The following is a 110503-nucleotide window of genomic DNA, read 5'->3' as shown; positions in this document are numbered from 1 at the left end:
ATTCAGTCCCGGTCGGGCGCGCCGAGCGGGAAAAAGGCGCGATAAGGCCGGGCGGCATCGACACATTTGGCGACCGGGGGCAGGGCGAGCAGGTGAGCGCGCCAGCGTTTGAGCCGCGACATGCCATCGGCGATGGGATGCACCCAGTCGGCGTAGAACAGCGAAGGCGCCGCCGCGCATTCGATCAGCGTCACGCTTTCGGGCAATTCGTAGGATCCGAGCCAGGCTTCCAGCCAGCCGTACGTGCGGTCCAGCCGTCCGCGCTGTTCGGCCGCGCGCGCCATGTCGGGATTCTCGGGCGCGCGCAGGTATTCGTCGACCACGGCCTGCATCGGGGCCATGACGTAATTGTCGAAGACCCGGTCCATCATCCGCACCCGCGCGGCTTCGGATGCATCGAAGGGAAGCAGGCCTGCATCGGGCGCGTGATGCAACGCGACGTGCTCGACGATCGATGTCGCTTCGAAAATGCGGGTCTTGCCGTCGACGAGGACCGGAAACTTGCCGAGCGGCCCCGTCGTCTGGACGACTTCTCCATTTTCGGGATGGTCTGGGTCGACGATGCGAAAGTCGAAAGCGATCTGCGCGGCGTGAAGCGCGATCATCGCCTTCCAGGTATAGGACGAAAAGGGGTGACCGTAGAGCGCGAGACTCATGCTTCGGCCTCTGAGTAAGGAGCAGTCAGGGCTTCGAGGTTGTGGCCGTCAGGCCCTTCGAAATAGACGCCCCGGCCGCCGAACCTGTGATTGATCTGCCCGGGTTGTTCCTGGCCGGGATCGGCCCAGAAGCGGATGCCCTTTTCCTTGATGCGGGCGAAGATGGTGTCGAACTCTTCATCGCTGACCAGGAAGGCATAGTGTTGCCGCGCGATTGGGCCCTCTCTGTCGGCAAAGTCCAATGATGCTCCGTTGGCGAGTTCAAGGACGCGAAAGCGTCCGAAACTGCCCGGCTCAGGCAGGCCGAGAATATCCGCGACAAACCTCGCCGAATGATTCTTGTCCGAAGACCATACGATCGTGTGGTTCAGCTCGACGCTCACGCTTCCGCTCCGCTTTGCGCGCCCTCATAAGCCTTGCCTTCGCGCGCAAGGCCGGTGCGGTTCTTCGCTGTCATTTCCTCATCTCCGCTATCAGGGCATTGTCGACCGCCTTGGCTGCCTTGTAGGCCCGGCGCGACTGGACCCGCTCGGCATAGCCGACGAAAGCCCGGCGGGGCGGCATCACGCCGAAATTGAGGCCCCAGTCGACCGAACTGCCGACATAGACGTCGGCCATAGTGAAGCGGTCCCCGCAGACCCAGCGCACGTTGTCGAGATGCGCTTCGAGTGCGTCCATCGTGCGATCGAAGTTGCCCCAACCGGCCATCGCCTCCTGCTCCGGCGTCGGTTCGAAGCGGAGACTGCGCGAAGTGATCGCCTGCTCGACCGGCCCCGAGGCGAAGAAAGTCCAGCGATAGTAGTCGGCCATCTCCGAATCGTTGGGCAGCAGGCCCGCCTCGGGATGCATTTCGGCGAGGTAGAGGCAGATCGCTGCAGCCTCGGTTACGACCCTGTCGCCATCCTCGGCATGATGGATCAGGGTCGGCACCTTGCCCATCGGGTTGGCGGCAAGAAATGCGGCCGGCTTGTCCTTCCAGTCAACGAGGACCTGGTCATAGTCCGCACCCGCTTCGTGCAGGGCCCAGCGGGCGATCTGTCCGCGCGACATCGGGTTGGTGAAGAAGGTATAATCGGCCACTGTCCGGTCTCCTCAAGACGCCAAGGCTTTAGGGGAACATGCGTAGAACATGTGCCGCGCGTCAATGCCTATTCGCTTATTCGCCCTTGGGGCCGACCAGACCGAACGGGGCGCCATGAGGATCGAGACCGACCACGATCCATTCGCCGCCGGGAACTTCGTGCGGCCCCATGATGATCTGCCCTCCGGCATCTTCGATCCGCTGCTTTGCGGCGAGCAATGAGGGCACCCCGAAATAGAACAGCCACAAGGTTGGCTGCTGCGGGTTCATCTGCGGCATGATTGCGCCCAGGGTGACGCCGTGATGATCGATGAAGCAGTAGTCGCCCATCTCGCCCATCGCCATCTTTTCGTTGAATGCGTATCCGAAATGACGGGCGTAGAAGTCCATCGATGCGGCCTGGTCGGGACTGGCCAGTTCGTTCCAGCGCACGTGCTGGTTTTCGGACACGGAGAAGACGTCGCTGGCGGCATCGGGCTTATCCGCAGGCGGGATCGGGGCCATGAGGTAGATCGGGACGCCCTGAGGATCGGTGACCATCGCAATGCGGCCTACGGGCAGGTCGCTTGCGGGCATCATCACCTTGCCGCCTTCCGCTTCGATCTCGGCCACTTCGCGGTCGACATCGGGCGTATAAAGATAGGGCAGCCATGTGGGCCGTGCGCCGCCGGCAACCATCTCGTCCGTCAATTTGAGCATTCCGCCTGCATTGCCGCCGTCGGAACGCCCGAACATGCGGTAATCCATGCCGCCGGTCTGGTCAGGCGTACCTGCCGCAACCGTCCAGCCCACGACGCTGCCGTAGAAGCGCGCCGCCGCATCGGGATCGGTCGTCATCAGTTCGTACCAGATGAAGCTTCCTGTAGGATTGGTCATGGTCAGGCTCCCATGTCGACGACGGGCGTAAAGCCGCCGAAGATCATCCGTGCCCCGTCGAAGGGGACGGGATTGTTGTTCATGTCCATGCGCGGATCGGTCATGACCGCGTCCATGCCCTTGTCGCGGGTGGCCTTGTCGGGCCACTCGATCCAGCTGAAGACGACCGCCTCGTCGTCCCGTGCCGCGACGCTGCGATAGAAATCGGTCTGCTTTCCGTGCGGAACGTCTTCAGCCCAGCATTCGACGACGCGGCTGGCGCCCTTTTCGACGAACAGCGCGTCGAATTCCTCGGCATGGGCGATGAAGCTGGCCTTGTTCACGATGGGCACCGCGATCACGAATCCTTCGACATAAGTCATGTCAGGCTCCTGCGGGTTCGACCGGGGCATGGGCATCGAAAACGTCCAGTTGTGCTTTTAATGCAGTCTGGAACGCCGGACGTGCAGTGGCCCGTTCGACATAGGCGGCGAGGCCGGAGCGGTCATCGAGCTGTCCGCGTCCGGCCAGTTCGCGCAGGGCCGTGACCATCGCGATATCGGCGATGGAAAATTCGCCGGCGATCCACCCGTCCTGCGGCGCCCGCGCTTCGAGCCGGTCGAGCCGCCTGGCCACGGTTTCCAGCAGTGAGGGGCGGCGCAGGGGCGCCCAGTCGGACTTGGCGGAGAAAGTCTCCACATTGTTGAGTTCGAAGACCATCGGCTCGATGCTGTTGAACGCAGCGAACAGCCATGAAAGCGTCGACGCGCGGGCTTGCCCGCTTTGCGGGAGAAGACCGCCGCCTTTCTCGGCCAGGTGGATCAGGATCGCTCCGCTTTCGAACTGGCACACTTCACCGTCGCGCAGGAACGGCACCTGGCCCCAAGGCTGGTCGTCGTAGTACCATTCGGGCCGTTTCATTGCGCTGATCAGCCGCTCGCGATAGGGCAGGCCGAGTTCCTCGCAGGCCCAGCGCGGGCGCAAGTCGCGCACGAAACCGCGAGCGAAGGAAGGGACCCAGTCGAAGGCAGTGATCTCGATTTCGGCATCGGGGCGAATCGGCATCCGTACTCTCCTGTATGTCGACGAACGGCGGGGGCAGTCCGTGTTGGCTTGCGATGCGCTTTATGGCGAATCGAGCTTGCGCAAGGGTGTGCTTGAGGGTTACAAAAAGCAACTATGAAGTTACAAAAAGATACCAAAGGGTCGAAAGTTGCGGTGAGTAGTGACGAGGGACCGCACGGCCGGTGGTACGCCGATGCCTGCGGCGCGGCCTTCGCCATGGAGCTGATCGGCGAGCGCTGGTCCTTGCTGATCGTGCGTGAAATGATGCTGGGCGCCCGCCGCTTCAGCGAACTGCGCCAGGCGCTCCCCAACCTAAGCGCCAAGGTGCTGACCGAGCGGCTGGAGACGCTGCAGGCGAACGGGATTGTCGCCCGATCGTTCCGCAAGCCGCCGGTTTCCGCGCAAGTCTATGGCCTGACCGACTGGGGCAGGGCGCTCGAGCCGGTGTTGCAGGAACTTGGCCGCTGGGCGGTGCGCTCGCCCTTGCACGACCACACGCTTCCGTTGACGCCCGTTGCGCTGATGCTTTCCTTGCGCACGATGATCGTTCCGGCCCGGGCGAGCGGGTTGGAGCTGTGGATCGCGTTCAACGTGGGCGAGCAGCACTTTGCAGGGCGTCTGCGTGAGGGTGACCTGGCGATTCACCCCATCGGGGAGGGGATGACTTCGCCCGATCTGCGCTTCACGGCGCCGGATGCGACCGATTTCCTGCCCGTTTTCTACGGCAAGCAAAGCCCTGCCGAAGCCGGGGGCAAGCTGAAGATCGAAGGCGATCCGGCCTTGGCGCAGCGTTTCATCGACCTGTTCGCCTTGCCGCCCAAGTGCGAAGGCTGAGGCGCGGGGGGAGGAAGGGCCAGCTTGCCTCCCGCAAGTCACAGGTCCACCGCTTCAACCCCGTAAAGCTTATTGCGGTGCAGCGCCCGGTCCTTTAGGCGAGGTCACGCAATGACTGACTCCGCGAACATCAAGACCGACCGCCGCGATTCCACGCTGCTTGCCGCTCCCGATATCGAGATTGACGTCCGCGAGACGTTCGGCATCGACATCGACATGAAGGTGCCTGCCTTCTCCAAGGCGGATGAGCGCGTGCCCGATCTCGACGAGACTTACGTCTTCGATCCGGATACCACGCTGGCGATCCTTGCAGGCTTTGCCTACAACCGGCGCGTCATGGTGCAAGGCTACCACGGCACCGGCAAGTCGACCCATATCGAGCAGGTCGCAGCGCGCCTCAACTGGCCGTGCATCCGCATCAACCTCGACGCGCACATCAGCCGCATCGACCTGATCGGCCGCGATGCCATCGTCCTGCGCGACGGGTTGCAGGTCACCGAGTTCCGCGAGGGCCTGTTGCCCTGGGCTCTGCAGCACCCGGTCGCGCTGGTCTTCGACGAGTATGACGCAGGACGCCCGGACGTCATGTTCGTGATCCAGCGCATCCTCGAGACCGAGGGCAAGCTGACGCTTCTCGACCAGAACCGCGTGATCCGCCCGGACCGCAATTTCCGCCTCTTCGCCACGGCAAACACCGTGGGCCTTGGCGATACCTCGGGCCTTTATCACGGCACGCAGCAGATCAACCAGGGCCAGATGGACCGCTGGAACATGGTCGTGGGCCTTAACTACCTGCCTGAGGACATCGAAGTGGACATCGTCCACAAGAAGGTCCCGAGCATGGACGTGAAGACCATCACCGACATGGTGAAGGTTGCCGACTTCTCGCGCCAGGGCTTCATGAACGGCGATATCTCGACCGTGATGAGCCCGCGTTCAGTGATCACCTGGGCCCAGAACGCCGAGATCTTCAAGGACGTCGGCTTCGCCTTCCGTCTCACCTTCCTCAACAAGTGCGACGAGACCGAACGCGTGATGGTGGCCGAGTACTACCAGCGCGTCTTCGGCACCGACCTTCCCGAAAGCGTCGTGGGCAAGGTCTGACCCTGCCCACGCCCGGCCTGCCCGATCACCCGTTGGGCAGGATCAGGAATTTCTGTCCGGTTCGCCGCGCCGCGTAACGGCACACCGCTTCGCGCGTGAGCATGTCGCCAAGACCGATGCGGTCGCTGAAGCGGCTGGCGAAAGTGGTGTCCAGGCCCTGCATGACGCGAGCGCGCATGCGCCCGGCTACCTGCGGTCCGACTTTGGCGAGGAAATTGGGCAGCAGCCATCCGGCAAGCTCCCAGGCAAAGCCGATGTTTCCGGCGATCGTGGTCGGCCCGGTATCCAGCTTTCCATAGATGTAGACTTTCTTGAACTCGGACGAACCGTAGCGGTTGAATTCGATGTTCCTGGCCGCGTCCACTTCCATCGCATTGAGCATGGCGCTGGCCATGGTGCCGCCGCCGATGGGATCGAAGCCGAGGCGTGCACCGGTTTCGGAGACCGCGGCAACGAGCCTGGACATGAAATCGGGCTCTGACGAGTTGACTATGTACTTGGCGCCAAGGTCCTGCAGCAGCTTCACCTGTTCATCGCTGCGCACGATGTTGATGAGGTCGATCCCGTCCTCCTAGCAGATGCGTACCAGCATCTGGCCCAGGTTCGACGCGGCGGCGGCGTGGATCAGGGCGGTGAAGCCTTCGGCCTTCATCGTCTCCACGAAGCCCAGCGCGGTCATCGGATTGACGAAGCTGGAGGCCGCCTGCTCGGCGCTCGTGGCATCGTCAAGGGCAATCGCCATCGCGGCATCGCAATAGGCATAGGTGGCATAGGCCGTGCCCGGAACGCAGGCGACGCGTTTGCCCATCAGTGCCTGCGCTGCCGGCTCGTCACCGGCAGCGACGACAGTGCCTGCGCCTTCGCTCCCTGCTGGCAGGTCAAGGCCATGGCGCGCGCTTGCAACCCTGGTGTAGGCCTCGGGCATCTGCGCGACGAGCTTGCCGGGAGAGTAGGTCGCGTTTTCAAGGTCGGCCGCTGCGAAAAGGAGGGCGAGGTCCGAAGGGTTGATCGGCGATGCTTCCATGCGGACCAGAACCTGGCGACCCTTTGGCGCTTCCCAGGTCCGTTCGCGCAATTGCACGGTCAAGGTTCCGTTGGCGTCGAGCCGCGTTGTGAGTTCCGTGCCGGTATGGCTCATGTCATTCTCCAGAATATACGGCCCTTACGAAATAAAGGCCGTCTGGGGGGGCATTCAATCCGAGCGCCTGGCGGTCGCGCGCTTCCAGTGCTTCGCGCACCTGCTCCTCGCGCCAGCGGCCCATGCCGACCATGGCAAGGCAGCCGACCATGGAGCGCACCTGGTGGTGCAGGAAACTGCGCGCCTCGGCCTCGATCAGGACATGCTCGTCTTCGCGCCGTACGTCGAGGCGGTCGAGTGTCTTGAGCGGGCTTTGCGCCTGGCAATGGGCCGAGCGGAAGGTGGTGAAGTCATGACGTCCGACAAGGAACTGTGCGGCGCGATGCATCGCCTGTGCGTCGAGCGGCTTGGCAACTTGCCAGGCCTTGCCGCGCTCGAGCGTGAGCGGCGCGCGGCGGTTGACGATGCGATAGATATAGGCGCGCCCGATGCACGAAAAGCGGGCGTGCCAGTCGTCGGGCACTTCCTCGCAGGCGATCACGGCGATGGGGTCGGGGCGCAGCTTTGCGTTGATCGCTTCCATCAGCCGAAACGGTGTGAACGGCTTTTCGATCTCGACATGGGCCCGCATCGCCAGGGCGTGGACGCCCGCATCGGTGCGTCCGGCCGCGTGCATGATCGCGGTTTCGCCGGTGATCGCATGGACGGCGTCCTCGACGCTCTGCTGCACCGAGGGACCGTGAGCCTGACGCTGCAGGCCCATGAACGGGCTGCCGTCGAATTCGAGGGTGAGGGCGTAGCGCGTCATCGGGTCAGGCGATCACGGTTCCGGCCGGGACCGGGCGGCCGCGCAGCAGGTCGGCGGTATCCATCGCGGGCTTGCCGGCGCGCTGGATGCGCGTGACCCGGATCGCGCCCGAAGCGCAGGCGATCGTCAAGGCATCGTCGAGCACGGCGCCGGGATTGCCCGATCCTTCGACGACCTGTGCGGCGAGAACCTTGTAGCGCTCGCCCTCCAGCTCGAAAAAGGCGCCGGGGGCTGTCTGGAAGGCGCGCACCTGCCGTTCCACCTGATCTGCATCGGCGGTGAAATCGAGGCGGGCCTCTGCCTTTTCGATCTTCCTGGCGTAAGTCACGCCGTCTTCGGGCTGGGTGACCGGGCGGTGATTGTCCAGCTCGCGCAAGGTGCCGACCATGAGCTGCGCGCCCTTGTCGGCCAGTTCGTCGGCCAGTTCGCCGGCGGTCTTGGCGTCGATGGTGGTGCGCAGGGTCGCCAGCATCGGCCCGGTATCCAGCCCGGCTTCCATCTGCATGATCGTCACGCCCGTCGTCGGATCGCCGGCAAGGATGGCCCGCTGGATCGGCGCGGCGCCGCGCCAGCGCGGCAGGATCGAGGCGTGGATGTTGAGGCAGCCCTTGCGCGGGGCATCGAGGATCGCCTGCGGCAGGAGCAAACCGTAAGCCGCGACGATGGCGACGTCGGCCTCCAGTGCCGCGAACGCGGCTTGCTCTTCCGCGCCTTTCAGCGAAACCGGATGGCGCACTTCGATGCCGCGCACTTCGGCTTCCTTGTGGACCGGGGAGGGGGTCAGTTCCTTGCCGCGACGGCCGCCGGGACGCGGCGGCTGGGTATAGACGGCCACGACTTCATGCCCCGCCTCCACCAGCGCGACGAGCGCCGGCACTGCGAACTGGGGCGTTCCCATGAAGATGATGCGCAATTCGATTCTCCGCTCGCCTGAGGCCGGAACCTGTCGAAGAGTCGAAGGGCGCGATTGCGCATAAGACATGGTCATGCTTCGACAAGCTCTGCCCGAGCGGTTAGGGAATTGGTCATGGCATCGCAAGAGATCGAGACGCTTACTGCCGCCTTGTCGCGGCTGCCCGGGCTGGGGCCGCGTTCGGCGCGGCGCGCGGTTCTCTGGCTGATCAAGCGGCGCGAGACGTCGCTGGTCCAGCTGCTAGAGGCGCTTTCTGCCGTGCGCGATACGCTCGTCGAATGCGATACCTGCGGCAATATCGATACCGCCAACCCTTGCGGGATCTGCGCCGATCCGCGCCGCGATGCCCGTTCGATCTGCGTTGTCGAGGAAGTTGCCGACTTGTGGGCGCTCGACCGTGCGCGCCTGTTCACCGGCAAGTATCACGTGCTGGGCGGGCGGCTCTCCGCGCTCGACGGGGTCCGCCCGGAAGACCTGACGATTGACCGCCTGCTGGTGCGAGTCGCGCAAGGGCAGGTCGACGAAGTGGTGCTGGCGATGAATGCCACGCTGGAAGGCCAGACGACCGCGCACTACATCGCCGAGCGGCTGGAGGCCTATCCGGTGCGCATTACCCAGCTGGCCCACGGGCTCCCGGTGGGCGGTGAACTGGACTATCTCGACGAGGGTACGCTCGCCCAGGCGATCCGGGCGCGCAGGCCGGTCGGCTGAGAAATCGCGAAGAACGCAATTCTGCGCGCATCGTCAATATTGCGAAAATCGCGCTTCGCCCTTATTTGCGATACATGGCTATTCGCGAAATCCTGGAAGTTCCCGACCCGCGCCTGAAGCAGGTCTCCGCGCCCGTCGAAAAGTTCGACGACGAGCTCAAGACGCTTGTCGATGACATGTTCGAGACGATGTACGATGCCCCCGGCATCGGCCTTGCCGCCATTCAGGTCGGCGTGCCGCTGCGCGTGCTGGTCATCGATCTCCAGCCCGAAGATCCCGATGCCGAGCCGGAAGTCTGCACCGCCCACGGCGGCCATGCCCACACGCATCAGCCGACCAAGCGCGAGCCGCGGATCTTCATCAATCCCGAAATCCTCGAACCTTCCGAGGAGCACTCGGTCTATCAGGAAGGCTGTCTCTCGGTTCCCGAGATCTACGCCGAAGTGGAGCGTCCGGCCCGCATACGCGCGCGCTGGCAGGACCTTGAGGGCAATGTCCATGAAGAAGACATGGACGACCTCATGGCCACGTGCCTCCAGCACGAGATGGACCACCTCGAAGGCATCCTGTTCATCGATCACCTCTCGCGCCTGAAGCGCCAGATGGTCCTCAAGAAGCTCGACAAGCTGCGCAAGGCAGCCTGATTGCTGCGGAGCGGTCCGGGCACAGGGCCGCTCCCGCACCTTCCCATCATTCCTGTCGATAGTTCGATGCAGGGTCTGGCGTTCCTGAAACGTTCCGGATAACCTGACGGAATGGAAGGGATTATTTTCGCTATCGTCGCCCTCGTCATCGGTCTGGGGTTGGGTTGGTTCTTCGGTTCGCGGACGGGCGCGCAGTGGCGCGGCCAGTTCGAGACGCGTGACCGTGAGGCGCGCGAGCTGGACGAGAAGTTCCGTGCCGCGATTCGCGATCTGGCGAGCGCTGAAGAGCGCGCCAGCCGCGCCGATGCATTGGGCGAAGCGCTTGAGCGGACGCGCAGCGAAAATGCCCAGCGCATCGAGCAGTTGCGTGCCGAGGCAGGAGCCGCGCTCGAGCGTGTGCGCAGTGAAGCGACGGCGACGCTCGACAAGGTCCGCTCGGACAATGCCGCGCTTGTCGACGGCCTGCGACGGGAACAGCGCGAACTGGCCTCTGAACTGGCGACCCTGCGCGAAAAGACTGCCAATTTCGACGAGCAGAAGCGTCTTTTGCTCCAGGCGCAGGAAGCCTTGCGCAAGGAATTCGAGAATGCCGGGGCCAAGGTCCTCGAAGGTGCGCAGGAGGCCTTCCTGCGCCGCGCCGGCGCCCGCTTCGAGGAAAGCGAGAAGGCCAATGCCGAACGTATCCGCTCGCTGCTCGAACCGGTTGGGGCGCGCCTCAGGAGCTACGAGGAACAGGTCCAGGTGCTCGAGGCCAAGCGAGTCGATTCGTTCGGCCAGCTCACCGGCCTGATCCAGTCGATGCGCGAAGGGCAGGAGAAAGTGCGCGAGGAAGCCGCAAGGCTCGGCAATTCACTGCGCAATGCCCCCAAGGCGCGCGGGCGCTGGGGCGAGCAACAGCTGCGCAACGTGCTGGAACAGTGCGGCCTGTCCGAACACACCGATTTCATCACCGAGCACTCCATCGAAACCGAGGACGGGCGCCTGCGGCCCGATGCCATCGTCAACATTCCCGGCCACAAGAAGCTGGTGATCGACGCGAAGGTTTCGCTCAATGCCTATCAGGAGGCGTTCGAGGCGCAGGACGACATCGCGCGCGAAGGGGCGCTGCGCCAGCACGTCGCTTCGATGCGCAATCACGTCCAGACGCTCGGCGCGAAAAGCTACCAGAGCCAGTTCGAGGACGCGCCCGACTATGTCGTGATGTTCGTGCCGGGCGAACATTTCGTGGCCGCCGCGCTCGAATACGATCCGGAGCTGTGGGACTTCGCCTTCCGCAACCGCGTGCTGCTGGCAACGCCGACCAACCTCGTCGCCATCGCCCGCACCGTCGCGCAGGTCTGGCGTCAGGACGGTCTGGCCCGCGAGGCGCGAGAGATCGGGCGCATGGGCGGCGAGCTCTACGATCGCCTTGCCGTTGCCGCCGAACACATGAAGCGTGTGGGTGCGGGGCTGGAAAGCGCGGTCAACAACTACAACAAGTTCGTCGGCAGCTTCGAGCGCAACGTGCTGTCCTCGGGCAAGCGCCTGCGCGACAAGCACATCGAGATCGGCAAGCGGGAAATCGAGGACGTACCGCAGGTGGAATCCATGCCGCGCTACGGCGTCGATTCGCTTGAGGAGGATCCGGAGACGCCGTCGCTCCCGGCCGCCGCCGAATAGGCGCTACTTCGCAGCCTGCAAGTCGCGGACCAGTTCCGCGGTATGGCCGCTCGACTGGATGATCATCCGGTTCTCGTCCACGGCAAGGCGCGGGGTGGCGACGAGGAGGGCGGTGACGGCCTTTTCCTGCCCCCAGACCGGTTTGCTGCAGGGTATTTCGGACTGGCTGAGCGCTGCGGCGACCAGTCGGTCGTCCTGCATGCTCCACTTGCCTTCCATCAGATTGCAGCCGATCTGGACGCGGATCTTGCTGCCCAGGAAAATGATGCTGGCCGTGTCGGTTGAAGGCCGTTTCCCGTCGATCAGGGCAAAGCGCCAGGCGCTCCCCTTGAGCTGGACGTCGGCCTTGGGACCGGTGCCGCAGGACGCGGCGCCGAGAGACAAGGCCAGAATGAGTGCGGAACGAAAAAGCATCGTCGCAGCACCTTAACGGCCTTTGATGATGCCTTGATGAACCTGTTCTCAGGACCTGTCCAGATGCGCAAGCGCCTCGTAGGCAAGGACCGCACCGGCAACTGCGGCATTGAGGCTGTCGGCCCGTCCACGCATCGGAATCGTGACCCGCAGGTCGCAGGCTTCCTCATATTCCCGGGGCAATCCTTGCGACTCGTTGCCGACCATGAGGAAGCACGGGGCGGCGTAAGGGGCCTCGCGATAATCGGTCGGATCGCGCAGCGATGCGGCGACGAGCTGTCCTTCATCCTGACGCAGCCACGCGATGAATTCGTCCCAGCGCGCGATGGCGAGCTTCTGGGTGAAGATCGCCCCCATGCTGGCGCGCACGGCCTCGACCGAGAACGGGTCGGCGCAGTCGTCGATCAGGATCAGCCCGCCTGCGCCGACGGCATCGCCGGTGCGCAGCATCGTGCCGAGATTGCCCGGATCGCGCAGCGCCTGCGCCACCAGCCAGATCGGTGCGGCGCGCCTGTCGACATTGGCGATGCGCGTGTCGAATTCGGCGAAGACCCCGGCGACGGCCTGCGGATTGTCCTTGCCGGTCACCTTGGCAAGGATGTCGACGTCCATCTCGACGATCTCGCCGCCCGCTGCGGCCACGGCGTCTTCAAGAGCGTCGAGCAGCGGGTGCGGATCGCGGCCGGTCGCCATGACCAGCATTTCGGGCACGATCCCGCATTCGCGCGCATCGGTCAGCAGGCGCAGTCCTTCGGCAAGGAAGCGTTTCTCCCGCTTGCGGTGCTTCTTCTCGCGCAGGGAGCGCAGGAACTTGACCAGCGGGTTGGAAAATCCGGTAATCGTGCGGCGCGTGGCCACTGGTTTCAATCCTCGCCGAAGCCGTCCCTGACGAGCGAGGCGAGCGTCGAGAGCGCGCCTTCGGCACCTTCACCGGAACAGGCAATTTCGATGGTGTCGCCCTTGGCGGCCCCGAGCATCATCAGGCCGAGGATCGATCCGCCCGAAGCTTCCGAGCCGTCCTTGATCACGGTGACGGTGACCGAACCGGGCAGGTCGGCGACGTGGTTCACAAACTTGGCGCTGGCGCGTGCGTGGAGCCCACGCTTGTTGACGATGAGCACCGACTCACGGCAATCGATCATGCATCCTGTCCCAGGTATTCCGAAGCTATCGTTATGTAATTGCGTCCGGCATCGCGCGCAGCGGCCACGGCATCGCGCACCGGCATGCAGGCGCGCGCCTTGGCCAGGCGAATGAGCATGGGCAGGTTGATGCCGGCGATCACTTCGACCTTGCCGGCCTGCATCAGCGAAATGGCGAGGTTCGACGGCGTGCCGCCGAACAGGTCGGTCAGGATGATGACGCCTTCGCCGCTGTCGACGGCCTTGATGGCATCGGCGATCTCTCCACGGCGCTTTTCCATGTCGTCATTGGGGCCGATACAGATGGTCTCCACCGCCGGCTGATCGCCGACGACGTGTTCCATGGCGTGAACAAACTCCTCGGCGAGATTGCCGTGAGTGACCAGAATCATACCGATCATGCGGGAAGAGCGCTCCGAAATACCTGCATTCGCCCTTGGGTTTTCCAGTTATTCTTCACGCCGCAGACCTCCTTCCAGAAGATCGGCTGCTCGCGAGCCCAAGTTGCGGTGCAGCAATGTGGGCGAAAATCCATTCTGACGCAAGGCCGCAGCCAACTGTTCGGCAACGAACACCGAACGGTGTCTCCCTCCGGTACACCCAAAGGCTATGTGGGCGTACGCCTTCCCCTGCGCCGCGTAGCGGGGCAGCAGCAAGAGCACCAGATCGCGGATCCGGGTAAATGCTTCCTCGAAGGCGGGGTCCTTGCGGATGTATTCGCCGACCGGCTGATCCTGACCGGTCATCGGGCGTAGGTCGGCATCCCAGTGCGGATTGTTGAGGAAGCGCATGTCGAAGACGAGGTCGGCGACGGGCGGCATTCCGCGTGAAAATCCGAAGCTGGAAACAGTCACCGTCAGTTCGTTCGGCGCGCTCGAGGCGAACTGTTCGCGAATCGTGCGCTGCAGGTCGTTCGAGGTGAAATCGGTCGTGTCGAGCAGGATATCGGCCCAGCGGCGCAGCGGGGTGAGCAGTTCTCGCTCGGCGCGGATGCCGGTTGAAACCGGGGCGTCCGAAGCCAGCGGATGGCGCCGCCGCGTTTCGTTGTAGCGTCGTTCCAGTTCCCGGCCCGAGCAATCGAGGAACAGCGTGGTCAGCTCGATAGTGCCGCTCTTGCCCAGCGCCTGGACCTGGCGAATGATCCGCTGCGGATCGAAGCCGCGGGTGCGGCTGTCGAAACCGATGGCGAGCGGTGCGCCCGGTCCATCGCCGGGGGAAGTCTCGATCAGGCCCTTGAGCAGGCGGATCGGAAAATTGTCGATGATCTCCCAGCCCAGGTCTTCCAGTACGCGCAGCGCCGTCGTCTTGCCGGCACCCAGCATGCCGGTGACAAGGAGAACGCGCTGTTTTGCGACTTCGGGAGCTTCTGTACCGGACTCGACTGTCATCTGCGGCTGTTTGCGCCCGATGATCGCGAAATGAAAGGGGGCGCGCAGCGATCCTGTTGAATGCGCGCTGTCAGAAATGCAGGCCGAAATGCCTGAGCGCGAGTTCGGCCTTGATCGCCAGGGGACCTCCTTCCGGCCAGATCTGCAAGTGCGGCAAGGCGATCCCGGCGATTTCCAGCGCACCGGCTTCTTCAACAAAACGCGGAGCCTTGGCGTCCAGGGTCAAGGCGAGCGCAAGGGCTACCCCCTCTGTGCAGGGAACCTTCAGGATGCCGAGGTTGCGCACTTCGATGAGGCCCCGGGTGCGGGGATGCGGGCTGGCGATCAGGCGTGAGCCTTCGGCCCGAAGGAGTACCCCGTCATCGCCTACCAGCCGGGCGCCGCGGTCGATCAGTTCCAGCGCGAGGCTGGTCTTGCCGCTGCCCGGCGCTCCCTCGATCAGCACGCCGCGTCCGTCGATCTCGATACAGGTCGCTTGCCGGGTAATCTCTTCGCCGGTCGCCATCATCGGGCCTGCCATGCCGGGAGGGAAATCTCGATGCAGGCGCCACGGCCGCCGTCGGGCCGGTCATTGGCCGCGATACGGCCGAAATGCGCCTCCACGATTGTCCGCGCGATCGCAAGGCCCAGGCCGCTGTGTTTGCCGAACTCTTCGCCGGAAGGGCGCAGTGAATGGAACCGTTCGAAGATGCGTTCGCGCGCGTCCGCGGGAATGCCGGGGCCATGATCGCACACGCTGATCTTTACGCGGTTCTCCTTCGCGCAAAGGGTGACTTCGATGGTGCCGTGTTCGGGAGAGAAGGACACGGCATTGTCGAGCAGGTTCTGCAGTACGCGCTCGAGGCGCGGCGGATCGCCGGCGACGGTGAGCGGAGCAGTCCCTTCGCGGCCGATGACGATAGTGCAGGTGCCGTTGACGCCGCGCTGGTCGCGCTCGGCAACGAGGCCGCGGACCATCTGGCCCATGTCGACGGGTTCGAAGACAGTGCGGCTCAGTTCGGCGTCGATGCGACTGGCATCGGCGATCTCTGTCACAAGGAAATCGATCCGGCGCACGTCGTCCTTGGCGATGCCCAGCAACTGGTTGCGCAAGTCGGGCTTCTCGACGCGGTCGATGCTTTCCAGCGCGCTGCGCAGCGATGTCAGCGGGTTCTTCAGCTCATGCGCGACGTCGGCGGCGAAGCTCTCGACCGCGTCGATGCGCTGGCGCAAGGCCAGGCTCATGTCGGAAATGGCGCGCGCGAGCAGGCCGATCTCGTCACGGCGGTCGGGCAGGCGCGGGACCACGACGCTGCGGTCGCGGCCCAGGCGCACGCGCACCGCGGCGCGAACGAGCTTGCGCAGGGGCTCGACGATGGTGCGGGCCAGGAACAGGGAGAGCAGGATCGAGACGGCCAGTGCGGCGCCGACGATGATCGCCAGGGTCTGGCGCGCCATGCGTACGTTCTCGGTGATGTCGCGGGCATTGCGAGTGATCAACAGGGCCATACCGGTCCTGCCCACGGGCGTTGCGGCGATGATGACGGGGGTCTGGTCCGGGGCGGCCTTGTGGCCGATCTCGGTCCGCCCATCTGCCAGTGCCGCGGCGATTTCGGGCCATGCCCCGGCGCTGCCGTCTGCCGGGTCGCGATAGTCCGGGATCGGCGGGGCCCCGAGCATGAAGTCCATGCCGCGGTCGAGCGCGCGGGCGGCATCCTGCAACCACGGTTCTCTGGCGGGATCAATCAGGCGATAGGAGGGCGGGGCAAGTTCGAAGCTGTCGATCTGCAGCACCCCGTCGGCGCCATAGAGACGCAGGCGCAGCGACTGGCTGGTACCGATCCGCCGGATCAGCTTGCGCTGCTTTTCGGGAGTCTCTCCGGCAAGTGCATTGGCGGTGATCTCGGCTTCCGCCTTGGCGAGCCTGTAGCGCTCTGCCAGCAGTTCGCGGCGATAGCTGTCGATGTAGAACAGGCTGCCCGCCAGCAGGGCGAGGGCGATGATGTTCACCGCTAGGATGCGCGCCGTCAGCGAAACGCGCCAGGACAGCCCGAGGCGCGCGGCCAGAGAGGGTTTGCGGCGCTTGGCCGCCGGTTCAGCCATCGGAGAACGAATAGCCGGCGCCGTAGAGTGTATCGATGGCGGCGAATTCGGGATCGACTGCGCGGAACTTGCGGCGCAGGCGCTTGATGTGGCTGTCGATCGTGCGGTCGTCGACGTAGACGTCGTCGCTGTAGGCCGCATCCATGAGCTGGTTGCGGCTTTTCACCACGCCGGGGCGCAGGGCCATGGCTTCCAGGATCAGAAATTCGGTGACGGTGAGCGAGACCGGCTTGTCGTCCCAGTCGACGAGGTGGCGCGCCGGGTCGAGGCGCAGGCGGCCGCGTACGACGGGCTCGGGCAGGTTCTCCGGCACTGCTTCCTCGGGCGTTGCGCGCACCAGTTCGCTGCGGCGCAGAATCGCGCGAATCCGGGCAACCAGCAGGCGCTGGCTGAACGGCTTGGTGATGTAATCGTCCGCGCCGAGGGCGAGGCCGAGGGCCTCGTCGGGTTCCTCGTCTTTCGAGGTAAGGAATATTACGGGTAGGCTCGATTGTTCGCGCAGGGCCTGGAGCAGGTGCAGACCGTCCATGCGCGGCATCTTGATGTCGAAGATGGCGAGATCGGGGGGATTGTCCAGCAAGGCCTTCAGCGCCGTCTCCCCGTCGGTATAGACCCGCGTTGCAAATCCTTCGGCCTGCAGGCTGATAGAGAGCGTTGTCAGGATGTTACGATCGTCGTCGACGAGCGCGATTGACTTCTGCTGCTCGACCTGCGGCTGCGTCTGGCTGTCGCTCTCGGCGCCGTTGGGTGGCGAAGCATCGACCATGGATGCGCTGATCTTGCCCTTGCTGCGAATTTCAAAGGGCTGGTTAGCGGGTCGGGGCGTGCATGACAATCGCCCAGCGGAAATGCTCGCATATCGAGGTAATCCGCCGCATGGCGGTTCCAATTGACGCAGATTTGACGGACAAGGGGGCGTCGATTATGCGCCGGTCGATTCCTTTCAGGAATTGTCGATGCGTCGACCAAATCGCTGCTGGCAGACGCGTCAATCAGGAGGAGAAAACATTGACCGCTTCCCTTAGCTACCCGCTCGCTCGCCAAGGCATCGAGACGGAGGCCGAGATCTTCGCAAACCTGGGCACGGCGCCGCTGGTTGAGCATGCAGTTGGTAACGGGGAGGGGATGCTTTCTGCAGACGGTCCTTTCGTCGTCGCAACCGGCAAGCACACCGGCCGTTCCGCCAAGGACAAGTTCATCGTCAAGGACGCCGAGACGGAGAACACCGTCTGGTGGGGCAAGACCAACGTCCCGATGACGCCTGCGCATTTCGCCGCCCTCAAGGAAGATTTCCTCAAGGCCGTTGCCGGGAAGGACAAGCTCTATGTGGCCGACCTGTTCGGCGGCTCACAGCCCGAGAATCGCGTCAATGTCCGCGTCATCAACGAGTTCGCCTGGCACAACCTGTTCATCCGCACCCTGCTGGTCCGTCCCACCGCAGAAGAGCTGAACGGTTTCGAGCCGGAATACACGATCATCGACCTGCCCAGCTTCCGCGCCGACCCAGAGCGTCACGGCAGCCGCAGTGAAACCGTGATCGCGGTCAACTTCACCGAGAAGCTGATCCTGATCGGCGGCACTGCCTATGCGGGCGAGATGAAGAAGTCGGTCTTCGGCATTCTCAACTACCTGCTGCCGACCAAGGGCGTCATGCCGATGCACTGTTCGGCCAACATCGGTCCCGATGGCGACACCGCCGTGTTCTTCGGCCTGTCGGGTACCGGCAAGACCACGCTTTCGGCCGATGCATCGCGTACCCTGATCGGTGACGACGAACATGGCTGGTCCGATACGGCCGTCTTCAACTTCGAAGGCGGTTGCTATGCCAAGATGATCCGCCTCTCGGCCGAAGCCGAGCCGGAAATCTTCGCAACGACCAAGCGTTTCGGCACCGTGCTTGAAAACGTCGTCATCGATCCGGAAACCCGCCAGATCGACCTCGACGACAACTCGCTGGCCGAGAACAGCCGCGGTTCCTACCCGATCGACTTTATCCCGAACTGTTCCGAGCACAACCTCGGCCCGGTTCCGAAGAACATCATCTTCCTGACCGCCGACGCCTATGGCGTGCTGCCGCCGATTGCGCGTCTCACGCCTGACCAGGCCATGTATCACTTCCTCTCGGGCTATACCGCGCGCGTTGCCGGTACCGAAATCGGCGTGACCGAACCGGAAGCGACCTTCTCGACCTGCTTCGGCGCGCCGTTCATGCCGCGCCATCCCACCGTCTACGGCAACCTCCTCAAGGAGCGCATCGCCAAGGGCGGGGTGAAGTGCTGGCTGGTGAACACCGGCTGGTCGGGCGGCAAGGCCACCATGGAAGGCATCAAGCGCATGCCTATCAAGGCGACCCGCGCCCTGCTCAACGCCGCACTCGACGGCAGCCTCAACAATGCCGAGTTCAAGGAAGATCCCAACTTCGGCTTCGAGGTTCCGGTCGCTGTGCCCGGCGTCGACAGCAAGCTGCTCGATCCGCGCGGTGCCTGGGCCGATGCAGCCGAGTACGACAAGACCGCGCAGATCCTGGTCAAGCAGTTCATCGACAACTTCGAACAGTTCGAAGCCCACGTCGATGAAGGCGTCCGCAAGGCAGCACCCGTCGCTGCCTGACCGGCGCTTGACGGACTGACGTGACAGAGGCTCCGGGACTTCGGTTCCGGGGCCTTTCTCGTTGGAGGCAAGGCATTTTGTCGAAAGGTCCTTGTACCGTCACCGAGATGGGGCATCCTGCCCGGCTCAATAATCTGGAGATCGGCACATGGGACTTTTCGACGGTATTCTCGGCCAGGTGAGCGAGCACACCGACGTTGCCAACCTCGCAGGCCAGTTGGGCATCGACCCGGCAATGGCCGAGAAGGCGATCGCCGCCCTTGGCATGGCGCATCAGGAACCGGGTGACACGGCGCGGTTGGCCGCCGACAAGACCGGCCTCGATCTCGAAACGATCATGAAGATCATCACCGCGATTGGCGGCGAGGGATCGCTCAGCCAGTTTGCGGGTGAAGTGGCCAAGGACCCGTCGAAGTTTTCCGCCATCTTCGACAGGGACGGTGACGGTAGCGCCATCGACGACCTGACCGACATGGCCAAGGGCTTTTTCGGCAAGAAGTAGAGGCAAAAGCGGGACCCCGAGCGGGGATGACGGTTTGGCGTGGGGCGGCCATTGACTGCCCGACCGTGCCAACATTCTCTTCGTCCCCGCGCAGGCCGGGATCCCGCTCCCATCCGCAGGCGCGCAGCTCCCCCCGAGGGACAAAGCGCGCGTCTGGAAGTCGAACTCAGGCCGGTTTCGCCTTCGCCATGTAATGGTCGATATTGTCCGCGAGCACGTCGAGCGGGACATTGCCGCCATCGACGACGGCCTGGTCGAAATCGCGCAGATCATAGGCATCCCCCAGCGCGGCGACGGCGCGTTCGCGCTGCCGGTTGATCTCGCTGTGGCCCATCTTGTACCCGCATGCCTGACCCGGCCATGAGCAGTAGCGGTCGACTTCATTGACCACTTCCTCGCGCTTGTTGCCGTTCTTCTCCATGAAGAATTGCACGGCCTGCTCTCGCGTCCAGCCCTTGGTGTGCAATCCCGTATCCACGACCATGCGGCACGCGCGAAAGGCGATGGACTGCAGGTAGCCGAGGCGGCCGACCGGATCGTCGTCATAGGCGCCCAGTTCGTCGGCCAGTTGCTCGCCATAGAGCGCCCAGCCTTCCGAATAGGCATTGAACGCGAGGATCGAGCGGATCAACGGCAGGCGGTTGGCGTATTCGCCCTGCCAGACATGGCCCGGGATCGCTTCGTGGTGGACGAGCGTGGGCAGGTCGTATTTGCGGTGAAGATCGGTGGTGCGCAAGTTGATCCACATCTTGCCGGGGACCGACCCGTCGATCGAACCCGCGCCGCCGTATGCGGTCGGCGCGCCCGGTTCCTCGGCGAGCGGCAGGCGGCGGACTTCGACATTGCCCGGAACGACCTCGCGAAAGGCGCGCGGCATTTGTGCACGGATCCAGTCGATCCGCTTGCGGATGAAGGCAAGGATCTCGGCGCGGCCGGGGTCGCCGTCGGGGAACATGAAGCGCTTGTCCTTGCCCAGCGCCGCCATGCGCGCGCCGACCGAACCATCGCCGTATCCGAGGGACTTGAGGATCGGGTCCATGCGCGCATGCAACGCAGCCAGTTCCTCAAGCCCGCGTTCATGCACTTCGGCGGGCGGTACGTGCGTGGTGGTGCTGGCGCGCAGTGCCCATGCATAGAACGCTTCGCCGCCCGGTCGCTCGCGCATGCCGGGGTCGCCCTTGGCCATGGTGCGCTGTCGCTTGAGTTCGGCCAGCTGGCGTTCGAGTGCGGGAAGGGTTTGCTTCGCGACGATTTCCCTTGCGCGCGCTTCCCAGTTGCCCGGGATCGAGGTGGCGCGGTTGACCAGCGAATGCACCAGGCCGCCGCCGTTGTCGCGCGCGTCGGCGATCGTGCCGGTCATCTGCGCGATGGCGCGATCGAGCAGGAAATCGGGCGGGACCAGTCCTTGCGCCGCCGCGCTCTTCATCCGGTCGAGTTCGCCGTCGAGTTGCTCGTCCATCTGGCCCAGCCGCGCAACGTAGGCTTCCGCATCGGTCTGGGTCCTGATCGTGTGGTCGGCATCGAGGAAGCGCGGCGTGTCGAGATAGGCGCCCACGTTCTGGATCACGACATATGGCGTATTGCGCCAACCGCCGACGGCGACGTCACCATAGGGCAGCGCGAGGCCGTCGAGTGCGGTTCCGTAGGCGCTTCTGACGACGGCAAGGCTGGTCTGGGTGGAGGGATCCAGATCGGCGGTGTCGACTTCTTTGACGCGGGCTAGGTCTTCGCGAAGGGTCTGGGCGAGCCTGGCCTTGCCCGCCGGGGAGCGGTCTTCAAGGCGATAGCGCAGCGCAGCATGTTCGCCTTCATCGACGCCCAGGCTGGTTGCGGCTTCCGGCGCATGTTCGAGGAGGCGCCAGGCAATCTTGTCGAGCAGTGCCGGGGCCTGCGCAGTTCCGGGCTGGCTTGCGGATTTTGCAGCGGCAGGGGGAGGCGGCGTCGAGGCTATCGAGCGGGCACAGCCGGGAAGGGCCAGCGTGGCCGTCCCTGCGGCGAGCAAGTGCAGCGCCGAGCGGCGCGACATCGGGTTGGAATCGTGGGGGTGGCTGAAAACAGGGGGGATGTTTGTCATGGCCGGGAAGTTGGCCGGGGTCATCTGACAAGTCAAACGCGCTCGCGCCGCTATGCCCTCTGCGCTAGAGGGCGTGGCATGGATATCGCGATTTCCCTTCTCGTGCTGACCGCCATCGCCCTCGTCCTGGGCGCCGTCGCCCTGTTTCGCCGCGGCGGCTATCGCAAGCAGGCGGTGCTGATGCTGGTCCTTGCCGTTGTCATGGCGGCCAATGTCGTCATCTGGACCTTGCCCAATTCGGAAGGCCAGTCGCTCGTCACGCAAGCGGACAAGCAAAAGGCGCCGGAGTGATCCGACGCCTTTGCAAATTCACCGCGATGACTGCTTACTTGATCGGGCAGTCCGGCGCGAGGCGCATGTCGAGGTAGTTGTCGACGGCACGCATCAGGTCGCCCATCTCGTTCTCGAAGAAGTGATTGGCGCGCGGAATCTCGTCGTGGTGGATGGTGATGTGCTTCTGTGTGCGCAGCTTGTCGACCAGCTTCTGCACCGCATTCGGGGTGACCACGGTGTCCGCGGTGCCCTGGATGATGATGCCCGAGGCCGGGCAAGGCGCGAGGAAGCTGAAGTCGTACATGTTTGCCGGCGGGGCGACCGAGATGAAGCCGCGAATCTCGGGACGGCGCATCAGCAGCTGCATACCGATCAGCGCGCCGAAGCTGGTGCCCGCGATCCAGGTGGTCGAGGCTTCGGGGTGGATCGACTGTACCCAGTCGAGCGCGGCGGCCGCGTCGGAAAGTTCGCCGATGCCATTGTCGAAGCTGCCCTGGCTGCGTCCCACGCCGCGGAAGTTGAAGCGCAGGGTCGCGAATCCGCGAGCCACGAAAGTCTTGTACAGGTGCTGCGTGATGCGGTCGTTCATCGTGCCGCCCGCCTGCGGGTGCGGGTGAAGGATCATCGCGACCGGCGCACGCGGGCGCGGCGCGGGCTGGAACCGGCCTTCGAGGCGACCTTCGGGACCGGGGAAGATGACTGCGGGCATATGCGTTCGGGACCTGACCTGTTGAAACTCCCGTCAACGGGCGGCGATCCTGATCGCCTGCCACCTGCGGGAGTGGAAAAGATGAGGTTCGCTATATAGAAACCTTTGCTCTGAAAACAACTTTGCAAGCGATGCCGACAAAACCTCTCTATCTTGACCATGCGGCGAGCACGCCGCTCCTGCCTGCCGCGCGCGATGCCTGGCTGGAAGGAGCGGCGATCTGGGCCAACCCTTCCAGCCCGCACAGGCAGGGGCGCGCTGCGCGTTCCGCGCTTGAGGACGCCCGCGCGAAAATCGCTGAAATGCTGGGGTGGACGGGGGAAGTCGTCTTCACATCGGGCGCCAGTGAGGCCATCGCCCTGGCAATCGTGCGCAGCAAGAAGCCGCTTTGCGCAGTCTCTCCCGTCGAGCACGAAGCGGTGCTGCGTCATGCCGGCGCCGCGCGCCGTCTGCCGGTTGACGCATCGGGCCGAGTCGATCTGGATTCGCTTGGCGGCGATGGTCTCGTCGCTATCCAGCAGGTGAACAGTGAAACCGGGGTCATCCAGCCGCTCGACGAGGTCGCTTCGAGGGTTCGTGAGAGCGGGGGCGTCCTTCTTGCCGACTGTGCGCAGGGGGCCGGAAAGTTGCCGCTCCCCGGAGCTGATCTGATTGCGCTCGCGGCGCACAAGTTCGGCGGGCCGATCGGGATTGGGGCGCTGCTGGTGCGCGACTGGGCGATGCTCGAGCCGGTCGGGGGGCAGGAGCGCGGCTATCGCGCCGGGACGGAGAACCTGCCGGGCGTGCTGGCGATGGTCGCGGCTTTGGAAGCCGGCAGCGACTGGGTCGGCGAAGCGCTTCGACTCCGTAACAGGCTGGAAGCGGGGATTGTCGACGCGGGAGGAGTGGCGATCGCGGCCGATGCGACGCGCAGCCCGACGATCGGGGGATATCGCATGCCCGGCAAATCATCGGCCGCTCAGCTCATCCGTTTCGACGCGATGGGAATAGCGGTCTCGGCCGGGAGCGCCTGTTCATCTGGCTCGCTGCGTACCAGCCATGTGCTATCCGCCATGGGGCTGGACGACAAGGCAGCCTCGGAAGTCATCCGCGTGAGCATCGGACGCGAAACATGTGAAGCGGACATCGACCGGTTCCTGGCGGCATGGCGTGAAATCGCCGGTAAGCGGGCTGCAGCATGATCTATCTCGACTATCAAGCGACGACGCCGCTCGCTCCCGAGGCCCGCGAGGCGATGCTGCCCTGGCTGGGCGGGCCGGGGAGCATCGGATTCGCCAATCCGCACAGCCCGCACCGTCCGGGCCGCGCCGCGGCTGCGGCTGTGGAAGTGGCGCGCGAGCAGGTGGCTGCGCTTCTCCCGGCCGGTGGGCGCGTGGTCTTCACCTCGGGCGCGACCGAGGCGCTCAACCTCGCGCTTGCCGGTATCGGACGCCGGCATCTCGCCGTGTCGGCCATCGAGCATGCCGCGGTGCTCGATACGGCCGGTGCACTCGATCCGGCCACGACGATCCTTCCTGTCGACCGCGAGGGAGTGATCGATCCCGCGGTGTCGCTCGGTGACGGAACCGGTCTTGTTGCTGTGATGCAGGTCAACAACGAGATCGGCACGATCCAGCCGGTCGAGCAGCTTGCCGAGGCCGCCCATGCCGCCGGGGCGTTGTTTCTGTGCGATGCTGTGCAAGGTGCGGGCAAGATCGCTCCGCCTGCCAACGCGGATCTCATCGCGATCTCCGCGCACAAGCTCTACGGCCCCAAGGGCATCGGCGCATTGTGGGTGCGCGACGGGCTGGAACTTGCCCCTTTGATCCATGGCGGCGGGCAGGAGCAGGGATTGCGATCCGGCACGCTCAGTCCGGCCCTGTGTGCCGGTTTCGGGGCGGCGGCGGCCCTGTCGATGGGCCGCATGGAGGAAGACGCGGCTCACGTAGCGCTCCTGTGGGAACGCGCGCGTGCGATCCTGGGCCGCTGGACGCTCAACGGTTCGACCGAAATGCGCTGGCTGGGTAACCTCAACCTGCGCCTGGCCGGACTCGACGTTACCCGACTAATGTCCGAGTTGCGCCAGGTCGCTTTTTCGGCAGGATCGGCCTGTGCCAGCGGCTCCGGGCGGACCAGTCACGTGCTGAAAGCGATAGGACTTGTCGACAAGGATGCCAAAGCCTCTATCCGTCTCGGATTCGGGAGATATACTGAGGTCAGGGAATTGGAGGATGCCTGCGCACAAATAGATGCCGCAGCGGCGGCGCAGGGAGTCTGAATTGCTGAGCGTTCAATTTGTAACAGCCGACGGAAACAAGCTTACGGTCCAGGCCGAAGCGGGGGCACGCCTTCTCGAGGTGGCGCAGGCAGCGGGGATGCCGCTCGAAGGAACCTGCGAGGGGCAGATGGCCTGCTCCACCTGCCACGTCATCGTGGCACCCGAGTGGTTCGAGAGACTGAAACCTGCCTCGAATGAGGAAGAGGACATGCTCGACCTTGCCGCCGGCGTGACGCGGACCAGCCGCCTGTCATGCCAGATCGAACTGACCGAGGCGCTCGACGGCATCGAGTTGCGCATTCCCGGCGTTTCGCACGACATGCAGATCGGCTGATCCGTGAAGAGGCAGGTGGCGTCAGGCTGCTTCGGCCATGGCGTTCACCGCTTCGATCACCGCATTCGCGAAGGCCGGAATATCGTCCGGCTTGCGACTGGTGATGAGATTGCCGTCGACTACCACTTCCTTGTCGACAACCGTTGCCCCGGCATTCGACAGGTCGGTGCGGATCGAGGGCCAGCTGGTGACGGTGCGGCCGGCCAGGCAGTCCGCTTCGGCCAGAAGCCAGGGGCCATGACAGATCGCCGCTACCGGCTTGCCGCCATCCACGAACGTACGCACAAGATCGACGACCGTGCGGTTCATGCGCAGATTGTCGGGGTTCATCTGGCCGCCGGGCAGGACGATTGCATCGAACTGGCTGGCGAGCACGTCTTCGATATCGATGTCGACATCCACGCTCTCGCCCCAGTCGGTGTGGTTCCAGCCTTTGATCTGTCCGGATTCCGGACTGGCGACAGTCGTCTCGATGCCGGCCGATTCCAGGGCTTCGCGCGGCTTGAAAAGTTCCGACTGTTCGAAACCGTTGGTCGCGACGATGAGGACCTTCTTGGTCATCGCTAAATCTCCTTGTGGGCTGGGGGGTCGAAGGGCCAACGGGTGAAGTGGGCGCGCAGTTCCCCGAAAGCCAACGGCTCGGCGCGTTCGCGGGGCAGTCCGGAGAACGGCTCCCCCGGTGTGCCCGGCCCATGCAGTTTCCGGCCTCGAGCGACGAACGGCCAGGCTCCGGGGCATCGGCAGCTTGAAGGTAATCTGCAGTCAGGTGGCAAGTTATGGAAAACGGGCAAATGCGGCTTTGGACCGCGCTCCGGCACTGCTAGTGCTGGCAAACCATGGTGACTATGACAGAAGACGAATCCGATCCCTTCGACGCCATCGTCGATGCGCCTTTCGACGCCGCTCTGTCCGAGCGTTATCTCGTCTACGCCCTGTCCACGATTACAGCGCGTTCGCTGCCGGATCTCAGGGACGGTCTCAAGCCGGTCCATCGCCGCCTGCTCTGGGCGATGCGCCAGCTCAAGCTCGATCCGGCGAGTGCCTACAAGAAGTCGGCCCGCGTCGTCGGCGATGTCATCGGTAAATACCATCCCCATGGCGATGCCTCGGTCTATGACGCCATGGTCCGCCTCGCGCAGGACTTTTCGCTGCGCTACCCACTGGTCGAGGGGCAGGGTAACTTCGGCAATATCGACGGCGATAATGCGGCGGCCTATCGCTACACTGAGGCACGCCTGACGCGCACTGCGATCCAGCTCATGTCGGGGCTGGACGAAGGCACGGTCGATTTCGTTCCCACCTATAACGGTGAAGAGAGCGAGCCGGAGATCTTCCCCGGCCTGTTCCCGAACCTGCTGGCCAACGGTGCCACCGGTATCGCGGTGGGCATGGCGACTTCGATTCCGAGCCACAATGTGGCCGAGATCATCGATGCCACCTTGCTCCTGATCGATAACCCCCATGCCGAACACGACCAGCTCATGGAAGTGTTCCATGGCCCGGATTTCGCCACCGGCGGCCTTGTGGTCGATAGTCCCGCAGCGATTTCCCATGCCTATGAAACCGGCAAGGGTGCCTTCCGGATGCGCGGTCGCTTCTCGACCGGCAAGGACGAGGACGGCAACTGGGAAGAGACGGGAATAGAGAAGCTGGGCAGCGGGCAGTGGCAGCTCGTCATCAGCGAAATTCCCTATATGCTCGCCAAGGGCAAGCTGATCGAGCAGGTCGCGCAGCTCATCGCCGACAAGAAACTGCCGATCCTCGAGGATATCCGCGACGAGAGCGACGAGCAGATCCGCATCGTCTTCGTGCCCAAGAGCCGCAACGTCGATCCCGAGCTGCTGAAGGAGAGCCTCTACAGGCTCACCGACCTCGAATCGAAGTTCAGTCTCAATCTCAACGTGCTGGATTCACACCGGACTCCGGGTGTCATGGGGCTCAAACTGCTGTTGCAGGAGTGGGTCTACAGCCAGATCGACATCCTGCTGCGGCGCACCCGCCACCGCCTCGACAAGATCGCCTCGCGGCTTGAGCTCGTCGAGGGATACATCATCGCCTATCTCAACCTCGACCGGATCATCGAGATCATCCGGACCGAGGACGAGCCCAAGCCGGTGATGATGGCCGAGTTCAACCTCACCGACCGGCAGGCCGAGGCGATCCTCAACATGCGCCTGCGCTCCTTGCGCAAGCTTGAGGAAATGGAGCTGCGGCAGGAACGCGATGACCTGCTCAAGGAGCAGGAAGACCTGCAGAAGCTGCTCGACAGTCCGGCGCGCCAGCGCACCCGGCTCAAGCGGGACCTGACGACGCTGCGCAAGGACTACGCCGAGACCACGGTGCTCGGTCGCCGTCGCACCACCATCGCGCAGGCGAGGCCCACGGTCGAATTCTCGATGGACGCGATGATCGAGAAGGAGCCGGTGACCGTGATCCTTTCGCAGCGCGGCTGGATCCGTGCAGCGAAAGGCCATGTCGCGCTGGATGGCGACTTCAAGTTCAAGGAAGGCGACGGCCCCGCTTTCGCCTTTCATGCGCAGACGACCGACAAGATCCTCATCGGGGTCGACAACGGCCGCTTCTATACGCTCGGAGCGGACAAGCTGCCCGGCGCACGCGGCTTCGGTGAACCGATCCGCACGATGGTGGACATCGATGCCGATGCCCACATCATCGCCGCCTTCACGCATCGCCCCAAGGCGCAGCTGCTGCTGGCCTCGACCATCGGTCGCGGATTTGCGGCAGAATCCGACGAGATCCTGGCCGAGACCCGCAAGGGACGTGCGGTGATGACGACCAAGCCGGGAGTGAAGCTGGCGGTCGTGCGCGAGATCCCGCCTGAGCACGACCACGTCGCGGTCGTCGGTGAGAACCGCAAGCTGGTGATCTTCAGCCTCGAGGAACTGCCGGTCCTCGCCAAGGGGCAGGGCGTGACGCTGCAGCGCTATCGCGACGGCGGCATGTCCGACGTGACGACGCTCAAGCTCGAGGACGGCCTGTCCTGGACGATGGGCGGCGATACGGGGCGTACGCGGACCGAGAAGGAAATGGTGATGTGGAAGGTTGCGCGCGGCGCGGCGGGACGTCTGCCGCCCAACGGCTTCCCGCGCGACAACAAGTTCCAGTAAACCGACAGCGCCACCGACGCTGTCGGGGACTGGCTGCGGTCAGGATCCCGAGGCCGGTTGCGGATGGTTCGGGACGAGGATCAGTGTCCGGCCCTCGACCCGCCAGCTGGCAAGGCGCGAGAGGAAATTCATTCCGATCACGTTGGCATCGCCCAGGCCCGGGGCGACCACGGTATCGAGATCGCGGGCGACGATGTTGCCGAAACGGAATTCGCGGATCGTGCCGACTTCGGCGCGAACCACGCCGTTGGCCGTACGCATCGCGATGGACTGGCGAATCAGTTTGGGGTCCACGCCGGAAAGCCCGGCAGTCTGCGGTGAGATCGCGGTGATCGTCGCGCCGGTATCGACGAGGAAGTCCCGCGGCACGCCGTTCACTTCGGCGGTCACCCAGAAGTGCCCGTCGTCGCTGATCGGCACGCGCGTCTCGTTCCCTTCCACGGACTGGCGCGGCATTCCGAACTGGGGCAGGGCGAAGTCGGTATCGGTGGTGAAGCGGGTGACCTGCGCGATGGTCAGGAGCAGGGCGGCCACCAGGCCAAGATGGCTGACACCGCGCAGCAGGCCTCCAAGCTTCGGGGCGGACCGACGCAGCATGCCGCCCACGACCCCGATGAAGATCGCAAGCATGGCCAGCGCCAATAGTGGCTGGCTGGCAAGGTAGCCTGTCAGGTCCGAAATGTAGGCGGACAGTTCCATTTGCGGATCATACCACTTCCCGGCTTGCCTGGCGCTGACTGAGATGGCGGGCCAGACTTGGGAATTGCGTCAGGCGGCGCGGTCGGCGAGTTCCGCGTCGAGCAGGGCATCGACCCGGGCCCTGTCGGGGAAACCCTCGGCGATCCAGCGGTCCTCCACACTGCGCAGGATGCGCGCGACCTCGGGACCGGCGCCGACACCTCTGGCAACGATCTCACCGCCCTTGAGCGGGAACTGCGGGATCTCCCAGCCATCGAGCGATGACGCATCGGCACCGGCGATCAGAAGACGGTCGAGCGCTGCATCGATGCCGAGGCGATAGGCGAGGGCGCGCGGCGTGCCCGGTTCTTCCGTCCGTGCAGCTGCGGTGGCCAGGCGCTTTTTCTGCGCGCCGGAGAGACGAAAGCGCGAGGCCACCTGTTCGGCCAGTGCCACTTGCGCAGGCAGGAGCGCTGCCAGTCTTCGCAGGGGATCGGGTGCGATGGCCTGGCACATCTCTGCCGCGACAAGCGCTTCGAGGGCTTTGGGATCGGCCTCGGGCAGGATGACGGCAAGGACGCCCAGTTCGGCCATGCGGTGCAAGGTTGGGGACGGGTCGGACAGACCGAGCAGGTTCATCGTTTCCATCCCGATCCGTTCGCGCGACAGGCCCTTGAGCGTGGCTGCGAGTTCGGCGCAGGCATCTTCCGCTTCCCGGTCAGCAGGTTGCGATCCGAACCTGGCCTGGAACCGGAAGTAGCGCAGGATGCGCAGATGATCCTCGCGGATGCGCTGGCGTGCATCGCCGATGAAGCGGACGGTGCGCTGTCTCAGGTCGTGAAGGCCCTCGAAGAAGTCGAAGATCTCGCCGCTTTGGGGATCGGCGTAGAGGGCGTTGATCGTGAAGTCGCGCCGCGCCGCATCGTCACGCCATTCGCTGGCGAAAGCCACGGTGGCGCGGCGTCCGTCGGTGCTGACGTCATGGCGCAGGGTCGTGATCTCGACCGGGCCGCCTGTCAGGACTGCCGTCACGGTGCCGTGCTCGATGCCGGTCGGCACGTTGCGAATGCCTGCGGCATCGAGCCGGGCGATGACGTCTTCAGGCCGAAGTGTCGTTGCCATGTCGATGTCCTTCACCGGCAGGCCCAGCAATTCGTCGCGCACTGCGCCGCCGACGAAGCGGGCGTTGTCGCGGCCAAGCACCTCGACCAGTTCCACGATATCGGCACGCCGCATCCATTCGGCGGCGAGGCGGTCAGTCATTCCAGTTCAGCCTGCAAGAGAGATTGTGAAGGATCGCACCGGTGACGCCCCAGATGCGATGGTCCTGGCCACGCTCGGACCAGATGATTTCGACGAATTGGTGCGCGCGGTTCTCGAATTCGACCGTTCGCGTCTGCTGGTTGGCCGGATCTAGCACGAAGTCGACAGGGGCCTCGAACCATTGCGCCACTTCGGCGGGGTTGGGCCTGATATCCATGTCCGGCGGCACGACGGCGACCACCGGCGTGATCTCATAGCCGCTGCCGGTGCGGTACAGATCGCTGGCACCGACCACGCGCACTCTTGCCGGATCGATGCCCAGTTCCTCGTTGGCTTCGCGCAGCGCGGCCTCGATGGCCGTTTCGCCCTGATCGATGCGTCCGCCGGGAAAGGCGATCTGGCCGGGGTGCGCCCGCATCGTCGAGGGGCGATGCAGCAGGAGAATACCCGGCCGCTCGCGCTCGGTGATCGCGATCAGTACAGCGGCAGGCTTGAACTTTTCGATATGGACGATGCGCGGGTCGTTCCACAGCCGCGACGGCGTGCCGACGTGGCCACGCTCGAACCGGCGCGAGACCTGCTCGAACAGCGCGCTCATGCCGGGATCAACGAGAAGGTCGCGCCGCCGCTGGTCACCGCTAGCTCGTCTTGCTCCAGCGCGATCTCCACCAGCTGCGCATAAGTGCTGCGATTGAGCCGGGCCTCGGTGCCATTGCGCACGCCCAGGTAGAGCGCAGGCGTATCGGGATCGCCGTGGCTGCGGATGGGATGATCGGGGCCGGCGATGACAAGATCGTCGGTGTTCAGCCGAAAGGCGATGTCGCTTCCTTCGCGCTTGAGGTCGACGGCGATGAAGGCCGCGTCCTCGACCTCGATGCTCAGCTTCTGGCTCGGCGTGACGAGCCAGTGCTGCCCGTCCTCGTTGCGCGTCAGCAGCGAGGCGAAGGCGCGCACCATGGCCGGGCGGCGGATCGCGCTGCCTTCATGATACCAGCGCCCGTCGGACGCGATGCGCATGTGGCTGTCTTCGATGTGCGACGGCTCCCATTGCGAGACGGGCGGCAGCTTGCGGGCTGCCACAAGCTCGGCAACTTCGGCCAGCGAGAGGCCGGAAAGTTCGGGAGGCGGTTCGTATGGCATCGTCGTGCGATGCCAGATAGGGCTTTTCGCGCCAAGGTCCAGTCGGCGCAGATCCGGGGATCGATCAGCGCAGCCAGGGGCCGAGCATGCCGCGCGCCGGAAGAACCGCCGGGTTCTCGCAGCGCACCAGCAGTCGGCGTGGGTCGAACGGGCCGGGCAGGTCCCAGCCGGCGGTGCCTTCGTTCGAGAAGCCCCAGAAGCGGCCATAGTATTCCGGATCGCCGACCATGACCTGCGGCAGCGGCGCGCGGCCGTCGATGCATGCCATGCTCGCCGACATCAGCGCCTTGCCGTAGCCCATGTTCTGAAGCTCGGGCAGCACTGCCACCGGGCCGACCATGATCATCGGATGCGCTCGGCCGTCGGGGTCGGTCAGCGCGACCGGCCAGCACTGGATCGAGCCGACCAGCATCTCGCTGGAATCGAGCGCGGCGAAGCTCAGCGCCGGGAGCCAGTCCACGCCGTCACGCACCTTGTAGGCGGTGCGTTTGTGTCGCTCGGGTTCGAACGCGCGGTCGAGCAGGGCCTCGACGAGGGCGGGTTCGACATTGTCGAGCGGGATGATGGTGGCACTATCGGACATGGCGCGCGCCGATAGGAGCGACGCGGCCATTTGTCGATTCAATTCACTTCGTGACCGGGCTCAGTTTCAGCAATTTGCCGGAATCGCGCTGTCTGCCGTCCTCCAGCAGCCAGATCGTGCCGTCCGGGGCCTGCTCGATTTCGCGAATGCGCTTGTCGAAGGAATAGCGCGCTTCCTCGAATCCCCTGTCGCCATCGATCCGCACCCGCACGATGCCGGGGTCGACCATGGCAGCGATCAGGGCCTGGCCCCGCCAGGCCGGGAAGGCCTCGCCGGTGTAGAAGATGAAGTCGCCCGGCGCGATCACCGGGTTCCAGCTGATTGCGGGCGCAGCCAGGTCGGGCCGCGTATCGTGGCGCGGGATCGGCCTGCCGTCATAGTGGTCGCCGTTGGAGACGAGGGGCCAGCCGTAATTGCCTCCCGGCTCGACGAGGTTCAGCTCATCCCCGCCGGCCGGACCGTGTTCAAGGTCCCAAAGCCGCCCTTGGGAATCGTAGGCAAGGCCGAGCACGTTGCGGTGCCCGTAGGACCAGATCTGGTTGGTCGGCGCGCCCTTGTCCGCCCATGGATTGCCGGGGGCAGGGGAGCCGTCGGGCAGGAGCCGCACGATGGAGCCGAGGTTGTTGGTCAGGTCCTGCGCGGGAGTGAATTTCTGACGTTCGCCGGAACTGACGAAAAGGAACTGCCCATCGGGCGAGAAGGCGAGCCGGTGGGAGAAATGGCCGCGGCCGGCGACCTTGAGGCTCTGGCGCCAGATCACCTTGAGGCCATCCAGCGTGCAGGCGGTTTCTTCCGGGCAGGAAAGCGTGGCCCTGCCGACAGCCGCGCCGCGCGTGTCGCCTTTTCCCGCTTCGGCCCAGCTGAAGTAGATTTCCCGTCCGTCCAGCGTGGGGCCGCTCTGTCCCGGTGCAAAGATCACGTCGCCCAGGCCACCCTGTCCGCCGTAGTCGACTTTTGGCAGGCCGGTGACCCGGCCCATCCGGCCATCGGCCAGGCGCAGGCGCATGGTCCCGGCTTTTTCGGTGACCAGCAGCGCGCCTGTGGGTTCGTCGAAGTCCATCGCCCACGGTTCCTCGAACTGCCCCATTTCCTCGATCGTGAAAGGGCGCTCGCCTTGTGCATTATCCCCGGTTGCGGCCGCGCCGCAGCTTGCGAGGGACAAGGGGAGAAGGGATAGCGTGGCAAGCACGTTTCGAATGAGCATGGACACCTGCGTGAGTAAGTTGGTCTCGGGAACAGTCCGCAGCGGCGGTATCGTCATCGGTGTCGACGAAGCCGGTCGCGGTCCACTTGCCGGTCCGGTTGTGGCCGGAGCCGTCCTGCTATGCAAGCCGCGCCCGTCAGGGCTCGACGATTCCAAGAAGCTCTCGAAAGCCAGAAGGTTGCAACTCGAGGAAGTAATCAAACGGCGGTGCCAGTGGGCTGTCGGCGTGGTCGATGTCGAGGAGATCGACCGGCTCAATATCTTCGGCGCGACGATGCTGGCGATGACGCGCGCGGTGGCCGCGCTGTGCGACAATATCGGCACAGAGCCGGACGAAGTGCTGGTCGACGGCAACATGACGCCGCATGGCCGGCGCGAGGAATGGCGCTGGAAGGCGCGGGCGATCGTCGGAGGCGATGCGCTGGAGCCATGCATTTCCGCCGCCTCGATCATTGCCAAGGAACACCGCGACGCGATCATGCGGGGACTTGCGGCGGTCCACCCCCAATACGGGTGGGAGCGCAATGCCGGATATGGCACAGCCGAACATCTCGAAGCCTTGCGTCGACACGGCCCGACCGCTCACCACCGTCGCAGCTTTGCGCCGGTAGCCCAGCTGGAAATGCGGCTCTAGCGCCGCCTCACGCGGACGGGCGTCCAAAGGCCTTGGTTTGCATCGCGCTGGCGTAGCCGCGTGCAGCCGCTTCGGCTTCTTCGGGCGTCATCTCCGCTTTGCGCACCAGCCCGCTTTCTTCCATGTCCTTGCTGGTGTTGACCAGAGGATAGGGCTCGTCCGGCACGGGGACCTCGAGGAATTCGCAGAGGCCTTCCCAGCCTTCGCCAAGTCGATGGACCAGCAGGCGTTCGGGCGGAAGCGCCGCGATCACTTCGGCCTCCCATCCGCGGAAGTATTCGACCATGAAATCGTGGTCGTCGATCCGATCGCCGAAGGGTTCGAAGATCGCAGGTTTCAGGGCCTTGTCGAATGGTGGCTCGCTAAACTTCGCCTGATTGCCGGGAGAGAGGATCGTGCGGGAGACCGATCGGAACCAGTCGTCCGCATCGCGGGTCGAGAGGATGACCTTGGCCTGCGGATAGTAGGTGGCCAGTTCGCGCCAGTAGCTGCAGGTCGGGTAATCCACCGTCGAGGCAAATCCGTCGAAGATGGTGTCCCAGTCCGGATTGCCCGCCGTGACGTTCATCCACAGCGGGATTTGGTGACGTGCATCGGACATGATCTCGATCATGTGGAAGCAAGGGCCGAAGCCCAGATGTTCCAACGCGAGCTTGAGTGACAGCGTGCCGGTGCGGCCCAGTCCCGCGCCAATGACTTTCAGTGCCATGTCGGTCGCCTTCCCGTGGTTCGACAGGGAGCGAACATACTGCTGGGATGGGCGGGTAACAATTTTTTATCCACGAATCCGGCGAGTCGCAGCCACCATATCTAGAGTCGCGGGGCGCCCGGCAGACTCAATATGCGGTGTCGGATTCGTTTTGTTCTCCTGTTCCGATTCCTGAATCGGCAGGATTCTCCACGAGTCGCGACTTGACGGCGAGTCCGGAAAGACTCAGTTTACGGCCTTTCCACAGCTGATTTGCGGCTGAATTGCACAAGGGACTTCGGAACGGCCATGGGGCAGGTACTCGTCAAGGAAAGAATTCGTGCGCGCGCGCCTGCGCCGACGCCGAAGGAACTGCTGCCGCTGGGTCAGATCATTCCCGGTGACTGCATCGAGGCGATGCGTACCATTCCCGATGCTTCGGTGGACATGGTCTTCGCCGATCCGCCGTACAACCTGCAGCTGGGAGGCGATCTTTCGCGACCGGATGGCAGCCACGTCGATGCCGTGACCGACGACTGGGACAAGTTCTCCAGCTTCGCCGCCTATGACAAGTTTACGCGAGACTGGCTCACCGAAGCGCGCCGCGTGCTCAAGCCGGAAGGCTCGCTGTGGGTGATCGGTTCGTACCACAACATCTTCCGCCTCGGCGCGATCATGCAGGACATGGGCTTCTGGATCCTCAACGACATCGTGTGGCGCAAGGCCAACCCGATGCCGAACTTCAAGGGGACCCGCTTCACCAACGCGCACGAGACGCTGATCTGGGCCTCGATGGGCGAGAAGTCGAAGTACACCTTCAATTACCGCGCGATGAAGACCCTCAACGACGAACTGCAGATGCGTTCGGACTGGGTGCTGCCGATCTGTGGCGGACAGGAGCGGCTCAAGAAAGGTGGCCGCAAGGTTCACCCGACGCAGAAGCCCGAAGCGCTGCTCTACCGCGTGATGCTGGCCACGACCAACAAGGGCGACGTCGTGCTCGACCCGTTCTTCGGTACCGGCACCACCGGCGCTGTCGCCAAGCGCCTGGGCCGCGACTGGATCGGTTGCGAGCGGGAATCCGACTATCGCGATGCGGCCATGGAACGCATCGAGATGGCGCTGGAACTCGACGAGTCGGCGCTCAAGACGATGCAGTCCAAGCGCAGTGCACCCAAGGTTGCCTTCGGAACGCTGGTCGAAACCGGCTGGATTGCGCCGGGCACGCAGATCTTCGACAAGAAGCGCCGTTTCACCGCCACCGTGCGCGCCGACGGCTCGCTCGTCGCGGGCGATGCCAACGGTTCGATCCATGGCGTGGGTGCCCAGCTTCAGGGCGCGCCCTCGTGCAATGGCTGGACGTTCTGGCATCTCGAGCATGAGGGCGAGATCAAGCCGCTGGATTCGATCCGCCAGCTCTACCTGCTTGCCACCGAGCCGTGATCCGCACTTTCGTCTGACGATATCGCCGTGCTGAAACGTGTTCAGCATGGCTCCGCAAGTGGCTAAGGGGGCGGCATGACCAAGCAACTCTACATCCGCCCCATTGCTCTTGCCGACAACCCGCAGAGCGAGGAAGGCGAGGCCGTCCGGCTGGGCGGCTCGATGGTCTGGGCCAGTCGCTTTGCGGTCATCGTGCGTGAGAGCGGCAAGCTCCTCTCGCGCACCCGCGCTTCGGTTGCCGAGATGCCCGGCGTCATGGCGCAGCTCCCCGCCGAGCTGGGCGCGCAAGCCGAGACGCAGTGGGCGAACCTGCGCAAGGTGCATGCGCCGCTGCAGTGCGGCCAGCGCACGATCCGGCTCGATCAACCGCAGGTCATGGGCATTCTCAACGTCACACCGGACAGTTTCTCGGACGGCGGCGAGTTCATGGACAAGCCCGAGATCGCCCTGGACCACGCCTCGGCTATGCTCGAGGCCGGGGCGGCGATCATCGACGTGGGCGGTGAGTCCACCAGGCCCGGCGCTGCCGCAGTCTGGGAAGGCGACGAGATCAAGCGCGTGGTCCCGATGGTCGAGCGACTGTCGGCAATGGGCGCGGCGATCAGCGTCGACACCCGCCGACCCGCGGTGTGGGACGCCAGCCATGAAGCCGGCGCGCATATCTTCAACGACGTTTCGGCGCTGCGCTACGATCCGCGCAGCCTTGATCTTGCCGCCAGTTCCGGCGCGCCGGTGGTGCTCATGCACGCTCCCGGCAACGGCGAAGATCTCCACGCGAACGGCGATTATGCCGATGTCGTTCTCGACGTCTTCGACTGGCTTGGCGATGCCCGCGACAGGGCGGTTGCCGCAGGGATCGCAGCGGAGAAGATCCTGCTCGATCCGGGTATCGGCTTCGGCAAGACCCTGGCCGAGAACCTTGCGCTGATGAATGCCCTGCCGCTGTACCACGGGCTTGGCCAACCGCTGTTGCTGGGTGCGAGCCGCAAGCGCATGATCGGCGCGCTGTCGAACGAAGCGCCGGCGCATGAGCGGCTTGGCGGTTCATTGACCCTTGCGCTCAAGGCACTGGACGCCGGAGTGCAGGTCCTTCGCGTGCACGATGTGCGCGAGACGGTTCAGGCGGCGCGCGTCTGGCGGGGCCTGCGCGATGCAGCGCTGACGGATTTCTCGCAGCTCGCTTGAGCCGCTCCAGCGGCGAGGCACCAGACCTGGCCTAAAGACTGTACCCGCCATCGCTTACCAGCACGGCCCCGGTAATCGTCGCTGCCGCATCCGACAGGAGAAACGCAATCTGTTCGGCGATTTCCTCGCTCCGCGCGAAGCGGCCGAGCGGGGTGGCCACTTCGCCCATCGCGGCAATCGCCGCTGCGCGGCTGCCATGCTGCTTCACGAAGTCGTCGAACATTGGCACTTGGTCCCAGATGGGCGTATCGACCCCGCCGGGCGCAATGGCGTTGACGCGGATCGCCCTGGCGGCGCCTTCCCTGGCTGCAACTTTGGCGAGCTGGATGACGCCGGCCTTGCTCGCGCCATAGGCGGCGGTTCCCGGCTCGGCCTTGATGCCGCTTACCGAGGCGGTGAGGACAATGCTTCCACCAGCGGCCCGCATTGCCCGCATGGCGCAGCGCAGCGAAAGGAACATGCCATCCAGATTGGTCGAGAGGACACTGCGCCAGTCCGCGAGGTCGAGATCGACGATAGGGGCGCTGTCGGCTCGTCCGGCATTGAGGATGGCGCAGTCGAGCCGGTCGATGCCTGCCGCCACCTCGCTCCACAAAGCAGGATCGGCGACATCGCCGTGATGCCGGAGTGTCTCGCAATCGGCGCAAAGCGCAGCGAGGGCCTGCTCGTCCTTGTCGACGAGAATCAGGCGGGAGACGCCTTGCGCGCAAAGGTGGTGGGCGCACGCAGCGCCGATGCCGGATGCCGCGCCGGTAATGAGCGCGGTCTTGCCTTCGAAACGGGGCATGGAATTTCCTTCAGATGACATGGTCCGCACGGCACGAATGCCGCGTCGCAGGGGAACAGTCCGCCGGGGCGGTGTCACTGGACCAAGTCAGGAAACTCCTTGAATGCGTGGACCGGTAATATGGCCCGCTCAGGCGGCGTTGTCGATCCCGAGTTCGCTGAGCTTGCGATAGAGCGTGGACCTGCCGATGCCGAGCCGTCTGGCGACTTCGGTCATGCGTCCACGATAGTGCCCGATGGCGAGGCGGATCACGTCGGCCTCGATGTCTTCCAGCGGTCGCAGGTTGCCGTCGGGGGTGTAGAGCATGACCCCGGAGCTTTCCTGCATCGGGTTCCCGGCCACTGTGGATGGACCTGTGCCCAGTATGTTGAGAAGCTGTGGGAAATCTTCCGATGTCAATGCGTCGCCGTCACAGAAAACCGCCGCGCGGAACAGCACGGCCTGAAGCTGGCGGACGTTGCCCGGCCAGTCGTAGGCGGCCAGAAGCGACAGGGCGCCATCGGTGATGCCCAGTTCGCGCAGGCCCGGCTGTTCGCCGATGCGGGCGAGAAAGAAGCGGGTGAGTGCAGGAATGTCGCCGGTCCGCTCGCGCAGCGGCGGTAATTCGACCTTTGTCGGCGAGAGGATTTCGAGCAGTTCGGGCAGGAAGTGGCCCTGGCTGACGAGGTCCTGAAGCGGCAGGTTACTGGCAGCGATGATCCGCACATCGATGCGGAACGAGTGCTGCGCGCCGATCGGGCGAACGTCGTGGCGGCGCAGCGATTCCAACAGGCGTTCCTGCACCGAGAGCGGCAGGCGGTCGACTTCGTCAATCGCCAGCGTGGCCCCGTCGCAATGCTGCAGTGCGCCTACCTGACGGTCGAACGCGCCGGGAAAGGCACCTTTCTCATGGCCGAACAGGGCCGATTCCACCGAGTTTCCGGCGAGGCCCGCGATATTGACGATGCGCAGCGGCATTTTTGCGCGCGGGCTGGCTGCGTGCATGGCGCGGATAAGCAGTTCCTTGCCGGATCCGCTTTCGCCCTCGATCAGGACATGACCGTGTCCGCGTGCGGCCTTGGCGGCGACAGCCAGCGCCTTGCGGAAGTTGGGCGAAGCGCCGATCATCGATTCGAAATCGGGACTGGACGGCATCTTCTCGGTCAGCGGCGCCAGTTCGTCGCGCGGTGTTTCGCGGGTCGTGGCCGAGCGCAGCGCATGCATGAGCCGGTCGGGCGCGACCGGCTTGACGAGATAATCCGTGGCGCCTGCGCGCATGGCTTCCACCGCGAGGAGCGGGGAAGTGCTGGCGGTCAGCATCAGGATCGGCAGGGCCGGACGGCGCGATTTGAGCTCTGAAATGAGTGAGCAGGCATCGTCGCCCGGAACCCACTGGTCCAGGATGATGGCCGAAAGCTGCATGCCCTGGCGCGTGCCCAGCGTGGCGATAGCGGTTTCCGCATCGCGAGCGATGATCGTGCGCCAGCCTTCGCGTCCGGCGAGGGCCGAGATCAACCGGCTTTGCGCCGGTTCATCGTCGATAAGCATGAGTAGGCGCTGTTCGAGATCCGCCATTTGCCTGCCTTGTACCAAGCCCTTGCTGTGTGTTGCGAAAGTCTTAGGGCAATCAGGTAAAGACGGTATTAAGCGTGTAATGTCTCATTGCGGGCCGCCTGGGTCGCCCTTGGCAGAAGTGTCAGGTCGGTTCGCTTCGTGCTTGAGTGCAGTGCAGCATGCAGCTAGAGCTAGCGCCAGTAATCACAAGAACCAATACTTGGGGAACGATATCATGGCTTCGGGCAATGACATGCGCGCTGCGCAGGAAACCTACAACAGCTTCATCAAGGCGGCCACCTGGGGAACCGGGATCTGCATCGCCGTCGTGGCGGTCGTCGTCGGCCTGATCGCCTGATCTGACTGTGCCACAGAGCCAGCGGATCGCGGTCCTCAAAGAGACCGCGGAGGGGGAGACGCGCGTCTCGGCATCGCCCGAGACCGTGAAAAAGCTCGTGGCTCTCGGCGCCGAAGTGGCGGTGGAGACCGCTGCGGGCGCTGTGGCCAGTTTTTCCGACGAGGAATACAGGAACGCCGGGGCGCAAGTCGGCCCGGCGTCCGAAGTGCTGTCCGGCGCTGACATCGTCTTCGGTGTCCAGGGCCCCGAACCGGCTGCGCTTGCGGGCGTCAAGCCGGGCGCATGGGTCGTTGCCATCATGGATCCGTTCGGTCAGCGCGAGCGTGTCGAGGCCTATGCGGCGGCAGGGCTCGAAGCGCTGTCGATGGAATTCATGCCGCGCATTACCCGCGCGCAGTCGATGGACGTCCTGTCCTCGCAGTCGAACCTGGCCGGATACAAGGCGGTGATTGCCGCTGCCGATACTTACGGCCGCGCCTTTCCGATGATGATGACGGCAGCCGGTACGGTCAGCGCTGCCAAGGTCTTCGTCATGGGTGTGGGCGTTGCCGGGCTGCAGGCGATCGCCACCGCGCGTCGTCTCGGCGCGCAGGTTTCGGCGACCGACGTACGCGCAGCGACCAGGGAGCAGATCCTCTCGCTGGGCGCAAAGCCGATCTTCGTCGAGAACGTCGCCGGGATCGAGGGCGAGGGCAGCGGCGGCTATGCCACCGAGATGTCCGAGGAATACCAGAAGGCGCAGGCCGAACTGGTCTCCAGCCACATCGCGAAGCAGGACATCGTCGTCACGACCGCGCTCATTCCCGGCCGCGCCGCACCGCGGCTGATATCCGATGCGCAGATCGCGACGATGAAGCCGGGCAGCGTCATTTTCGACCTCGCCGTCGCGCAAGGCGGCAATGTCGAGGGCTCCATGCCCGACCGGATCGTGGAAAAGCACGGGGTGAAGATAATGGGCTATTCCAATACGCCCGCGCACCTGCCTGCCGATGCGTCCGCGCTCTACGCCCGCAACTTGTTCAATTTCCTCTCGGCCTTCTGGGACAAGGAGCAGGGTCGACCCGTGCTCGACGAGGAAATCGGTGACGCGATCCGCCTGACGCAGGGTGGCAAGGTCGTCAATCCACGCCTACTGGCCTGAGGGGGGCCACGACGATGGACTTCATTTCGATCCTTTCGATCTTCGTAATGGCCTGCTTCGTGGGTTACTACGTCGTCTGGTCGGTTACGCCGGCCCTGCACACGCCGCTGATGGCGGTGACCAATGCCATTTCTTCCGTGATCGTCGTCGGTGCGCTGGTTGCCAGCGCTGCCGCGGGAAGCCCGCTGGCCAAGTGGCTGGGGCTGGGTGCGGTCGTGCTTGCCAGCGTCAACATCTTCGGTGGCTTCGCTGTCACCGAACGCATGCTGGCCATGTACAAGAAGAAGGACAAGCCGGCAGCAAAGGGGGATAGCAAGTAATGGAAGCCCATGCGGTAAACCCGTGGGTGGCCGTCGCCTATCTCGTTGCAGGCGTCTGCTTCATCCTGGCCCTTCGCGGGCTTTCCTCGCCGGCGACATCCCGCAAGGGCAATCGCTACGGCATGTTCGGCATGCTTATCGCCGTCGTCACGACGCTGATGACCCATGACGTCGCCAGTCTGCCCGAGATCGTGGGCGCCATCGTCATTGGCGGCGGCGTCGGCTTCGTCATTGCCCGGCGTATTCAGATGACCGCGATGCCGCAGCTCGTTGCGGCGTTCCACTCGCTTGTCGGCCTTGCGGCCGTACTGGTGGCCGTGGCGGCATTTCTCAACCCGGGCGCTTTCGGCATCCTCGGCGATGATGGCAATATCCTGACCGTCAGCCGTATCGAGATGGCGCTGGGGGCTGCCATCGGCGCGATCACCTTCTCCGGTTCGGTGATCGCCTTTGCCAAGCTCAACGGGAACATGTCGGGCGCGCCGATCATGCTGCCCGCTCGTCATGTCATCAATCTGGGCACGCTGGTGCTCATCCTCGTGCTGACGGCGCTGTTCACCAACTCCGGGCAGGCAGGCCCGGGCGAGAACGTGCTGTTCTGGATCGTCGTTGCCCTGTCGTTCGCGATCGGCTTCCTGCTGATCATCCCGATCGGCGGCGCGGACATGCCGGTTGTCGTCTCGATGCTCAACTCGTACTCGGGCTGGGCCGCGGCGGCGATGGGTTTCACGCTGCACAACACCGCGATGATCATCACCGGTGCGCTCGTGGGTTCCTCGGGTGCGATCCTCTCCTACATCATGTGCAAGGCGATGAACCGCAGCTTCATCTCGGTGATCGCAGGCGGCTTCGGTGCCGATACCGGCGGCGCGGGAGAGGGCGGCGCCAAGGAGCAGCGTCCGTGGAAACGCGGCTCGGCCGAGGACGCGGCCTTCCTGATGAAGGAAGCCGAGAATGTCATCATCATCCCCGGTTACGGCATGGCCGTAGCCCAGGCCCAGCATGCCCTGCGCGAGATGGGCGACCTGCTCAAGGAACATGGCGTCAACGTAAAGTATGCGATCCACCCGGTTGCGGGGCGCATGCCGGGCCACATGAACGTCCTGCTTGCCGAAGCCAGCGTGCCTTACGATGAGGTTTTCGAACTCGAGGACATCAACAGCGAGTTCGCGCAGGCCGACGTGGCCTTCATCATCGGCGCCAACGACGTCGTCAATCCGGCGGCCAAGACCGACAAGTCCTCGCCGATCTACGGCATGCCGGTATTCGACGTCGAAAAGGCCAAGACGATCTTCTTCATCAAGCGCTCGATGGGCGGACAGGGCTATGCGGGCGTCGACAACGACGTCTTCTACATGGACCAGACCATGATGCTGCTCGCCGATGCGAAGAAGATGGTCGAAGAGATCGTCAAGGCGCTCTAGGCCAGGTCATCCGGTCATGATGAAGATGGTGAAGCGGGCGCTGATGCTCGTCGGCATTCTGGCCCTGTTGGCAGTGTCCGCTCACCTTTACGCAGGCTGGCGCGTCCGCACGGCCTTGCTCGACGCAGGGATGTCGGCCCGGGTGTCGACCTGCATGGCCAGGCGCATGGTCCGGCAACTGAGCTTCGTGCAGTTGCAGAAGCTACAGGCCTTGGAAGGCGACAAGCCGACCCCGGGCGCCTGGCTGCGGGCGCTGCGCGAAGTGGACGACCCGAAGGTCATTTTGGTCACGACGGCCTCGGCGGCCTTGTGCAAGGTGGGGATTGCTCGCTAGGGCGGCGAAGACGATCCAGTTCCGACAGCCGATCCGGGAAAGACCTGCGCTTGACCCTAGCCCCCTATGCTTCGAACCCAGCCCGTTCGCGCGGACGCGAATTTCCGATGGAAAATGCCGTGGCCCGAGGGCCGCGCAGTGCCTACCAGCGCGACCGCGACCGGATCATCCATTCAATCGCCTTTCGCCGCCTGCGCTACAAGACCCAGGTCTTCATCGCACCTGACGGGGACCATTACCGGGTTCGCCTGACCCACAGCCTCGAGGTTGCGCAGATCGCGCGCGTGATCGCCCGCACGCTCGGGCTCGACGAGGACCTGACCGAAGCGCTGGCGCTGGCACATGACATCGGCCATCCGCCTTTCGGCCATGCCGGGGAGGAGGCGCTCGACAGCGCGCTCCACAAGGCCGGCGGCTTCGATCACAATGCCCATTGCCTGCGCACGCTGATGCGCATCGACAGCCCCTATTGCGAGCATGACGGGCTCAACCTCACCTGGGAAACCCTCGAAGGGCTGGCCAAGCACAATGGACCGGTGACCGCTCCCAACTGGGCCCTGAGCGAACTTGACGCCGCCTATGGGCTGGAACTTGGCACTTATGCCTCGCTGGAGGCGCAGGTCGCCGCGCTTTCCGACGACATCGCCTATGACAACCACGATATCGACGACGGCCTGCGGGCGGGCTTTCTCGATCTCGACGAACTGCTCGCCCATCCCTTTGTCGCCGAACACTGGGTCGAAGTCGAAAGGCGCTATCCCGGTGTGCCGCGCGAACGGCAACTGGCCGAACTGATCCGCAGCCAGATCGGTTTCATGGTCAACGACCTGATTGCCGAGACGCAGCAGCGCCTTGTCGGCGTGGGCAGCGTCGATGAAGTGCGCGGCGCTGATCGGCCGCTCGTCGCCTTCTCGGCCGAACTGGCCGAGGCCGAGCGGGGCTTCAAGCGCTTCATGTACGACAAGCTCTATTACCATCCCGAGCAGATCGAGACCGCGCGCCGTGCGCGTGCGGTGCTGGCGGAGCTGTACTCCGCCTATTCGCAGCAGCCGGTGCTGATGGAGGAAAGCTGGATCGATACGATGCCGCGGCACGAGCCCGAGCGCAGCCGGCACATCGCCGACTATATCGCCGGCATGACCGACCGCTACGCGATCACCTGCCACGCGCAGATCTATGGGCGCACGCCTGAGGGGCTGCGCAATGTCTGACCTGTTCGATGTGCTGAAGCGGGGCGAGGAGCCTTCGCTTCCGGCACATCGCATCTGCCTCGTCGGGGCGAGCGGCCTGATCGGTACGGCAGTGCTGGACGAGAGCGTCGGGCGCTCCGACATGCGCGTCGTCAGCGTCGCCCGCCGCGAATTCCCGCTGCCGCTGGGTGCGCGGACCGAAGTTCTCGTGGGCTTGCCGGATGACTGGTCGGCAATGATCGGCGCGGCCCGCGCCGACGTACTCGTCTGTGCACTGGGCACGACGATCAAGGCTGCCGGCAGCCAGGCGGCCTTTCGCGCCGTAGATCACGATCTCGTCGTCGAAGTCGCGCAGGCCGCGCGCACTGCCGGTGTCGATCACATGATCGCAGTGTCCTCCGCCGGTGCCGACCGGTCGAGCCGCAATTTCTACCTGCGCACCAAGGGAGAGACGGAAGAGGACCTGGGCAAGCTAGGCTTTCGCCGCCTCGATATCCTGCGCCCGGGGCTCTTGCGCGGCCATCGGGCGGAGAAGCGCAAGCTTGAAGGTGCAGGCCAGTTGATAGCCCCCTTCGCCGACATGCTGGTGCTCCACGGCAAGTGGAGGAAATACCGCTCGGTGCGTGCCTCGACCGTGGCGCGGGCGATTTTCGCACTCGTGCAGGAGAAGGTCCAGGGCCGCTTCGTGCACGACTTCGATTCGATGCGTCAGGTCCTGCGGCGGGCAGGGGATTAATACTGCATCGCAGCGTGAGGGGCGTTGACTTGCGACTGAGGCTCTTTCAAGGGTGGTCGCGTCGCTGACAGCGCGGGAGAGACCTGCCGATTCGGCCCCTTGAACGGGACGGAAATGGCAGGCGCCGAAGGAGCAACCGCCCCGGAATCTCTCAGGCAAAAGGACCGCGCCAGTCGATAGTGACGCTCTGGAAAGTGCCCCGTCCGTTTCGGGCGTGGCCGCCGAAGGTGTAAGCCCGGATACCCTGCTGCAGGGTGCCGGGGCAAAGCTCTCAGGCTTCCGTGACAGAGGGGGCACCTGAAAACGGTGTGCCATTGCTGTGCGGAGCTATGCCTTGAGCGAATTAGTGAATCCCCAAGACGAACAGGACCTCGAGCCGATCGAGCCCTTGCTGCTGCCGCTCGACGCGTGGCACCGCGAGAAGGGCGGTCGCATGGTCGAGTTCGCCGGCTACATGATGCCCGTCCAGTACGAAGGCATCATGGCCGAACACCTCTGGACCCGCGAGAGCGCCGGATTGTTCGACGTCAGCCACATGGGCCAGCTCTACATTTGCCCGGCCGAAGATGCGCAGGTGGATCTCGACGCGGCGCTTGAAGCAGCGCTGCCGATCGACCTTTCGACGCTCAAGGCCGGATCGGTGCGCTATTCGCTCCTGCTCGACGATGAGGGCGGCATTCTCGACGACCTCATGGTCACCCGCTGGGATACGGGCTTCTATCTCGTCGTCAACGGCGCCACCAAGTGGGACGACATCGGTTCCTTGCGCGAACTTCTGCCTGACGAAGTGACGCTCAACCACCTCGACGACAGCGCATTGCTGGCGTTGCAGGGACCCAAGGCTTTCGCGGCGCTGGAACGTCACGCCAAGGGCGACACGCCGCTTTCGGCGCTCACCTTCATGAAGGGGGCCAGCTTCACGCTCGGCGGTGTCGATGCCTGGATCAGCCGTTCCGGCTACACTGGCGAGGACGGTTTCGAGATCTCCATTCCCGGCGAAGCTGCCGCCCGGGTCGCAGACCTGCTTTGCGGGGAACCGGAAGTGAAACCGATCGGTCTTGGCGCGCGCGATTCCCTGCGTCTCGAAGCAGGGCTGCCGCTCTATGGCCACGACATGTCGCCCGATCACGGCGCAGTCGAGGCCGGGCTGATCTTCGGCGTCAACAAGCGCCGCCGCAGCGAAGGCGGCTTCCCCGGCGCCGCGCGCGTCCAGCGCGACCTGGAGCAAGGGACCGCCCGCAAGCGCATTGGCCTGTCCCTCGAAGGCCGACAGGCAGCACGCGAAGGCGCCAGGGTCCTTGCCGGCGATCTCGAGGTCGGCGTGGTGACTTCTGGCGGTTTCTCGCCCTCGCTGCAGCACCCGATCGCCATGGCCTACGTCGATGCGGTCCACGCCGCCGACGGTACGGCCCTTTCCATTGAAATCCGAGGCAAGCGGCTCGACGCCAAGGTCGTGCCCATGCCCTTCGTCCAACATCGCTACCATCGCTGAGGAGCTTGCCCAGATGACCCGTTATTTCACCGAAGACCACGAATGGATCGAAGTCGAGGGCGACACCGGCACGGTCGGGATCACCGACTATGCGCAGGGCCAGCTTGGCGACATCACTTTCGTTGAACTGCCGGACGCCGGCGCGACCGTCGCCAAGGGCGATTCCGTTTCGGTCGTCGATTCCGTGAAGGCGGCTTCGGACGTCTACACGCCGGTTTCGGGCACCGTTTCCGATGCCAATGGTGCGCTCGCCGATGAGCCGGAACTGGTCAACACCGATGCCGAAAAGGGTGGCTGGCTGTTCCGCATCACCCTGTCCGATCCAGCCGAACTCGAAGGTCTCATGGATGAGACCGCGTACAAGGCATTTGTCGAAACCCTCTGATTCTCCATTGAATCGTTCGGAGTAACGCCCCTTGCGCTACCTGCCCCTGACCGATACCGATCGCGCCGCCATGCTGGACGTGATCGGCGCCGCCTCGGTCGACGATCTTTTCATCGATGTGCCATCCGAGGCGCGGCTTTCCGGCCCGGTCGAGGGGCTGCCCATGCATGCCAGCGAAATGGCCGTGGAACGGCACATGAGCGCGCTGGCGGGCAAGAACCTCAGCGCAGGATCGGCGCCGTTCTTCCTCGGGGCAGGGGCCTATCGCCACCATGTGCCGGCTTCTGTCGACCACATCATCCAGCGCGGTGAGTTCCTGACTGCCTATACGCCGTACCAGCCGGAGATCGCGCAAGGCACGCTGCAGGTGCTCTTCGAGTTCCAGACCCAGGTCGCGCGCCTGTTCGGGACCGACATCGCCAATGCCTCGATGTACGACGGTTCGACCGCGTGCTGGGAGGCGATCCTGATGGCGGCGCGCATCACCCGCAAGGACCGGGCGATCCTCTCCGGCGGCCTGCACCCGCATTATGGCGAAGTCGTGCGCACCATGGCGAAGTTCACCGAGGACGAGATCGCTTCGCTCGCTTGCGAACTCACGGGTGAGCCCGACGATGCGGCGGTGATCGCGGCGATCGACGAGAAGACCTCGTGCGTCGTTGTGCAGTATCCCGATATCCTGGGCCGAATTCCGGACCTGGCAGCGATTTCCGAAGCCGCCCACGCCAAGGGCGCGCTGGTCGTTGCCGTGGTGACCGAACCGGTCGCGCTGGGCATGATAGAGGCGCCGGGCAATCTCGGTGCGGACATCGTCGTGGGCGAAGGCCAGTCGCTGGGCGTCGGCTTGCAGTTCGGCGGGCCTTACCTCGGCCTGTTCGGCTGCCGCGAGAAATTCGTGCGACAGATGCCGGGCCGTCTTTGTGGCGAGACCGTCGATGCCGAGGGCAAGCGCGGCTTTGTGCTGACGCTCTCGACCCGCGAGCAGCACATTCGCCGGGAGAAGGCGACCAGCAATATCTGCACGAATTCCGGGCTTTGCGCCCTGGCCTTCAGTATTCACCTGACCCTGCTGGGTGGGAATGGCCTGGCCCAGCTGGCAGCAGTGAACCATGACCGCACGCAGGCGGTGGTGGAGCGCCTGACGCAGATCCCCGGCGTCTCGCTGCTCAACGATGCCTATTTCAACGAGGTCACGCTGGTACTGCCCGGCGATGCGCGCGAAGTGGTGCGCGAACTGGCCGACCGCAAGGTGCTGGGCGGCGTTTCGCTCGGCCGCCTGTTCCCCGCGCAGGAAGACCTGCACAAGGGCCTGCTGGTCGCGGCGACCGAGACGACCACCGATGAAGATATCGAGACGCTTGCCACCGAACTGGCGGCCGTCCTGGAAGGAGTGCCGGCATGAGCGGCGTGAATGCGGCGGGCTGGCGTCCGACCATGGGCGAGGCGGGTGAAGCCTCGGAGAAATTCGTAACCTCCAGCGGCGATTACGGACTGATGCTCGAGGAGCCGCTGAGCTTCGAACTGGGCGCGGAAGGCAAGTGCGGCGTCGATATCGACACGCCCGATCGCGCGCCCGCGGCGGGACTGTCGAAGTTCCTGCGCAAGGCCGCGCCGGACCTGCCGGGCCTGACGGAGCCGGAAACGGTGCGTCACTACACGCGCCTGTCGCGCCAGAACTACGCCATCGACCTGGGGCCGTTCCCGCTCGGGTCGTGCACGATGAAGCACAACCCGCGTCTCAACGAAAAGATGGCACGTCTGCCGGGCTTTGCCGACGTTCACCCGCTGCAGCCGCAGAAGTCGGTCGAAGGTGCGCTCGAAGTGATCGAGCAGCTTGCCGACTGGCTCATTACGCTGACCGGCATGGCCTCGGTGGCGATGAGCCCCAAGGCCGGGGCGCATGGCGAGCTGTGCGGCCTGCTGTGCATTCGCGCCGCGCTCGATGCGCGCGGCGAGAAGCGCGACATCGTGCTCGTTCCGGAAAGCGCCCACGGCACGAACCCGGCGACGGCGGCTTTCGCCGGCTTCAAGGTGCAGTCGATCCCGGCAACGCCCGCGGGGCGCGTCGATCTTGAGGCGCTCAAGGCGAAGCTCGGGCCCAACGTCGCTGGGGTGATGATCACCAACCCGAACACCTGCGGCCTGTTCGAGCCCGACATGAAGGCGATTGCCGATGCCGTCCACGAGGCGGGCGGATACGTCTATTGCGACGGCGCGAACTTCAACGCGATCGTCGGCAAGGTGCGCCCGGGCGACCTCGGCGTCGATGCCATGCACATCAACCTGCACAAGACCTTCTCAACCCCGCACGGCGGCGGCGGTCCGGGTGCCGGTCCGGTGGTTCTGTCCGCGGCGCTGGCGCCCTTCGCGCCGCTGCCGTTCGTAACCCGCGGTCCTGACGGGGGCATCCACCTCGTTGAGGAAGAAAACCGGGGCGAGGGCCATAGCCGCGCATTCGGGCGCATGGTCGCCTTCCACGGCCAGATGGGCATGTTCACGCGCGCGCTGACCTACATCCTCAGCCATGGCGCCGACGGCCTGCGTCAGGTTGCCGAGGATGCGGTGCTCAATGCCAATTACGTCCTGCGTTCCTGCGAGGACCTGCTGCCTGCACCATTCGCCAAGAGCGGCCCGTGCATGCACGAGGCGCTGTTCAGCGATGCGGGGCTTGCCGATGGCTTCTCGACGCTGGACATCGCCAAGGGCCTGATCGACGAGGGATTCCACCCGATGACGGTCTACTTCCCGCTGGTGGTCAGGGGCGCGATGCTGGTCGAGCCCACCGAAACCGAGAGCAAGGCCGGTCTCGACCGGTTCATCGGTTCACTGCGCAGTCTGGCTAAGCGGGCGAAGGCGGGCGATGAAAGCCTGCACTCCGCACCGCATTTCGCACCCCGTCGCCGTCTTGACGAGACACAGGCAGCGCGTAAGCCCGTCCTCGCGTGGCAGGGTGCACCGGGTGAGCCGGGACAGCCCTCGCTGAGCGAGATTGGCGGGAGCTGACCCGCCCGACGGGGGGAGTGAAGAGATGATGGATCGGGTGACGAGGCTTTTCGCCTTGTGGACCGTGCTGGGCGTAACCTGGGCGTGGTTCGTGCCCGATCACTTCATCTGGGTTGCCGACGGGCGATTTGCGCCCTTCGGACAGCCGCTGATCAGCGTCATGCTCGGCGTGATCATGCTGGGCATGGGTATTACCCTGAGCTTCGATGACTTCCGCAGGGTCCTGGCAATGCCCTCGCAGGTGCTTGCGGGGGTCGTCCTGCAATTCACGATCATGCCGCTCGCCGGCTTCGCCATCGCCTGGGCTTTCGGATTGGAGGCGGGGCTTGCCGTTGGGCTGATCCTTGTGGCCTGCTGCCCCGGTGGCACGGCATCCAATGTCGTATGTTACCTCGCTCGCGCCAATGTCGCCCTGTCAGTCACGATGACGATGGTGTCGACCCTTGTGGCGATCGCCATGACGCCGTTGCTGACGGGTTGGCTGGCCGGGGTCTTCATCGAGATCGACCGCTGGAACCTGTTCCGGGGTATGATGACGGTGGTGCTCCTGCCGGTGATCGTCGGCGTCCTGATGAACCGCTATTTTCCGCGTGTGACGAAAGCGGCCAGCGCGGTGTCACCGGTCATTTCGGTGCTCTTCGTCGTTCTGATCGTGGCCGCCATCATCGCCAGATCGAAGTCGCTCATCGAATCCCATGCGAATGTGCTGCTGGCAGCGGTCTTTGCGCTGCACGCGGCCGGGTTCGGCCTCGGTTACGGCTTGAGCAGGTTGCTGGGCCTCCACGAATCCTCTGCACGAACCATCAGTGTCGAGGTGGGAATGCAGAACAGCGGGCTGGGCGCGAGCCTGGCGTCGACACCTGCCTTTACGCGCCAGTTCGCCAATCCCATGCAAGCCGCGCTTGCACCTGTTCCGGCGGCCATTTCGGCCGTCCTGCATGTTCTGATCGGCAGTTTCCTGGCCTCGCTTTGGAGCCGCAGGCCAGGACGGGGTACTGCCGTCGTCGCGCCGGAGGCGACGGTCGAGGCCTGAGGCCTCAAGTTGCCTTGTCGACCGTATTTGCGGCCGATTCCAGATCCTGGCCCACACCGCGAACCGTGTTGCAGGCCGCTGCACCAAGGACGACAGTGCCAGCCAGAAGGGTAAGTACGAGCTTCCTGATCATTTCTGTTTCCTGTTGAGCGGGCGTGCTTTCCGGTCATCCGGAACCCGCTGAATCAGGATTTAGGCAGTACTGCAGCGGAAAGGAAGATCTCGCGTGTCATCGTGAACACAAGGGCAGAGCCGCTCGACTTGCGGGCGGGTCTGCCAATGTGTCAGGCAGCAGGTGTCAGTTGATCGCTTCGTCGCCGGCCTGACCGACCGATTCGATGTCCCGGCCGGCACCCTTCACGGTGTTGCAGGCAGTGGCGGTGAACAGGATGCCGCTAGCGGCGAGAGCGAGAACGAGTTTCTTGACCATCGGTATTTCCCTTTCAGCTTTCAAGCAATCCCGGGCCCGGGTTGATCAAGGGAACTCCCGGCGAGCGCTCATGTTCCCCGGGACCTTGGCGATGCTTCTTCGATGGACCCTTCGTCGAGAGCCGAAGTGGGTGAGATGTTGCGCGCAAGGAAGTGCTCGCGCCAGGTGATGATGAGCCCTGCGGTGATGATGATCGGGGCGCCCAGCCAGGTCATGGCCGGCGGCAGGTCCGAGAAGACCAGCCAGCCCCAGGCCGTGGACCAGATGAGCGAGGTGTAGTCCATCACCACGACAGTCGCGACCTGTCCGACGCGCAGCGATGCCGCGATCAGGAACTGCGCCAGCGTGCCGCTGGCTCCGACGGCGATGAGCAGCAGCCAGATGCCCGGTTCATGCGGCTGCGCGTAGAAGGGCAAGAGAATGGCGGTGAACAGCGCGCCGAACAATGAGAACCAGAAGACGCAGGCAATCGGTGCATCGGTACGCGCCAGATCGCGGATCTGGAAGCTGACGGTGGCGACGATGATGCCCGCCCCGATCCCGAAAAGCAGGCCGAGCAAGGGTATGTCGCTCTGGCCGGGCTGGGCGATGATGAGCACCCCTGCAAATCCCAGAGCCACCGCAGTCCAGCGCCACTTGCCCACAGTCTGGTGCAGGACGAGGGCGGTGATCAGCACTGCGAACAGGGGGGCGGTAAAGCCCAGCGTGGTCGCGATCGGCAGCGGCAGCAGCACTGCGGCGCCGACATTGCAGACCAGTCCTACGGTGCCGACAACGGCGCGGCCCGCATGGGCCTTGATGCGCCGGGTCGCGAGCAGGCCGATGCGGTCGGTCGCAAGCAGCCAGCCGAACAGGATGGGTACGCTCATGGCCTGGCGCCAGAAAATCAATTCGGGCATGGAGACGCCGTGCTGGCCAGCGTACTTCACAAGCATGAACATCGTTGAGAGCATGACCATGGCGCCAACGCGCAGCCCGATGGCCAATAGGGGATGTTCAGCGTGGTGCACGGATCATCGCTTTAACTGGCGGCCAGATCAAGGCAAGGGCAGTCCATGAATGATTCGTTGCGTTTCCTTGCAACTGCGGGCGCAGTTGCCGCATTCATCGCCGTTGTCGCATGGATCGGCGACCGGCGACGGATGAAGCGGCGCAATCTCGACCGTGTGGGCTTCATGCCGTGGACCACGATCTTCTTCTGGTCGTTGCTGGCCGCCGTGCTGCTTCTCGGAATTTCAGGCAGGGCCTTGCTCGGCGGGAACTAGGCCCAAGTGAAACGGCCTCGCTCTGCGTCAGAGCGAGGCCGCATCGATACGTCCAACTTGCTTTCGGCTTGTCAGAGACAGGCTTCCAGATAGGCCTGGTCAAAGCCGAACTGGCGCGCCTTTTCCAGCGTATAGGGGCGCAGGCCGGATGCGCGGAACTCACCCAGGATCTTGCCGTCCTCGGTTTCGTCCAGGTATTCGAACTTGAAGAGTTCCTGGGTGACGATGACGTCGCCTTCCATGCCGATCACTTCGGTGATGTTGGTGGTGCGGCGCGAACCGTCGCGCAGGCGCTTCACCTGCACGATCAGGTCGACCGATTCGGCGATCTGGCGGCTGATGGCTTCCTTGGGGATCTTGATGTCGCCCATCAGGATCATGTTCTCCATACGGCCAAGGCATTCGCGCGGAGAGTTCGCGTGGAGGGTACACATCGAGCCGTCGTGGCCGGTGTTCATGGCGGCGAGCAGGTCGAAACACTCGGCGCCGCGAATTTCACCCAGGATGATGCGGTCAGGTCGCATACGCAGGGCGTTCTTGACCAGATCGCCGATGGTGATCGCGCCCTGGCCTTCCAGGTTCGGCGGGCGGGTTTCGAGCGGCAGCCAGTGAGGCTGCTGCAGGCGAAGCTCGGCCGCGTCCTCGATGGTCAGAACGCGTTCGCCCGGATCGATCATCTTTGACAGCGCGTTGAGCATCGTCGTCTTGCCCGAGCCGGTGCCGCCCGAGATGACCACATTCATCCGGCAGGCGCCGGCGATCTTGAGGGCGGTCGCCATCTTCTCGCTCATCGAACCGAAGTCCTTGAGCATGTCGATGGTGATCGGCTTCTCGGAGAACTTGCGGATCGAGATGGCGGTGCCCCGCAGCGAGAGCGGCGGCACGATGACGTTGACGCGGCTGCCGTCCTTGAGGCGGGCGTCGGCCAGCGGGGTGGTCTGGTCGACACGGCGGCCGACCTGGTTGACGATGCGCTGGGCGATCTGGAACAGGTGCTGCTCGTCGCGGAACTTGGTCTGCGCAAGCTGCAGCTTGCCCTTCTTTTCGATGTAGGTCTGGTTCGGACCGTTGACCATGATGTCCGAGACGTCGGGGTCGTTCAGCAGTTCTTCGAGCGGACCGAAGCCGAGCAGCTCGTCGATCAGAACCTTTTCCAGCGCGAACTGCTCGCGGCGGTTGAAGGTGATCTTCAGTTCGGCGAGCACTTCGATGATGATCGGGCGGAATTCTTCCGACAGCTCGTCCTTGGTCAGCGTCGCTGCCGCCTCTGGATCGACGCGCTCGAGCAGGCGCGGAAGGACCTGTTCCTTGATCTTGTGGATCGAGGCTTCGAAGCCGTTCTGCTCGACCTGTTCGTGGACGGCATTGGCGCGGTCGGCGAGCCGCGACATCGCATCCTCGCGCATCGGCGGGACCGAGGGGCCTGCACCCGGCAGTGGCGGAAACTGGTCGCCGCCCGGCACGGGCGCACCACCAGGTGCCGGAGGAGGGGCCTTTTCCGCTGCCGAACCGCCCTTGATGGGCTTGGCCACGCCGAAGGCAGGACGGGCTCCCTGGCCCATGCCACCAATACCGTTCCGCCGCCCGAATGCGCTCATGAAACTTCCAACCCTGCCAGCGCCCGCATCATTGTTGCGGGCCTAATCCCTTGCGATGGGTTCGAAGATTAAGGTTGAAACTTTGATAACTTCCTAATGGTTCGCAAATCGATTGCGCGCCCGCGCGTAACCGCGGTCAGGCCCGATCCTGCCCTTGGCACGAAGGGAGGTTGAGCATTAGACTGACCTTGATGGCTTCGGATCCGCTTCATTGCTGGCTGTGTGCTCGCCCTCTGGGACGGCGCGTGGAATGGCACCATCCCGTGCCCAGGACCCGCGGCGGCAGGGAGACCGTGCCGGTTCATCCGATCTGCCACCGCACAATCCACGCAACCTTCAGCAATGCCGAACTCGCCCGCCATGGGCACGATGGTGAGGCGCTTCGATCGTCTCCCGCGATAGCGAGGTTCGTCGCGTGGGTGGAGCGCAAGCCTCCGGACTTTCACGCGCCGACCGCCCACAAGCGCTGACGGGCTGCGCCAGCTCGCAACTCAACGCAAAAGGGGCGCCGCCGATGTCCGGCGACGCCCCTTTTTGGCGTTTCTGGCTGCAGAGATCAACCTTCGACGTGTTCGGCGAGAACCGTCAGGCCCGCATCGCCGACTTCAGCGAAGCCGCCGGTAATGATGATCTCTTCCGGAGCGCCGTTCTCGGTCCGGTAGACCTTGAGGGCGCCGTCGGCGACCGTCGACATGAAGGGCGCATGGCCCGCCAGCACGCCGAACTCGCCTTCCGTGCCGGGGACGACCACCATGTGGACGTCCTCCGAGCGGACGAGCTTCGCCGGCGTAACGAGTTCGAAGTGCAGAGCCATGAGACTTACGCGTCCTCAGCCAGCTTCTTGGCCTTGGCAACGGCCTCTTCGATGCCGCCGACCATGTAGAAGGCCGCTTCCGGCAGGTGGTCGTACTCACCGTCGACGACGGCCTTGAACGACTTGATGGTGTCTTCCAGCTGGACGAACTTGCCCGGGATGCCGGTGAAGACTTCGGCCACGTGGAACGGCTGCGAAAGGAAGCGCTGGATCTTGCGCGCGCGGGCGACGGTCAGCTTGTCCTCTTCCGAAAGCTCGTCCATGCCGAGAATGGCGATGATGTCCTGAAGCGACTTGTACTTCTGCAGGGTCTCCTGAACCTTGCGGGCAGTCTCGTAGTGCTCCTGGCCGACAACGCGGGGCTCAAGCACGCGCGAGGTCGAGTCGAGCGGGTCGACGGCCGGGTAGATGCCCAGTTCCGAAATGGCGCGGTTCAGCGTGGTCGTTGCGTCAAGGTGCGCGAACGAGGTGGCCGGCGCCGGGTCGGTGAGGTCGTCCGCGGGAACGTAGATGGCCTGGACCGAGGTGATCGAACCCTTGGTGGTCGAGGTGATGCGTTCCTGCAGGGCGCCCATGTCGGTTGCCAGGGTCGGCTGATAACCCACGGCCGAAGGAATACGGCCGAGCAGGGCCGACACTTCCGAACCCGCCTGGGTGAAGCGGAAGATGTTGTCGACGAAGAACAGAACGTCCTGGCCTTCCTGGTCGCGGAAGTACTCGGCCATGGTCAGGCCCGAGAGAGCGACGCGCGCGCGGGCGCCCGGGGGCTCGTTCATCTGACCGAACACGAGGGCCACCTTCGAACCGTCCGAAGTGGCGTTGCCTTCGGCGTCCTTGGCGATAACGCCGGCGTCGAGGAACTCGTGGTAGAGGTCGTTACCTTCACGGGTACGTTCACCGACGCCCGCGAAGACCGAGACGCCGCCGTGGCCCTTGGCGATGTTGTTGATCAGTTCCTGGATGAGAACCGTCTTGCCCACGCCGGCGCCGCCGAACAGGCCGATCTTGCCGCCCTTTGCGTAAGGGGCGAGAAGGTCGATGACCTTGATGCCGGTGACGAGGATCGCGGCTTCGGTCGACTGGTCGACGAATTCCGGAGCCTTGGCGTGGATCGGAGCGGTCTGCTCGGCGCCGATCGGGCCGCGCTCGTCGATCGGCTCGCCGACGACGTTCATGATGCGGCCGAGGGTCTTGGGGCCCACGGGAACCGAGATCTGGGCGCCGGTGCTGACGACGTCCTGGCCGCGGGTGAGGCCGTCGGTGCCGTCCATGGCGATGGTGCGGACAGTGTTCTCGCCGAGATGCTGGGCAACTTCGAGCACGAGCTTGCGACCGTTGTTGTCGGTCTCGAGCGCGGAGAGAATAGCGGGCAGCTCGCCTTCGAAGGTCACGTCGACGACAGCGCCGATGACCTGGCTGATCTTGCCGGTAGTGGTCTGGTTGAGCACGGGTGCGGTGGCCATTTTGGTTTCCTTGCCTGCGATGTCTTAGAGCGCTTCCGCGCCCGCGATGATTTCGACGAGTTCGGTGGTAATCGCGGCCTGGCGGCTGCGGTTGTACTGGATGGTAAGCTTGTTGATCAAGTCGCCAGCGTTGCGGGTCGCGTTGTCCATGGCGGTCATGGACGCACCCTGTTCGGAAGCGGCGTTCTCAAGCAGCGCGCCGAAGATCTGCGTGCGCAGATAGCGCGGCAGCAGGGCAGCGAGGATGTCTTCCTCGTCAGGCTCGTACTCGACCACGGCATCGCTCTCGGCCACCGCCGCCTTGGGGGCAGGGACAGGAATGATCTGCTGGCTGGTCGGCTCCTGGACGAGCGCCGAGCGGAACTTCGAATAGAACAGGTGCGCGATGTCGAACTGACCGTCCTCGTACATGGCGACGAGTTCGTTCGCGACCTTTTCGGCCTCGTTGAAGCCCGGATCGCGCACGTCGGTGGTGTCGAACATCTTGGCGATCTGCTTGGGGTACTCGCGCTTGATCACCGCGCGACCCTTGCGGCCGACGAGGTAGAACAGCACGGTCTTGCCCTGCGCTTCCAGTTCCTGCGCCTTGACGCGGGCCGCCTTGACGATGTTCGCGTTGAACGCGCCGCACAGGCCCTTGTCGGAGTTCGCGACGACGAGCAGGTGGACCTGGTCGCTGCCGGTACCGGCGAGCAGCTTGGGGCTGTTGTCGCTGACCGTGATCTTGCCGGCGAGCGAGCCCATCACCTCGGCGAGGCGCGAAGCGTAGGGACGTGCGGACTCGGCCGCCGCCTGCGCCTTGCGCAGCTTGGCCGCGGCGACCATCTGCTTGGCCTTGGTGATCTTCTGGGTCGATTTGACCGAGTTGATGCGGCCTTTGAGTTCCTTGAGCGAAGCCACTCGTTTCTCTCCTTTTTCCGCCCCGGCTGCCGGATTGGCGAACCGGAACGGAAGGTCAGGTCAATCTCAGGCGAACTGCTTGGCGAACGCGTCGAGCGCAGCCTTGGTCTTCGCCTTCGCTTCGTCGCCGAAGTCCTTGGTCGAGCGGATCAGCTCGAGAACGTCGGCGTGCTTCTCGTGCATGAAGCTGAGCATTTCGGCTTCGTACTCGGTGACCTTGGAGACCGGGAGGGCGTCGAGGTAGCCGTTGGTGCCGGCGAAAATCGACACGGTCTGCTCTTCGAAGGCCAGCGGCGAGAACTGCTTCTGCTTGAGAAGTTCGGTCAGGCGCGCACCGCGGTTGAGCAGCTTCTGGGTCGAAGCGTCGAGGTCCGAACCGAACTGGGCGAAGGCAGCCATTTCGCGGTACTGAGCGAGCTCGAGCTTGATCGAGCCGGCGACCTTCTTCATCGCCTTGGTCTGGGCCGAACCGCCGACGCGGCTGACCGACAGACCGACGTTGATGGCCGGACGGATGCCCTGGTAGAACAGGCCGGTCTCAAGGAAGATCTGGCCGTCGGTGATCGAGATCACGTTGGTCGGAATGTAGGCCGAGACGTCGCCTGCCTGGGTTTCGATGATCGGCAGTGCGGTCAGCGAGCCGGCGCCGTTGTCGTCGTTCATCTTTGCAGCGCGCTCGAGGAGGCGGCTGTGCAGGTAGAAAACGTCGCCGGGGTAGGCTTCGCGGCCCGGCGGGCGGCGGAGCAGCAGCGACATCTGACGGTAGGCGACGGCCTGCTTGGAAAGGTCGTCGTACACGATGACGGCGTGCATGCCGTTGTCGCGGAAGAATTCACCCATAGCAGCGCCGGTGTAGGGCGCGAGGTACTGCAGCGGAGCGGGCTCCGAAGCGGTCGCGGCGATGACGATGGAGTATTCCATCGCGCCGTTTTCTTCGAGCTGACGCACGATCTGCGCGACGGTCGAACGCTTCTGGCCGACGGCGACGTAGATGCAGTAGAGCTTCTTGCTCTCGTCGTCGCCAGCATTGGCGTCCTTCTGGTTGATGAAGGTGTCGATGGCAACGGCGGTCTTGCCGGTCTGGCGGTCACCGATGATCAGCTCGCGCTGGCCGCGGCCGACGGGAACGAGGGCGTCGATGGCCTTGAGGCCGGTCTGCACGGGCTCGTGCACCGACTTGCGCGGGATGATGCCCGGAGCTTTGGTCTCGACGAGGCGGCGCTCGGTGGCCTCGATCGGGCCCTTGCCGTCGATCGGGTTGCCCAGGGCGTCGACCACGCGGCCGAGCAGGCCCTTGCCGACGGGAACGTCGACGATGGTGTTCGTGCGCTTGACGGTGTCGCCTTCCTTGATCTCGGCGTCCGAGCCGAAGATCACGACGCCGACGTTGTCGGCTTCGAGGTTGAGCGCCATGCCCTGCACGCCGTTGGCGAACTCGACCATTTCGCCGGCCTGGACCTTGTCGAGGCCGTGAATGCGGGCGATGCCGTCACCGACCGACAGAACCGAGCCGACTTCGGAAACCTGGGCTTCGGTGCCGAAGCTGGCGATCTGGTCCTTGATGACCTTCGAGATTTCTGCTGCGCGGATATCCATTGTTCTGCCTTTCTTAGCCCTTCATGGCCTGGGCGAGCGAATTGAGACGAGTGCGGATCGAGCTGTCGATGCGCTTGGAGCCGATGGTGACGACAAGGCCGCCGAGCAGGTCGGGATCGACGCTGGTCTTGACCTTGACCTTGCGGCCTTCGCGAACTTCCAGCTTTTGGCGCAGCTGTTCGACCTGATCGTCGGTCAGCGCGTGAGCGGAAGTGATGTCGGCGGTCGCTTCGCCGCGCTGGGCGGCTGCGATCGCGGCGAAGGCGCGAATGATCTCGGGCAGGGCAGACAGGCGGCGGTTGGCCGCAAGCACGCCCAGGAAATTCTTGGTGAGGTCCGAAAGGCCCAGGACGCCGCCGACGGCATCGACAACCTTGCCGGCTGCCTCACGGCTGACCTGCGGGTTGCGAATCAGTGCTGCGAAGTCAGCGCTCTCGCCGATCGCCTGACCGACTTTCTCAAGGTCGGACTCAACCGCCGTAACGGTGCCGTTCTCGCTGGCAAGTTCGAATAGCGCCGAAGCGTAGCGCCCTTGCAAGCTGGCTTTTATGCCGCCGGAATTCTCCACGCGTGTTCTTTCCTTACATCGGGTGGGCTGGGGCACTGTTACGGACATGCGCAAGTAACGCACCCCCCGGCCCGCAGACGGGGCGCGCATAGCGACGATATTGTCATGATGCAAGGCACCCGAAGGTACTCGAAGACAATGCTGCGAAAAGCGGTTTAAAAGCAATGCGCGGGAAGCGGCGGTTCTGCAAGCGCGTAATTATGGCGCAAACAGCCGTGGAGTTGCCCGCCATGAAGTACCGAATCAAAGGTCTGCCTAAATCCGCTTTCGCTCCTTATTTCGCCATGAACGCACGGGAATTGGCGCAGACAGGGGCTTTGCGCGTGGTTGCGGACAAGGACCGGGGGTTTCCTTGCCGGGTCAGTCTGCGCGATGCCGACAAGGGCGAAAGTCTGCTCCTGCTCAATTATGTAAGTCATCCGGTGGATAATCCCTATCGAAGCGCTCATGCGATATTCGTTCGCGAGCTTGCGGAGGAGCCCGCGCCCTATGTCGATTGCCTGCCTCCGGTCTTCGCTGGACGGCATCTTTCGCTGAGGGGATTCGCGAAGGGCGGTCTTATGGTCGATGCCCTGCTCGCCGCCCCGGGATCGGTGGAGGAGGGGATCGATCGTCTCTTCGCCAATGGCGAGGTGGCTTGCATCCATGCGCACAATGCCGCCTATGGTTGTTTCGCAGCGCGCATCGAGCGCCATGGAGCGGATCAGTGACTCTTGCAGAAGCCGGATTGGATGAGGAGCGTGCCTGGCAGGCGGTGATCGAGCGCGACCGCAAGTTCGACGGGCGCTTCGTGACCGGTGTTCTCTCGACCGGAATCTATTGTCGCCCGTCGTGTTCGGCGCGCCACCCCCGCAGGGAGAACGTGCGTTTCTTCGAGGGGCCTCGCTCGGCCGAGGCGGCTGGACTTCGCCCATGCCTGCGCTGTCGGCCCGCAGAAGTCTCGCGCGATGAAGAGGCGGTACGGGTAGCGATCGGCCGAATCAAGGAGGCGGATCAGGCGCCCTCTCTTGAGGAGCTTGCAAATCTGACCGGATATAGCTCGACCCATTTCCAGCGCCTGTTCAAGCGCGCGGTCGGCTTGTCGCCGGCAGCCTACGCCCGCGCACTGAAGCTGCGCAGGGCTGGCGATGCGATGAGCGATGGCGCGAATGTGACGCAGGCCATCTACGAGGCAGGCTTCGGAGCGTCCTCGCGCTTCTACGAAGCCAGTGAGGGAAAGCTGGGCATGAGTCCGTCGGCATGGCGTGATGGGGGCAAGGGCGTGACGATCCGCTGGGCGGTTGTCCCCACAAGCCTTGGCGAGATGCTGGTTGCCGCCACAGCCAAGGGCGTGTGCCGCCTGTCCTTCGCTGAAGGGCGCGAGGATCTGGCCGCGCGGTTCCCGAACGCCATGCTGGTGAAAGGCGGCAAGGAATTTGCCGCACTGCTGCGCGAGGTCGTCGCGGCCGTCGAGCAGCCCGGCGATTCCCGCAGCATTCCCATCGACGTGCAGGGCACTGCCTTTCAGGAGGCGGTCTGGCGGGAACTGCAACGCATACCTGCGGGTGAGACGCGCACATATGCGCAGATCGCGGCGGCCATCGGCAAGCCCGGGGCAGTGCGCGCGGCGGGCTCCGCCAATGGCGCGAACAATGTGGCGGTGCTCATTCCCTGCCACCGGGTGATACGCTCCGACGGTTCACTGGGCGGATATGCCTATGGCGAGGCGATCAAGCGCGAACTGCTCAAGCGCGAGCACGATGCGCAGGGCCAGGGCTAGTTTACACGAAGCTGTAGGGGTCGATGTCGATATGGACCCGCACGCCGCGCGGGAATTCCAGCGGATCGAGCCATTCGCGCAAGTAGCGCTGCAGTTCGGCCGAGCGCCGCGCGTTGATGAGAAGGCGGAAGCGGTGGCGTCCGCGCAGCAGCGAAAGCGGGGCAGGTGCGGGGCCGAGGACGAGCATGTCCGGGTGGTCGGGCGCGGTGCCGCCGATGGCACGGGCGGCGGACTGCGCTTCTGAAAGATCTTCCGACGAAACGATGATGGCGGCCCAGCGCCCGAATGGCGGCGCGCCCGCATCGCGGCGCGCTTCGGTTTCCGCAGCGTAGAAGGCGTCGCGGTCTCCCGCGGCCAGCGCGGCGATCACCGAGGCTTCCGGATGGCGGGTCTGGATCAGCACTGCGCCAGGCTTCTCGCCGCGCCCTGCGCGCCCGGCGACTTGTGCGACCTGCTGGTAGGTCCGCTCCGCCGCGCGCAAGTCCCCGCCTTCTAGGCCCAGATCGGCATCGACGACGCCGACCAGCGTCAGTTCGGGAAAGTGATAGCCCTTGGTGACAATCTGCGTGCCGATGATCACGTCGATCGCGCGCCCCTCGGCCATGGCCACGAATTCGGCGATGGCCTCGGGATTGTTCATCGTGTCCGAAGTGACCAGCGCGGTGCGGGCCTCGGGCAGGATCTCGGCGACCTCGTCGGCAATCCGCTCGACGCCCGGCCCGCACGCGACGAGGCAGTCGGCGGTCCCGCAATCGGGACAGGCCTCGGGTACCGGCGTCTCGTGTCCGCAGTGATGGCAGGCGAGGCGCTGCGAGAAGCGGTGCTCGACCAGCCAGGCGGTGCAGTTCGGGCACTGGAAGCGGTAGCCGCAGTTGCGGCACAAGGTGAGCGGGGCATAGCCGCGCCGATTGAGGAACAGCAGCGACTGTTCGCCGCGCGCCAGCCGCTCCTTCATTTCATCGACGAGGCGCGGAGCGAGCCAGCGGCCGCGCTCGGGCGGCTCGTGGCGCAAGTCGAGAATGTTGATCTGCGGCAGCGTTGCACCGCCGAAGCGGTCGGGCAGCTCGATCTTGCGATAGACCCCCGCCTCGGCAAGCTGCATCGATTCGAGCGCGGGTGTCGCGCTGGCGAGAATGACCGGAATCTGCTCGAACTTGGCGCGGATCACGGCGACGTCGCGGGCATTGTAGCGCACGCCGTCGTCCTGCTTGAAGGAAACCTCATGGGCCTCGTCGACGACGATCAGCCCGAGCTTGGGATATGGCAGGAACAGGGCCGAGCGTGCGCCGACCACGACCTGGGCATCCCCGAAGGCTATCGCGCGCCACGCACGGCGGCGTTCGCTGGCCTTCAGCGAGGAGTGCCACTGCACCGGCGAGACCCCGAAGCGCTTCTCGAAGCGGCGCAGAAAGTTCTCGGTCAGGGCGATCTCGGGCAGGAGCACGAGGATCTGCCGGCCTTCGCGGAGCGCCTCGGCCACGGCTTCGAAATAGGTCTCGGTCTTGCCCGAGCCGGTCACGCCGTCGAGCAGGAACGGGGCGAACTTGCGGGCCTTCACCGCGTCCACGAAAGTGTCGGCGGCCTTGCGCTGGCCTTCGCTGAGTTTCGGCTGATCGAAATCGGGCCGGGCCGGGGGATAGGGCCTGTCGAGATCCACGGTTACCGGTTCCAGCAGACCTGCGCCCACCATGCCGCGCAGGACGCCCTCGGATACGCTGGCCAGCTCTGCCAGCTCGCGGATCGATGCCTGTTCGCCCTGCAAGGCATCGAGCGCTGCTGCACGCTGGGGTGTCAGGCGAGCCGGCTCCTCCCCGGTCAGGCGATATTCGGTCGTCGTTCCGCCGCCGCGCAGCGCCGCGCTGCTGCCCAGCGCCATGCGGGCGACGGATGACAGCTGCGCACAGTAGTAGTCGGCCGTCCACTCGATCAGGCGGCGCAGCCGGGCGGGCAGGGGCGGTACCGGCAGCACTTCCAGAAGCGGCCGCAGCTTGGCCTCGGGCACTTCCTGTGCGGTCAGGCGTTCCGGTTCCCAGACTATGCCGAGTACCTGCCGCGGACCGAGCGGACCTACGACCACGGAGCCGGGCTCCACGGTCATCCCTTCGGGAACGCGATAGTCGAGGACGCCCAGCGCGGCGTTGAAGACAAGGAGTCGGACACGGTTCATTTTCCGGGGCATATAGGCATCCGGTGCCGCGAAGGTGAAGGAGCATGCGACTGTGAATTGGGGATCGAATGAAATCGGGGGTGAACTGCAGTCGATCGTGACCGGGCGGCGCGCTATGTTGGGTGGCATCCTAGCATGCGCTGCGCTGACCTTGCCGGGGTGTGCCTCGCTCGGCCCGCCCAGCTATGTCGAAGTGGTGCGTCGGCTGCTCGAGGCATCCACCCGCCAGGCATTCGCCCGGCTGACCCAGCCGGACGGCTTCTGGGACAGCGCCGTGGCGCGGATCGACATGCCGGTGCTGTTCGGCAAGACCGGGACGCTGCTCTCGGGCATCCTGCGCAGCAACCTGTTCCGCGAAAAGCTGCAGCACCAGCTCAACAACCTGGCGGAGGACGGTGCTCGCAAGGCGGCGCCGGTGGTGGCCGATGCGGTCCGCCGCATTTCGATCCCCGATGCCATTGCCCTGCTGCGCGCAGGCAAGTCCGGCGCGACGACCTACTTGCGCGACCAGATGGGCCCGGCGCTGGTCAACGCGATGATTCCCGAACTCGACCGGGTGATGCGCATTGCCGACGATCCGTTTCTCGGCGAGGCGATTTCCTCTCTGGCCGGTGTGAACATTGCCGATGCGGCCCATGCCCTTGCCCTCGAGGCGGACAATGCGATCTGGTACGAGATCGGGGCGGCAGAAACGCAAATCCGCGAAAATCCGGAGTCGACCCACGATCCGGTGCTGATTGCCGGGCTCAAGCGCCTGTAGGCCTAGCCGCACGGGGCGAGCTTCCCTATAGCGGCGCCAGAATCGCCGTATCGGGCCAGAATCGCCCGTGCGGCTCCCTGCCTTGCCGATAGGAACACGCCATGAAGTTTTTCGTCGACACCGCCGACACTGCCGATATCGCTGAACTTGCCGAAACCGGCCTGCTGGACGGCGTCACCACCAACCCTTCGCTGATCGCCAAGTCCGGCCGTGACTTCATGGAAGTCACCAAGGAAATCTGCGGTCTCGTCGACGGTCCGGTTTCGGCCGAAGTCGTCGCTCTCGACCATGAAGGCATGATGCGCGAGGCCGAAATCCTGCGCAAGATCGCCGACAACGTGTGCATCAAGGTGCCGCTGATGATCGACGGCCTGAAGACCTGCAAGAAGCTGACCTCGGATGGCACCATGGTCAACGTGACACTGTGCTTCTCGGCCAACCAGGCGCTCCTGGCCGCCAAGGCGGGCGCGAGCTTCATCTCGCCCTTCATCGGTCGCCACGACGATAACGGTCTCGACGGCATCGCGCTGATCGAGGACATCCGCCTGATCTACGACAACTACGCTTTCGAGACCGAGATTCTCGCTGCCTCGATCCGTCATCCGATCCACCTGCTGCAGTGCGCGAAGATCGGTGCCGACGTGGCGACGATGCCGCCTGCCGTCATCAAGGGCCTGTTCAAGCACGTACTGACCGACAAGGGCATCGAAGGCTTCCTTGCCGACTGGGCGAAGACCGGCCAGACTATCTGAGTATCCACCCTGTTTCCTAAGGTTCCTTCCCGTTGAGTGACGAGACCCCAGCCGACCGCTTCAAATCCGTTCTGGCCGGCGCATCGCGCGCCATCGCCCATGAAAAGGAGATCGAGGTCAACTGGACGGCCGATGCGCCCAGCTCGACGGGGGGAACCTTCAGGGTGCCCATGCCCGGGCGCAACCTGCCGCGCGGAGCGGCGATGCAGGCCCGCGGCTATGCCGACAGCTTCGCGCTGAAGGTGCGTCACCACGACGACAGGCTGCACCAGCGCCATGCCCCGGCCGAACCCTCGGCGCGGGCGTGCTACGACGCGGTGGAGACGGTGCGCTACGAGGCGCTCGGTTCGAACCGCTATGCGGGGATGCGCGACAACCTCGACGCATCGCTGGAAGCGCGCATCGCTTCCGATCCGATATCCCGCGCCGAATCGCGCGACCAGGTGCCGCTCCAGTCGGCGCTGGCGCTGATGCTGCGCGAAAAGCTGACCGGGCAGCCGATCCCGGAGATCGCGCGGCCGGGCGTCGACATGATCCGCGACTGGATCGAGGAAAAGGCTGGCGGCGACATCGAGGCGCTGGCCGATTCCATCGGCGACCAGCAGGCCTTCCAGAACCTCTCGCTCGACATGCTCCAGCACCTTGAACTGACCCGTGCCGAGGAAATCGAGCAGCCGCCCGAGGATTCGGACGATCTCGACGGCGACGATGAGACCGAGCAGGAAGAGGACGGCGCGGACGCGGGCGAGGAGCAGCAACCCTCGGAAATGGCCGCCGAGCCCAGCCAGGGCGATGACGAGGGCGAAAGCGAATCAGATGGCGAAGCCTCGGACGACATGCAGGAGGCCGAGGAAGGCCAGGACGGCGAGGAAGGCATGCTTCCCGTCCGCCCCAACCGGCCCTGGACCGACATTCCCGACAGCTTCGACTACAAGGTCTTTACCGAGGCCTTCGACGAGGTGATCGGCGCTTCGGAGCTTTGCGACGAGGAAGAACTGACGCGCCTGCGCGCTTACCTCGATGCGCAGCTCAAGGGCTTGCAGGGCGTCGTCACGCGGCTCGCCAACCGCCTCCAGCGCCGCCTCATGGCCCAGCAGAACCGCTCCTGGGATTTCGACCAGGAAGAAGGCCTGCTCGATGCCGCACGGCTGGCCCGGGTGGTCGTCTCGCCCGGCCAGTCGCTGTCCTACAAGGTCGAGCGCGACGTCGAGTTCAAGGATACCGTTGTCACCCTGCTGCTCGACAACTCCGGTTCGATGCGCGGACGGCCGATCTCCATCGCCGCGATCAGCGCCGACGTGCTGGCCCGCACGCTGGAGCGCTGCGGCGTGAAGGTGGAGATCCTGGGCTTCACGACCCGCGCGTGGAAGGGCGGTCAGAGCCGCGAGGCCTGGCTGGCGAACGGCAAGCCCGCAAGCCCGGGCCGCCTCAACGACCTGCGCCACATCATCTACAAGAAGGCCGATGAGCCGTGGCGCCGTGCGCGCAAGAACCTCGGGCTGATGATGCGCGAGGGGCTGCTCAAGGAGAACATCGACGGCGAGGCGCTGCTCTGGGCGCACAACCGGATGCTCGCGCGGCCTGAGGATCGCCGAATCCTCATGGTCATTTCCGACGGCGCGCCGGTCGACGATTCGACGCTTTCGGTGAACAGCGCCGGATATCTGGAGGCGCACTTGCGCAAGGTGATCGAGTGGATCGAGGCGAAATCGCCGGTCCAGCTCGTCGCCATCGGCATCGGGCACGACGTGACCCGCTATTATCGCCGCGCGGTGACGATCATGGACGCCGAGCAACTCGGCGGCACGATGATCGAACAGCTCGCCGGCCTTTTCGAGGAAGAATGATGAAAGTATCCGAGGCTGTCGCCAGCCGCCGCTCGATCCGCGCGTTCCGTGATGAACCGGTCGGGATCGAGGTGATCCGCCGCGTGCTGGACCGGGCGCGCATGACGCCCTCGGGCTGCAATTTCCAGCCCTGGCAAGCCACCGTGCTGACCGGTGAGCCGCTCAAGGCCCTTCAGGAAAAGATGCTGGCGTCCTCGCCGCAGGACCCGATCGAGTACAGCTTTTCCGAGCCCAACCAGTCGCCGCGCCATCTGGCCCGGCTGCATAAGGTCGGTGCCAGCATGTACGGTGCGCTCGGCATCGAGCGCGAAGACGCCGAAGCCCGCGAAGCCTTCACGCGGGCGAACATCTTCTCCTTCGGCGCACCGGCGCTGCTGGTCTGCTACTTCGAACGCTTCATGGGCCCGCCGCAGTGGTCGGATGTGGGCATGTGGCTCCAGTCGATCATGCTGCTGCTGCGCGAAGAGGGGCTGGACAGCTGCCCGCAGGAGTGGATGTCGCTCTATGCGCGTCTGATCAAGGAGCACATCGGCGTTCCGGACGAGACGCACATCCTCTTTTGCGGCCTGGCCATCGGCCATCGCGACGAGGATGCGCCCGTCAACCGGTTCGATCGCGACCGTGTGCCGCTTGATGAACAGGTGCGCTTTCTCGGCTTCTGATCGCCGTTCGATGGGGCTGGAGGGCCTTTCATGACCGATTGGCCATTGCTGTGGGTGCCCTTCACTCTTGCCGCGGCGCTGGCACAGGTGCTGCGTAATGCGGTGCAGTCGCGGCTGGCAACCCGGATCGGGACGGTTGGCGGAACGCAAGTGCGATTCGTCTATGGCCTGCCGGTCGCGATTCTCTTTCTGGGCTTGTTCTGTTTCGCGACCGGGGAAGGGCTGACCGCTATTCCTTCCGGCGCCCTGGCATGGTCGGCGGTGGGCTCGGTGACCCAGATCGTGGCCACCGCGCTCATGCTCGTCGTCATGCAGAAGCGCGATTTCGGCGTTGCCTATGCTTACATCAAGACCGAGCCGGTAACGGTTGCTATCCTCGGCTTCGCCCTGATCGGCGACCGGTTGCCATTGGGCGGCTGGCTGGCGGTTCTGATCGTGACGTTTGGCGTGATTCTCGCCTCCTTGCGTCCGGGGGATGGCGGGGCGAAGCTGTTCGAGCCGAAGCCGCTCGCGGTGGGCGTCGCCAGCGGCGCGCTTTTCGGACTGACCGCCATCTGCTTTCGCGCCTCGATCGCCGGGGTTCCGGAGGGCAGCTTCATGCTGCGCAGCCTGATGATGCTGGTGGTGTCGCTGGGGATCCAGTCGTCCGTCCTTGCGGGGTGGTTCGTGCTGCGCGATACCTCCGGCTTCTTCGGATCCCTTCGCGAATGGCGCCTGTCGGTCACGGGCGGAGCGCTGGGAGCGCTCGCGTCCGCCGGATGGTTCATTGCTTTCTCACTCACCGCCGCTGCCAATGTGCGCACCCTGGCGCTGATCGAAATGCCCATCGTCGCCATCGTCTCGCGCAAACTTTCCGGCCGTTGGCTGACGGCCCGCGAATGGGCCGGCTTCGTGCTGATCACGGTGGGCGTCGCATTGCTGATGTTGTCGCACGCCTGAGCCGTCCGCGATCGTCGGCCGCTCTGCCCGGGCCGCTGACTTTCAGCCCGGCTTGGCCTTTGACATGTCCGCGTACCGCTCCGTCGGCCTGGTTCGATCCCGTAGCGCCCTGCATGCACCTTGACTGCCACGCATCGCCGCCTAATGCCCCTCGGCCATGACCGATGCCCATGCACTGACGCTGTTCAACAGCCTGACCCGCCAGTTGGAACCGTTCCAGCCCGTCCATGAAGGCGAGGCGCGGGTCTATTCATGCGGGCCCACGGTCTACAACTACCCGCATATCGGCAACATGCGCGCCTATGTCTTTGCCGATATCCTCGGGCGTACGCTGAGCCACAAGGGCTACAAGCTCACCCACGTCATCAACATCACCGACGTTGGCCACCTGACCGACGATGCCGATGCCGGCGAGGACAAGATGGAGAAGATGGCCGCCGAGAAGGCGCAGTCCATCTGGGCCATCGCACGCCACTATACCGAGGCATATTGGGCCGACATCGCCGCGCTCAACATACGTCAGCCCGCCCAGTGGTCGGTGGCGACGGAATATGTGCCGCAGATGATCGAGTTCGCGAAGCAGATCGCCGACAAGCACTGCTACGAGATCGACAGCGGCCTCTACTTCGACGTTTCCACCGTGGCCGACTACGGCCGCCTGGCCCGTGCCGTGACGGAAGAGGGCGAAGGCCGCATCGAGGCGGTCGACGGCAAGCGCAATGCCGCAGACTTCGCGATCTGGCGCAAGACTCCGGTCGGAGAGAAGCGCCAGATGGAGTGGGATTCGCCCTGGGGGCCGGGCGCGCCCGGCTGGCACCTGGAATGCTCAGTCATGTCGGGCAAGCTGCTGGGCTTTCCTTTCGACATCCATACCGGCGGCATCGATCACCGCGAGATCCATCACCCCAACGAAATCGCACAGAATCAGGCGTTCTGCTGCACCAACGGGCTCGACATACCGGCAAACTCGGGTGCGCGGGTGTGGATGCACAACAACTTCCTGGTCGAGCGCTCGGGCAAGATGAGCAAGTCATCGGGCGAATTCCTTCGCCTGCAGCTGTTGATCGACAAGGGCTATCATCCGCTCGCCTACCGCATGATGTGCCTGCAGGCGCATTATCGCTCGGAACTGGAATTCTCGTGGGACGGCCTTGGCGCCGCGCTCACCCGCCTCAAGCGCATGATCATGGCTGCCGAGCGCCTTGCTGGTGTCGAGGCCGGATCGCCTTCGCACCCCAAACTTGCCGCGATGATCGAGACTTTCGAGAAGTCGATGTCCGAGGATCTCAACACCCCGGTCGCGCTGACGGCGCTGGAAGACGTGCTCGCCGCCAAGAAGGTCGATCCCGCGGCCAAGCGTGCCGTCGTGGAAGCGATGGATGCGGTGCTCGGTCTCGATCTCTTCGGGACGTCCCGCGCCGACTTGCGCCTGCGTCCGAAGAGTGCCGCTATTTCCGAAACGGAAATCGAGGCCGCGCTGGCGGCGCGCAAGGACGCGCGCGCCGCAAAGGACTTTGCCGCCTCCGATGCCCTGCGTGACGAACTGGCTGCGAAGGGCGTGGAAGTGATGGACGGCGATCCGCTCGGCTGGGAGTGGAAGCTCGGCTGAAACCGGCTTTCGCCTGCTGGTCGCGATTTTCCGGGGCAACCGCTCGGCCGCCCGGTCATCAGATGCACGGAATGCCCAAGGGCGCGTCCTGCGCGCTCTCGATGTCCCCTGCGCGTAACTAATTTCGCTGCCTTAGCCCTATTTAAAGAAAGAGGTCGCTAGCGAATTCATCAGGGCGCGCGCTGCGCCGGAATGCGTATTTGCACATGACGCGAGGCCGGATAGTTCTATACCGGCTCTGTATAAGATCAGAAACGGGGAAAGCGAAATGGCAGAGGGCGACAAGCGCAAGGCTTCGGATGTTTTTATCGAGTGCCTTGAAGAGGAAGGCGTCGAGTACATCTTCGGCGTTCCCGGCGAAGAGAACCTCGACTTTCTGGACTCGCTCTCGCGATCTGAAAAAATCAAGCTCATCCTGACCCGCCACGAGCAGGGCGCCGGTTTCATGGCTGCGACCTACGGACGGCATACCGGCAAGACCGGCGTGTGCCTTTCGACCCTGGGGCCGGGCGCGACCAATTTCGTCACCGCGGCGGCCTATGCGACGCTGGGCGGCATGCCGATGCTGATGATTACGGGCCAGAAGCCGATCAAGAAATCGAAGCAGGGCCGTTTCCAGATTCTGGACGTCGTCTCCATGATGGGGCCGATCACCAAGTACGCGCACCAGATGGCATCCTCGGACAACATCCCGAGCCGGGTGCGCGAAGCCTTCCGCATCGCCGAGGAGGAAAAGCCGGGCGCAACGCACATCGAACTGCCCGAGGACATTGCCGACGAGCACACCGATTCGCGTCCCGTGCGCCGCTCGATCGTCCGCCGCCCGACAGCCGACGTGAAGTCGATCGCCCAGGCCGTCGATGCGCTGCAGAACGCGAAGAAGCCGCTGCTGGTGATCGGTGCCGGTGCGAATCGCAAGATGACCAGCAAGATGCTGGGCGAATTCGTCGAGAAGACCGGCATCCCCTTCCTCACTACCCAGCTCGGCAAGGGCGTGATCGATGAGCGTCACCCCAAGTTCCTGGGGTGCGCCGCGCTTTCGGCCGGTGACTTCGTCCATCGCGCCATCGAGGATGCCGATTGCATCCTCAACATCGGGCACGACGTGATCGAGAAGCCGCCGTTCTTCATGCACAACGACGGCACGCGCGATGATCGCGTGGTTGTCCATATATCGACCAAGACGGCGGAAGTAGACCCTGTCTACTTCCCGCACATCGAGGTGATCGGTGACATCGCGAATGCCATGTGGCAGATCAAGGAAGCGGTTGTGCCGTCGCCGAAATGGAACTTCGACGCCATGCTCGGCTTCCGCAAGGCCGAACTGGAACACACCGCGAAGCTAGCGGCGGACGAGCGCTTTCCGATCTTCCCGCCGCACCTTGTGCAGCAGGTTCGCGATTCGATGCCCGACGATGCGATCATCTGCCTCGACAACGGCGTCTACAAGATCTGGTTCGCCCGCGGCTTCTGTGCCTGCAAGCCCAACACCGTCCTGCTCGACAATGCGCTGGCGACGATGGGGGCAGGGCTACCCTCCGCGATGGCGAGCGCCATGGTCTATCCCGAGCGCAAGGTCATGGCGATCTGCGGCGACGGCGGGTTCATGATGAACAGCCAGGAACTTGAAACGGCGGTTCGACTCGGCCTCAATCTGACCGTGCTGATCCTCAACGACAATGCCTACGGGATGATTCGCTGGAAGCAGGCGAACATGGGATTCGCCGACTTCGGCCTGACCTACAACAACCCCGATTTCGTGAAGTATGCCGAAAGCTACGGGGCCAAGGGGTATCGGGTCGAAAGCGCGCAGCATTTGAGCGAGCTGCTGGCCCAGTGCCGCGATACCCCAGGCGTTCATGTCATCGACTGCCCGGTGGACTACTCGGAAAACGATCGCATCCTGAACACGGACATCAAGGATCTGTCCCGGGCGCTCTGAGCGTCCGGAAACAGGTTCTCGCCTCGATCAGCACTCCTCGAGCAGGAGAAATTCGGCTTCGACCGTCATGCGCGGTTCGGGGCCGTTATGGTGATCGACGCCGGTGATCGTGGCATCTGCGACGAGATGGCCGGGGATCGCGAATTCATGGTCGGGCAGGGCGGCGATCAGCTCCTCTCCGGCGTCGATGGCCCGCTCGCCGGTAAACGAAAGGGCAAGACTGTGGCGGCTGCCCGAGAATGTTGCGCTGCTCCATGGCCGCTCGCCATGGCGCAGCAGTTCGCCTTGCGGTCCTGCCAGAGCGAGTACCTCGCAAAGCAGTTTGAGCCAGGGGCCGCGCCGGGCTGATCCTGAAGTGCGGGCACGCAGCGCGTTGAGCATCGATCGGTCGGAAGTGGGGTCAAAGCGCATGATCGGTCTCCTGATAGTTTCGCATGAATTGCTCGACCCGCGCCGCCGTGCGGGCGCGGGGAATGCGGCCATTGCGCAAGTCGGCCACGAAGCGCGGATCTTGCGCAGCGAGCCGCCCGAACTTGGTCCAGGGCATGTCCGTCTGGCGCAGGAAGCGTTCGATCTGACGCAAAAGCATCGATCCTGATCCTTTCCGTGTTGGATTCGTTGGCGGTGTTCATGGTATGTTCCAATCGAAATCCTACTTGTCTAGGAAATTTCCTTCACCTACGGATTACAAAATGGACATGACCGATCCCCGCGGAGCACTGCTGGAACTGGCCGAGAAACGCGGCGCCAGTCTCTCCGCCTTATCGCGAATGCTGGGAAAAAATCCGAGTTATCTCCAGCAGTTCGTCCGCAAGGGGAGCCCGCGCAAGCTGGAGGAAGGCGATCGCGGCAAGCTCGCCCGGTTCTTCGGCGTGGACGAATCGGTGTTGGGTCGGCCGAAGGAAATTTCCTCGAAACGCCTGCAGGACTGGGTCGACGTACCCAGGCTTGCAGTCGATGCCTCGGCCGGCAGCGGGGCCTTTGCCGGGGAGGAGGAATTGCTGGGCACGATCCGCTTTTCACCGCGCTGGCTGCGCAGCATGGGCCTCGATCCCAAGGCACTGAGCGCCATTGCCGTGGCCGGCGATTCGATGGCGCCTACCTTGCAGGACGGTGACGAGATACTCGTCGATCGCACCGTGCGGGCCCTCAGTGAAGGCATTCACGTCTTGCGGCACGAGGGCAACCTCCTCGTCAAGCGCATCGAACGCGGCCCGGGCGGGGCCGTGCGGCTCATCAGCGACAACAAGGTCTATGACCCGATTGAATGTCCGGCCGGTAGCATCGACGTGATCGGGCGCGTGGTCTGGAAAGGTGGGCGCCTCTAGTCGGCGCTGGAAGCATTGCAACATCGCCCGTGTGTTGGCAGGACGGTTGCAATCGCGGCGTTAGGCCGCCATTTCCCGTCCCATGACCCAGACCGAACCGCCGATGCGCGTGGGAATCATTCCCGTTACCCCGCTCCAGCAGAACTGCACGCTATTGTGGTGCACCACGACCATGCGGGGGGCGCTGGTCGATCCCGGTGGCGACCTCGACAAGCTCAAGGCGGCGCTGGAAAAGACCGGCGTGACGCTGGAGAAGGTGTTGGTCACGCACGGTCACCTCGATCATTGCGGAATGGCCGGCGAACTGGCCAGGGAAATGGGCGTGCCGATCGAAGGGCCTCAGGAAGAGGACCGCTTCTGGATCGCCCAGCTCAGCGACGATGGTCCGCGCTGGAACATGGAGGCACATACTTTCGAGCCGGACCGCTGGCTGGAGAACGGAGACCAGGTCCGGGTCGGCGAGCTGACGCTCGACGTCTATCACTGTCCGGGGCACACGCCGGGGCATGTCGTCTTCCATCATGCGCCCAGCAAGTTCGCCATGGTCGGTGACGTCCTGTTCCAAGGCGGTATCGGGCGCTGGGACTTTCCGCGCGGCAATCTCGACGATCTGATCGAATCGATCACCACACGTCTGTGGCCGCTTGGTGACGATGTGACCTTCGTGCCCGGGCATGGCCCTGTCAGCACCTTCGGAGAGGAACGTCGCCACAATCCCTACGTCAGTGACGCGGCGCTATCGCGCCGCGCCTCCTGACGGATCAGAGGCGGCCCAGGGCGATCAGGATCGCCACGACCGACAGACCCAGAAGGGTGAGGACAGTTACAATGATCCCGCCCGCGCGCAGGAGGTTCGAATCCGACCTGTCCATGCCGAAGGCGTGGGCGACCCGCGCGGCCATGTATATGGAGCCTGCGATTGCCAGCCAGGGGCCGGCCTTGCCGGTCATTTCGATAGCCGCGATCAGGATCAGGACGAACGGCGTGTTCTCTACGAAGTTGAGCTGCGCGCGCATTCGGCGTGCAATGGCTTCATTGCCGCCGTCTCCATGCAGGACCTTGGCCGCCATGCGCAGCCTGCCGACCCGCGTCAGCAGCCAGAAATTGATGACCGCAGCAGCGGCGGCAAGGCATAGAGTCGTCTGAAGAATCATCCCGGGCATCTCCCCCAATGTGGTTTTGGCTACATGAGGAAGGTATCAACGGGTTGCAACTCGTCAGAAATCGGTTATAGGCCCGCCTTCGCAAGCCGCCGGTTCCGGGTGACGGTTCCCGGCGGCCTTTTTGACATTAACGCATTTCCAGGAACAGGTGCCAAAATGGCTGTCCCTAAGAGAAAAACGACCCCGTCCCGCCGGGGCATGCGCCGCAGCCATGATGCCCTCAAGGTTGAAGCGTTTCATGAGTGCCCGAACTGCGGCGAGCTGAAGCGCCCGCACAACCTCTGCAACGCTTGCGGTCACTACAATGGCCGCGAGATCGTCGCGGTCGAAATCTAAGACCTCAGACGAAGTTCGGAGATTGCCCATGACTCTGCCGCGTATCGCTATCGATGCGATGGGCGGCGATGAGGGCGTGCGCGTCATGATCGAGGGCGCGGCACTCGCGCGCCGTCGCCATGACCGTTTCAATTTCCTCCTCGTCGGCGACGAGACGCGGATCAAGGCCGCGCTCGAGGATCATCCGAACCTTCGCGGGGCATCGGAAATCCTGCACACCGATGGTGTGATCAGTGGCGAGGACAAGCCGAGCCAGGCCCTGCGCCGCGCGAAAGGCACGTCCATGGGGCGCGCCATCGCTGCGGTGAAGGCCGGCGACGCGGGTGCAGCCGTCAGTTCCGGTAATACCGGTGCGCTGATGGCGATCGCCAAGCTCACCTTGCGTACGATGCCGGGCATCGATCGTCCCGCGCTTGCGGCACTGTTACCCACGCTGGGCGACAATGACGTCGTGATGCTCGACCTCGGCGCCAATACCGAGTGCGATAGCCGCAATCTCGTGCAGTTCGCGATCATGGGCGCAGCCTATGCCCGCGTGGCGACGGGGCGCGAGCAACCGCGCCTGCGCCTGCTCAATATCGGTACTGAAGAGATCAAGGGCACGGAACTGCTGCGCGATGCAGCGGCAACGCTCAAGGCGGCGGCCGGTGACCTAGCCATGTCCTTCGACGGCTTCACCGAGGCGGACAAGGTTTGCCGCGGCGACGTCGACGTGGTCGTGACTGACGGTTTCTCCGGCAACATCGCTCTCAAGGCGGTGGAAGGTACGGCGCGATTCGTCGGCGACCTGCTGCGTCGCAGCTTCTCCAGTTCGCTGCGCTCGAAGATCGGCTTCCTGATCTCGCGTCCGGCGACCGAGTTGCTAAAGCATCACCTAGACCCCAATAACCATAATGGCGCCGTGTTCCTTGGCCTGAACGGCATCGTCGTGAAAAGCCATGGCAGCGCGAATGCTGCGGGCGTGGCCAATGCCGTTGCGCTGACTGCGCGGCTCCTGGAGGAAAATGTGACCGAGCGGATCACTGCCGACCTTGCCCGCGTGGGTGAAGCGTCGCTGCGCATGCCCCGGAACCAGGAAGAGCGGGCATGACCCGGCGCTCGGTTCTGATCGGTACCGGTTCGGCGCTCCCACGCCGCGCGGTAAGCAATGCTGAACTGGCAGCCCAGGTCGATACCAGCGATGAGTGGATCGTCGAGCGCACCGGCATAACCAATCGCTACATCGCTGCCGACGACGAGACGACCTCGAGCCTTGCCACCGACGCGGCGCGCAAGGCGATCGAGGCGGCCGGCATCGACGCGGCTTCCATCGACCTCATCATCCTGGCGACTGCCACGCCCGACCAGACCTTTCCGGCTTCGGCGACGATCGTTCAGAAGAATCTGGACTGTGGCGGCTGCATTGCTTTCGACGTTGCCGCGGTGTGTTCCGGTTTCCTGTATGCCGTAGGCGTTGCCGATTCGATGCTCCGCTCGGGAATGGCCCAGCGCGCGCTTGTGATCGGTTCGGAAACCTTCTCGCGCATCCTCGATTGGGAAGACCGCACGACTTGCGTGCTGTTCGGCGACGGAGCCGGTGCGGCAATCTTCGAAGCGCGGGAACAGGGCGACAGCGATCAGCCCCGCGGCATCCTGGCTTCGCGCCTGCATGCCGATGGCGCGCACAACGAACTGCTCTACGTCGATGGTGGTCCTTCGACGACCGGAACCGTCGGCAAGTTGCGCATGAAGGGCCGTGAAGTGTTCCGCCACGCGGTTGTGAACCTGGCCCAGGTTCTCAACGAAGTACTTGAAGAAGTTGGACTTCAGTCGTCTGACATCGACTGGCTGGTGCCTCACCAGGCCAATGCCCGTATCCTTGATGCGACGGCCAAGAAGCTGGGCCTGCCGGTTGAAAAGGTCGTCATGACTGTTAGCCAGCACGCGAATACTTCGGCTGCTTCGGTGCCGCTGGCCCTCGATCAGGCCGTTCGCGACGGCCGAATCCGCGAAGGCGATCTCGTCGTCCTTGAAGCCATGGGCGGCGGTTTCACCTGGGGCGCGAGCCTGCTGCGAGTCTGAGAACCTACCCCCTAAGGTTTATCTGCGTTCATTATTTGACGTAGGATTGCCTTTTTCCCTGATAATTCATATTATCAGCGCGGGGGTTGGCGCTCAGAGGGGAAGCGGGTTCGATGGGCTCAACGGATACATTGACGCGGGCTGAGATCGCGGAAGCGATCCACAAGAAGCTGGGTCTGTCGCGCGCGGAGTCGCTGGCGATGGTCGAAGCTATTCTTCAACATATGTCGACGGCGCTCAGTTCGGGCGAGAACGTCAAGATTTCGGGATTCGGCACATTCCTGTTACGGGACAAGGGCGAGCGTATCGGCCGCAATCCCAAGACGGGTGTGGAAGTGCCGATCACCCCGCGACGGGTTATGACATTCCGGGCGAGCCAGATGTTGAAAGACAGGATCGCCGGAGACTGAAGGAACAGAGCCAATGAATACCTTGTCCGACATCCCGGTTTTCGATGACGGAAAGGATCCAGAGGCTCTGCGAACCATTGGTGAAGTCAGCAAGGCGCTGGGCATCCGTCAGCATGTCTTGCGCTATTGGGAAGAACAATTCCCTTCGCTTCAGCCTGTCAAGCGCAGCGGCGGTCGGCGTTATTATCGCCGTGACGATGTCGCGCTCGTGGTCGAGATCAATCGTCTCGTCCACGAGGAAGGCTACACCCTGCGTGGTGCTCGCAAGGCGATCGAGGATCAGGACGGCCAGCCGGCGCCGTCTGCAATCGTGACATCTGACATGCAGCCGCAGGCTGCGGAAGCGGCGAGCGATGCCATCATTGGCGAGCTGATTCAGATTCGTGCGCAACTGGCCGCGGCATTGGCTGCTGCCTGAGGCATTGGCGTCTTGCGCAAGCCGCCGTCTCAACCACCAATGAATGCAATCAGTCGGTGAGGCTCGGCCCCAGTTCGGGATCGAGGTCGCGCGGCCGGACGAGGTGGACGATCCGGGCGCAATTCTCGTCGATATCGTCCCAGCTGTCGATATCCAGTTCGAGCACGGCATAGGCGGCGGTCGGGAACTTCTCCTCGACGACATCACGCAGCGGACTGGTGCCATCATCGGGAACCAGATCGAAGATCAGGTCCTCAAGGCCCGGATTGTGTCCGATCAGCATGATTGAGGCGGGATCGCCTTCCTGTTCGCGCAGGAGATCCGTCAGCGTCGCTGAGTTGGCAAGGTAGATGCGCCTGTCCCAACTGACCGGCGGCGCCATTCCGGCCGCTTCAGAGGCAAGCTCGATCGTCTGCGTGACGCGAACCGCGGGAGAGGCGAGAATGCGCTTCCACGCCCTGCCGTCATTGCGGATATGCTCGCCCATGATCGCCGCGCCCTTGCGGCCCCGCTTGTTGAGAGGCCTGTCGAAGTCGCGCAGGCGCGCATCGTTCCAGTCCGACTTGGCGTGGCGAAAGATGCCGAGGGTCTTCATCTGTCAGGCAAGCTCGTATTCATGGCCGGGCGGCGTGATCGGGTCGGTATGCTTCTTCTGAAGCATTGGCAGCGACCCGATGTAAAGCCTCCTCCAGAGAAATCCGCAGGACGGGCGTTCCTTCGGGGAAGGCGCTCAGCAGGCGCGAGGGGAATGCAGCGGAGAGGACCACGAAATGACCGCGGTCGTCGCGGCTGCGGATGAGGCGTCCGAAGGCCTGGGCCAGCCGGGCGCGGATGATGCCGTCGTCATAGCTGCCGCCGCCACCGGCGAGGCGCCGGGCCCGGTGCAGGATGGTCGGCCGCGGCCAGGGCACCTGTTCCATGACGACCAGCCGGAGCGAATCGCCCGGCACATCGACGCCGTCCCGCAAGGCATCGGTGCCCAGCAGCGATGCTGCGGGGTCGTCGCGGAAGATGTCGACGAGCGTGCCGGTGTCGATCGGGTCGACATGCTGGGCATAGAGCGGCAGGCCGGTTCGGGCCAGGCGGTCGGCGATCCGGCCATGCACGGCGCGCAGGCGCCGGATTGCCGTGAACAGCCCGAGTGCACCGCCGTGCGAGGCCTCGATCAGGCGTGCATATGCTGCGGCCAGGGCAGGGATGTCGCCGCGTGGGACGTCGGTGACGATCAGGACTTCGGCCTGCTTTGCATAGTCGAACGGGCTGGAGTGGGCGGAAAGGCGCGGGGTCACGCCGATGTGCTCGACACCGGATCGGGCCACCGCCTTGCCCCAGTCCTCGCCGTCGCGCAGCGTTGCCGAAGTCATGACGACGCCGTGTGCCGGTTCGAGGACGACCTTGGCGAAAGGCTTCATCGGATCGAGCCAGTGGCGGTGGATGCCGATGTCGAATTCACGCGCCTCCGAGCGGTCGACCGCCAGCCAGTCGACGTATTCCGGGTCGGCGGGGCCGCCCAGCCGTTCGAGCAGGGCTTCCCATGCCGAAAGCAGGTCGATGCGCCACGATAGCGAATGGCGGGCGCCCTCGATTCGGGCGCGGCCCTGGCCGTCCAGCCAGTCGGGCGGATCTTCCAGCAGGGCTTCCAGTCTCATGCCGAGTCGCATCAGCGGTTGGCGCAAGTCCGCGAGTGCCTCACGCGCGGCCTGCGAGACTTCGATGAACGTGCCGTCGAGGCCGGCCGCCTCGGTTTCGAGGCCGTATCCGGCTTCCTGTCCGCCGCTCTCGTCGCGCGCGTAGACAGTGGCTCGCACCGAGGCGAGCAGGTCTTCAAGCGGTCCGGATGGCGCGCCTTCATTGATCCGCTGCATCCAGCCGTCGCCGGGCAGGGCTTCAGCGGCGGTGCGCGCGGCGGCAATTGCCTTGGCGCCGGCCTCGTCGTAGCTGACGATATCGGCAAGCCGCGCGGAAAGGCCGCGACGCCGACCGCGCGAGGCCTTTTCCGGACCGATGACCCAGCGGCGTAGCTCGATCGTCTCACTGCCCGACAGCGCCGCCGCGAAAGTTGAATCGGCGGCGTCGAAAACGTGATGCCCTTCGTCGAAGACGATCCGCGTGGGCCGTGCGGCATGATCGCGTCCGCGCGCGGCATTGACCATGACCAGGGCGTGGTTGCCGATCACGAGGTCGGCTTGCGCACTGGCTCGCGATGCCCGCTCGATGAAGCATTTGCGGTAGTGCGGGCACCCGGCATAGACACATTCGCCGCGCCGGTCGGTGAGGGCGGTGATGCCGCGCTGGCGGAACAGGGTTCCGAGCCAGCCCGGCAGGTCGCCGCCGATCATGTCGCCATCGCGGGTATAGGCCGCCCAGCGCGCGACGAGCTGGGCCAGGATCGCCGCGCGTCCGGCGAAGCCGCCCTGCAATGCATCCTCGAGGTTGAGCAGGCACAGGTAGTTTTCGCGCCCCTTGCGCACGACGACGGGCTGGCTGCCGTCCGGCCGCCGCTCCGGCCACGCGCGGCGGCTCTCCTGCCGCAGCTGGCGCTGCAGGGCCTTGGTATAAGTCGAAACCCAGACAGTGCCGCCGGACAGGGCGCTCCACAAAGAGGCGGGGGCGAGGTAGCCCAGCGTCTTGCCGATGCCGGTGCCTGCCTGTGCCAGCAGGACATTGGGCTGTCCCGATGCCTTGCGCGGCGAGAAGGCGGCGGCGGACTGGGCGGCATAGGCCCGCTGCCCTTCGCGCTGCTCGGCCTTGGCCCCGGTCAGCGTCTGCAGCTGCTGCAGTACATCGGCCTCGCTAAGCTCCACCTGTCGGGGCTGGGGTTGGTCCGCTGTTTCCTCCCACTCTGGCAGACGCGAGAAGAGCCAGCGTTCGGCGCGCTGGGGCTTGGCGATGCGCGTTCCCAGCAGTGTGGCCCAAGGCCAGCGCATGCGCACCAGCGACTGAAGCGAAGTCCAAGCGCCTTCGCGTTCCTGCCAATCCGGGCTTTCGCAAGTCTCCAGCAACCTGCCGGCAGCTTCCTGCAGCAGGCGCGGGACATCGGGTTCGCCGTCGGGCTCGGTCAGGTCGAGGGCATGGGCCAGGCCCTTGGGCGTGGGCACGACGAAGCGGGCCGGATGCACGAAGGCGAAGAGTTCGAGCAGATCGAGCCCGGACAGGTCGGGGTAGCCGAGCCGGGTTGCCAGGAGCGGGGCGTTGAGGATGAGCAGCGGCGTATCGGCCGCGGCCATCATCGCTTCGCCCTTCGAGACGGTCCGCGTGGCCGCGTTGCCGTCGCGCAGCCAACTGCCGCCATGGCTGGCATGCAGTGCGGGAAGGGAAAGCGCGGACATATGATCCGGTCTTAGGGATGCCTTGCCTGATTTGGAAATGGCTCTGCGTCGCTTCCCGCAGGAAATTACGACTCGTTACAAATTCGCGTCTTGCAAAAATCCTTCTAAGATATATCTTGAGGCCATCATGAAGATTGATGGAAGCATAATGAGACAGATGAACAGTAACCCCAGGCGCGGCGGACACGGCTTCGTGCGCGACGATCATGCCATGGACATCGCCTTCGAACGGCGCGCCCGGGGCATGCACGGACGCCGTGGAGGTATGCGCGGCCCCTTCGGACCGGGACGCGATGGTTTGGACGATGAACTCTTCGACGGCCGCAGGCACGGCCGCGGCGGTCGCGGAGGAGGAGGCGGTCCGGGCTTTGGCGGCGGTCGCGGCATGCGCGGCGGTCGGCGTCGGCGGATATTCGACCAGGGCGAACTGCAGACGCTGCTGCTGGCCTTGATCGGGGAAGCCCCGCGCCACGGCTATGACCTGATCCGCGAGATCGAGGCCATCTCGGGCGGCGAATATGCGCCCAGTCCCGGCGTGGTCTATCCTGCCCTGACCTACATGGAAGAGGCAGGTTGGATTGCGGTCGGCTCGGACGAAGGGGCTCGCAAGTCCTACGAGGCCACCGAAGAAGGCCGCAAGCACGCCGAGACCGATGCCGACAAGGCAAATGCTTTGCGCCAGCGCCTGGCGGCTTTGGCAGAGGCCCGTGAGAAGGTCGACCCCGCGCCGGTTCGGCGCGCCATGCACAACCTCAAGACCGCCGTATTCGACCGTCTTTCGGTCGAAGGTGCGGACCGGGATTTCATCCTGCGGGTGGCGGAAGCCATCGACGAAGCCACGCGCAACATCGAAAGGATCGAGAAATGAGCACAATCGCAGCGAAAGTCGCCACGCCGAACGGCGGCAAGTACGTACGCCAGGTCTGCAAGCACTGGAGCCACAAGTTCGAGGTCGAAGTCGAGGGCGATACCGGCAAGGTCCATTTCCCGTCTGCCGTCACGACGATGGCGGGAGACGGGGAAGGCATCGCGATCGAGATCACCGGGGAGGACAAGGCAACGCTCGAACGCCTGACCGAAGTGGTGGCAAACCATATCGACCGCTTCGCGTTCCGCGAAGGATCGCTCAACTACGAATGGTCCTGGCAGTAACCCGGCGCAATACTGCCGGAATCGGAAAGACCCGGCAGCAGGCCGCTGACGGCGTGCTGACGGGTCTTTCACCGCAGCGGTGCCGCGGCGAAATGGCGCGCTGGCCTCGCTTCAGGCAGCGTTCTCGTTGACCGCCTCGGGGTTCCGTGCCCTTTCGAGGGGCAGCGGTTCCTTGAAGGTATTGGTGACATAGGGGAACGGGATCTCGATGCCCGCCTCGTCTAGCGCGGACTTCACGGCCATGACGATCTGGCTCTTGGTCAGGCGCAGGTCCTGCGCGACGGTGTCGGTCCACCACTGGACGAGGAAGTCGACCGAGCTGGCATTGAACTCCTGCGCGAAGACGACGACGCCCTTGTCCTTGTCCACCGCCTCGACGCTTTCGACGGCCTTCTGGATGACGTCCTGGGCTGGGCCGAGGTCCGTGTCATAAGAGACGCCGACGACGATCTCGTTGCGGCGCAGGGCATGGTCGGTGAGAATGTCCACCGGGTTCTTGAACAGCATGGAGTTCGGAACGACGGTCAGTTCGCCCGAGAACTGCCGGATGTGCGTTTCGCGCAAGGTGATCCTCTCGACCTTGCCGCTGATGCTGCCGCAGATGACCGAGTCGCCGATGTTCATCTTGTCGCGCAGCATGATCAGCACGCCGGCGAGAAAATTCTCGAAAATATCCTGGAACGCAAAACCGATGGCGAGAGCGCCGACACCCAGGCTTGCGAAGGCGCCTGCCGGGGTGAAGCTGGGAATGGCGATCGTGAGGGCAATCAGCGATCCTATGATCCACACCAGCAATCGCACGAGGGTATCGAGCAGCTGCTTGAGATCGTTGCGGATTGCGGTTCTGCCGGTGATGCGATCGGCAATGCGCACGGCGGTTCGCGCAACGATCCATGTAGCCAGCAGAACGACAAGCGCTATGACCAGAGAGGGCAGGGCCTGCACGACTCCTTTGCCCATGGCCTCCAGTTCAGTGCGTAATGTTTCGACGTAATTCACGATTTCTTCGTCCCTTTCGGTCCCTTTTGAACGTAACGGGCCTGTCCCGGCCCGGTTCCAATGCAGCTTCGCGCTTGCGAAATGTCCGCGTTTCGAAGATGAGCGCCCCCATGACTGAGAATGCCCTGATCGAAGCCGCCCGTGTGTCCAAGGCCTGGCCCTTCCAGGAGGCCCAGAAGCTGCTCAAGCGCTATCCGGACGGCAAACCGGGTGGTGAGCCCATGCTGTTCGAGACCGGTTACGGTCCCTCGGGCCTCCCGCATATCGGCACGTTCCAGGAAGTTCTGCGCACGACGCTGGTGCGTCACGCCTACGAAACCCTGACCGGTGGCGCGCCGACTCGGCTGGTCGCCTTTTCGGACGATATGGATGGACTGCGCAAGGTCCCGGACAATATTCCTAACGCCCAATTGCTTGCGGACAATCTCGGCAAGCCGCTGAGCCGCATTCCCGATCCGTTCGGGAAGTTCGAGAGCTTCGCGCATCACAACAACGCGATGCTGCGCGATTTCCTCGATCGCTTCGGCTTCGAGTACGAGTTCGTCTCGGCCAGCGACCGCTACAATTCCGGTGCCTTCGACAGTGCACTGTCGAACGTGCTCTCACACTATGATGCCATCATGGGTGTCATGCTGCCCACGCTTCGCGAGGAGCGCCGCAAGACCTATTCGCCGGTTCTGCCGGTGTCGCCGACCACGGGCGCGGTGCTGCAGGTGCCGGTCGAAGTCCTCGATCCGGCCACCGGAATGATCCGCTTTGCCGACGAGGACGGCTCGACCGTCGAGCAATCCGTCTTCGGCGGCCATGCCAAGCTGCAGTGGAAGGTCGATTGGGCAATGCGCTGGGTCGATCTTGGCGTCGACTACGAGATGTGCGGCAAGGACCTGACCGACTCGGTGACGCAGTCGGGCAAGATCTCGCAGATCCTCGGGCGCCGTAAGCCCGAAGGGCTGATCTACGAACTCTTCCTCGACGAGAACGGCGAGAAGATCTCCAAGTCCAAGGGCAATGGCCTCACCATCGAGCAGTGGCTGACCTACGGGACCGAGGAAAGTCTTGGCTTCTATCTGTTCCGGGAGCCCAAGAGCGCCAAGCAGCTGCATATCGGCGTGATCCCCAAGGCGGTCGACGAGTACTGGCAGTTCCGCGGCAACCTTCCGGACCAGACGCTCGAAAAGCAGCTCGGCAATCCGGTCTGGCACCTGCTGCGCGCGACCGGCAACGGTGAAGGCGCGGGCGACACCCTGCCGGTGACTTTCTCGCTGCTGCTCAACCTCGTGGGCGTGCTGGGCGCCGATGCAACCGCCGATCAGGTCTGGTCGTACCTTGGCAATTACGTCGCCGATGCGACGCCCGAGGCGCACCCGGAACTGGGCGAACTGGTGCGCGCCGCCCTGGCCACCAACCGGGATTTCATCGCGCCGACGCTGGTGCGCCGCGCGCCGGACGCCCATGAAGCCGAAGCGCTCAAGGCGCTCGATGCCGAACTGGCCAAGGCTGGGCCCGACACGTCGGCAGAGGAATTGCAGAACACGGTCTATGAGATCGGCAAGAACGAGGCTTACGGCTTCGGTAATTTGCGCGACTGGTTCAAGGCGCTTTACGAAACCCTGCTGGGCTCCAGCCAGGGGCCGCGCATGGGCAGCTTCATCGCGCTCTATGGCATTCCCGAGACGCGCAAGCTGATCGCAGAAGCGCTTTCCAGCCAATGATGCAACTGCCCCGGCGCACGCCTGAGCAGCTGGCCGAGGAGCTTCTCGGCCGCAAGTTCAGCGAGCTGGGGCAGGAAGAACAGAATGTCCTGCGGCGCATTGCCGCGGGCACCCTGATCGGCCCCGATGCCGACGAGATCGCCGCGACCCATGCCAGCCGCGGTGACCGGCTCGCTGACCGGGTTGCGGCGGTCGGCGGCAGCTGGGGCTTCATCATTGCCTTTGGACTGGTGCTGATCGCCTGGATGCTCGTTAACAGCCATGTGCTGGAAGCCTTCGGGCTGCATCCCTTCGATGGCTACCCGTACATCTTCCTCAACCTCATTCTCTCGATGCTGGCTGCGATCCAGGCGCCGGTGATCATGATGAGCCAGAACAGGCAGGCCGACAAGGATCGCATTGCCGCGCGGCATGACTATGAAGTCAACTTGCGCACGCAGCTGGAGATTTTGCGGCTTCACCGGCGCTTCGATCACCTCATCGAATACCTCGAGGCGCGCCGCGCCTCGGAAGCCGGGGAGGAATACTGAACCTGCCGGGTAGTGAGGCGAGCCTGCGGGTTTACCTTGCCACGCCCGCGCGGTGGGGGCGGCTCGCGGCGATCCAGCCGTCTATCTTCGCTTCCAGCACCGGCAGGGGCAGGGCACCCGACCCCAGCACTTCCTCGTGGAAGGCACGGATATCGAAGCGCGCTCCGAGCTGTTCCTGCGCCTTGCCGCGCAGGCGCTGGATGGTGAGCGCGCCGATCTTGTAGGCGAGCGCCTGTGCCGGCATTGCGATGTAGCGATCCACCTCGGCTTCCGCGTCGCTGCGCCCCATGCCCGAATTGGCCAGCATGTAGTCGATCGCCTGCTGGCGCGACCAGCCCCTGGCGTGGATGCCGGTATCGACGACCAGCCGCATTGCCCTCAGCATCTCGTCGTCGAGCGTGCCCCAGTGCTGCAGCGGGTCCCTGTAGAAGCCCATGTCGTAGCCCAGCGTCTCGGCATAGAGCGCCCAGCCTTCGACGAAGGCGCTGTTGCCACCGTAGCGCTGGAAACCGGGGAGACTCTGGTCTTCCTGCGCAAGGCTGATCTGGAAGTGATGCCCCGGCACGCCCTCGTGCATATAGAGCGTGGTCATGCCGCTGAGGAAGCGGTGCGGCAGGTCGTAGGTGTTGTAGTAGAAGACGCCGGGTTTGCCGCGTTCGGGCGCGCCTTCGGAATAGCTGCCGCCAGCCTCGAACTTCTCACGATAGGCCGGGTAGGGTTCGATCAGCATGGGCGTTTCGGGCACCCGCTCGAACCAGCGCGGCAGAGCGGCGTCAACCTGCTTGCCGATGCGGGCGAAACCGTCGGAGAGCTGGCTGCCGTTGGTCGGATGAAAGCGCGGATCGCCGCGAATTTCGTCGAAGAATGCAGCGAGGGTTCCTGAATAGCCCAGCTGCCTGCGCACCCCGTCCATATCCCGCTGAATGCGGGCGACTTCCGAAAGGCCGAGCTGGTGAATGGCCTCCGGTTCCAGCGTCAACGTCGTCTCGCGCCGGATCAGAGCGCGATAGAGCTGCGTGCCTCCCTTCATTTCGCCAAGTCCGATGGAATCGCGGGCCTCGGGAAGGTACTCGGCCTGCAGGAATTGCCGCAGGCGCCGGTAGGCTGGCCAGATCGCCTCGCGGGTCGCCGACCGGAATGCCGGCGCGAGGGCCTTGCGGCTCTTGTCGGAGAGTGTCTCCGGGACCTGCCGGAGCGGGGCCGAGAAGGGCGAATCTTCGTAGGACTGGGCCAGCAGGGCGTCGATCTGGGCAATCATGTTGATTACCGTCAGGCGCGGTTCGACCACGCCTGAGGTCATGCCCTGCCGAAAGCGGGCGATGGCATTGTCGATCACGCGGGGAAAGGCCCGGTAGAGCGTGAGGGCGCGCCGGTAATCTGCCTCGTCGGCGTAGTCGTAAGTGCCGCCGGGCGCGATCATGGCGGGGAACTCGACATGCAGTCCGCCGAAATGGTTGAACGGCCGTACCCTGGTCAGGCGGCGCAGTTCAGGCTGGAGCCACGCCAGTTCGTCGTCCTTGAGCGCTGCGAACGCATCGTAGGAAATCTGGAGTTCGGGCGGCAGCGCGGCGCGGTCGACCGAGCGCAGCGCTTCGCGGCTTTTGCGGGCAGAGGCCTGCACGTCGCGATCGAGGGCGTCGGTGTACATGCGCTCGAACTGGGCGCCTCCCGTCGTGGCGCCGGCATAAAGCGGGGTCAGGGGATCGAGTTCGTCCTCGCGCTGCGCATCTTCGGCGAACAGGCGAAGGAGGCGCAGGCGATTGCGCTCTGCATCGGCCGCAGGCACCGGGTGCGATGGCTGGACGGCGGCCTCGGCACTGACCGGCAAGGTCGGAAAGGGGAGCGCGCAGGACAGGCCCAGCGCCAGGAGCGTAGCCGCGTTGCGAAATCTCATTGCCAGTTGCGAACCCGAAACCACTTGGTGACGACGTACTTGACGCCTCTGACGACTGGCCGGGCTGCATGCATGGTCAGCGGATTGGGGGTCCCGTCGGGCAATGCGTTGTTCCACAGCAGGAGGCAACCGGGTTCGGGCGGGATGCTCAGGCCGATGTGGGTAAAATCGGTCCGTCCGCCTTCCTCCACGGCGTTGAGGTAGATCATCGCGGTCCAGCTGCGCTGGCCGCCGCAGCGCCGCTCCTGCCGCCAGTAGCCAGCCTCGGTATCGAACCAGTCGCAATGCTCGTTGAAATACTGGCCGCATTCGTAGCGCTGGCCCTGCGCCGATTCCCCGCAGGACGGAGCGATGCCGGTAAAGTCGCTCAGGCGCAGTTCGAGATCGCGCACGATCCTGTCGTGGGTGTCGATGTCGCCCGAATAGCTGGTGCGGTAACCGTCCCAGCCTTCTTCTTCCAGCAGGCGGGAAGGGCAGGCGCAGGTGTCGATAAGCGCCATGAGGTGAGCGCAGTCAGCCTCGTTGAGGAAGCTGTTGGAGGTGTAGATTTCCACCGCCTCGACGGGCAGCCGCCTGACCGTGGGCTGGCCGGACAAGCGCTCCCGGACCGAAGCGCCGATCCTTGCAAGTGCCCTGCAGTCCGGATGAGGCGTGGCTGGCATCTCGATCGTGAGACTACCGGGAATGTTCCACAAATCAATCGCTTCGTTTCACACAGTAAAACCCTGCATGATTTTCGGCGCTCGCTGCGTGACCGGCATCGAAAGAAGGCCCCCGGCGCTGGTGCCGAGGGCCTTTCATTCGCCGTTCTTCTTGGGTTTACCAGAAGAAGTCGTAGATCACGTCGACCACTTCGCCGGTGTAGATATCCACCAGCAGCACGTCGTCGTAATAGCGGACCCAGCGGTAGGGACCGTAGACTTCCGGCAGCCTGTAGGACCAGGGATCGTCGATCCAGTAGCGTGAGCCGTAGAACAGCGATCCCAGCGAGAAACCGATGCCGATGCGCCGATACGAGTAATTGCTGTAAGGCGAGTAGTAGCGGCCGATCCGGTAGACCGAACGGTTGCGGGCCCGGTAATCGCGCCAATCGTAGCGCTTGTCGCGCCGCCAGTCCTTGCGGTCCCAGCGCCGCGCGTCACGATAGTCGCGCCGGTTGCTGTCGCGCCACTTGTCGTTGTCACGCCAACGGTTGTTGTTCCCGTCCCGCCACCTCTCGTTGTCGCGGCGGCTGGAGTTCGCGCGCGACTGGTCCCGCCAGTCCCGGCGCGTATCCACGCGGCGGTCATTCCGGTCGTTGTCGCGTCGCTCGACGCGCTGCTCGGTCTGTTTCGCGTAGTCGCCGCTGCGCATTCTCTGCTGCCAGGTGGACTTGCGCTCCTGTTCGCTGCGCTGCTCGCGGCTGGTGTCGCGCGAGGAGCGGTTGCCCGACCAGCTGCGGTTCTGTGTCGGCGTGGCTTCCTGACGCACGCGGTTGTCGTTGTTGGCGTTACTGCGCGACCAGTCGCGGCGAGACTCGTTCGACGAGGCACGCTCCTGACGCTGCGCCCGCATCTGTTCGCCCCGGTTGCTGTAGCCACGGCTCTCACTGCGGGAGTTGTCCGGGCGCGATGCCGCTTCCGCCACGCTGGGAGCGACGAGGCCGGCAACGGCAATGGCCATTGCGCCCCACGCTCCAGCTGAAAAAAGTGCACCCGCCTTCATGTTCATCCTTCTTGCCATATCCGGTCTCCAAAACCGGACGTGCCGCACGGCGATCGCGGCTCATCCTGCAATTGTTCTAGACCATGGGCGCTGTCCTGAACGTGAACCGGGATATGACTCTTTGTTAATGTAGGGGTGATTGAAAATGAACAGGCCGCCGATCCGGTATCCCGGAGCGACGGCCTGTATATCATGCCCGAGGCGTTTTCGTCAGCGCGTCAGCTTCTTGTAGGCAAGACGCGTGGGACGATCGGCCGCATCGCCGAGGCGGCGGCGCTTGTCTTCTTCGTAGGCCTCGAAGTTGCCCTCGAACCATTCGACGTGGCTGTTGCCCTCGAACGCGAGGATGTGCGTGGCCAGACGGTCGAGGAAGAAGCGGTCGTGCGAGATGACCACGGCGCAGCCGGCGAAGTTCTCGATGGCTTCTTCGAGCGCGCCGAGCGTTTCGACGTCGAGGTCGTTGGTCGGTTCGTCGAGCAGGAGTACGTTGCCGCCCTGCTTGAGCATCTTGGCAAGGTGCACGCGGTTGCGTTCACCGCCCGAGAGCTTGCCGACGTTCTTCTGCTGGTCCTGGCCCTTGAAGTTGAAGGCGCCGACATAGGCGCGCGTCGACATGTCGTGGCCGTTGACCTTCATGTAGTCCAGCTTGTCCGAGATTTCCTCCCAGACGTTGTTCTTGCCGTCGAGGTGGTCGCGGTTCTGGTCGACGTAGCCGAGGTGAACCGTCTGGCCGATCTCGATGGTGCCGGAGTCCGGCTGTTCCTGGCCGGTGAGCATCTTGAACAGCGTCGACTTACCCGCACCGTTGGGGCCGATGACTCCGACGATGCCGCCCGGCGGCAGGATGAACGAGAGGTCCTCGAACAGCAGCTTGTCGCCGAACGCCTTGGATATGCCCTTGGCTTCGATGACCTTGCCGCCGAGGCGCTCAGGCACCTGGATGACGATCTGGGCCTTGCCCGGCGTGCGCTGGTCCTGCGCGTTCTGCAGTTCCTCGAACTTGCGGATACGGGCCTTGGACTTGGTCTGGCGGCCCTTGACGCCGGCGCGGATCCATTCGAGCTCGTCCTTGAGAGCCTTCTGGCGTCCGGTCGCCTCGCGGTCTTCCTGCTCGAGGCGCTTGGCCTTCTTCTCGAGGTAGGTCGAGTAGTTGCCCTCGTAGGGGAAGTACTTTCCGCGGTCGAGTTCGAGGATCCAGCCCACCACGTTGTCGAGGAAGTAGCGGTCGTGGGTGATCATCAGCACCGCACCTGCATATTCCTTGAGGTGGTTTTCCAGCCATTCGACCGATTCCGCGTCGAGGTGGTTGGTCGGTTCGTCCAGCAGCAGGATGTCGGGCTTCTGGATGAGCAGGCGGGTGAGTGCGATACGGCGCTTCTCACCGCCCGAGAGGCTTTCCACCGACCAGTCGCCCGGCGGGCAGCGCAGGGCTTCCATCGCCACTTCGAGCTGGTTGTCGAGGGTCCAGCCGTCGACCGCGTCGATCTGGTCCTGAAGCTCGCCCATCTCGGCCATGAGGGCGTCGAAGTCGCAGTCCTCCGGCGGATCGCCCATGATCATGGAGATCTCATTGAAGCGATCGATCTTGTCCGCCGTCTCGCGCGCGCCGTCCTTGACGTTCTCGAGGACGGTCTTGCTCGTGTCGAGCTGCGGTTCCTGCGGCAGGTAGCCGACGGTGATGTTCTCGCCGGGCCATGCCTCGCCGGTGAAATCGGTATCGATGCCGCCCATGATCTTCATCAGGGTCGACTTGCCTGCGCCGTTCGGGCCGACGATGCCGATCTTGGCACCCTGGTAGAACTGCAGGTTGATGTTCGAAAGCACCGGCTTCTGGGCGCCGGGGAAGGTCTTTGTCATGCTCTTCATGACGAAGGCGTATTGCGCGGCCATCGGTTTCCTCTGGGATCTGGCGTGTCGGAATTTGCGGCGTGCTCTACAGGGGCGGGCCACCAGCCGCAAGGTTGCTGGCAGGTGGTCGTGTCGGTTCTTGCCGGAATGGCGCTGGGCCTGCGTCGAGAGCGTCGCAAAGTTGAATGGGAAATGGGAGTTGGAGCCCGCCCCGTCAAGATTTCGTGACCTGCCGTGAATTGGTCCGGTCAAGTTCTGAGACTTGGGATTGGAAATGTCGAGGCAGGGCGTTAGGCATTGTCCATGCTACGCAAAACCTTTTGCGCTGCCCTGCTTGCAGCGACCACTTTCGCCTCCTTCAACGCCGCTCCTGCCAGCGCTACGCCCACGCAAGGGTCAGGCGTCGCCTGGGACATCGTCGAAGGTCTCACCACCGAAATCGGCCCGCGCCTTGCTGGTTCCGAGGCCGAAGCGCGCGCCCGTGACTGGGCGCAGGCCCGGCTCAGAGCGCTCGGCTTCAGCGATGTTTCGGTCGAGGAGTTCAAGACCCTGGCCTGGCAGCGCGGAGAGGAACATGCCCGCCTGACGGCGCCCTATCGGCAGCCGCTGGCGATCACCGCTCTGGGTTTCTCGGTGCCGACCCCGGCGCAGGGCCTCAAGGGTCAACTGGTTTATTTCCCGACGCTGGCCGCGCTCGAAGCAGCCCCCGAAGGATCGCTGAAGGACAAGATCGCTTTCGTCGACCATGCCATGCGTCCCACGCAGGACGGTTCGGGTTACGGACCCTATGGCGATGTCCGCCGAAAGGGGCCGACGATCGCTTCGCAGAAAGGGGCTGCCGGCATCGTCATCCGCTCGGCCGGCACGGACAGTCACCGCAATCCGCATACCGGCGCCACGGTTTTCGCCAAGGATGTGAAGCCGATCCCGGCAGGGGCTGTATCCAATCCCGACGCCGACCTGATCGCGCGCATCGCCTCGCGCGGCAAGCCGATGAGCATCGACCTCAAGCTGATGGGCAAGCCGTTTCCCGATGCGCCTTCGGGCAATGTCGTGGCCGAACTGCCGGGGCGCGATCCTTCGCTGCCGATCATCCTGCTCGCCTGCCACCTCGATTCCTGGGACCTGGGCACAGGAGCGATCGACGATGCTTCGGGCTGCGGGATCATCACGGCCGCGGCCCTGGCGGCGCAGAAAGATGGTCAGACCCTGCGCACGATCCGCGTGCTGTGGTCGGGCAACGAGGAAATGGGCATCACCGGCGGCGGCGGCGATCATTACGTGAAGGTCCATGGCAGCGAACCCCATGCCGTTGCGATGGAAAGCGACTTCGGCGCCGACAAGGTCTGGCAGCTCAAGACGACTTTCGCCCAGGCCAATGCCGAACTGGTGGATAAGGTGAAGGCGGCGCTATGGCCGCTGGGCATCGTGCCGCATGACGGTCCTACCGAGGGCGGCGCCGACGTTGCCCCGATCATCGCGCACCAGAAGCTTGCCGTGATCGATCTCGGCCAGGACGGGATGCATTACTTCGACCTGCACCACACGCCGGACGATACGCTCGACAAGGTCGATCCGATTGCCCTGCAGCAGAACGTCGATGCCTGGACGGCGGTGCTCAAGGTCATCGCCAACACGCCGGAGCCGATCGCGTCGGTTCCGGCGGCTGAAGGCGGCGAGTAAGCAGCAGAGGCGTCAGGCGGCGGCAGCGATCCGCCCGGCAACGGCGACGAGCCGCTGGGCCTGTTCCAGGTGTAGCAGTTCGGTCATCTTGCCATCCACGCGGATCGCGCCTTTGCCGGCGTTTTCGGGCTGGGCGAAGGCGTCGATGACGCTGTGCGCCCAGGCCAGGTCCGCCTCGCTGGGTGAGAATACCGTGTTGCACGGCTCGACTTGCGCGGGGTGGATCAGGCTCTTGCCCTCGAAGCCGAACATCAGCCCCTGGCGCGCTTCGGCCTCGAATGCCTCGAGGTCGCGGAATTCATTGCACACGCCGTCGAGGATGGCGACGCCATGCGCGCGCGCGGCGGCAACCGCCATCGACAGGAACGGCAGGAACGGCGTACGGCAGGGCGTAAGCTGCGCGCGCATTTCCTTGGCGAGATCGTTGGTTCCCATGATCCACAGCGACAGGCGCGAACTGCGTGCGCATTGCGCAATGGCATCGAGATTGCCCACGCTCGCGCAGGTCTCGATCATGGTCCAGAGCTGCATGTCCTTGTGCGCCCCTTTCAGGGCGTCTTCATAACGGGCGATGTCGGCCGGGGAATCGACCTTGGGCACCAGCACGGCGTCGGCCCCGGTCGATGCGATGGCAGCAAGGTCGTCGATGCCCCATTCGGTATCGATGCCGTTGGCCCGGATGACGACTTCGCGGTGGCCGAAACCACCTTCCTCCACGGCAGCGACGGCAGCCGCGCGCGCTTCGGCCTTGAATTCGGGGGCTACGGCATCCTCGAGGTCGAAGATGACGACGTCGCAGGGCAAGCTGCGCGCCTTGGCAATTGCCTTGGCGTTCGAGGCGGGCATGTAGAGCGCACTGCGGCGCGGACGGTCAGTCGGTGCAGTCATCGTGTCTTCCTCTGGCTTGCCTGTTCCCTTGCGGCGGAGCGGGCCGCGGGGTCAAGTGTCTGGGAAGACCAAATGTCGGCGCCGCGAAGATCAGCAGCCGATGGTTTCGAGGATGCGTTCGCTCTCCATCCACAGGCGGCTGGCCGCACGGTCGTCCCGGGCCTGCGGTGCCGGTTGGATCTCGGCCAGGTCGCGGAAATAGCGTCCGCCCTGTTCGCCGACTTCCGGCGAAGTGGCCAGCCACATGATCGTGCGGGCCGGGTGTTCGGGCGGAGTGCAGGGGCTGCGGGCCATGGCATCCTGGATCAACTCATCGCCGTGGCTGGCGAAGTTGGAGCCTACGCATCCCGGGTTTACCGCCTGGGCCACGATCCCCATGGGCGAGAGCCGGCGGTCCAGTTCGCGGGTGAACAGGAGGCTCGCCAGTTTCGCCTGGCTGTAGGCTTCGGTGGTTGCGAAACCTTCCAGCAGCATCAGGTCGTCCCAGTTCATCGCCTGGCAGCTGGCATGGCCGTCTGCTGCAACGGCGATGATGCGCACGGTTCCCGCCGGGGAATCCTTGGCTGCATACTCAAGCTGGGGAAGCAGTTCGCGCGTGAGCAGGAACGGGGCGAGATGATTGGTGGCGAATGTCGCCTCCAGCCCTTCGGAAGTGCGGTAATAGCCGTCTCGCACACCGCCGGCGTTGTTGACGAGTACGTGAATGCAATCGGTGAGCTGGGCGATTTCTTTCGCAATGCGGCGCACATCCGACATCTCGGTAAAGTCGCCGCGCAGGAAATCGACGCGTGCCTCGGGAGAGGCGATGGCGCGGATTTCTTCCTCGGCAGCATCGCAGCGCTCCGGCGTGCGGCCGGTGCCGATGACATGCCAGCCCATGAGGGCGAAGACTTCCGCCGTGGCCTTGCCGATGCCGGAGCTGGCGCCGGTAATGACGATCACGCGCCGATGACTTGACTGGGTCAATCTTCTCTCCCTCGGTGGCGAATGTCAGGAAACGATTGCCGGACGCGGGCGGGAGGTAGGCCAGGCGGTCCTGCCGATCAGGGCACGCGTGACGAGTTGCCTCTCCATTCGTCCTCTCTCCATGGCGCGTCCTGTCTCAGGATCGCGGCTGTTCCATAGCCGAGTCAGGCCAGGTTCAGGAAGATGTTTACGGTGAAACGGCCTGTGTTGTCGATACTTGGCCTCGGACGGCATCGCCATGCGTATCTTTACGGGTCATCTTTTCAAGGGCTGGACAGGCCCCATCACGACGCGCAGACTGAGGGCATGAAACGCATCCTAGCCCCCCTGTTCGCCATCGGATTCCTTGCAGCATCGTCGGTAGCGCAGGCTGCCCTGCCGATGGGCGCGACCGCGCCCGAGTTCAGCACCAAGGGTGCGAAGGCGGGCAAGGAGGTCGACTTTGACCTCAAGCAGGCGCTCAAGCGCGGTCCGGTCGTCCTCTACTTCTACCCCAAGGCGTTCACGCAGGGTTGCACCCTGGAAGCGCATGCCTTTGCAGAAGCGACGCCGGAGTTCGCGGAACTGGGCGCCACCGTCGTCGGCATGTCGGCCGACGATCTGCCTACCCTCAAGAAGTTCTCGACCGAGGCCTGCCGCGACAAGTTTGCCGTCGCCGTCGCCACGCCGAAGATCATCAAGGAATACGACGTCGCCCTTGCGCGGGATGGCAAGCCGCAGGGTATGGCCGACCGGGTGAGCTACGTCATCGACCAGAGCGGCAAGGTCGTCTTCATCCATTCCGATCTCGATTATCGCGATCACGTGAAGATGACCCTGGCGGCAGTGAAGGTGCTGGCGAAAAAGCGCCCCTGAACGGCGTAGCCTTGCGGCCTCTTGCGGGGCCTTGAACAATCCCGATATCTGCGGGTAGTAGCGCTGGCTTGTCGCCCGCTGATTGCGACCCGATCGCCGCGCCGCTTTACAATCGGCTGCACTTCGCTAAGCGGTGCGCCGCAGTTTCATTGGAGTTTCGTGCCATGCGTGCCGAAGGGCAGGCCCACATTGACCGTATCGAAAAGGCGCTCGCGCTTGTGCGCAAGTTCCTGGACTGGGATCGCGCGCTGCGCCGCTTCGACGAGCTGAACGCCCGCGTCGAGGATCCCACGCTCTGGGACAAGCCCAAGGAAGCCGAGGCGGTCATGAAGGAGCGTCGCCGGCTGGAAGCTTCGATCGGGACGGTCAACGAGATCAGCCGCGAGATGGCCGACGCCGTCGAGTTCATCGAGCTGGGCGAGATGGAAGGCGATGAGGACACGGTCAACGAGGGGCTCGCCACGTTGGCGCAGCTGGCCGATCGTGCCGATGCGGACAAAGTCCAGGCACTGCTCGCCGGCGAGGCCGACAGCAACGATACCTACCTCGAAGTCCATGCCGGTGCCGGCGGTACCGAGAGCCAGGACTGGGCCGAGATGCTGCAGCGCATGTATACGCGCTGGGCAGAGCGCAAGGGCTACAAGGTCGAGCTGGTCGACTATCACTCTGGCGAAGCGGCGGGCATCAAGAGCTGCACGCTGCTGATCAAGGGCGAGAACGCCTACGGTTATGCCAAGACCGAAAGCGGCGTCCACCGTCTCGTGCGCATCAGCCCTTATGACAGTTCCGCACGCCGTCACACCAGCTTCTCGTCGGTCTGGGTCTATCCGGTGATCGACGACAGCTTCGAGGTCGAGGTGAACCCGGCCGACCTGAAAATCGACACCTACCGCGCGTCGGGCGCCGGCGGTCAGCACGTCAACACCACGGACTCGGCGGTGCGTATCACCCACCAGCCGTCCGGGATCGTGGTTGCCAGCCAGATCGACCGTTCGCAGCACAAGAACCGCGAGATCGCGATGGGCATGCTCAAGGCACGCCTGTTCGAGGAAGAAATGCGCAAGCGCGAGGAAGCGGCCAGCGCCGAACACGCCTCGAAGAGCGATATCGGCTGGGGCCACCAGATCCGTTCCTACGTGCTGCAGCCCTATCAGCAGGTGAAGGACCTTCGCACCGGCGTCGTTTCGACTTCGCCCGGCGACGTGCTGGACGGCGAACTCGACGCCTTCATGGCTGCGGCGCTGTCACAGCGCGTGACGGGTGAAAAGGCCGACGTCGAGGATATCGACTGACCTGAGCGATGGGCCGCATGAGAGGTTTTGCCAAGTCCTCGGCGAGTCGCTAAGGGGCTGCATGTTTTTGTCTCGCCGCCTTTCCTGTGTGGTTTTTGCGCTGGCTCTCGCTGCCTGCCAGCAGAAGCCTGCCGATGACGGCAGGCCCGAGACTTCGCGTGAATTTCCGGTCGCCGATCGCCCCGTTTCGCGACTTGGAGCGAACTCCGTTTCCTCGGAAGTGGAGCGCGACAGCGTCAATGAAGCCAACGTCGTGATGAACCTCGCGGACATCCGTGAGGGGATGAGCGTGGCCGATATCGGTGCGGGCGAGGGCTATTACACTGTCCGGCTGGCGCAACGCGTCGGCAAGAAGGGCCGTGTCCTCGCCGAGGACATCGACCGCGATGCCAACGAGCAACTGGGCCAACGCGTCCTGCGTGAGCGGCTGGAGAACGTCTCCATCGTTCTGGGGACCGAAGACGACCCGCGATTGCCGCCAGACAGCTTCGACCGCATCATGCTCGTCCACATGTATCATGAGGTCACCGAGCCCTATGCATTCCTGTGGCGTTTGCGCCCGGCCCTGCGCAAGGGCGGAAAGGTCATCGTCGTTGATGTCGATCGTCCGACAGACGAGCATGGCATCCCGCCCGAACTGCTTTTCTGTGAATTCGCGTCGCTGGGCTTTCGTTTGACCGAATTTGTTCGTAAGCCGGAACTGCAGGGTTACTATGCGCAGTTCGAGGCTGGTAGTGCACGGCCTGAGCCTGCAGATATCGTACCTTGCCGGTTGTCTGGCGATAAGACGGCTTCACTGGACTGAGCGTTACGCCAGGGGGAAAGACAGAGAGTTTATGAGTTTCAAGGGTCTCAAGCCGATTGTTTATGGCGGACGTGAAGTCTGGCCGCTCATCGAGGGCGGCAAGGGTGTTTCCGCCACGAACCACACCAGTTCCGGCGCCTGGGCGGCGGCCGGGGGAATCGGCACCGTCAGCGCGGTCAACGCTGATTCCTACGATGCGGAAGGCAAGATCGTTCCGCAGGTTTACCACGCCCTTACGCGCAAGGAACGCCATGAGGAACTGATCCGCTACGCCATCGATGGCGCCGTGGAGCAGGTGCGCCGCGCTTACGACATTGCCAGCGGCAAGGGCGCGATCAACATCAACGTCCTTTGGGAAATGGGCGGCGCCCAGCAGGTTCTCGAAGGCGTGCTGGAAAAGACCCGCGGCATGGTCACAGGCGTGACCTGCGGCGCGGGCATGCCCTATCGCCTGTCCGAGATCGCCGCGCGCTTCAACGTCAGCTACCTGCCGATCGTCAGCTCCGCGCGCGCTTTCCGCGCGCTGTGGAAGCGGGCCTATCACAAGGTGTCCGAGCTGATGGCGGCGGTAGTCTACGAAGACCCCTGGCTTGCCGGCGGCCACAACGGCCTGTCGAATGCGGAAGATCCGCTCAAGCCGGAAGATCCCTATCCGCGCGTCAAGGCGCTGCGCGACACGATGCGCAAGGAAGGCATTTCAGACGATGTGCCGATCGTGATGGCCGGCGGCGTATGGTACCTGCGCGACTGGAACGAGTGGATCGACAATCCCGAACTCGGCACGATTGCCTTCCAGTTCGGCACCCGTCCGTTGCTGACGCATGAAAGTCCGATCCCGCAGGCGTGGAAGGACGCACTTCGCGATCTGGAGCCGGGCGACGTGCTGCTGCACCGTTTTTCGCCCACGGGATTCTATTCCTCGGCCGTGCGCAACCCGTTCCTGCGCAATCTCGAAGCGCGTTCGGAACGTCAGATTCCGTATTCGAAGGTCGAGGCCGGCGAACATACCGTGCGTCTCGACGTCGGCGTGAAGGGCAAGAACTTCTGGGTCGCGCCGAAGGATCTGGATCGCGCCCGCTCGTGGTCGGCACAGGGCTTTACCGATGGCCTGCGTACGCCCGACGATACGATCATCTTCGTCAATCCGCAGGAACGCGATGAGATCCGCCAGGATCAGGCCGACTGCATGGGCTGCCTGTCGCACTGCGGATTCTCCTCGTGGAAGGACCATGACGACTACACCACGGGCCGGCTTGCCGATCCGCGTAGCTTCTGCATCCAGAAGACGCTGCAGGACATCGCCCATGGCGGTCCGGTAGAAGAGAACCTGATGTTTGCAGGCCATGCGGCCTACAAGTTCAAGCAGGACCCGTTCTACTCGAACGGCTTCACGCCCACGGTCAAGGAACTGGTCGACCGGATCCTCACCGGCGACTGATCGCCAAGGGCAATTGCCGAATTCGGACGGTCGGCGGGGAGATGTCCTCGCCGGCCGTTTGCGTTTGTAGATGCGCGGGTTCTCGTGCGCTTTGCTCTAGGAGGAAGCTGAACGCCTTGCTGGCATGAAGAGCGCTGCGACGGCGACAATCAGGAATCCGGGAACGAGCACCCAGTTGAGCAGGTCGGTCCAGCTCTCGATCGCGTCGCGCACATTGGGATAGCCGGCAACGCCGAGGGCCTTGAGCCCGAAGGTGCGGGCCATTGCGACGAGAACGAAGAGCATCCACCAGCCGCTGCGCCCAAGGTCATGCAGGCGCCTGGCGAAGAGGGCGAAGACGGGGAGAAACAGGAGGGTATCGAGGACAAGGCGAACCCAGCTTTCGGTATCGCCTTCGAATATGATCCTTGCCAGCAGATTGAGGGCAAGGTCGAGGCCGATGGCCCAGCCGAGGAACGCCGCCAGCTCGCGGCGCGAGGAACGGCCGGAGAAATCGAGGCTGCGTGCGCAGGCCTCCATCGCGAGGCGGCGCAAGGGCCTGTTTTCTCCGGCTGTCATTCTGACCTTTCTCTGAATCAGTCGAACTCCCAGGCCCGCTCACCGTGGCTGGTGATGTCGAGGCCTTCGCGCTCGGCATCTTCGCTGACGCGCATCGGGAAGACAACCGAGGCCATGACCGCGAGAATGACGCTGGCAATCACCGACCACAGGATTGTCACGCCCACGCCGATGAACTGCGCGGCGGTCTGGCTGGCCATGGTCATGCCTTCACCGTAGCCCACGCCGCCCAGGCTCTGCGACATGAAGATGCCGAGCAGGATCGAGCCGAGCATGCCGCCCACGCCGTGCACGGCAAAGACGTCGAGCGAGTCGTCGATGGCAAGTTTCTGCTTCACCAGCTGGATCGCGTAGTAGCACACCACCGCGCCGGCAGCGCCGAAAAGGATTGCCGCACCGGGCGAGATGAAACCTGCTGCGGGCGTGACAGTGGCAAGCCCGGCGATGGCGCCGGTTGCGAAGCCGACGCTGGTGGGCTTGCCGACGGTGAAGCGTTCGACGAGCAGCCAAACAAGGGCCGCCGTCGCCGCCGCGGCATGGGTCGCGATGATCGCGGCGGCCGCATCGTCGTTGGCGGCAATCGCCGAGCCGCCGTTGAAGCCGAACCAGCCGACCCAGAGCAGCGCCGCGCCGGCCATCGTCAGCGACGGGCTGTGCGGCAGCATCAGGGTATTGGGAAAGCCGCTGCGGCGGCCCAGCATGATCGCGATGACCAGTGCCGATACGCCTGCGGTCGTGTGGATGACGATGCCACCGGCCCAATCGAGCGTGCCAAGGCCGGTCGCCAGCCAGCCGCCGCCCCAGATCCAGTGTGCGACGGGCGCATAGACCACGAGGCTCCACAGGGCGCAGAAGGCGATGACCCAGCCGAAGCGGGCACGGTCGACCCAGGCGCCCGCCATCAGTGCGGGGGTAATCGCGGCGAAGGTCATCTGGAAAAGGGCGAAGGCGCTTTCGGGAACCTCGGTTCCGGCGCGCACATTGCCCAGATTGCCGAGCATCCAGGCATTGCCGCCACCCAGCCAGCCATTGCTGACATTGCCGAAGGCGAGGGTGTAGCCGACCGCGATCCACAGCACCGAGGCGATGGCGGCGATCGCACCGCACTGGACCAGCACCGACAGGAAGTTCTTCGCGCGAACGAGTCCGCCATAGAACAGCGACAGTCCGGGCGCGGCCATCATGAGGACGAGCGCGGAAGATACCAGCAGCCACGCCGTGTCACCACTGTTGCTCACATCGATTCGGCCGTCCTGCGCCAGGGCCATGCCCGGCAGGACTGCGAGCATGCCGGCAAGCGGCAGCAAGCACTGCTTTTTCATTTGAGATTTCCCCTTCAGGCCACGCTTCGCGAGGTCGCTGTGTTCCTCCTGCGGGGCGCCTTAGAGCACTCATTCGTCATGAGACAAGCGTTTGCAGCATGTTCTGCCATATCGATGGCATGAATGGCGTAATGATCGTGCCGGGGCGGCACGCGGTTCAGGGAAGTTCGGGCAGTACCTGGTCGGGAGGACGGTGTCCGTCGACCCAGAACTGGATATTGGCGATGATCCGCTCTCCGGCAGCGCCGCGTCCTTCTTCGGTAGCGCTGCCGAGGTGGGGCAGGGCGACAACCCCGGGCGCCGCGAGTAGCTGCGGATTGACGTTCGGCTCGTTGGCGAAGACGTCGAGGCCAGCGCCGCCGATGCGCTGCTCGGTCAAGGCTTCGATCAGGGCCTGCTCGTCGATGATCTGGCCGCGCGCGGTGTTAACGACGCAGGCCCCAGGCTTCATCAGCGATAGCCGGCGACGGTCGAGCAGCGCAGCGGTATCTGGCGCGGCAGGGCAATGAAAGGTGAGGATGTCTGCCTCGGCGACCAGCCTGTCGAGATCGGCCTCGTAGCGCGCGGAGACCATGTTCTCCAGCGAAGAGGGCAGGCGGTGCCGGTTGTGGTAATGGATCTGCATGCCAAAGGCGCGGGCGCGGTGGGCAACGGCCTGACCGATGCGGCCCATGCCGACGATACCGAGGCGCTTGCCGCCCAGGCTGTGGCCGAGCATGGCCGACGGTCCCCATCCTTGCCAACGGCCTTCGCGCAGGACGCGGGCACCCTCGCTGAACTTGCGCGAGACGAGGATTATCAGCGCGAGCGTCAGGTCGGCGGTATCGTCAGTAAAGACACCAGGGGTGTTCGTGACCATGATTTTGCGGGCGCGGGCTGCGGCAAGGTCGATATGTTCGGTGCCTGCGCCGAAGTTGGCGATCAGCCCCAGGCGTTCGCCTGCCTGTTTGATGAGGTCGACGTCGATCGTGTCGGTGACGGTCGGCACCAGAACGTCGCAATCTTGCAGGGCCGCTGCCAGTTCGTTGCGCGACATCGGCCTGTCTTCGCGATTCAGTGAAACGTCGAAGAGTTGCGCCATGCGTTCTTCCACTGCGGGGAGCAGGCGCCGCGTAACGATCACGCGGGGAGGGCCGTCGAAAACGCGGGCGGAAGCAGAGTCGGTCACGAAGGTCATGTCATTATCCGGCTATGCCTTCCACAGGGTCCGGGTCAAGAAACCTTGATGGGAAATGTCAGGCAGGCGTAAATAGCCGGCATGATCCGCTGGAAGTTCCTGATCCCTCTGGTTGCCCTTTGCGGCATGTCCGTGCCTGCCCATGCGGGCGATGACGACAAGGTGCCTTACTGGGCCTCGATCGATACCGACCTTGCGAACTTGCGCGTAGGTCCCGGGGAATCCTACCGGATTGCCTGGGTCTACAAGCGCGAGCATCTGCCGGTGAAGATCGTGCGCCGCGAGGGTCCCTGGCGCCTGATCGAAGATCCCGACGGGGACAAGGGATGGATGCGCGACCTGCTGCTTTCGCGCCAGCGATCGGCCATCGTGACGGGTGACGGCCTCATCGAGATGCATGCCGAGGGCAAGGCCGGTTCGCCGGTTCTCTGGCGCATCGAGCCGGGCGTCGTGGGCCTGCTCGGCAATTGCGAGTCTGGCTGGTGCGCTTTCGATGTGGAAGGGCACAAGGGCTTCGTGCCGAGCGAGCGCCTCTGGGGCACAGGCGAGCCCTGAGCCCCAAATGAAAAGGCCCCGCCGTTACCGGCAGGGCCCTTCCTTCGAATCGTTATCGCCTGAGGACGATCAGGCCAGTTCGACCGCAATCGCGGTGGCTTCGCCGCCGCCGATGCAGAGGCTGGCGACGCCGCGCTTGAGGCCCTTGTCCTTGAGCGCGTTGATCAGCGTCACGATGATGCGGGTGCCCGAGGCTCCGATCGGATGGCCCAGAGCGGTGGCGCCGCCGTGGATGTTGATCTTGTCGTGCGGGATGCCGAGGTCGTGCATCGCGAACATCGCCACGCAGGCGAAGGCTTCGTTCACTTCGAACAGGTCGACGTCGGAAAGCTGCCAGCCCACCTTGTCGAGGAGCTTGGTGATCGCGCCGACCGGTGCGGTGGTGAACTTGGCGGGCTCATGCGCATGGGCCGCAACGCCCACGACGGTGGCGACCGGCTTGAGGCCCTTGGCGGCAGCAACGCTGGCGCGGCTCATGACGACGGCAGCGGCGCCGTCGGAAATCGAGCTGGAGCTGGCGGCGGTGATCGTGCCGTCCTTGGCGAAGGCGGCGCGCAGGGTGCGGATCTTGTCCGGGTTGCCCTTGGGCGGCTGCTCGTCGGTATCGACTACGACTTCACCCTTGCGCGTCTTGACTGTGACGGGAACGACTTCGTCCTTGAACGCGCCGCTGGTGATCGCTTCCTGCGCGCGGCGCAGCGATTCGATGGAGAAGTCGTCCTGATTTTCGCGGGTCAGCTGGTACTCGTCGGCGGTTACCTGCGCGAAGGAGCCCATCGATCCGCCTTCGTAGGCATCCTCGAGTCCGTCGAGGAACATGTGATCGTAGAGCGTGTCATGGCCGGCGCGGGCGCCCGAGCGATGCTTCTTGGCCAGGTAGGGGGCATTGGTCATCGATTCCATGCCGCCCGCGATGATCAGGTCGAGCGAGCCCGAAGCGAGTGCCTCGGCGCCCATGATCACCGTCTGCATGCCCGAACCGCAGACCTTGTTGACGGTCGTGGCCTGAACCGACTTGGGCAGTCCGGCCTTGAGCGCTGCCTGGCGGGCAGGGGCCTGTCCGAGACCGGCGGGAAGGACGCAGCCCATGTAGATGCGTTCGACGTCTTCGCCCGCAACGCCCGAGCGTTCGACCGCGGCCTTGACCGCGGTGGCGCCGAGATCTGTGGCCGAGACATCAGCGAACACACCCTGCAGGCCGCCCATGGGCGTGCGTGCATAGGAGAGGATGACGATGGGGTCGTTAGCCGAAATCTGGGCCATGACTTTGCCTTTCTGCATGGAAGAACAGTTGACAGGTGATCTAATGCTGCATTGCATCAAAAGCAATCGGGCTGTCCAAAAGAACAACTGGGCTCGCGGGCGGGTAAACGCTCCGCAGCTATGGGGTGTGACGATGATAATCCCATGACGGAAAGTTGTCTGCGTTCGGCTCCCGCTCACTCGATCCGAAGTGTGCCGAGTCGCGCTGGGTAAGCCACGGTGTAAGCGATTGGTCCCTGCGGCACCGGCTGCGGCGCGTTCCTCGATTTTTGCCGGATTACCGCTGAAGAAGGGTGGTTGCGTCCAGGCGTGCTTGGCTCGGTTGTACCTGCGCAGAGCCCGTGTGGGGCAATCCCGCGCAATTCAGGGGCTTTTCCGGTGATCGCTGGCGGATATGCGCCGGTCGCGGTCGCGCCGCAGGGGGCGAGGCATGGCATTTGCGAGCTATCAATCTTGCTGCATCGCGATGAAGAAGGCCGGAATTATCCGATTGCCTCCCTTGCGATGGCCGGAGGGCTGGCCTAAGAGCGCGCGCAACGACCGGACGCCGCTCAGGCCAAGTCCGGCAGCCCTCACCGGTACGAGGCCATGACCATTGACTGATCTGTCGCAATATTTGCCGATTCTGATTTTCCTGGTGATCGCGTTGGCGCTCTCCGGGATTATCGTGTTCCTGCCCATGGCGGTCGCCCGTCTGACCGGGACGCACAATCCGAACTCGGACAAGCTCAGCGAGTACGAATGCGGTTTCCCCGCATTCGAGGACCCGCGCAGCCAGTTCGACGTGCGCTTCTACCTGGTGGCGATTCTCTTCATCATCTTCGACCTTGAAGCAGCGTTCCTGTTTCCGTGGGCGGTCTCGCTCGACGTCACGGGCTGGGCTGGCTGGCTGACGATGATGGTGTTCCTCGGCGAACTGGCCATTGGCCTCGCCTATGCATGGAAGAAGGGAGCTCTGGACTGGGAATGAGCACTCTCGTGGACAGCACCGGACAGCCTATGGGTCAGGGTGGCGCAGTTACGCCGCCCGACCAGGCGTTTTTCAAAGACCTCAACCAGGAAGTTTCGGACAAGGGCTTCCTCGTTACCTCGACGGAAGAACTTTTCCAGTGGGCCCGCACGGGTTCGCTGTGGTGGATGACTTTCGGCCTTGCCTGCTGCGCGGTCGAGATGATCCACGTGAACATGCCGCGCTACGACATGGAGCGCTTCGGCGCCGCGCCGCGCGCTTCCCCGCGTCAGTCGGACGTGATGATCGTGGCCGGCACCCTGTGCAACAAGATGGCCCCGGCGCTGCGCAAGGTCTACGACCAGATGTCGGACCCCAAGTACGTCATCTCGATGGGTTCGTGCGCGAACGGCGGTGGCTACTACCACTACAGCTACAGCGTCGTGCGCGGCTGTGACCGCATCGTGCCGGTGGACATCTACGTGCCCGGCTGCCCGCCGACTGCCGAGGCGCTGCTCTATGGCGTCATGCAGCTGCAGCGCAAGATCCGCCGCGCCGGTACGCTCGAGAGGTAATGGCCCCCATGCCCGTACTGCATTCCGCCCCCAAGTTTGCGTCCAACGAAGGCGTCATCGACGCGCTCTCCGCTGCGCTCGGATCGATGCTGGTCTCGGCCAAGGAAGAGCACGGCGAAGTCGTGCTGACCGTGGTCCGCGACCAGATCGAGAACGCGCTGCGCCTGCTGCGCGACAATCATGAGTATCAACAGCTCATGGAAATGGCCGGCGTCGACTATCCGTCGCGCGCCGAGCGTTTCGAAGTCGTCTACATGTTGCTTTCGGTGACGAAGAACCACCGGCTGATGGTGAAGGTCTGTGCCGCTGAAAGCACGCCGGTGCCGACCGTCACGACGATCTGGCCCAACGCGGGCTGGCTCGAGCGCGAAGTGTTCGACATGTACGGCGTGATCTTCGCCGGCAATCCGGACCTGCGCCGCATCCTGACCGACTACGGTTTCGAGGGTCATCCCTTCCGCAAGGATTTCCCGCTCACCGGCTACCAGGAACTGCGCTACTCCGAAGAGGACAAGCGTGTGGTCTACGAACCGGTCAAGCTGGCCCAGGATTTCCGCTCGTTCGACTTCATGAGCCCTTGGGAAGGCGCGGAATACGTGCTGCCGGGCGATGAAAAGGCGGAAGGGGACAAGGCATGAGCATGCAGCTCGAGCAGTCGCCGACTACCGGCGACGAGATCATCAGCAACTATACGATCAACTTCGGCCCGCAGCACCCGGCGGCCCACGGCGTTCTGCGCATGGTCATGGAGCTCGACGGCGAGGTCATCGAGCGCATCGATCCGCACGTCGGCCTGCTGCACCGCGGCACCGAGAAGCTGATCGAGAACAAGACCTATCTTCAGGCGCTGCCCTACTTCGACCGGCTCGACTACTGTTCGCCGCTCGGCATGGAGCACAGCTACGTCCTGGCGATCGAGAAGCTGCTGAACCTCGAGGTTCCGCTGCGCGCCCAGTACCTGCGCGTGCTGTTCGCCGAGCTGACCCGCATCTGCAACCACATGCTCAACATCGGCAGCCACGTCATGGACGTCGGCGCGATGACCCCGAACCTGTGGCTGTTCGAGATCCGTGAGGACTGCCTCAACTTCTTCGAACGGGCTTCGGGCGCACGCATGCACTCGGCGTGGTTCCGCCCCGGCGGCGTCCACCAGGACGTGCCGCTCAAGCTGCTGACCGACATCGCCGACTGGCTCGACACGCGCCTGCCGACGCTGTTCGAGGACGCGATGAGCCTCGTCGTCGACAACCGCATCTTCAAGCAGCGCAATGTCGACATCGCACTGGTGAGCCGTGAAGATGCGCTGGCCTGGGGCTTCTCGGGCCCGATGATCCGCGCGGCGGGCATCCCCTGGGATATCCGCAAGAGCCAGCCCTACGACGTTTACGACCGCATGGACTTCGAGATCCCGGTCGGTACCAACTCCGACTGCTATGACCGTTTCATGGTCCGCGTCGAGGAAGTGCGCCAGTCCGCGCGCATCATGAAGCAGTGCCTTGCCGAGATGCCGGAAGGTCCGGTCATGACTGCGGACCGCAAGGTCGGCCCGCCCAAGCGCGGCGAGATGAAGAGCTCGATGGAATCGCTGATCCATCACTTCAAGCTCTACACCGAGGGCTTCCACGTTCCGGCCGGCGAAGTCTACGTCGCCACCGAGAGCCCCAAGGGCGAATTCGGCGTCTATCTCGTCTCGGACGGTTCCAACAAGCCGTACCGCTGCAAGATCCGTCCGACCGCCTTCTCGCACCTGCAGGCGATGGACTTCATGTCCAAGGGCCACATGCTGCCTGACGCGACCGCCATCCTGGGCGCCATCGACGTCGTGTTCGGGGAGTGCGACCGTTGAGCAAGCTCGCAATCGCAGAGGCCATGATCGCCGCCTACAATGCGCAGGACGCCGATCTCTACGTGACCTACATGACCGACGAAGCCAGCGAAGCGAACTATCGCGGCGCAGTTGTCCGTGAGGGCAAGGAAGGCACGCGTTCGGGCCTCAAGGCGGCTTTCGCCAGGTGGCCGCAGAACAGGGCCGAGATCGTTTCGCGAGAAGAGACCGACAACTACGTCGTCCTGCGCGAACACGTCACGCGCGGCCCGGCAACCGACGGCTCCGAACTTGTCGAGCCGTTCGACGTGCTGGCCGTCTACAGCTTCGAAGGCGACAAGTGCTCGCGGGTGGAGTTTATCCGGTGAAATTCAACACGCTTGAACTGACCCGCGTCTGGGCGGCAGTGACGGGCCTCGTGCTCGCCGTCTGCTACTTCGGCGCGCTCTATCTCGATACCGCCCCGTCGCCCTTGCTGGCGATGCTGGTAACCGCGATCGGCGGATTTGAAATGTTTCTTTTCGGCCAGGACCAGTGGCTGAAGCGCAGGGGTAAGCATGGCTGACCGCTATATCGAACCCGATACGCCCGAATTGCGGGCCCGTTGGGGCAACTTCGCGTGGACCGCGGAGAATGCCGAGAAGGCTAAGGACATCGTCGCGCGCTATCCGGCGGGCCGTCAGCGTTCGGCGGTGATGCCGCTGCTCGACCTCGCCCAGCGCCAGGTCGGTGCCGAAGAAAACACGCAAGGCTGGCTGCCGATCCCGGTGATGGAATACGTCGCGGCACAGCTCGACATGCCGATCATCCGCGTTGTCGAAGTCGCCACGTTCTACACGATGTACAACATCGCGCCGATCGGTCGCTTCCACGTTCAGGTCTGCGGCACCACGCCGTGCATGCTGCGCGGTTCGGACGACATCATCGCGGCCTGCAAGAAGCGCGGCATGAAGAAGGGCCACACCACGCCCGACGGCATGTGGTCGTTCACCGAGGTCGAGTGCATGGGCAACTGTGCCTCCGCGCCGATGGTCCAGATCAACGACGACAACTACGAGGACCTCACTCCCGAGCGCCTCGATGCCGTGCTCGACGCGCTGGCCAAGGGCGAGACGCCCAAGGCCGGGACGCAGGAGCCGGGCCGTCACACCGTCGAACCTTCGGGTGGCCCGACCACCCTCAAGGAGATGGTCACCGAAAATCACGATTACCGGGGAGAGTGGTAAGTCATGGCTCTCGCTGACAAGGATCGCATCTTCACAAATGTCTACGGCTACCAGCCGTGGAACCTGAAGGCTGCGCAGGCACGCGGCGCCTGGGACAACACCAAGGACATCATCGCCAAGGGCCGTGATCTCATCATCGAGGAGATCAAGGCTTCGGGGCTGCGCGGCCGTGGCGGCGCAGGTTTTCCGACCGGCATGAAGTGGTCCTTCATGCCCAAGCAGCCGCCGCTCGACCATGCTGGCAATCCCAAGCCCAGCTTCCTGGTCATCAACGCGGACGAATCCGAGCCCGGTTCGTGCAAGGATCGCGAGATCATCCGTCACGATCCGCACCTGCTGCTGGAAGGCGCGCTGGTTGCCGGTTTCGCGATGGGCGCGCGTGCTGCCTACATCTACATTCGCGGCGAATACATCCGCGAGGCCGAGACGCTCTTCGCGGCGCGCGATGAAGCTTATGCGGCAGGCCTGCTGGGCAAGAACGCAGCCGGTTCGGGCTACGACTTCGACGTCTTCGTCCACCGCGGCGCGGGCGCCTACATCTGCGGTGAAGAGACCGCGATGATCGAAAGCCTTGAAGGCAAGAAGGGGCAGCCCCGCCTCAAGCCGCCGTTCCCGGCGGGTGCAGGCCTTTACGGCTGCCCGACCACGGTCAACAACGTCGAGTCCATCGCCGTTGCACCGACCATCATGCGCCGCGGCGCCTCGTGGTTCTCCAGCTTCGGGCGCGACAACAACAAGGGCACCAAGCTCTTCCAGATCTCGGGCCACGTGAACAAGCCGTGCGTCGTCGAAGAGGAAATGAGCATTCCCTTCAGCGAGCTGATCGAAAAGCACTGCGGCGGCATCCGCGGCGGCCGGGACAACCTGCTGGCGGTGATCCCGGGCGGTTCCTCGGTTCCGCTGGTTCCGGCCGACCAGATCTGGGACGCGCCGATGGACTTCGATGGTCTCAAGGCCGTCGGTTCGGGTCTCGGCACCGCCGCCGTGATCGTCATGGACAAGTCCACCGACATCGTTCGCGCCATTTCGCGTCTCTCGTACTTCTACAAGCACGAGTCCTGCGGCCAGTGCACGCCCTGCCGCGAAGGCACGGGCTGGATGTGGCGCGTCATGGAACGCCTGCGTACCGGTGACGCGGCGGTCGAGGAAATCGACATGCTGCAGCAGGTCACCAAGCAGGTCGAAGGCCACACCATCTGCGCCCTTGGCGACGCTGCGGCGTGGCCGATCCAGGGCCTGATCCGCCACTTCCGCCCCGAGCTGGAACGCCGGATCGCTGAAAACATGCCGGAGGCTGCTGAGTAATGCCCAAGGTAACCGTAGACGGCGTAGAACTCGAGGTCCCTGCAGGCGCTACCGTGCTGCAGGCCTGCGAACTCGCCGGCAAGGAAATCCCGCGCTTCTGCTATCATGAGCGCCTGTCGATTGCGGGCAACTGCCGCATGTGCCTCGTCGAGGTGAAGCCCGGACCGCCCAAGCCGCAGGCTTCGTGCGCGCTTCCGGCCACCGAAGGCCAGGAGATCCGCACCGACTCCGAAATGGTCAAGAAGGCGCGGGAAGGGGTGATGGAGTTCCTCCTCATCAACCACCCGCTCGACTGCCCGATCTGCGACCAGGGCGGCGAATGCGACCTGCAGGACCAGTCGGTGGCCTATGGCCGCGGCGCCTCGCGCTATGACGAGAACAAGCGCGCGGTCACCGAGAAATACATGGGCCCGCTCATCAAGACGACGATGACGCGCTGCATCCACTGCACCCGCTGCGTGCGTTTCTCGGAAGAGATCGCCGGCGTGGACGAGATCGGTGCGCTCTATCGCGGCGAGAACATGCAGATCACGACCTATCTCGAACATGCTGCCAAGCACGAGATGTCGGCCAATGTGATCGACCTTTGCCCGGTCGGCGCACTGACTTCGCGCCCCTATGCTTACGAAGCGCGTCCCTGGGAGCTGAAGAAGACCCTCGGGATCGACGTTTCCGATGCGATCGGCGCGAACATCCGCATCGACAGCCGCGGCCGCGAAGTGCTTCGCGTGCTCCCGCGCATCAACGACGATGTCAACGAGGAATGGATCTCGGACAAGGCGCGCTACCAGGTCGACGGCCTGACCAAGCGCCGCCTCGACAAGCCGTTCCTGCGCCGTGACGGCAAGCTGGTTCCGGCCAGCTGGGGTGAGGCCTTCGCCGCGATCGCCTCGCTCAATCCGGGCAATTCGATTGCCGCGGTTGCCGGCGACATGCTCGACTGCGAGACGATGTTCGCGGCCAGCAAGCTGGTCGGCGCGCTTGGCTCTAA

General features: G+C 64.3%; 117 protein-coding genes, 2 pseudogenes and 2 riboswitches (1 of these 121 running past the window's edge). Of the genes and pseudogenes, 64 read left to right on the top strand and 55 right to left on the bottom strand.

Annotation, left to right across the window (positions count from 1 at the left end; all coding sequences use genetic code 11):
• Positions 1-2: 2 nt before the first annotated feature.
• The 6 genes from J3474_RS18845 to J3474_RS18820 all read right to left on the bottom strand — a co-directional run bounded on the left by J3474_RS18845 (position 3) and on the right by J3474_RS18820 (position 3657).
• Positions 3-656 (bottom strand): glutathione S-transferase family protein, encoded by a 654-nt coding sequence (locus J3474_RS18845; RefSeq protein WP_207095212.1) that lies wholly within the window; start codon positions 654-656, stop codon positions 3-5.
• Entirely contained in the window at positions 653-1039 is a 387-nt protein-coding gene (locus tag J3474_RS18840) for a VOC family protein (RefSeq protein WP_207095211.1), read from the bottom strand. Before J3474_RS18840 ends, J3474_RS18845 begins: the two co-directional genes overlap by 4 nt.
• 70 nt (positions 1040-1109) lie before the next feature.
• The gene (locus J3474_RS18835; RefSeq protein ID WP_007014983.1) at positions 1110-1736 is read right to left on the bottom strand and encodes a glutathione S-transferase family protein; all 627 of its coding nucleotides are present in this window, start codon (positions 1734-1736) and stop codon (positions 1110-1112) included.
• A 76-nt stretch (positions 1737-1812) separates the two neighbouring features.
• Positions 1813-2613 carry a VOC family protein gene (locus J3474_RS18830; protein WP_207095210.1) on the bottom strand — a complete coding sequence of 267 codons (801 nt, stop codon included), beginning with the start codon at positions 2611-2613 and terminating at the stop codon, positions 1813-1815.
• A gap of 2 nt (positions 2614-2615) precedes the next feature.
• Positions 2616-2975, bottom strand: a complete 360-nt coding sequence (locus J3474_RS18825; protein WP_207095209.1) for a DUF1428 domain-containing protein — start codon at positions 2973-2975, stop codon at positions 2616-2618.
• 1 nt (position 2976) lies between these two features.
• Positions 2977-3657 (bottom strand): glutathione S-transferase family protein, encoded by a 681-nt coding sequence (locus tag J3474_RS18820; protein ID WP_207095208.1) that lies wholly within the window; start codon positions 3655-3657, stop codon positions 2977-2979.
• A gap of 114 nt (positions 3658-3771) precedes the next feature.
• Between J3474_RS18820 and J3474_RS18815 the strand changes: the two genes are divergently transcribed.
• Both J3474_RS18815 and cobS read left to right on the top strand, forming a co-directional pair.
• Positions 3772-4491: a helix-turn-helix domain-containing protein gene (locus tag J3474_RS18815; protein ID WP_013833856.1), complete on the top strand. Its 720-nt coding sequence runs from the start codon at positions 3772-3774 to the stop codon at positions 4489-4491.
• A 111-nt stretch (positions 4492-4602) separates the two neighbouring features.
• Positions 4603-5595 carry a cobaltochelatase subunit CobS gene (gene cobS, locus J3474_RS18810; protein WP_007014988.1) on the top strand — a complete coding sequence of 331 codons (993 nt, stop codon included), beginning with the start codon at positions 4603-4605 and terminating at the stop codon, positions 5593-5595.
• 25 nt (positions 5596-5620) lie between these two features.
• Here cobS and J3474_RS18805 read toward each other — a convergent pair.
• From J3474_RS18805 to fmt, 3 genes and pseudogenes are all read right to left on the bottom strand, one after another.
• A pseudogene (locus tag J3474_RS18805) lies at positions 5621-6733 on the bottom strand (zinc-binding dehydrogenase).
• Position 6734: 1 nt separating this feature from the next.
• Complete coding sequence (gene truA, locus J3474_RS18800) at positions 6735-7481, bottom strand: tRNA pseudouridine(38-40) synthase TruA (RefSeq protein WP_207095207.1); 747 nt, start codon at positions 7479-7481, stop codon at positions 6735-6737.
• A gap of 4 nt (positions 7482-7485) precedes the next feature.
• Entirely contained in the window at positions 7486-8394 is a 909-nt protein-coding gene (gene fmt, locus J3474_RS18795; protein ID WP_207095206.1) for a methionyl-tRNA formyltransferase, read from the bottom strand.
• Positions 8395-8508: 114 nt separating this feature from the next.
• Between fmt and recR the strand changes: the two genes are divergently transcribed.
• From recR to rmuC, 3 genes are all read left to right on the top strand, one after another.
• Entirely contained in the window at positions 8509-9105 is a 597-nt protein-coding gene (gene recR, locus J3474_RS18790; RefSeq protein WP_207095205.1) for a recombination mediator RecR, read from the top strand.
• A 74-nt stretch (positions 9106-9179) separates the two neighbouring features.
• Complete coding sequence (gene def / locus J3474_RS18785; protein ID WP_007014993.1) at positions 9180-9749, top strand: peptide deformylase; 570 nt, start codon at positions 9180-9182, stop codon at positions 9747-9749.
• 111 nt (positions 9750-9860) lie between these two features.
• Positions 9861-11408: a DNA recombination protein RmuC gene (rmuC, locus tag J3474_RS18780; RefSeq protein WP_207095204.1), complete on the top strand. Its 1548-nt coding sequence runs from the start codon at positions 9861-9863 to the stop codon at positions 11406-11408.
• 3 nt (positions 11409-11411) lie between these two features.
• On the opposite strand, the gene J3474_RS18775 is transcribed toward rmuC, so the two are convergent.
• The 8 genes from J3474_RS18775 to J3474_RS18740 all read right to left on the bottom strand — a co-directional run bounded on the left by J3474_RS18775 (position 11412) and on the right by J3474_RS18740 (position 17200).
• Positions 11412-11822 (bottom strand): META domain-containing protein, encoded by a 411-nt coding sequence (locus J3474_RS18775; RefSeq protein WP_207095203.1) that lies wholly within the window; start codon positions 11820-11822, stop codon positions 11412-11414.
• Positions 11823-11870: 48 nt separating this feature from the next.
• A complete protein-coding gene (locus J3474_RS18770; RefSeq protein ID WP_207095202.1) occupies positions 11871-12680 on the bottom strand; it encodes an RNA methyltransferase in 810 nt (269 codons plus the stop codon).
• A gap of 5 nt (positions 12681-12685) precedes the next feature.
• On the bottom strand, positions 12686-12964 hold the full coding sequence (locus tag J3474_RS18765) for an HPr family phosphocarrier protein (RefSeq protein ID WP_007014997.1): 279 nt from the start codon (positions 12962-12964) through the stop codon (positions 12686-12688).
• Positions 12961-13365 carry a PTS sugar transporter subunit IIA gene (locus tag J3474_RS18760; protein WP_007014998.1) on the bottom strand — a complete coding sequence of 135 codons (405 nt, stop codon included), beginning with the start codon at positions 13363-13365 and terminating at the stop codon, positions 12961-12963. The genes J3474_RS18765 and J3474_RS18760 overlap by 4 nt, the downstream gene beginning before the upstream one ends.
• 48 nt (positions 13366-13413) lie before the next feature.
• Positions 13414-14352 carry an RNase adapter RapZ gene (gene rapZ / locus J3474_RS18755; RefSeq protein ID WP_207095201.1) on the bottom strand — a complete coding sequence of 313 codons (939 nt, stop codon included), beginning with the start codon at positions 14350-14352 and terminating at the stop codon, positions 13414-13416.
• Between the two features lie 70 nt (positions 14353-14422).
• The gene (locus tag J3474_RS18750) at positions 14423-14857 is read right to left on the bottom strand and encodes an HPr kinase/phosphorylase (protein WP_242528497.1); all 435 of its coding nucleotides are present in this window, start codon (positions 14855-14857) and stop codon (positions 14423-14425) included.
• A complete protein-coding gene (locus J3474_RS18745; protein WP_207095199.1) occupies positions 14857-16434 on the bottom strand; it encodes a stimulus-sensing domain-containing protein in 1578 nt (525 codons plus the stop codon). The genes J3474_RS18750 and J3474_RS18745 overlap by 1 nt, the downstream gene beginning before the upstream one ends.
• Positions 16427-17200 carry a response regulator transcription factor gene (locus J3474_RS18740; protein ID WP_013833845.1) on the bottom strand — a complete coding sequence of 258 codons (774 nt, stop codon included), beginning with the start codon at positions 17198-17200 and terminating at the stop codon, positions 16427-16429. Before J3474_RS18740 ends, J3474_RS18745 begins: the two co-directional genes overlap by 8 nt.
• A 242-nt stretch (positions 17201-17442) precedes the next feature.
• On the opposite strand from J3474_RS18740, the gene J3474_RS18735 reads away from it, so the two are divergent.
• Complete coding sequence (locus J3474_RS18735; RefSeq protein ID WP_207095198.1) at positions 17443-19044, top strand: phosphoenolpyruvate carboxykinase; 1602 nt, start codon at positions 17443-17445, stop codon at positions 19042-19044.
• 148 nt (positions 19045-19192) lie between these two features.
• The gene (locus J3474_RS18730; RefSeq protein WP_207095197.1) at positions 19193-19546 is read left to right on the top strand and encodes a hypothetical protein; all 354 of its coding nucleotides are present in this window, start codon (positions 19193-19195) and stop codon (positions 19544-19546) included.
• A 166-nt stretch (positions 19547-19712) separates the two neighbouring features.
• On the opposite strand, the gene J3474_RS18725 is transcribed toward J3474_RS18730, so the two are convergent.
• Entirely contained in the window at positions 19713-21572 is a 1860-nt protein-coding gene (locus tag J3474_RS18725) for a DUF885 family protein (protein ID WP_207095300.1), read from the bottom strand.
• Positions 21573-21698: 126 nt separating this feature from the next.
• Between J3474_RS18725 and J3474_RS18720 the strand changes: the two genes are divergently transcribed.
• Positions 21699-21911 carry a hypothetical protein gene (locus tag J3474_RS18720; protein ID WP_007015006.1) on the top strand — a complete coding sequence of 71 codons (213 nt, stop codon included), beginning with the start codon at positions 21699-21701 and terminating at the stop codon, positions 21909-21911.
• A 34-nt stretch (positions 21912-21945) separates the two neighbouring features.
• On the opposite strand, the gene J3474_RS18715 is transcribed toward J3474_RS18720, so the two are convergent.
• A complete protein-coding gene (locus J3474_RS18715) occupies positions 21946-22602 on the bottom strand; it encodes an alpha/beta hydrolase (protein ID WP_007015008.1) in 657 nt (218 codons plus the stop codon).
• Between the two features lie 131 nt (positions 22603-22733).
• Between J3474_RS18715 and J3474_RS18710 the strand changes: the two genes are divergently transcribed.
• The 3 genes from J3474_RS18710 to J3474_RS18700 are packed head-to-tail and all read left to right on the top strand — an operon-like array spanning position 22734 to position 25193.
• On the top strand, positions 22734-23783 hold the full coding sequence (locus tag J3474_RS18710) for a cysteine desulfurase family protein (protein WP_207095196.1): 1050 nt from the start codon (positions 22734-22736) through the stop codon (positions 23781-23783).
• Positions 23780-24859, top strand: coding sequence for a cysteine desulfurase family protein (locus tag J3474_RS18705; protein ID WP_207095195.1), 1080 nt, complete (start codon positions 23780-23782; stop codon positions 24857-24859). The genes J3474_RS18710 and J3474_RS18705 overlap by 4 nt, the downstream gene beginning before the upstream one ends.
• A gap of 1 nt (position 24860) precedes the next feature.
• Complete coding sequence (locus J3474_RS18700; RefSeq protein ID WP_242528483.1) at positions 24861-25193, top strand: 2Fe-2S iron-sulfur cluster-binding protein; 333 nt, start codon at positions 24861-24863, stop codon at positions 25191-25193.
• Between the two features lie 21 nt (positions 25194-25214).
• Here the strand turns inward: J3474_RS18700 and J3474_RS18695 are convergent, their stop codons facing one another.
• Complete coding sequence (locus J3474_RS18695; RefSeq protein WP_013833838.1) at positions 25215-25754, bottom strand: type 1 glutamine amidotransferase domain-containing protein; 540 nt, start codon at positions 25752-25754, stop codon at positions 25215-25217.
• A gap of 275 nt (positions 25755-26029) precedes the next feature.
• Here J3474_RS18695 and parC point away from each other — a divergent pair, with 275 nt between their 5' ends.
• Positions 26030-28321, top strand: a complete 2292-nt coding sequence (gene parC, locus J3474_RS18690; RefSeq protein WP_207095193.1) for a DNA topoisomerase IV subunit A — start codon at positions 26030-26032, stop codon at positions 28319-28321.
• Positions 28322-28360: 39 nt separating this feature from the next.
• On the opposite strand, the gene J3474_RS18685 is transcribed toward parC, so the two are convergent.
• The 6 genes from J3474_RS18685 to J3474_RS18660 all read right to left on the bottom strand — a co-directional run bounded on the left by J3474_RS18685 (position 28361) and on the right by J3474_RS18660 (position 33189).
• Entirely contained in the window at positions 28361-29020 is a 660-nt protein-coding gene (locus tag J3474_RS18685; RefSeq protein ID WP_207095192.1) for a TIGR02281 family clan AA aspartic protease, read from the bottom strand.
• Between the two features lie 69 nt (positions 29021-29089).
• On the bottom strand, positions 29090-30262 hold the full coding sequence (locus tag J3474_RS18680) for a CCA tRNA nucleotidyltransferase (RefSeq protein WP_079729638.1): 1173 nt from the start codon (positions 30260-30262) through the stop codon (positions 29090-29092).
• Positions 30255-30860 (bottom strand): CoA pyrophosphatase, encoded by a 606-nt coding sequence (locus tag J3474_RS18675; protein ID WP_207095191.1) that lies wholly within the window; start codon positions 30858-30860, stop codon positions 30255-30257. The genes J3474_RS18680 and J3474_RS18675 overlap by 8 nt, the downstream gene beginning before the upstream one ends.
• A complete protein-coding gene (locus tag J3474_RS18670) occupies positions 30857-31402 on the bottom strand; it encodes a DUF1285 domain-containing protein (protein ID WP_207095190.1) in 546 nt (181 codons plus the stop codon). Before J3474_RS18670 ends, J3474_RS18675 begins: the two co-directional genes overlap by 4 nt.
• A 64-nt stretch (positions 31403-31466) precedes the next feature.
• Positions 31467-31985 carry a GNAT family N-acetyltransferase gene (locus J3474_RS18665; RefSeq protein WP_013833832.1) on the bottom strand — a complete coding sequence of 173 codons (519 nt, stop codon included), beginning with the start codon at positions 31983-31985 and terminating at the stop codon, positions 31467-31469.
• Between the two features lie 43 nt (positions 31986-32028).
• The gene (locus J3474_RS18660; protein ID WP_207095189.1) at positions 32029-33189 is read right to left on the bottom strand and encodes a PQQ-dependent sugar dehydrogenase; all 1161 of its coding nucleotides are present in this window, start codon (positions 33187-33189) and stop codon (positions 32029-32031) included.
• Here J3474_RS18660 and J3474_RS18655 point away from each other — a divergent pair.
• On the top strand, positions 33188-33823 hold the full coding sequence (locus tag J3474_RS18655; RefSeq protein WP_013833830.1) for a ribonuclease HII: 636 nt from the start codon (positions 33188-33190) through the stop codon (positions 33821-33823). The two genes, J3474_RS18660 and J3474_RS18655, sit on opposite strands and share 2 nt — an antisense overlap.
• Before the next feature lie 7 nt (positions 33824-33830).
• Here J3474_RS18655 and J3474_RS18650 read toward each other — a convergent pair whose 3' ends face one another.
• Entirely contained in the window at positions 33831-34532 is a 702-nt protein-coding gene (locus tag J3474_RS18650) for a sulfotransferase family protein (RefSeq protein WP_207095188.1), read from the bottom strand.
• Positions 34533-34820: 288 nt separating this feature from the next.
• On the opposite strand from J3474_RS18650, the gene J3474_RS18645 reads away from it, so the two are divergent.
• Together J3474_RS18645 and folP are read left to right on the top strand one after the other, a co-directional pair.
• Positions 34821-35954 (top strand): site-specific DNA-methyltransferase, encoded by a 1134-nt coding sequence (locus tag J3474_RS18645; RefSeq protein WP_007015022.1) that lies wholly within the window; start codon positions 34821-34823, stop codon positions 35952-35954.
• A 75-nt stretch (positions 35955-36029) separates the two neighbouring features.
• Positions 36030-37139, top strand: coding sequence for a dihydropteroate synthase (gene folP, locus J3474_RS18640; protein ID WP_007015023.1), 1110 nt, complete (start codon positions 36030-36032; stop codon positions 37137-37139).
• Positions 37140-37170: 31 nt separating this feature from the next.
• On the opposite strand, the gene J3474_RS18635 is transcribed toward folP, so the two are convergent.
• Both J3474_RS18635 and J3474_RS18630 read right to left on the bottom strand, forming a co-directional pair.
• A complete protein-coding gene (locus J3474_RS18635; RefSeq protein WP_242528482.1) occupies positions 37171-37926 on the bottom strand; it encodes an SDR family NAD(P)-dependent oxidoreductase in 756 nt (251 codons plus the stop codon).
• 129 nt (positions 37927-38055) lie between these two features.
• The gene (locus J3474_RS18630; protein ID WP_207095186.1) at positions 38056-39480 is read right to left on the bottom strand and encodes a sigma-54 dependent transcriptional regulator; all 1425 of its coding nucleotides are present in this window, start codon (positions 39478-39480) and stop codon (positions 38056-38058) included.
• Between the two features lie 214 nt (positions 39481-39694).
• Between J3474_RS18630 and J3474_RS18625 the strand changes: the two genes are divergently transcribed.
• The 12 genes from J3474_RS18625 to J3474_RS18570 all read left to right on the top strand — a co-directional run bounded on the left by J3474_RS18625 (position 39695) and on the right by J3474_RS18570 (position 50875).
• On the top strand, positions 39695-39817 hold the full coding sequence (locus J3474_RS18625) for an aa3-type cytochrome c oxidase subunit IV (RefSeq protein ID WP_083835230.1): 123 nt from the start codon (positions 39695-39697) through the stop codon (positions 39815-39817).
• A gap of 7 nt (positions 39818-39824) precedes the next feature.
• Complete coding sequence (locus tag J3474_RS18620; protein WP_207095185.1) at positions 39825-40958, top strand: NAD(P) transhydrogenase subunit alpha; 1134 nt, start codon at positions 39825-39827, stop codon at positions 40956-40958.
• A 14-nt stretch (positions 40959-40972) separates the two neighbouring features.
• Complete coding sequence (locus J3474_RS18615; RefSeq protein ID WP_007015028.1) at positions 40973-41278, top strand: NAD(P) transhydrogenase subunit alpha; 306 nt, start codon at positions 40973-40975, stop codon at positions 41276-41278.
• Entirely contained in the window at positions 41278-42702 is a 1425-nt protein-coding gene (locus J3474_RS18610) for an NAD(P)(+) transhydrogenase (Re/Si-specific) subunit beta (RefSeq protein WP_207095184.1), read from the top strand. Before J3474_RS18615 ends, J3474_RS18610 begins: the two co-directional genes overlap by 1 nt.
• Positions 42703-42721: 19 nt before the next feature.
• On the top strand, positions 42722-43036 hold the full coding sequence (locus J3474_RS18605; RefSeq protein WP_207095183.1) for a hypothetical protein: 315 nt from the start codon (positions 42722-42724) through the stop codon (positions 43034-43036).
• Between the two features lie 50 nt (positions 43037-43086).
• The gene (locus tag J3474_RS18600; protein ID WP_013833821.1) at positions 43087-44247 is read left to right on the top strand and encodes a deoxyguanosinetriphosphate triphosphohydrolase; all 1161 of its coding nucleotides are present in this window, start codon (positions 43087-43089) and stop codon (positions 44245-44247) included.
• Complete coding sequence (locus J3474_RS18595; protein ID WP_207095182.1) at positions 44240-44962, top strand: NAD(P)H-binding protein; 723 nt, start codon at positions 44240-44242, stop codon at positions 44960-44962. Before J3474_RS18600 ends, J3474_RS18595 begins: the two co-directional genes overlap by 8 nt.
• Before the next feature lie 63 nt (positions 44963-45025).
• A riboswitch (glycine riboswitch) is annotated at positions 45026-45139 on the top strand.
• Positions 45140-45260: riboswitch (glycine riboswitch) on the top strand.
• A gap of 36 nt (positions 45261-45296) precedes the next feature.
• Positions 45297-46454 (top strand): glycine cleavage system aminomethyltransferase GcvT, encoded by a 1158-nt coding sequence (gene gcvT / locus J3474_RS18590; protein ID WP_242528481.1) that lies wholly within the window; start codon positions 45297-45299, stop codon positions 46452-46454.
• A 13-nt stretch (positions 46455-46467) separates the two neighbouring features.
• Complete coding sequence (gene gcvH / locus J3474_RS18585; RefSeq protein WP_007015034.1) at positions 46468-46839, top strand: glycine cleavage system protein GcvH; 372 nt, start codon at positions 46468-46470, stop codon at positions 46837-46839.
• 31 nt (positions 46840-46870) lie between these two features.
• The gene (gene gcvPA / locus J3474_RS18580; RefSeq protein WP_207095181.1) at positions 46871-48241 is read left to right on the top strand and encodes an aminomethyl-transferring glycine dehydrogenase subunit GcvPA; all 1371 of its coding nucleotides are present in this window, start codon (positions 46871-46873) and stop codon (positions 48239-48241) included.
• The gene (gcvPB, locus tag J3474_RS18575; RefSeq protein ID WP_207095180.1) at positions 48238-49842 is read left to right on the top strand and encodes an aminomethyl-transferring glycine dehydrogenase subunit GcvPB; all 1605 of its coding nucleotides are present in this window, start codon (positions 48238-48240) and stop codon (positions 49840-49842) included. Before gcvPA ends, gcvPB begins: the two co-directional genes overlap by 4 nt.
• A 25-nt stretch (positions 49843-49867) precedes the next feature.
• Positions 49868-50875 carry a bile acid:sodium symporter family protein gene (locus tag J3474_RS18570; protein WP_207095179.1) on the top strand — a complete coding sequence of 336 codons (1008 nt, stop codon included), beginning with the start codon at positions 49868-49870 and terminating at the stop codon, positions 50873-50875.
• Positions 50876-50879: 4 nt separating this feature from the next.
• Here the strand turns inward: J3474_RS18570 and J3474_RS18565 are convergent, their stop codons facing one another.
• From J3474_RS18565 to J3474_RS18555, 3 genes are all read right to left on the bottom strand, one after another.
• Positions 50880-51008: an entericidin A/B family lipoprotein gene (locus tag J3474_RS18565; RefSeq protein WP_079729625.1), complete on the bottom strand. Its 129-nt coding sequence runs from the start codon at positions 51006-51008 to the stop codon at positions 50880-50882.
• A gap of 165 nt (positions 51009-51173) precedes the next feature.
• Positions 51174-51305, bottom strand: a complete 132-nt coding sequence (locus tag J3474_RS18560) for an entericidin A/B family lipoprotein (RefSeq protein WP_007015039.1) — start codon at positions 51303-51305, stop codon at positions 51174-51176.
• Between the two features lie 68 nt (positions 51306-51373).
• On the bottom strand, positions 51374-52315 hold the full coding sequence (locus J3474_RS18555) for a DMT family transporter (RefSeq protein WP_242528480.1): 942 nt from the start codon (positions 52313-52315) through the stop codon (positions 51374-51376).
• A 45-nt stretch (positions 52316-52360) separates the two neighbouring features.
• Between J3474_RS18555 and J3474_RS18550 the strand changes: the two genes are divergently transcribed.
• On the top strand, positions 52361-52570 hold the full coding sequence (locus tag J3474_RS18550) for a hypothetical protein (RefSeq protein WP_207095178.1): 210 nt from the start codon (positions 52361-52363) through the stop codon (positions 52568-52570).
• Between the two features lie 71 nt (positions 52571-52641).
• On the opposite strand, the gene J3474_RS18545 is transcribed toward J3474_RS18550, so the two are convergent.
• Positions 52642-54168 carry a CpaF family protein gene (locus J3474_RS18545; protein WP_086000019.1) on the bottom strand — a complete coding sequence of 509 codons (1527 nt, stop codon included), beginning with the start codon at positions 54166-54168 and terminating at the stop codon, positions 52642-52644.
• A 191-nt stretch (positions 54169-54359) separates the two neighbouring features.
• On the opposite strand from J3474_RS18545, the gene J3474_RS18540 reads away from it, so the two are divergent.
• The gene (locus J3474_RS18540; RefSeq protein ID WP_207095177.1) at positions 54360-54638 is read left to right on the top strand and encodes an HNH endonuclease; all 279 of its coding nucleotides are present in this window, start codon (positions 54360-54362) and stop codon (positions 54636-54638) included.
• Between the two features lie 86 nt (positions 54639-54724).
• Here J3474_RS18540 and J3474_RS18535 read toward each other — a convergent pair whose 3' ends face one another.
• The 5 genes from J3474_RS18535 to J3474_RS18515 form a co-directional block, all read right to left on the bottom strand.
• Entirely contained in the window at positions 54725-54982 is a 258-nt protein-coding gene (locus J3474_RS18535; RefSeq protein WP_007015044.1) for an ATP synthase F1 subunit epsilon, read from the bottom strand.
• A 5-nt stretch (positions 54983-54987) separates the two neighbouring features.
• Positions 54988-56445 (bottom strand): F0F1 ATP synthase subunit beta, encoded by a 1458-nt coding sequence (gene atpD, locus J3474_RS18530; RefSeq protein ID WP_013833813.1) that lies wholly within the window; start codon positions 56443-56445, stop codon positions 54988-54990.
• Between the two features lie 24 nt (positions 56446-56469).
• Entirely contained in the window at positions 56470-57345 is an 876-nt protein-coding gene (locus J3474_RS18525) for a F0F1 ATP synthase subunit gamma (RefSeq protein WP_007015046.1), read from the bottom strand.
• 66 nt (positions 57346-57411) lie between these two features.
• Positions 57412-58941, bottom strand: a complete 1530-nt coding sequence (gene atpA, locus J3474_RS18520; protein WP_007015047.1) for a F0F1 ATP synthase subunit alpha — start codon at positions 58939-58941, stop codon at positions 57412-57414.
• A gap of 13 nt (positions 58942-58954) precedes the next feature.
• On the bottom strand, positions 58955-59509 hold the full coding sequence (locus J3474_RS18515; RefSeq protein WP_041559028.1) for a F0F1 ATP synthase subunit delta: 555 nt from the start codon (positions 59507-59509) through the stop codon (positions 58955-58957).
• 164 nt (positions 59510-59673) lie between these two features.
• On the opposite strand from J3474_RS18515, the gene J3474_RS18510 reads away from it, so the two are divergent.
• Both J3474_RS18510 and ada read left to right on the top strand, forming a co-directional pair.
• Positions 59674-60219 carry a DUF1203 domain-containing protein gene (locus tag J3474_RS18510; protein ID WP_308632955.1) on the top strand — a complete coding sequence of 182 codons (546 nt, stop codon included), beginning with the start codon at positions 59674-59676 and terminating at the stop codon, positions 60217-60219.
• The gene (gene ada, locus J3474_RS18505) at positions 60216-61268 is read left to right on the top strand and encodes a bifunctional DNA-binding transcriptional regulator/O6-methylguanine-DNA methyltransferase Ada (protein WP_207095176.1); all 1053 of its coding nucleotides are present in this window, start codon (positions 60216-60218) and stop codon (positions 61266-61268) included. Before J3474_RS18510 ends, ada begins: the two co-directional genes overlap by 4 nt.
• 1 nt (position 61269) lies before the next feature.
• Here the strand turns inward: ada and J3474_RS18500 are convergent, their stop codons facing one another.
• Positions 61270-63435: a primosomal protein N' gene (locus tag J3474_RS18500; protein ID WP_207095175.1), complete on the bottom strand. Its 2166-nt coding sequence runs from the start codon at positions 63433-63435 to the stop codon at positions 61270-61272.
• Between the two features lie 52 nt (positions 63436-63487).
• On the opposite strand from J3474_RS18500, the gene J3474_RS18495 reads away from it, so the two are divergent.
• From J3474_RS18495 to J3474_RS18465, 7 genes are all read left to right on the top strand, one after another.
• Positions 63488-64195: a DUF4197 domain-containing protein gene (locus tag J3474_RS18495; protein WP_242528479.1), complete on the top strand. Its 708-nt coding sequence runs from the start codon at positions 63488-63490 to the stop codon at positions 64193-64195.
• 101 nt (positions 64196-64296) lie between these two features.
• Positions 64297-64947 carry a fructose-6-phosphate aldolase gene (gene fsa / locus J3474_RS18490; protein WP_207095173.1) on the top strand — a complete coding sequence of 217 codons (651 nt, stop codon included), beginning with the start codon at positions 64297-64299 and terminating at the stop codon, positions 64945-64947.
• Positions 64948-64979: 32 nt separating this feature from the next.
• Entirely contained in the window at positions 64980-66794 is a 1815-nt protein-coding gene (gene cobT, locus J3474_RS18485; protein WP_207095172.1) for a cobaltochelatase subunit CobT, read from the top strand.
• Positions 66794-67456 (top strand): nitroreductase, encoded by a 663-nt coding sequence (locus tag J3474_RS18480; RefSeq protein WP_038575413.1) that lies wholly within the window; start codon positions 66794-66796, stop codon positions 67454-67456. The genes cobT and J3474_RS18480 overlap by 1 nt, the downstream gene beginning before the upstream one ends.
• A 30-nt stretch (positions 67457-67486) precedes the next feature.
• Positions 67487-68395 carry a DMT family transporter gene (locus J3474_RS18475; protein WP_207095171.1) on the top strand — a complete coding sequence of 303 codons (909 nt, stop codon included), beginning with the start codon at positions 67487-67489 and terminating at the stop codon, positions 68393-68395.
• Positions 68396-68552: 157 nt separating this feature from the next.
• Positions 68553-70004, top strand: a complete 1452-nt coding sequence (cysS, locus tag J3474_RS18470) for a cysteine--tRNA ligase (RefSeq protein WP_207095170.1) — start codon at positions 68553-68555, stop codon at positions 70002-70004.
• Positions 70005-70272: 268 nt separating this feature from the next.
• On the top strand, positions 70273-71946 hold the full coding sequence (locus tag J3474_RS18465; RefSeq protein ID WP_013833802.1) for an acetolactate synthase large subunit: 1674 nt from the start codon (positions 70273-70275) through the stop codon (positions 71944-71946).
• A 27-nt stretch (positions 71947-71973) separates the two neighbouring features.
• Here J3474_RS18465 and J3474_RS18460 read toward each other — a convergent pair whose 3' ends face one another.
• The gene (locus tag J3474_RS18460; RefSeq protein WP_242528478.1) at positions 71974-72357 is read right to left on the bottom strand and encodes a hypothetical protein; all 384 of its coding nucleotides are present in this window, start codon (positions 72355-72357) and stop codon (positions 71974-71976) included.
• On the bottom strand, positions 72347-72535 hold the full coding sequence (locus J3474_RS18455; RefSeq protein WP_007015059.1) for a hypothetical protein: 189 nt from the start codon (positions 72533-72535) through the stop codon (positions 72347-72349). The genes J3474_RS18460 and J3474_RS18455 overlap by 11 nt, the downstream gene beginning before the upstream one ends.
• 103 nt (positions 72536-72638) lie before the next feature.
• Here J3474_RS18455 and J3474_RS18450 point away from each other — a divergent pair, with 103 nt between their 5' ends.
• Entirely contained in the window at positions 72639-73274 is a 636-nt protein-coding gene (locus J3474_RS18450) for a LexA family transcriptional regulator (protein WP_207095169.1), read from the top strand.
• 82 nt (positions 73275-73356) lie between these two features.
• On the top strand, positions 73357-74031 hold the full coding sequence (locus J3474_RS18445; RefSeq protein WP_305798467.1) for an MBL fold metallo-hydrolase: 675 nt from the start codon (positions 73357-73359) through the stop codon (positions 74029-74031).
• Positions 74032-74035: 4 nt separating this feature from the next.
• On the opposite strand, the gene J3474_RS18440 is transcribed toward J3474_RS18445, so the two are convergent.
• Positions 74036-74428, bottom strand: coding sequence for an MAPEG family protein (locus J3474_RS18440; protein ID WP_041559025.1), 393 nt, complete (start codon positions 74426-74428; stop codon positions 74036-74038).
• Positions 74429-74593: 165 nt separating this feature from the next.
• On the opposite strand from J3474_RS18440, the gene rpmF reads away from it, so the two are divergent.
• The 5 genes from rpmF (at position 74594) to J3474_RS18415 (ending at position 77662) form a co-directional block, all read left to right on the top strand.
• Positions 74594-74773: a 50S ribosomal protein L32 gene (rpmF, locus tag J3474_RS18435; RefSeq protein ID WP_013833797.1), complete on the top strand. Its 180-nt coding sequence runs from the start codon at positions 74594-74596 to the stop codon at positions 74771-74773.
• A gap of 28 nt (positions 74774-74801) precedes the next feature.
• Positions 74802-75863: a phosphate acyltransferase PlsX gene (gene plsX / locus J3474_RS18430; protein WP_207095168.1), complete on the top strand. Its 1062-nt coding sequence runs from the start codon at positions 74802-74804 to the stop codon at positions 75861-75863.
• The gene (locus tag J3474_RS18425) at positions 75860-76834 is read left to right on the top strand and encodes a beta-ketoacyl-ACP synthase III (RefSeq protein ID WP_207095167.1); all 975 of its coding nucleotides are present in this window, start codon (positions 75860-75862) and stop codon (positions 76832-76834) included. The genes plsX and J3474_RS18425 overlap by 4 nt, the downstream gene beginning before the upstream one ends.
• A 113-nt stretch (positions 76835-76947) precedes the next feature.
• The gene (locus J3474_RS18420) at positions 76948-77244 is read left to right on the top strand and encodes an integration host factor subunit alpha (RefSeq protein WP_007015066.1); all 297 of its coding nucleotides are present in this window, start codon (positions 76948-76950) and stop codon (positions 77242-77244) included.
• A gap of 13 nt (positions 77245-77257) precedes the next feature.
• A complete protein-coding gene (locus tag J3474_RS18415) occupies positions 77258-77662 on the top strand; it encodes a MerR family transcriptional regulator (protein ID WP_207095166.1) in 405 nt (134 codons plus the stop codon).
• A gap of 49 nt (positions 77663-77711) precedes the next feature.
• Here J3474_RS18415 and J3474_RS18410 read toward each other — a convergent pair whose 3' ends face one another.
• The gene (locus J3474_RS18410; RefSeq protein ID WP_207095165.1) at positions 77712-78257 is read right to left on the bottom strand and encodes a histidine phosphatase family protein; all 546 of its coding nucleotides are present in this window, start codon (positions 78255-78257) and stop codon (positions 77712-77714) included.
• Positions 78258-78276: 19 nt separating this feature from the next.
• Entirely contained in the window at positions 78277-80991 is a 2715-nt protein-coding gene (locus tag J3474_RS18405; protein WP_207095164.1) for an ATP-dependent DNA helicase, read from the bottom strand.
• Between the two features lie 157 nt (positions 80992-81148).
• On the opposite strand from J3474_RS18405, the gene J3474_RS18400 reads away from it, so the two are divergent.
• Positions 81149-81859, top strand: coding sequence for a PadR family transcriptional regulator (locus J3474_RS18400; protein WP_242528476.1), 711 nt, complete (start codon positions 81149-81151; stop codon positions 81857-81859).
• Positions 81856-82143 (top strand): DUF2218 domain-containing protein, encoded by a 288-nt coding sequence (locus tag J3474_RS18395; protein ID WP_013833791.1) that lies wholly within the window; start codon positions 81856-81858, stop codon positions 82141-82143. The genes J3474_RS18400 and J3474_RS18395 overlap by 4 nt, the downstream gene beginning before the upstream one ends.
• A 111-nt stretch (positions 82144-82254) precedes the next feature.
• Here the strand turns inward: J3474_RS18395 and J3474_RS18390 are convergent, their stop codons facing one another.
• Positions 82255-83142: a mechanosensitive ion channel family protein gene (locus J3474_RS18390; protein WP_007015072.1), complete on the bottom strand. Its 888-nt coding sequence runs from the start codon at positions 83140-83142 to the stop codon at positions 82255-82257.
• A 110-nt stretch (positions 83143-83252) separates the two neighbouring features.
• Here J3474_RS18390 and J3474_RS18385 point away from each other — a divergent pair, with 110 nt between their 5' ends.
• Positions 83253-84854, top strand: coding sequence for a lysine--tRNA ligase (locus J3474_RS18385; RefSeq protein ID WP_207095163.1), 1602 nt, complete (start codon positions 83253-83255; stop codon positions 84852-84854).
• Complete coding sequence (locus J3474_RS18380; protein WP_013833789.1) at positions 84851-85384, top strand: DUF1003 domain-containing protein; 534 nt, start codon at positions 84851-84853, stop codon at positions 85382-85384. Before J3474_RS18385 ends, J3474_RS18380 begins: the two co-directional genes overlap by 4 nt.
• Positions 85385-85415: 31 nt before the next feature.
• Here the strand turns inward: J3474_RS18380 and J3474_RS18375 are convergent, their stop codons facing one another.
• The 4 genes from J3474_RS18375 to ettA form a co-directional block, all read right to left on the bottom strand.
• A complete protein-coding gene (locus J3474_RS18375; protein WP_207095162.1) occupies positions 85416-87278 on the bottom strand; it encodes a DUF885 family protein in 1863 nt (620 codons plus the stop codon).
• Positions 87275-87874, bottom strand: a complete 600-nt coding sequence (locus J3474_RS18370; RefSeq protein WP_308632949.1) for a 2OG-Fe(II) oxygenase — start codon at positions 87872-87874, stop codon at positions 87275-87277. Before J3474_RS18370 ends, J3474_RS18375 begins: the two co-directional genes overlap by 4 nt.
• A 223-nt stretch (positions 87875-88097) precedes the next feature.
• Positions 88098-88940 carry an RcnB family protein gene (locus J3474_RS18365; RefSeq protein WP_207095161.1) on the bottom strand — a complete coding sequence of 281 codons (843 nt, stop codon included), beginning with the start codon at positions 88938-88940 and terminating at the stop codon, positions 88098-88100.
• A gap of 252 nt (positions 88941-89192) precedes the next feature.
• Complete coding sequence (ettA, locus tag J3474_RS18360) at positions 89193-90872, bottom strand: energy-dependent translational throttle protein EttA (protein ID WP_054948068.1); 1680 nt, start codon at positions 90870-90872, stop codon at positions 89193-89195.
• Between the two features lie 261 nt (positions 90873-91133).
• Between ettA and J3474_RS18355 the strand changes: the two genes are divergently transcribed.
• A complete protein-coding gene (locus J3474_RS18355) occupies positions 91134-92513 on the top strand; it encodes a M28 family peptidase (RefSeq protein ID WP_207095160.1) in 1380 nt (459 codons plus the stop codon).
• Between the two features lie 12 nt (positions 92514-92525).
• Here the strand turns inward: J3474_RS18355 and J3474_RS18350 are convergent, their stop codons facing one another.
• Both J3474_RS18350 and J3474_RS18345 read right to left on the bottom strand, forming a co-directional pair.
• Positions 92526-93401: a CoA ester lyase gene (locus tag J3474_RS18350; RefSeq protein WP_207095159.1), complete on the bottom strand. Its 876-nt coding sequence runs from the start codon at positions 93399-93401 to the stop codon at positions 92526-92528.
• A 90-nt stretch (positions 93402-93491) separates the two neighbouring features.
• The gene (locus tag J3474_RS18345; RefSeq protein WP_013833783.1) at positions 93492-94367 is read right to left on the bottom strand and encodes an SDR family NAD(P)-dependent oxidoreductase; all 876 of its coding nucleotides are present in this window, start codon (positions 94365-94367) and stop codon (positions 93492-93494) included.
• A 306-nt stretch (positions 94368-94673) separates the two neighbouring features.
• Between J3474_RS18345 and J3474_RS18340 the strand changes: the two genes are divergently transcribed.
• The 4 genes from J3474_RS18340 to J3474_RS18325 all read left to right on the top strand — a co-directional run bounded on the left by J3474_RS18340 (position 94674) and on the right by J3474_RS18325 (position 98757).
• Positions 94674-95222 (top strand): peroxiredoxin, encoded by a 549-nt coding sequence (locus tag J3474_RS18340; protein ID WP_207095158.1) that lies wholly within the window; start codon positions 94674-94676, stop codon positions 95220-95222.
• A gap of 164 nt (positions 95223-95386) precedes the next feature.
• A complete protein-coding gene (prfB, locus tag J3474_RS18335; protein ID WP_207095157.1) occupies positions 95387-96514 on the top strand; it encodes a peptide chain release factor 2 in 1128 nt (375 codons plus the stop codon).
• A 61-nt stretch (positions 96515-96575) separates the two neighbouring features.
• Positions 96576-97319: a class I SAM-dependent methyltransferase gene (locus J3474_RS18330; RefSeq protein ID WP_207095156.1), complete on the top strand. Its 744-nt coding sequence runs from the start codon at positions 96576-96578 to the stop codon at positions 97317-97319.
• Between the two features lie 31 nt (positions 97320-97350).
• Positions 97351-98757: a nitronate monooxygenase family protein gene (locus tag J3474_RS18325; RefSeq protein WP_013833779.1), complete on the top strand. Its 1407-nt coding sequence runs from the start codon at positions 97351-97353 to the stop codon at positions 98755-98757.
• A 96-nt stretch (positions 98758-98853) separates the two neighbouring features.
• Here the strand turns inward: J3474_RS18325 and J3474_RS18320 are convergent, their stop codons facing one another.
• The 3 genes from J3474_RS18320 to J3474_RS18310 all read right to left on the bottom strand — a co-directional run bounded on the left by J3474_RS18320 (position 98854) and on the right by J3474_RS18310 (position 101814).
• On the bottom strand, positions 98854-99315 hold the full coding sequence (locus tag J3474_RS18320; RefSeq protein WP_207095155.1) for a DUF805 domain-containing protein: 462 nt from the start codon (positions 99313-99315) through the stop codon (positions 98854-98856).
• Positions 99316-99332: 17 nt separating this feature from the next.
• Positions 99333-100637, bottom strand: a complete 1305-nt coding sequence (locus J3474_RS18315) for an ammonium transporter (RefSeq protein ID WP_207095154.1) — start codon at positions 100635-100637, stop codon at positions 99333-99335.
• A 157-nt stretch (positions 100638-100794) separates the two neighbouring features.
• Positions 100795-101814 carry a D-glycerate dehydrogenase gene (locus J3474_RS18310; protein WP_207095153.1) on the bottom strand — a complete coding sequence of 340 codons (1020 nt, stop codon included), beginning with the start codon at positions 101812-101814 and terminating at the stop codon, positions 100795-100797.
• Between the two features lie 81 nt (positions 101815-101895).
• On the opposite strand from J3474_RS18310, the gene J3474_RS18305 reads away from it, so the two are divergent.
• On the top strand, positions 101896-102369 hold the full coding sequence (locus J3474_RS18305; RefSeq protein WP_207095152.1) for an SH3 domain-containing protein: 474 nt from the start codon (positions 101896-101898) through the stop codon (positions 102367-102369).
• Between the two features lie 69 nt (positions 102370-102438).
• Here the strand turns inward: J3474_RS18305 and J3474_RS18300 are convergent, their stop codons facing one another.
• Positions 102439-103632: an acetyl-CoA C-acyltransferase gene (locus J3474_RS18300; protein WP_207095293.1), complete on the bottom strand. Its 1194-nt coding sequence runs from the start codon at positions 103630-103632 to the stop codon at positions 102439-102441.
• Between the two features lie 595 nt (positions 103633-104227).
• Here J3474_RS18300 and ndhC point away from each other — a divergent pair.
• The 9 genes and pseudogenes from ndhC to nuoG form a co-directional block, all read left to right on the top strand.
• Positions 104228-104602, top strand: a complete 375-nt coding sequence (gene ndhC, locus J3474_RS18295; RefSeq protein ID WP_007015095.1) for an NADH-quinone oxidoreductase subunit A — start codon at positions 104228-104230, stop codon at positions 104600-104602.
• Complete coding sequence (locus tag J3474_RS18290) at positions 104599-105156, top strand: NADH-quinone oxidoreductase subunit B family protein (protein ID WP_051010081.1); 558 nt, start codon at positions 104599-104601, stop codon at positions 105154-105156. The genes ndhC and J3474_RS18290 overlap by 4 nt, the downstream gene beginning before the upstream one ends.
• 8 nt (positions 105157-105164) lie before the next feature.
• Positions 105165-105776: pseudogene (locus J3474_RS18285) on the top strand (NADH-quinone oxidoreductase subunit C); the annotation flags it as partial.
• A gap of 14 nt (positions 105777-105790) precedes the next feature.
• Positions 105791-107002 carry an NADH-quinone oxidoreductase subunit D gene (locus J3474_RS18280; protein WP_013833771.1) on the top strand — a complete coding sequence of 404 codons (1212 nt, stop codon included), beginning with the start codon at positions 105791-105793 and terminating at the stop codon, positions 107000-107002.
• Positions 106999-107349, top strand: coding sequence for a nuclear transport factor 2 family protein (locus J3474_RS18275; RefSeq protein ID WP_038575429.1), 351 nt, complete (start codon positions 106999-107001; stop codon positions 107347-107349). Before J3474_RS18280 ends, J3474_RS18275 begins: the two co-directional genes overlap by 4 nt.
• Positions 107346-107546 carry a hypothetical protein gene (locus tag J3474_RS18270; protein ID WP_007015100.1) on the top strand — a complete coding sequence of 67 codons (201 nt, stop codon included), beginning with the start codon at positions 107346-107348 and terminating at the stop codon, positions 107544-107546. The genes J3474_RS18275 and J3474_RS18270 overlap by 4 nt, the downstream gene beginning before the upstream one ends.
• Positions 107539-108207: an NAD(P)H-dependent oxidoreductase subunit E gene (locus tag J3474_RS18265; RefSeq protein WP_013833769.1), complete on the top strand. Its 669-nt coding sequence runs from the start codon at positions 107539-107541 to the stop codon at positions 108205-108207. The genes J3474_RS18270 and J3474_RS18265 overlap by 8 nt, the downstream gene beginning before the upstream one ends.
• Positions 108208-108210: 3 nt before the next feature.
• Positions 108211-109512, top strand: coding sequence for an NADH-quinone oxidoreductase subunit NuoF (nuoF, locus tag J3474_RS18260; RefSeq protein ID WP_007015102.1), 1302 nt, complete (start codon positions 108211-108213; stop codon positions 109510-109512).
• Positions 109512-110503, top strand: the 5' end (the start) of a protein-coding gene (gene nuoG, locus J3474_RS18255; RefSeq protein WP_013833768.1) for an NADH-quinone oxidoreductase subunit NuoG. It continues 1027 nt past the right edge of the window; only the first 992 of its 2019 coding nucleotides appear in the window; its start codon is at positions 109512-109514; its stop codon lies beyond the right edge, outside the window. Before nuoF ends, nuoG begins: the two co-directional genes overlap by 1 nt.

Source organism: Novosphingobium sp. PY1 (assembly GCF_017312445.1).
Lineage (GTDB): Bacteria > Pseudomonadota > Alphaproteobacteria > Sphingomonadales > Sphingomonadaceae > Novosphingobium.
This window is presented reverse-complemented; position numbering and strand designations above follow the sequence as displayed.

Coding starts and splice junctions, on each gene's coding strand:
- J3474_RS18845 (WP_207095212.1), bottom strand. CDS start 656: ATGAGTCTCGCGCTCTACGGTCACCCCTTTTCGTCCTATACCTGGAAG.
- J3474_RS18830 (WP_207095210.1), bottom strand. CDS start 2,613: ATGACCAATCCTACAGGAAGCTTCATCTGGTACGAACTGATGACGACC.
- J3474_RS18825 (WP_207095209.1), bottom strand. CDS start 2,975: ATGACTTATGTCGAAGGATTCGTGATCGCGGTGCCCATCGTGAACAAG.
- J3474_RS18820 (WP_207095208.1), bottom strand. CDS start 3,657: ATGCCGATTCGCCCCGATGCCGAAATCGAGATCACTGCCTTCGACTGG.
- J3474_RS18815 (WP_013833856.1), top strand. CDS start 3,772: ATGAAGTTACAAAAAGATACCAAAGGGTCGAAAGTTGCGGTGAGTAGT.
- cobS (WP_007014988.1), top strand. CDS start 4,603: ATGACTGACTCCGCGAACATCAAGACCGACCGCCGCGATTCCACGCTG.
- truA (WP_207095207.1), bottom strand. CDS start 7,481: ATGACGCGCTACGCCCTCACCCTCGAATTCGACGGCAGCCCGTTCATG.
- recR (WP_207095205.1), top strand. CDS start 8,509: ATGGCATCGCAAGAGATCGAGACGCTTACTGCCGCCTTGTCGCGGCTG.
- def (WP_007014993.1), top strand. CDS start 9,180: ATGGCTATTCGCGAAATCCTGGAAGTTCCCGACCCGCGCCTGAAGCAG.
- rmuC (WP_207095204.1), top strand. CDS start 9,861: ATGGAAGGGATTATTTTCGCTATCGTCGCCCTCGTCATCGGTCTGGGG.
- J3474_RS18775 (WP_207095203.1), bottom strand. CDS start 11,822: ATGCTTTTTCGTTCCGCACTCATTCTGGCCTTGTCTCTCGGCGCCGCG.
- J3474_RS18765 (WP_007014997.1), bottom strand. CDS start 12,964: ATGATCGATTGCCGTGAGTCGGTGCTCATCGTCAACAAGCGTGGGCTC.
- J3474_RS18760 (WP_007014998.1), bottom strand. CDS start 13,365: ATGATCGGTATGATTCTGGTCACTCACGGCAATCTCGCCGAGGAGTTT.
- rapZ (WP_207095201.1), bottom strand. CDS start 14,352: ATGACAGTCGAGTCCGGTACAGAAGCTCCCGAAGTCGCAAAACAGCGC.
- J3474_RS18750 (WP_242528497.1), bottom strand. CDS start 14,857: ATGGCGACCGGCGAAGAGATTACCCGGCAAGCGACCTGTATCGAGATC.
- J3474_RS18745 (WP_207095199.1), bottom strand. CDS start 16,434: ATGGCTGAACCGGCGGCCAAGCGCCGCAAACCCTCTCTGGCCGCGCGC.
- J3474_RS18740 (WP_013833845.1), bottom strand. CDS start 17,200: ATGGTCGATGCTTCGCCACCCAACGGCGCCGAGAGCGACAGCCAGACG.
- J3474_RS18730 (WP_207095197.1), top strand. CDS start 19,193: ATGGGACTTTTCGACGGTATTCTCGGCCAGGTGAGCGAGCACACCGAC.
- J3474_RS18725 (WP_207095300.1), bottom strand. CDS start 21,572: ATGTCGCGCCGCTCGGCGCTGCACTTGCTCGCCGCAGGGACGGCCACG.
- J3474_RS18720 (WP_007015006.1), top strand. CDS start 21,699: ATGGATATCGCGATTTCCCTTCTCGTGCTGACCGCCATCGCCCTCGTC.
- J3474_RS18715 (WP_007015008.1), bottom strand. CDS start 22,602: ATGCCCGCAGTCATCTTCCCCGGTCCCGAAGGTCGCCTCGAAGGCCGG.
- J3474_RS18710 (WP_207095196.1), top strand. CDS start 22,734: ATGCCGACAAAACCTCTCTATCTTGACCATGCGGCGAGCACGCCGCTC.
- J3474_RS18705 (WP_207095195.1), top strand. CDS start 23,780: ATGATCTATCTCGACTATCAAGCGACGACGCCGCTCGCTCCCGAGGCC.
- J3474_RS18695 (WP_013833838.1), bottom strand. CDS start 25,754: ATGACCAAGAAGGTCCTCATCGTCGCGACCAACGGTTTCGAACAGTCG.
- parC (WP_207095193.1), top strand. CDS start 26,030: ATGGTGACTATGACAGAAGACGAATCCGATCCCTTCGACGCCATCGTC.
- J3474_RS18685 (WP_207095192.1), bottom strand. CDS start 29,020: ATGGAACTGTCCGCCTACATTTCGGACCTGACAGGCTACCTTGCCAGC.
- J3474_RS18680 (WP_079729638.1), bottom strand. CDS start 30,262: ATGACTGACCGCCTCGCCGCCGAATGGATGCGGCGTGCCGATATCGTG.
- J3474_RS18675 (WP_207095191.1), bottom strand. CDS start 30,860: ATGAGCGCGCTGTTCGAGCAGGTCTCGCGCCGGTTCGAGCGTGGCCAC.
- J3474_RS18670 (WP_207095190.1), bottom strand. CDS start 31,402: ATGCCATACGAACCGCCTCCCGAACTTTCCGGCCTCTCGCTGGCCGAA.
- J3474_RS18665 (WP_013833832.1), bottom strand. CDS start 31,985: ATGTCCGATAGTGCCACCATCATCCCGCTCGACAATGTCGAACCCGCC.
- J3474_RS18655 (WP_013833830.1), top strand. CDS start 33,188: ATGGACACCTGCGTGAGTAAGTTGGTCTCGGGAACAGTCCGCAGCGGC.
- J3474_RS18660 (WP_207095189.1), bottom strand. CDS start 33,189: ATGCTCATTCGAAACGTGCTTGCCACGCTATCCCTTCTCCCCTTGTCC.
- J3474_RS18650 (WP_207095188.1), bottom strand. CDS start 34,532: ATGGCACTGAAAGTCATTGGCGCGGGACTGGGCCGCACCGGCACGCTG.
- J3474_RS18645 (WP_007015022.1), top strand. CDS start 34,821: ATGGGGCAGGTACTCGTCAAGGAAAGAATTCGTGCGCGCGCGCCTGCG.
- folP (WP_007015023.1), top strand. CDS start 36,030: ATGACCAAGCAACTCTACATCCGCCCCATTGCTCTTGCCGACAACCCG.
- J3474_RS18635 (WP_242528482.1), bottom strand. CDS start 37,926: ATGCCCCGTTTCGAAGGCAAGACCGCGCTCATTACCGGCGCGGCATCC.
- J3474_RS18630 (WP_207095186.1), bottom strand. CDS start 39,480: ATGGCGGATCTCGAACAGCGCCTACTCATGCTTATCGACGATGAACCG.
- J3474_RS18625 (WP_083835230.1), top strand. CDS start 39,695: ATGGCTTCGGGCAATGACATGCGCGCTGCGCAGGAAACCTACAACAGC.
- J3474_RS18615 (WP_007015028.1), top strand. CDS start 40,973: ATGGACTTCATTTCGATCCTTTCGATCTTCGTAATGGCCTGCTTCGTG.
- J3474_RS18610 (WP_207095184.1), top strand. CDS start 41,278: ATGGAAGCCCATGCGGTAAACCCGTGGGTGGCCGTCGCCTATCTCGTT.
- J3474_RS18605 (WP_207095183.1), top strand. CDS start 42,722: ATGAAGATGGTGAAGCGGGCGCTGATGCTCGTCGGCATTCTGGCCCTG.
- J3474_RS18595 (WP_207095182.1), top strand. CDS start 44,240: ATGTCTGACCTGTTCGATGTGCTGAAGCGGGGCGAGGAGCCTTCGCTT.
- gcvH (WP_007015034.1), top strand. CDS start 46,468: ATGACCCGTTATTTCACCGAAGACCACGAATGGATCGAAGTCGAGGGC.
- gcvPB (WP_207095180.1), top strand. CDS start 48,238: ATGAGCGGCGTGAATGCGGCGGGCTGGCGTCCGACCATGGGCGAGGCG.
- J3474_RS18570 (WP_207095179.1), top strand. CDS start 49,868: ATGATGGATCGGGTGACGAGGCTTTTCGCCTTGTGGACCGTGCTGGGC.
- J3474_RS18565 (WP_079729625.1), bottom strand. CDS start 51,008: ATGATCAGGAAGCTCGTACTTACCCTTCTGGCTGGCACTGTCGTCCTT.
- J3474_RS18560 (WP_007015039.1), bottom strand. CDS start 51,305: ATGGTCAAGAAACTCGTTCTCGCTCTCGCCGCTAGCGGCATCCTGTTC.
- J3474_RS18550 (WP_207095178.1), top strand. CDS start 52,361: ATGAATGATTCGTTGCGTTTCCTTGCAACTGCGGGCGCAGTTGCCGCA.
- J3474_RS18545 (WP_086000019.1), bottom strand. CDS start 54,168: ATGAGCGCATTCGGGCGGCGGAACGGTATTGGTGGCATGGGCCAGGGA.
- J3474_RS18540 (WP_207095177.1), top strand. CDS start 54,360: ATGGCTTCGGATCCGCTTCATTGCTGGCTGTGTGCTCGCCCTCTGGGA.
- J3474_RS18535 (WP_007015044.1), bottom strand. CDS start 54,982: ATGGCTCTGCACTTCGAACTCGTTACGCCGGCGAAGCTCGTCCGCTCG.
- atpD (WP_013833813.1), bottom strand. CDS start 56,445: ATGGCCACCGCACCCGTGCTCAACCAGACCACTACCGGCAAGATCAGC.
- atpA (WP_007015047.1), bottom strand. CDS start 58,941: ATGGATATCCGCGCAGCAGAAATCTCGAAGGTCATCAAGGACCAGATC.
- J3474_RS18510 (WP_308632955.1), top strand. CDS start 59,674: ATGCGCGGGAAGCGGCGGTTCTGCAAGCGCGTAATTATGGCGCAAACA.
- J3474_RS18500 (WP_207095175.1), bottom strand. CDS start 63,435: ATGAACCGTGTCCGACTCCTTGTCTTCAACGCCGCGCTGGGCGTCCTC.
- fsa (WP_207095173.1), top strand. CDS start 64,297: ATGAAGTTTTTCGTCGACACCGCCGACACTGCCGATATCGCTGAACTT.
- J3474_RS18480 (WP_038575413.1), top strand. CDS start 66,794: ATGAAAGTATCCGAGGCTGTCGCCAGCCGCCGCTCGATCCGCGCGTTC.
- J3474_RS18475 (WP_207095171.1), top strand. CDS start 67,487: ATGACCGATTGGCCATTGCTGTGGGTGCCCTTCACTCTTGCCGCGGCG.
- cysS (WP_207095170.1), top strand. CDS start 68,553: ATGACCGATGCCCATGCACTGACGCTGTTCAACAGCCTGACCCGCCAG.
- J3474_RS18465 (WP_013833802.1), top strand. CDS start 70,273: ATGGCAGAGGGCGACAAGCGCAAGGCTTCGGATGTTTTTATCGAGTGC.
- J3474_RS18460 (WP_242528478.1), bottom strand. CDS start 72,357: ATGCGCTTTGACCCCACTTCCGACCGATCGATGCTCAACGCGCTGCGT.
- J3474_RS18455 (WP_007015059.1), bottom strand. CDS start 72,535: ATGCTTTTGCGTCAGATCGAACGCTTCCTGCGCCAGACGGACATGCCC.
- J3474_RS18450 (WP_207095169.1), top strand. CDS start 72,639: ATGGACATGACCGATCCCCGCGGAGCACTGCTGGAACTGGCCGAGAAA.
- J3474_RS18445 (WP_305798467.1), top strand. CDS start 73,357: ATGACCCAGACCGAACCGCCGATGCGCGTGGGAATCATTCCCGTTACC.
- J3474_RS18440 (WP_041559025.1), bottom strand. CDS start 74,428: ATGATTCTTCAGACGACTCTATGCCTTGCCGCCGCTGCTGCGGTCATC.
- rpmF (WP_013833797.1), top strand. CDS start 74,594: ATGGCTGTCCCTAAGAGAAAAACGACCCCGTCCCGCCGGGGCATGCGC.
- plsX (WP_207095168.1), top strand. CDS start 74,802: ATGACTCTGCCGCGTATCGCTATCGATGCGATGGGCGGCGATGAGGGC.
- J3474_RS18425 (WP_207095167.1), top strand. CDS start 75,860: ATGACCCGGCGCTCGGTTCTGATCGGTACCGGTTCGGCGCTCCCACGC.
- J3474_RS18420 (WP_007015066.1), top strand. CDS start 76,948: ATGGGCTCAACGGATACATTGACGCGGGCTGAGATCGCGGAAGCGATC.
- J3474_RS18415 (WP_207095166.1), top strand. CDS start 77,258: ATGAATACCTTGTCCGACATCCCGGTTTTCGATGACGGAAAGGATCCA.
- J3474_RS18410 (WP_207095165.1), bottom strand. CDS start 78,257: ATGAAGACCCTCGGCATCTTTCGCCACGCCAAGTCGGACTGGAACGAT.
- J3474_RS18405 (WP_207095164.1), bottom strand. CDS start 80,991: ATGTCCGCGCTTTCCCTTCCCGCACTGCATGCCAGCCATGGCGGCAGT.
- J3474_RS18400 (WP_242528476.1), top strand. CDS start 81,149: ATGAACAGTAACCCCAGGCGCGGCGGACACGGCTTCGTGCGCGACGAT.
- J3474_RS18395 (WP_013833791.1), top strand. CDS start 81,856: ATGAGCACAATCGCAGCGAAAGTCGCCACGCCGAACGGCGGCAAGTAC.
- J3474_RS18385 (WP_207095163.1), top strand. CDS start 83,253: ATGACTGAGAATGCCCTGATCGAAGCCGCCCGTGTGTCCAAGGCCTGG.
- J3474_RS18380 (WP_013833789.1), top strand. CDS start 84,851: ATGATGCAACTGCCCCGGCGCACGCCTGAGCAGCTGGCCGAGGAGCTT.
- J3474_RS18375 (WP_207095162.1), bottom strand. CDS start 87,278: ATGAGATTTCGCAACGCGGCTACGCTCCTGGCGCTGGGCCTGTCCTGC.
- J3474_RS18365 (WP_207095161.1), bottom strand. CDS start 88,940: ATGGCCATTGCCGTTGCCGGCCTCGTCGCTCCCAGCGTGGCGGAAGCG.
- ettA (WP_054948068.1), bottom strand. CDS start 90,872: ATGGCCGCGCAATACGCCTTCGTCATGAAGAGCATGACAAAGACCTTC.
- J3474_RS18355 (WP_207095160.1), top strand. CDS start 91,134: ATGCTACGCAAAACCTTTTGCGCTGCCCTGCTTGCAGCGACCACTTTC.
- J3474_RS18350 (WP_207095159.1), bottom strand. CDS start 93,401: ATGACTGCACCGACTGACCGTCCGCGCCGCAGTGCGCTCTACATGCCC.
- J3474_RS18340 (WP_207095158.1), top strand. CDS start 94,674: ATGAAACGCATCCTAGCCCCCCTGTTCGCCATCGGATTCCTTGCAGCA.
- prfB (WP_207095157.1), top strand. CDS start 95,387: ATGCGTGCCGAAGGGCAGGCCCACATTGACCGTATCGAAAAGGCGCTC.
- J3474_RS18330 (WP_207095156.1), top strand. CDS start 96,576: ATGTTTTTGTCTCGCCGCCTTTCCTGTGTGGTTTTTGCGCTGGCTCTC.
- J3474_RS18325 (WP_013833779.1), top strand. CDS start 97,351: ATGAGTTTCAAGGGTCTCAAGCCGATTGTTTATGGCGGACGTGAAGTC.
- J3474_RS18320 (WP_207095155.1), bottom strand. CDS start 99,315: ATGACAGCCGGAGAAAACAGGCCCTTGCGCCGCCTCGCGATGGAGGCC.
- J3474_RS18315 (WP_207095154.1), bottom strand. CDS start 100,637: ATGAAAAAGCAGTGCTTGCTGCCGCTTGCCGGCATGCTCGCAGTCCTG.
- J3474_RS18310 (WP_207095153.1), bottom strand. CDS start 101,814: ATGACCTTCGTGACCGACTCTGCTTCCGCCCGCGTTTTCGACGGCCCT.
- J3474_RS18305 (WP_207095152.1), top strand. CDS start 101,896: ATGATCCGCTGGAAGTTCCTGATCCCTCTGGTTGCCCTTTGCGGCATG.
- J3474_RS18300 (WP_207095293.1), bottom strand. CDS start 103,632: ATGGCCCAGATTTCGGCTAACGACCCCATCGTCATCCTCTCCTATGCA.
- J3474_RS18290 (WP_051010081.1), top strand. CDS start 104,599: ATGAGCACTCTCGTGGACAGCACCGGACAGCCTATGGGTCAGGGTGGC.
- J3474_RS18280 (WP_013833771.1), top strand. CDS start 105,791: ATGAGCATGCAGCTCGAGCAGTCGCCGACTACCGGCGACGAGATCATC.
- J3474_RS18265 (WP_013833769.1), top strand. CDS start 107,539: ATGGCTGACCGCTATATCGAACCCGATACGCCCGAATTGCGGGCCCGT.
- nuoF (WP_007015102.1), top strand. CDS start 108,211: ATGGCTCTCGCTGACAAGGATCGCATCTTCACAAATGTCTACGGCTAC.